The sequence below is a fragment of the Amycolatopsis sp. NPDC050768 genome (assembly GCF_040654155.1).
In the GTDB taxonomy this organism is placed as follows: Bacteria; Actinomycetota; Actinomycetes; order Mycobacteriales; family Pseudonocardiaceae; genus Amycolatopsis.
Genome location: NZ_JBFAHL010000007.1, coordinates 252290 through 365462, shown reverse-complemented (window position 1 = coordinate 365462; position 113173 = coordinate 252290). Strand labels below are relative to the sequence as shown.

Sequence of the window (113173 nt, the reverse complement as noted above, 5' to 3'; positions counted from 1 at the left end):
CGATCAGCATCCGCACGAGGCTGGGCGCCACGTCCGTCCACAGGGGAGCCGACGTCCACAGGTGGCTCGCCGGGCCGGCGAAATACAGCGTCCGCACGCGGTCGAGGATCTGCAACGGTGTCGGGAAATACGGGTTGGCCGCGGCCTCGGTGGCGCGTTGCCAGACCCAGCACAGCACGGCCGGCAGGCCGAACCGCAGCACGAACCGGCCCGCGACCGCCGCGGCGGTCCGCAGCGGACGCACGGAAACCGGCGCCGGTGAGATCACGGCACTCATCGCGGTTCTCCTTCGCTCCACGGCAGAAACCGTCGTTCCAGCGCCCGGGCGGCCCAGTTCACGACCAGCCCCAGCAGCCCCGCCGCGCACACGGCGGCGAACGCGTAGTCGGTGTGGCTGCCGCCCTGGGTCGCGGCGAGCAGGTAGGCCCCCACCCCGGTGTCGGTGCCGATGAGCAGCTCCGCCGCCACGGCGATCACGAGCGCGAGCCCGATCGACACCCGGACGCCGGCCGCGATCACCGGTGCGGCCGAGGGCAGCACGATCTCGGCCAGCCGGCGCGGGAGCCGCGCGCCGTAGAGGCGGGCCGTCTGCAACGCGACACCATCGACGTCGCGGACGCCGTGGATCGTGTTGAGCAGCACCGGCCACACCGTCGCGCTCACGATCGTGATCACCACGGACTCGCGGCCCGTCCCGGTCACCAGCACCAGCAGCGGCACGATCGCCGCGGGCACCGGCCGCAGGAGGTCCACGACGATGCGGGTCGCGGTGTGCGCGGCCGGGACGAGCCCGAGGACCAGGCCCACGACCAGGCCGACCGGGACCGCGATCACCAGCCCGAGCAACGCCGAACCCGCGGTGGCGCCGAGATCGGTCAGGAAGGGCGCGTTGGTGAGCAGCTCCCCCAGCCTCGCGAGGATCACGCTCGCGGGAGGCAGGTACTGCGTGCTCACCAGTCCCGAGCGGGAGACCACCTCCTCGGCCGCGGCCAGCAGGACCAGGCCGGCGAGCCCGAGCACGAAGGTGGACAGTGCGGGGCGGTGGCCCAAGCGCGGCGCGGCGCGCCGGGGCAAGACGTCGAGCGACATGGGGCTGGTGTCCTTTCCGGCGTCAGCGGTCCGCGGCCATCACGTCGGCCGGCAGCGCCGTGCTCGTGAGCATCCCGGCCTGCTGCATGAGCTCCGCCAGCTTCCGCAGCGGCGCCGTTTCGGTCACGTTCGTGGCGAACCCGGGCAGCTTCATGCCGCTGGCCAGCGACGCGTCGACGCGCGTGAACGTCGGCACGGCCTTGCGCAACGCGTCGGGATCGGCGTTGAGGGCGGCGTTCTCGGCCGCCAGCGCCTTGCGGAACGAAGCGATCACGTCCGGGTGCTGCTGGGCGTAGCTCGTGGTGGTCACGTAGACGCCGACGAGGGTGTCGGTGAGCGGCCCGGTGAACTGGTCGGAGACGCTGCGGGTGCTCACCGTCTTGCGGATCGTCGAGAGGAACGGCTCCGGCGCGCAGGCGGCGTCGACGATCCCGCGCTGCAGCGCGCTGCCCTCGTCCGTCAACGCGACCGGCACCAGCTTCACCGACTTCGGGTCCAGCCCCACGGCCCGCAGCTGCGCGGGGATGGTGAGGGCGCAGCTCGAGGTGGTGCCGGGGATGGCGACGCTGTGGCCGGGCAGGTCCCGCACCGAGCGGATCGGCGAGCCGGCCTTGGCGAGCACGTCGAGCTGTCCCGGCCGGCCGAGGTCGCTGAGCCCCACGACCGTGACGGCGAGCTTCTTCTGCACGGCGAGCAGGTAGTCGGCCGCGTTGTCCCAGACGATCGGGTACGCGTTGCCGAGCAGGCCCACCAGCGGCGAGTCGGAGCTCGTGTGGTTGTGCGCCTGCACCGTGACGCCGGCCTTGGCGAACCCGCCGTTGCGGGCGCCGAGGTAGACCGCCGCCGACGATGTGGTCGCGGGAGCGTCGACCACCACCGCCGCACCGCCCGTGGCCGGGCCGGAGCCCGAACCCGAGCCGGGTGCGGCCGTGGTGTCCGTGGTCGAGCACGCCGAGGTGACCGCCAGCGCCGCGACGCCGGCGAGCGTCGCCGCGATCCGTTTCCGTGACTTGCCAGAGTTGCGTGACTTGCCAGAGTTGCCGCAGTTGTCCGCCATGCCGATTCCGCCTTCCGCAGTACCGCGCTGCTGTGAAAGGCATGGAAGACCGCGGGTGTGACGGGGACAACGCCCCTGTGCAAGTTTCCACATCCGGTTGCCGCGGGCGGGGTTCCGGCGGCGCCATGGAACCATGACTTCCTCGACTCCGCCCTCGCCGGGCGCGGCGCTGGGTTCGGCCCGGTCGATGTCCGCCCCCGTCCACCTCGCCGGCTACGGCGTGGACGCCGACCGGTTCCGCGGCCTGGCCGCCTCGCTCCCGACGTCGGTCAGCGTCATCACCACGACCGCCGAAGACGGCTCACCGATCGGCATGACGTCGGGCACGGTGTGCAGCCTGTCGTGCGAACCGCCGTTGCTGCTGGTGTGCCTCGGCAAGGCTTCGCGGACGCTGCAGGCGATCCGCGACCGCGGCCGCTTCGGAGTGAACGTGCTGGACAGCAACGGTTCCGAGATCTCCGCGCACTTCGCGAGCCGCGTGGCGGACAAGTTCGCCGCCACGGGCTGGCGCCGCGGCCGGCACGGCTCGCCCGTGCTGGAGGACTCGGTGGTGGCGTTCCTGGAGTGCGAGCTCTACCAGGTGGTCGACGGCGGGGACCACGCCATCGTCGTCGGGCTCATCATGGACGGGGAACACACGGACGCGTCGCCGTTGGTGTATTTCCGCCGCAGCTACTCGGGCTTCGGGGAATCGGGCGAATGACGTCAGCGGCCGGCCTTGCGCCGCAACCGTTTCTCGTCGTGCACCACGAGCTCACGCGACTCCAGCGTCACCACGCCCAGGCGCGCCATGTCCTTCAGCGCCTTGTTCACGCTCTCGCGCGAAGCGCCCACGTAGTGCGCCCACTGCTCCTGCGTCAGGTCGTGCCGCACGCGGATGCCGTCGGGGCCGCGCACTCCGATCCGGTCGGCCAGCTCCACGATCCCGGCCGCGACGCGCCCGCTGATGTCGGGGTTGAGCAGCGAGCCCACGGTCTCGTTGATCCGCCGCACCTGCGCCGAGAGGAACCGCACCACGGCGGCCCCGATCCGGGGGTCGCTGAGCACCCACTCGCGCAACCGGGCCGCCGGCAGGGCGATCACGTCGGCGTCACTGATCGCCACGGCGTCGGACACGCGGGCGTTGCCCTCGAAGACGCTGGTGATGCCGAACGGGTCGCCGGGCAGGAACAGCGTCATCAGCCGTTCGCGGCCGGTGGGGGTCGTCCGTCCCATCGCGACCTTCCCGGCCACGACGAGGTAGCCGAAGCCCGCGTGTTCGCCGGTGTGGAAGATGACCTCACCGCGCGGGTAGTGGCGCGCCGTCCCGCTTTCGAGCAGGCCGGCCACGAGATCCGCCGGCATCCCCGCGAAGAACGGGCTCACGACCGCGCCGCCCGCCGCGGAACGGAAACGCTCCGCGGGCGGAAGGGCGCCGGCCGGGTTCATCCCGGCAGTGTAAGCACCCGCATCGGTGATTCACGCGTTCCGCGTCGCCGCGAACAGGTGCAGCCGCAGCGGGTCTTCCTTGCGCGGGTCGAACAGCACCGGCACACCTCGTCCGGACGAGACGAACTCCTCGACGAGATCGGGACCGTCGCCGGTCCAGCCGCGCGTGGCGAGCCACGCGGCCGGGGGCCACGCCGCAGGCCCGCCGCGGTCGACGGACACGAAGACCTCCGCCATGGCGCGGTCGCCTTCCGCGGGGGTGGGGATGTCGCTCATCCGGGTCCGCCGGTTGAGGTACTCGCCCGCGAGCGTGCTGCCCGCCGCGGACATGCTGCCGATCTCGCCGAGGAACGCGTCGGCCTGGTCCGGCTCGAAGTACATGAGCAGGCCCTCGGCCATCCAGGCCGTGGGCACGCCCGCGTCGAACCCGGCGGCGAGCAGCTCGCGCCGCCAGTCCTCGCGCAGGTCGGCCGCCACGGCCACCCGCTTCACGGCCGGCTCGGCGCCGACCTCGGCCACCAGGCGTTCCTTGAACGCCAGCACCTGCGCCGAGTCGAGCTCGTAGACCACCGTGTCGGCGGGGAAGGCGAACCGGTACGCCCGGCTGTCGAGCCCGGCGCCGAGCAGCACGACCTGCCGGCAGCCCGCGGCCAGGCGCTCGGTGAGGTAGCGGTCGTAGAAGCCCGTCCGGCCCGCGAACAGGCCGGACAGGCCCTTCCAGAACTCCGACGGGTGCTCTTCCCGGGCCGGGCCCAGCGGCGGCAGAGCGGCCGTGGAGACGTCGACGTCGAGCACGCGCGCGACGAACTGCTCCGCCAGCGGGTCGGCGAACAGCCGATCCGGGCGGCGGGACTCCTGTGCCCGAGCGTAGGACGCGATCAGGGCGGTCAGCCCGACCCCTTCGGGAAGCCTGGGTGCGGTCACGGTCTCGCCCTTCGCCAGTGGTGCCGGTGCACGTCTTGATCATCACGCAGCGGGCAGGACCCCGCCATGCGCGAACGGATCAAATCCGAGCCGAACCGGATCACCCCGGCGCCGCTGTCCGAAGAGGACGCCTGCCGACCACCCGGCTCAGTGCGTCCGGACCGGCGGCATGCCGAGCACCTCGTTGAACGCCTCCGACGACGAGGGGTGCGTGTAGACGGAGTCGCGCAGCTCGGTCGCGGTCACGTCGTGGCGCATCGCGAGCGTGACGAGGTTGATCAGCTCCTGCGAATCGACGCCCAGCAGCGTCGCGCCCACGATCAGGTCGGTTTCGCGGTCGAGGACGAACTTCATCACGCCGCGCGTCTCGCCGACGATCTTCGACCGAGGCATGGCGGCGATGTCGGCCACGGCCTTCTCCACGACCTTCACCGGCAGCCCGCGCTCCACGGCTTCGCGTTCGGTGAGGCCCACGCGCGAGAGCGCCGGGCTCATGAACACCGTGTACGGGATGAACTTCCGGTCCTTTGTGGACCGGTTGCCGCCGCCGAGAATCTGGTCGGCCACGATGCGGTAGTCGTCGAGCGAGATGTAGGTGAACTGCGGGCCGCCGTTGACGTCGCCGATCGCGAAGATGTGCGGCTGGCTGGTGCGCAGGTGCTCGTCGACCTCGACGGCTCCGGTGGCGGTGGTGCGCACGCTCGCGCGGGCGAGGCCCAGGCCCTCGGTGGCGGGTGTGCGCCCGGTCGCGGCCAGCACGTCGTCGGCCGCGAGCGTGTGCGGCTCGCCGTCGATCTCGTAGGTGATCTCCACGCCGTTGTCGATGTCGCGGACGCCGGTCACCTGGGCGTCGTAGACGAACTCGACCCCGGCCCCGCGCAGGATGCCGGTGGCCGCCGCGGCGATGTCCTCGTCCTCGCGGGGCATGATCCGCGGCGCGGCGTCGAGCACCGTGACCGCGCTGCCGAACTGGGCGTACGTCGAGGCGAACTCCACGCCGACGTACCCGCCGCCGAGGATCGCGAGGCGCTGGGGCAGGTGGTCGAGGTCGATCAGGTCGGTGCTGGTCAGCAGCCGGGTGCTCTCGCGCAGGCCCGGGATGGCCGGGACCGTCGGCACGGCGCCGGTGTTGATCACGATCGTCTCGGCCGTGACGCGCAGGACGTCCTCCCCCGCGGCGACCCGCACGGTCTTGGGGTCGAGGAACGTCGCCTTGCCGGTGATCACGGTGACGGTGTCGATCGTGTCGAGCATGGCGAAGTTCTTGCCCCGCATGGCCGTGGTGAGCGCGCGCGTGGCCTCGACCGCCCTGCGGTGGCGCTCGGGCGGGGTGCCCGCTCCGGGGTGCTCGGCGTGGTGGACGAGCGACTTGGTGGGCACGCAGCCGATGTTGATGCAGGTGCCGCCGTACATCGCCGCGGACTGCTCGATCATCGCGACGCGCTTGCCGAGCTTCCCCAGCGCCGCGGCCAGCGTCTTGCCGCCCTTGCCGAAGCCGATGACCACCAGATCGAAGTGCATGTCGTCCATACGGTCCAGCATTCGCCTCCCGAAGAGGCTCGACTACGCATGAAAAGATCAATTTTCGCCGAGATCGGATCAACCTGGCCCGGCTCGGCGCCGTCCTCGGGCGACCGTCCAGCGGCGCGCCGCCCGGAGCCGGTCCAGGTCGAACGTTTATGATCGGCCATCCCGCGGCGGCGTTCGGCGGCCGCGCGGCCGAAGGAGGCGGTGAGTGGTTACCCGGGCGGAGCGGAACTCGACGAATCCGGACCTCGGGGTGCTGTCAGCGAGGCTCCTGTTCGCCGTTCAACGCGAACTCTTCGCGAAGCTCGTCGCCCAGGGTTTCGACGATCTGCACCCCCGGCACGGGGTGGTACTGGCCTACCTCGATCCGGGTGGTCTGCGCGCGACCGAGCTCGCGCGGCTCTCCGGCCAGGCCAAACAGGCGATCGGCCTGCTCGTGGACGAACTGGAGGCGCTGGGCTACGTGTTCCGCCGGCCCGACCCCGGCGACCGCCGGGCCAAGCTCGTCTGCCCGACCGAACGCGGCCTCGACCAGATGCGCACGGCCGACCGCATCATGGCGAGCATGCAGGACCGCCACGCCCGCCGCGTGGGCCGCGAGTCCTACGCGGCGTTCAAGCGCGTGTTCATGGACGTCGCGGAGCACCAGCGGCGCACGGTCTCCGCGGACTGATCCGCTCACGCCGCCGTGGGCGAGCCCGAGGTGGTCGAAGACTGTGGTTTCGGGCATCGGCTGGCCGAGCCGGCTCGGCGGTGAACCGCGTGTGCGTCTTCGTGCGCGTGTGCGGCCACTCGGTCGAGCCAGAGTGAGCTCTGGTTCAGCCGCACACGGGATGGTCGTCAATAGGCATGACTGTACAACAGCTTCACCGGCGTTCGTACCGCCCGGCACCAGCGTCGACACCTGATCCGACGGCGACAGAAACTGACTCGATCACGCGTGGTTTCGGCGGCCGGTCCCGTGCACAATCGTGCGGTTGTGGAGGAAAACACGGCGGCGGACGCCCCGATCGTTCTGGTGAACGGCTTCTACCACGGCTCGTGGGCCTGGACGGAAGTGATCGCCGAGCTCGCCGCGCGGGGACGCCCGGCCGTGGCGCTGGACCTGGCCGCGCACGGACTGCACGCCGTGGCACCGGGCTCGGCCACGCGCCGGCCCTTCGATGCCGACGCATTCGCCACCGAACCGTCGCCGGTCGCCGGGATCGGCCTCGACGCCGCGGCCGACCTGCTGATCGGCCGGATCGAGGCGATCGGTGGCGGGCGGCGGCTTCCCGTGGTCGCCCACAGCATGGGCGGCGCGGTGCTGACCAGGGCGGCGGAGCGCGAACCCGGGCTCTTCGCGCACCTGTACTACCTCGCGGCGTACATGCCGGCCTCGGACACGCCGTGCCTGGTGTACCCGTCGCTGCCGGAAGGGCGGAGCAACCGGTTCATGCCACTGCTGGTCGGCGATCCCGAGAGCACGGGCGCGTTGCGGATCGACCCCGGCAATCCGGACCCCGAGGTCCAAAAGGCCATCCGCGAGGCGTTCTACGGTGACGTCGAGGAACGGAAAGCCGCGGCCGCGATCGCGCTGCTCAGCTGCGACGCGCCCGTGGCGATGGTGGTGGAAAGCACCACTCTCACCGGATCGGGCTGGGGTTCGGTTCCCCGCACGTACATCCTGTGCACGCAGGACCGCACCATTCCCGTCGAGCTGCAGACGCTGTTCGTCAGCCAGGCCGATGCCGCGTTCCCCGGCAATCCCACCAGGGTTTTCGGGCTCACCACGGCGCATTCGGCGTTCCTGTCCGCTCCCGACCAGGTCGCGGACGTCATCACCGATTCTCCGGGCGCTTTCCGCGGAATTCCGTGATCGGGCCGATGACGTTCCTCACCGCCGCGCGAGGAACGGTCGATCTGCGCCTTGACACCGTTCGTAATGGAAATTTACCATTGCCGGGCTGCCGGCCGGGAAACTCCGACCGGCGCCCGCCTCGCCTGAGGCACCACTGAAATCTGCCGGACAGCCGCCACTGTGGCAGGAGACGAGCCGCTCCCCGCGAGCGTGCTCCTAATCCCACCGAGGAGCGGAATGTCAGGCACAGCAACCCGGCCGAGATCGGCTCGCGCGCGCTGGCGGATCACGGCCGCGGCCGTCGTCGCCACCGCGAGCGCCGGAGCCTACCTCGCCGCGCCCGCGCCGGTCGCGCACGCGGCCACCACCGTGAGCGTGTGGCTCACCACCCCCGACCGCACGAACCTGTTGAAGCAGCAGGGAAACGTGTCGTTCGGCTCCGGCGGCAGCGGACCGGTGATCACGGTGAACCCCACCACCACCTACCAGTCGATGGTGGGCTTCGGCGCGTCGTTCACCGACTCGGCTGCGTGGAACATCACCAACTCGCCGCGGCGTGACGAGATCATGAACTCACTGTTCACCACGTCCGGCGGAATCGGGTTGAGTTTCCTGCGCCAGCCCATCGGCGCGTCGGACTTTTCGCGCAGCTTCTACACCTACGACGACGGCGCGGCGGACCCGAGTCTCTCGCGGTTTTCCGTGGCGCACGACAACTCCTCCATCCTGCCGCTGGTCAAGCAGGCCAAGAGCCTGAACCCGAAGCTGTCGGTCATGGCCACCCCGTGGAGCGGGCCGGCGTGGATGAAGGACAACAACAGCCTCATCGGCGGCTCGCTGCGCAGCGACCAGAACGGGGTTTTCGCCGACTACCTGGTGAAGTTCGCGCAGGCCTACGGGGCGGCGGGGGTGCCGATCGACTACCTGAGCGTGCAGAACGAGCCGCGGTTCTCCGCACCCGGCTACCCCAGCATGTACATGGAGCCCGCCCAGCAGGCGAACATCATCAACACCCTCGCGCCGAAGCTGCGCGCGGTGGGCCTGCCGGCGAAGATCCTGGGCTACGACCACAACTGGGACGTCACGGACTTCGCCGAGCAGGTGAACAACCAGGCCGGCGACAACGTGGCCGGCTCGGCGTGGCACTGCTACGGCGGTGACCCGTCGGCCCAGTCCAAGGTGTACGGCGACCAGCACAAGGACATCTTCTTCACCGAATGCTCCGGCCACGACTCCGACAACGTCGCGAACACCTTCGCCGACACGTTGCGGTGGCAGGGCATGAACCTCACGATCGGCGCCACGCGCAACTACGCGCGCACCGTCGCGCTGTGGAACATGGCGCTGGACGACAACCACGGCCCGGTGATCGGCAGCTGCGGCAACTGCAACGGTGTCGTGACCGTCGGCGGTGGCAACGTCACCTACAACGCCGAGTACTACGTGCTCGGCCACCTGAGCAAGTTCGTGCAGCCCGGCGCCGTGCGGATCGACTCGACGGGTTACGGCGAGGGCGGTGTCGAGAACGTCGCGTTCCGCAACCCGGACGGCACGATCGTGCTTGTCGCGCTCAACACCGGTGGCACGCAGAACTTCCAGGTCTCCTTCGGCGGCCAGTCGTTCGGCTACCAGCTGCCCGGTGGCTCGATGGCCACGTTCACCTGGCCCGGCAGCGGCGGCGGCACCACCACTCCCCCGCCTGCCGGCCGCACCGGCCCGATCTCCGGCCTCGGCGGCAAGTGCCTCGCCGTCACCGGCGGCTCGACCGCCAACGGCAACCAGCCGCAGCTGTGGGACTGCACGTCGGGCCCGAACCAGCAGTGGACGCTCTCGAGTGACGGCACCGTCCGCGGCCTGGGCAAGTGCCTCGACGTCACCGGCAACGGCACCGTCCGCGGCCTGGGCAAGTGCCTCGACGTCACCGGCAACGGCACCGCCGACGGCGCCGCGGTCCAGCTCTGGGACTGCTTCGGCGCCGCCAACCAGAAGTGGTCGACCGGCGCGAACGGCTCGCTGGTCAACGCGGGCAGCGGCAAGTGCCTGGACGTGAAGGACGGCTCGACGGCCAACGGCACCAAGCTGCAGATCTGGACCTGCTCCGGCGGCCCCAACCAGCGCTGGTCGGTCCCGGCGTAACCGTCGACACCGGACGACTTTTCGTCCGCCACGCCCGTGACCGGGCTGATCCGGTCACGGGCGTTCTACTGTGTTCGCGGCAGTGACGTGCGTCACCCGATTCGCGTGCAACCGCAGGGCCCGCCCATGGCCTTTGTGGAGTGAGGGCTGCTGAACGGCGGTCCGAGCGAGGAGCAGCGAGTGGGTCACCGGGACTGGGAGGCGGATTACACCGCCTTCGTGCACAGTCGTGCCTCGGCGCTGCGAACCACCGCGTACGTACTCAGCGGCGAATGGCACCGCGCCGACGACTTGGTGCAGACCACTCTCGTCAAGCTCTACGTGATCTGGCCCCGGCTGGTGCGCCAGGGCGGCCTGGACGCCTACGCGCGCACCGTGCTCGTGCGCACGTTCGTGCGGGAGAACCGGCGCAAGTGGCGGCAGCTGGAACTGACCTCCGCCGCCCCGCCCGACACCACCGCCCTGCCCGAAACCGACCACGCCGGCCGACTCGCCGTGCGCACGGCGCTGGCGCAGGTGCCGCCGCGGCAACGGGCCGTGCTCGTGCTGCGCTTCTGGAACGACCTCAGCGTCGGCGAGACGGCCACCGCCCTCGGGTGCAGCGAGGGCACCGTGAAAAGCCAGTCCGCCCGCGGCCTCGCCGCGCTCAAACGCGCGCTCGACCCTCTGGGCTTCCGCGACCCGTTCCCCGAGGAGAGCGAGCGATGAACGAAGACCAGGCACGCGCCCTCATCCACCTGGCCGGCCCCGACGGTTCCGGCGCAGGCGACTTCGACGCCACCCTCTCCACGGTGCTGCGCCGGGGCCGCCGCCACCGCGCCGTCCGCCGCGGCCTGGCCATCTCCGGCAGCGCCCTGGCCACCGCGACCCTCGTACTCGTCCCCCTGTTCCTGCGCGCGCAGCCCGCCGAGCACCTGGGCCCCGCCGCGCCACCCCTGCCCACGGCCACCTCCACGACGACCCCCACCGTCACGGGCACCACCCACACCCCGCCCCCACCGGGCACGGCGCCCGTCTCGACGACCTCCCACGCACCCGCAAGCCCCGGCTTCTCGCCGACCGACGACGGCCTGTCGCCGACCAGCACCCCGTGACCGCCTCGCCGGCCGAACCTCACGCCGAACGCCTCGGCCCGCCGAAACCAGCCACCTCCAGCCTGAGCACGTCGGCCTCCACCAAGACCTCCCACTCGCCCGCCATTCCCGCTTGCTCCCCCATGACCGCCGAGCCGGCCCAACAGCGCCGACCGCGCGCTGCCCGTGAACGGAAACCCGCCATGACCACGTTGTTGTCCACCCCCACCCCGGCCCCGGCCTCGACTCCCACCGTGGCCTCGGCGCGTCTCGGTTATCTGCGCGCCGCCGGGGTGTATCTCGCGGTGCGGGTGGTCGGGGTGGTAGTGCTGGCGTTGTTCGCGTCGAGTACCGGGCAGCCGTTGCTCGGCCGGCTCACCGCGTGGGACGGGCAGTGGTACCTGGCGATCGCGGACGACGGCTACGGCGGGATCACCCACGGGCTCGTCGACGCCGCCGGGAACTTCGCCCCGCACACGCCGCTGGCGTTCTTCCCGTTGTACCCGTTCCTCATGCACGCGCTGGCGACCGGCACCGGGCTCGGCAGCACCACCGCGGGGCTGCTGATCAGCCTCATCGCGGGGATCGTGGCGGCGCTGGGCGTCTACCGTCTCGGCAAAACGGCCGGGGCGGGGACGGAGCGGACCGGGCTGCTGCTCGTGGCGCTGTGGGCTGGCGCGCCGCTGTCGATCACGCTCTCGATGGTCTACACCGAAGCCCTGTTCACGGCGTTCGTGGCGTGGGCGCTCGTCGGGCTCGTCGAGAAGCGTTGGGCGCTCGCGGCGCTCTGCTGCGTCGCCGCCGGGCTGACGCGGCCGACGGCGGTGGTGCTGGTGGCGGTGGTCGTCTTCGCCGGTGTGGTGGCCTTCGCCCGGGCACCGCGGCCGGCGCCGCTGATCGCGGCGGCCGCGGCGCCGGTGGGGCTGATCGGCTACTGGCTGTGGGTCGCGAACCAGACGGGCAGCCTGTTCGGCTGGTTCGACCTCGAGTGGCACGGCTGGAACACCCGCTTCGACGCCGGCGCGGAGACGTTCGGCTTCGTCGGCCAGCAGCTCGTCCAAGGCCGGTCGGTGATGGAGGTCGGGAACGTCTTCGTGGTGTTCCTCGCGATCATCGCGGCCGTGCTGCTCCTGCTCAGGCTCCGCGAGCGGCCGAGCTGGTGGCCGCTGATCCTCTTCGGCGCGGGCATGGTGGTGCTCGTGGCCGGCACCGCGGGCATCCCGTTCGCGAAGGCGCGGTTCCTGCTGCCCGGCTTCGTCCTGCTGCTGCCGCTCGCCCAGGGGCTGTCCGGCCGCCGCAGGAGCACCGCCGTCGCGGCGACCGCCGGCGTGGTCCTCGTCGGCTGCTGGTTCAGCGCCTACGCCCTCACCGGCTGGCACTACGCGATCTGAGCGGCGGAGTCCACAGTAGACGAATTCGCCCGCTATGCGCGAAGGGGCATGGCAGGCGGCGATTTAGGCATTGGCTGGGCATGGCTCACGCGGCCTAACCTCGGTTCACCCCGGCACCGACTCCAGCCGCCCACTGCGCCGCGCGGACCGAACGGCGAACCCACACCCTCGGGACCGCCCACAACGGAGGGAACCCGAACCCATGACGAGCCCGTCCGGTTGTCCCGTCGCCCACGATTTCGACCCGCTCGCCGAGAGCTACCTGAGCAGCCCCTACCCGGAACTCAACCTCCTGCGTGACCAGGCGCCGGTGCACTACGTCCCGTCGCTGGACCACTGGCTCGTCACGCGCTACGCCGACATCGCGGCGATCCTGGCCGACCCGGCGACGTTCTCCGCGGCCAACGCCCAGGCCCCGCTGTCCGGCCTGACCGAGGAAGCCACGGACATCCTCCACAACGGACTGCGCAACACCCCGGTGCTCTCGAACTTCGATCCCCCGGGCCATTCCCGTGTCCGGCGGCAGCTGGCGCCGCTGTTCTCGCCGCGCCGGATCGCTCAGCTGGAGCCGCGGATCGAGCAGTTCACGACCGAGCTCGTCGACGCGTTCGCCGGCCTGGGCCGCGTGGACATCGTCGAGGCGCTGACCTTTCCCTTGCCCGCCTTGACCCTCTTCCGCCTCCTCGGGTTCCCGGACGAGGACGTCGACCGGCTCAAGGCGTGGTGCGGCGAGAAGCTGGAGATCAACTGGGGCCGGCCCGACGCCGAGTACCAGCTGCGGGCCACGACCAACATCGCCCGGTTCTGGGACTACTGCGAGAACTACGTCGAGACGCGCAAGCACGACCTCGGCGACGACCTCACCAGCGATCTGCTTCGCCGGCGAGAAACCGACCCCGGCGCCCTCGACGACCGCGAGGTCGCGAGCATCGTGTTCGCCCTGAGCTTCGCCGGGCACGAGACCACGACCAACCTGATCGGCAACGCGCTGCACCACCTGCTCTCGCGCCCGGAACTGTGGGCGGAGATCGGCCGTGACCCCGAAACCATTGCCGGTGCCGTGCAGGAGACGCTGCGCTACGACTCGTCCGTGATCGCCTGGCGGCGCATCACCACCCGCGAGGTGACGATCGGCGACACCGTCGTGCCCGACGGCGCGCGTCTGATGCTGGGCCTCGGCGCGGCCAACCACGACCCGGCCGTGTTCCCCGAGCCGGAGGAGTTCGAGATCCACCGCGCGAACGCGAAGGTCCAGCTCTCCTTCGGCCGCGGCATCCACTACTGCCTGGGCCAGCTGCTCGCGCGCGTCGAGACGGAGATCGTGCTCCGGCAGCTTTCGCAGCGGTTCCCGGACTTGCGGCTCGCCGTCGGCCAGGACGTGCGCTATCCCCGCAACATCTCGTTCCGCGGCCCGGTGAGCATGCACGTCGAGTGGAGCGTGCCAGTGCCGGCGCGGTGACGTCAGGCCGCGGGCGCGGGGGCGGCGGAACCCTCGTCTTCCCCGGTCCGCAGCTCCAGCGCCGACTTGTCCGACAGGGGCTTCTCGTCGAGCAGCCACACCAGGGCGAAACTCACCGCCGCCACGAGGCCGCCGATGAGGAACACCGTGCGCATGGAACCGGCGAAGCCTTCGAGGATCGGGTGGGCCAGGATCGGGTCCAGGGTCTTGAGAAACGACGTGTCGTTGATGTCAACGCCCCCGCCCAGCTGCTTCGCGAACTCCGGATGCTGCGCCAGCGCCGCGACGTACGCCGCAGAAGCCGCCGCCGCACGGACCGCCGAGCCGATCCGGTCGCCGACGGTGCTGAAGAGGATCGACAGGAACACCGCGGCGCCCATCGTGCCGCCGATCTGGCGGAAGAACGTCGACGTCGACGCCGCCACGCCGATGTCCTGCGGTGACACGTCGTTGGTCGCGGCCAGCGTCAGCGTCTGCATCGACGCGCCGAGGCCCAGCCCGATCACGAACGCGATGCCCATGACGACGGTGATCGGGGTGTCCACGCCGATCGTGGCGAGCCCGAACATCGACGCGGTGAGCACACCCAGCCCGGCGACCGCGAACACCTTGTAGCGCCCGGTTTTCGTGGTCACCAAGCCGCAGACCGTGCTCGAGATCATCATGCCCAGGGTCAGCGTGAGCATCTGCAGCCCGGCCGCGGTCGGCGTCGCGCCCTTCACGATCTGCAGGTACAACGGCAGCGACATCATGGCGCCGAACATCCCGATGCCCTGGATCACGGTGACCACCGTGGCCACGCGGAACTCCGAACAGCCGAACAGCCGCAGCGGCAGCAAGGCCGCGTCACCCATCCGGCGTTCCTGCAGCACGAACAACGCGACGCCGAGCACGCCGACGACGTACATCGCCAGCGACGCGAGGGAACGCCAGCCCCACTCGCGCCCCTGCTCGGCCACCAGCAGCAACGGCACGATGCCGAGGACGAGCGCCCCGGCGCCGAGGAAGTCCACCCGCTGGCGGACCTTCGCCGCCGGGAGGTTCAGGACCTTGTTGACCACGAACAGGGCGATCAGTCCGATGGGGACGTTGACCAGGAACACCCAGCGCCACCCCGTGATCCCGGCGACCGTGCCGGCGCCGGCGAAGAACCCGCCCACCACGGGACCGGCGACGCTCGACACGCCGAAGACCGCCGTGAAGTAGCCCTGGTACTTGCTGCGCTCCCGCGGCGAGGTGATGTCCGTGATGATCGCCAGACCCAGCGACATCAGCCCGCCGGCGCCGAGGCCCTGCACGGCGCGGAACGAGGCCAGCTCGTACATCGACGTCGCCGTCCCGCTGGCCAGCGAGCCGGCCAGGAAGACGGAGATCGCCGTGAGGTACAGGGCTTTGCGCCCGAACAGGTCGGACAGCTTGCCGTAGAGCGGCGTCGAGAGCGTCGCGGTGATCAGGTACGCCGTGGTCGCCCACGCCTGCAGGCTCTGCCCGTGCAGCTCGTCCGCGATCGTCTTCATCGCCGACGACACGATCGTCTGGTCCAGCGCCGCGAGCAGCATGCCGAGCATCAGCCCGGACAGCACGGTGAGGATCTGGCGCTGCGAAAGGTGCCCGCCGGTCGCGGCACCCGCCGCGGTGGCCGAGTGATCCATGGGGTCTCCGTTCTGGTCTCAGATGTCGAGCACGATCCGTCCGGTCGCGCCTGCCGTCTCGGTGGCGTCCTGGGCGTCGGCGACCCGCTCGAGCGGGAACCGCCCGGCGATCGGGTAACGCAGGTCGCCCGCGGCGACGGCCGCGGTCAGGTCGGCCGCGGCGGCTTCGTTGGCCGGCTCCGGGAAGTCGTCGTTGCTCAGGAACTGCACGGTGATGTTCTTGAACGCGGCCGGCCAGTACGGCAGCGGCGCATCGGCGTTGCTCGTCGCGTAGGTGGCGATGGAGCCGTTGTACTTGAGGACCTCGACGTCCAGCGTCGCGTTGCCGGCGAGGTCCGTTTCGGCGATGCGGTCGACGCCCTCGGGAGCGATCGCCCGAATCCGCTCGGCGGCGTTGCCCTCGCGCACGTCGACAACGTGGTGGGCGCCGGCCCGCAGCGCGGCGTCGACCTGGGCGGCGTGCCGAACGGTCGCGAGCACGGTGGCGCCGCCGCGGCGGGCCACGGCCAGTGCCGCGCGGCCCACGCCGCCCAGCGGCGCCGTGACCAGCACGGTCAGGCCCTCGACGGGACCGCCGGCGAACACGGCGCGGTGGCCGGTGATGCCCGGGATGCCGAGCAGAGCGCCCTGGTCCAGGTCGACCGCGTCCGGCAGCGGGACGGCGTGCCGGGCGGGCACCACCGTGTACTCGGCCGCGGTGCCGAACGGGCGGTAGGACTGGGCGAGGTAGACCCACACGCGCTCGCCGATGCGGGCCAGGTCGACACCCGCGCCCACCGCGTCGACGATCCCGGCGCCGTCACCGTGCGGGATCACACGCGGGTAGGCCATCGTCGAGCCCCAGTAGCCGCGCCGCTTCCCGACGTCACCGACGTGGATGCCGGAGACGACCACGCGGACCCGGACCTCGTCCGGCCCCGGTTCGGAGACGGGCACCTCGCCGACGCGGAGGACTTCCTGTGCGAGGCCTTGCTTTTCGTAGTACGCCGCGCGCATCACCGCGCCGGGTCTTTGCGTCAAGCTCATCGTGCCTCCGCAGTCGTGGTGGGGACCATGATCGGCGGGGCAGGCCCGGGCCTGCGCCCGTCAGATGACTGGGTCACCGACGGGCGCCGGCCCGGACGGCAGCATCAGGCGGTGCGCAGAAGCGTCAGGAGCGGATGAACTCGAGCAGGTCGGCGTTGATCGTCGCGGCCTCGGTGGTCGGCATGCCGTGCGGGAAGCCCGCGTAGGTCTTGAGCGTGCCGTTCTTCAGCAGCTTGACCGAAAGCGGGGCCGAGTCGTCGTACGGCACGACCTGGTCGTCGTCGCCGTGCATGACCAGCGTCGGCACGGTGATCTTCTTCAGGTCCTCGGTCTGGTCGGTCTGGGAGAACGCGACGATGCCGTCGTAGTGGGCCAGCGCGCTGCCCATCATGCCTTGGCGCCACCAGTTCTGGATGAGCGCCTCGGACGGCTCGGCGCCCGGCCGGTTGAAGCCGTAGAACGGGCCCGAGACCACCGCGCGGAAGAACTCGGAGCGGTTCGCCGCGAGCTGCGCCTGCATGTCGTCGAACACGCTCAGCGGCAGCCCGCCGGGGTTGGACTCGGTCTGCAGCATGAGCGGCGGGATGGCGGAAAGGATCGCGGCCTTCGCGACGCGGGCCTCACCGTGACGGGCGAGGTAGCGCACGACCTCGCCGCCGCCGGTGGAGTGCCCGACGTGGATCGCGTCGTGCAAGTCGAGGTGGGCGGTGACCTCGGCCAGGTCGTCGGCGTAGTGGTCGAGGTCGTGTCCGTCGGCGACCTGCGACGAGCGGCCGTGACCGCGACGGTCGTGGGCGATGACGCGGTAGCCGTGCTGCAGGAAGAACAGCATCTGGGAGTCCCAGTCGTCCGCCGACAGGGGCCAGCCGTGACTGAAGACGATCGGCTGGCCGGTGCCCCAGTCCTTGAAGAAGATCTCGACACCGTCGGCGGTGGTGATCGTCGGCATGGGTGGTCTCCGTTCGTTCGGCGGCCCGGCTTTCCGGGCCCGCCCTGGTTGACGGGGACCATCGTCGCCGGGCCGGGACCGGCACAGCGCCAGACAGATGACTGTGCCGGTGACGGTGACCGTCCGCTCAGGGCCGCCCCGCCTACCGGCCCGGGAGCGAGCGCGGGAGCCCGAACGCCGGGAACACGCTGTTCTCGAAGCGGCTCATCGCACAGATCCGGTCGCCCGTCAGAGTGAGGACGTAGAGGCCGGTGCCGTGGCGGACGCCGCCCGGGGTGCGCAGGTACGCGCCGAACGCGGGCTGGCCGTTGGCGCGCGTCGGCACGAGGTCGAAGCGGCGGCCCGCGCCGAACAGGCTCGCGCAGAAGTGGGCCACGACGTCGCGGCCTTCGTACTCGAAAGGCAGCGGCGGCATCGACATGAACGCGTCGTCGGTCAGCAGTGTCACCAGCGCGTCGATGTCGGCGGCCTCGTACGCGCTGACGAACCTCGCCACGAGCGTGTCCTCGGCGGGCGAGCCGGCGGCGGGAGCGGGTTCGGTGACGGTCGGCCGCCGGCGCGGCAGGCCGGCGCGCGCTCGTTTCAGGGCGCTCTTGACCGAGTCGACGGTCGTGTCCAGCATGCCCGCCACCTCGGCGGCGGGGAACCCGAGGACGTCGCGCAGGATCAGGACGGCCAGTTGACGCGGCGGCAATGCCTGCAGGGCGGTCACGAAGGCCAGGGAGATCGACTCGGTCTGTTCGTAACGGGCTTCCGGGCCGAGCGGCACGGCGATCGCGCCTTCGAGGAGGGCGTCGGGGTATGGCTCGAGCCACACGACCTCGCCGAGGCGCGTGGGTTCCGGCGGTTCGACGCCGGGGATGTCCCATTCCTTGGCCGGGCGGCGCTTGGCCGCGCGCAGGGCGCTGAGGCACCGGTTGGTGGCGATCCGGTAGAGCCAGGTGCGGATCGAGGCGCGGCCGTCGAACCCGCTCAGGCCCCGCCAGGCGGACAGAAGCGTGTCCTGCAGTGCGTCCTCGGCGTCCTGGAACGAGCCGAGCATCCGGTAACAGTGCACCTGCAGCTCGCGGCGGTGCGGTTCGGTCAGCGCCCGGAAAGCCTCGCCGTCGCCGCCCCGCGCCCGGCTGATCAGGTCGATCCTCGCCCGTTCCATGGCCACCTCTCTCCGGTCTGCGTTCTCATCCTGTCTCGACGCCGGCCGGGGCGCGAAGGGGGCGGTGCGCCACTTTTGCGGATCCCGCGGCGTCGGTATCCCCGACAGCCGAGAACAAGGGAGAACGGCCATGGGAAAGATCGTCATCAGCGAAAACGTCTCGCTCGACGGAGTCATCCAGGATCCGACCGGCGAGGACGGCCTCGGACGGGGCAGCTGGTTCACGTGCATCGGGGACGCGGACCGGGCAGCGTGGGCGAAAGTCGAGTTCGAAGAGGCGGTGAGCGCCGAGGCCCTGCTGATGGGGCGGCGCACCTACGCGTGGTTCGTCGCGCGGGGCTGGGGGTCCCGCGACGGCGCCTGGGCGGACCGGTTGCGCGAGCTGCCGAAGTACGTCGTCTCCTCCTCCGCGCTCGACGGTCCGGAGTGGACCAACTCCACGGTCCTGAAGGCCGAGGAAGTCCCGAATCTCAAACAGGAGGTGGACGGTGACCTCGTCGTCTACGGCAGCGGCCGGCTGGCGCACAGGCTGGCCGAGCAGGACCTCGTCGACGAGCTGCGCCTGATGACCTACCCGGTCGTGGTCGGCGCGGGCGAACGGCTTTTCGGCGAGACGAGCGGGGTGAAACCGATGCGGCTGGTGGCCACGAGGACCGTCGGCGAAAGCCTCGTTCTCCTCACCTACCGGCCGGCCTGACGCTTTTGTCGGTGGCGGCGAACACAATGGGCGAAGCCACTTGAGCCGACCGGGAGGATCGTCATGGCTTCGACGCACCACCGCCTGGACTACACGGAATTCGCCGTGACCGACCTCGACCGCGCGACGGCGTTCTACCGCGACGCGTTCGGCTGGGGCTTCAACGCCTACGGGCCCGGGTACGCCGGCGTCCGGGCCGATCCGGCCGAGGCGTACCCGGAGGTCGGTGGCTTCCGCGTCGACGACGCGGTCGCCCCGGGCGGGCCGCTCTGCATCCTGTACTCGGACAACCTCGGTGCGAGCGAAACATCCGTCGTCGCCGCGGGCGGCACGATCGTCGAACCGGCCTACGACTTCCCGGGCGGGCGACGGTTCCACTTCCGGGACCCGGAAGGCAACGTGCTCGCCGTGTGGTCGGCTTCGTAGCTTCACGGCGCCGGATCGCCTTGCCCTCGCCGGGGCAAGGCGGTCCGGTCACGCCCGCGCGACGCTCAGCCCCACTGGTACTTGAGGAACTTCCCGTCGAGCGTCACGACCACGCGCTCGCCACCCGGGTCCTCGCGGCGGCCGACGTCGATCTTGAAGTTGATGGCGCTCATGATGCCGTCGCCGAACTGCTCGTGGATCAGTTCCTTGATGGTGGGGCCGTACACCTGCAGGACCTCGTAGAAGCGGTAGATGGTCGGGTCGGTCGGCACGGCCTCCTCGAGCGCGCCGCGCGTGGGCTGGAGCTGCAGCGCCTGCGCGACGTCGTCGCCCAGCTCCAGGATCGCGACGGCCTTCGCGGCTTTGTCCGCGGGAACCGGGTGCTGCCCGAGCAGCGCCGACGTCGTCCACGCCAACGGGGCGTCGAGGGTATCGGCGATTTCGGCCCAGGTGAGCCCCAGCCGGACCTTGGCCTCGAGCACCGTGTCAGCGGCCTGCTTCTTGGTGGTCATGCGATCGAGCGTAAGGGCCCGATCGCGCAGGAGCCATCAGTTCTTGTTTCGTGTTCACTGTCTTTTCCTATGAGCCCATAGGACCGGTGTATCAAGCCCGTAACCGAATTTCACCGTTCCTCAGGCCGAGTCGCCCAGCGCCAGGTCGGCGACGCGGTCCGGTTGCTCCAGCTGCGGCCACCGGCAGGCGCACGGATTCGAGCCGGGCGCGCAGTTCGGGGTCGTGCATGGCCGGGTCGCCGGCGTACTGATCGGGCGCTGCGGCCGGCGGTGTCCCGTCGAACCCGGGCAAGACCGGGGCGAGAACCCGCGCGCCCCGCCCGGCGAGCGCGGTGGCGAGGTGCGGGTGGTCGCGGGTTCCGTGTGGTACCGCGCCATGATCTCGACGGTCTCGTCGGCGGGCACCGGCCGTCCCGCCCGCGGGGCGAACTCGCGCAGGTCGCGAAAGTACCGGACGTACAGGTCCGGGGTGAACGTCTCCTCTCTCACGAATCCGCACCGGCGGCGCCAAGGTTGTCGCCTACCTGACGTAAGGCGGCGACGACGGCCCCGGCTTCCGCGCTGCGCGTCGGCGGGAACACGGCGATCGTCCGGCGGCCCGGCCAGTTCGGGTCGTCGACGCCGACGGTGACCACACCGGCCGGGATGGACAGAGCGGCAACCTCGGGCATCAGGCACACGCCCAGCCCGGCGGCGACCAGGCCGAGCCGCGCCGGCCAGCCTCGCACGGCGTGGCCGATCACGGGCTCGGTGAGCGTCGGCCAGGCGCGGAACTGCGGGTCGTCGCCGCTGCCCGGGCCGGCGATCCAGGCCTCGCCCGCGAGCTCGGCCACGGGGACCACGTCGACGCCGGCCAGCCGATGGCCAGAAGGGACCGCGACACACAGGCCGCCGGCCGACACGACCTCCTGGTCGAGCCCGGCCAGATCGTAGTCCGGCAGCCCGGCGCCGACGCCGAGCACGGCCACGTCCAGCCGCCGGGCGCGCAGGTGTCGCAGCAGCGTGGGCGTCGCCGCTTCGGTCAGCGCAACCTCCAGGCCCGGGTGCTCGGTGCGCAGCCGCGCGACGGCGCGGGGCACGAGCACGGCCGTCGCCGACGGGTACGCGCCCAGCCGGACGCGGCCGGCGAGCCGGTCGTCCAGCCCCGCGAGGTCCTGTTCCAGCGCCCGCACCCCGGCCAGGATCCGCCCCGCGTGCTCGACCACGACGGCGCCGGCCGCGCTGACCCGCACGCCGCGCCCTTCGCGGACGAACAGCGCCTGCCCGGCCGCCGCCTCCATCGCGGCCACCTGGCGCGAGATCGCCGGCTGCGAGTACCCCAGCAGCCGCGCGGCCGCGGTGAACGATCCGCTCAACGCGATCTCCCGGACGACCCGCAATCCCGCCACGGTCAGCTCACTCATGCACAAACCGTATCGCGGCGATCCGGAACTCTCATCTGCCGTATGGATTTTTCGCTCCGCACAACGGGTTCTCCCCAGTATGGACACCACACCGAACAGCAAGACCTGGTTCGTGACCGGAGCGTCGCGCGGGATGGGCCGCGAGCTCGTGGAGCAGGTGCTGGCGCGCGGCGACCGCGTCGCGGCCACCCTGCGCCGCCCGGAGCAGCTTGACGACCTCGCCGCCCGCCACGGCGAACGCCTGTGGGTACGCGCGCTGGACGTCACGGACACTGCGCGACTGCGCGCCGTCGTCGACGAAGCGTTCGCCGCGCTCGGGCGCATCGACGTAGTCGTGTCCAACGCGGGCTACGGCGTGTTCGCCGCCGCCGAGGACCTCACCGACGCGCAGATCGACCGCATGATCGCCACCAACCTCACCGGCTCGATCCAGCTCGCCCGCGCGGTCGTGCCGCACCTGCGCGCCCAGGGCGGCGGCCGGCTGCTGCAGCTGTCGAGCATGGGCGGGCACCTGGCGTTCCCCGCGTTTTCGCTCTACCACACCACGAAATGGGGTATCGAAGGCTTCTTCGAGGCGCTGGCCGAGGAGGTCGCACCGTTCGGCATCGACACCACGCTGATCGAGCCGGGCATGGTCCGCACGGGCTTCTTCGACGCCGCCGACCGCGTGCCGGTCAGCGCCCCGTACCGTGGCGGGCCGGCCGACCAGGAGCCGATCCCCGTGTCGGAGATGACGAACAGCCAGGAGAACACGATCGCCGCCGTCGTGCGCGCGGCGGTTTCGGCGAATCCGCCGCGCCGCCTCGTGCTGGGTTCGGACGCCTGGCAGCTCATGACCACCGCGCTGCGGCAGCGGCTGGCCGACGTCGAATCCCAGCGCGCCGACGCGGCCACGGCCGACGCCGTGCCCGCGCGCCGCTGAGCCGGCTCCTGCAAGTCCGCTCTCATCATGAGAGCGGACTTGCTACCGCAGGCGGACGCTGAACCCGGACACCGGCGACCCCGTCGTCCGGATCGCCACCGCGACCGAGCACCTCCTGCGCCACGTCCTGACCCACGAGGGCGCCGTGCGCGCCATGATCGCGGCGACCGTCACGCGCCGGCCGACGCCACCGCCCGCCCGGGTCTGCGCTTCGGCCTCATCGACCACGCGCTCGCCCCGCCGGCAGAGCTGAAGGACCTCTCCCCCGCGGCCCTGGCCCAGCTCAAACGCGACCTCGCCGTCGTGATCAGCGCCGAGGCGCTGTCCGGCCTGACCGACCTCCACGGCCTCGCCGCGGACGACGCCGTGCGCAGCGTCGTCCACACCGCGACCACGCTCACGAAAGCCGCTCTCCGGTAGCCACCTCGGCCACGGACAGGGTCTTCGGCAGCCGCAGGGCCGCGACGGTGCCCGCGGCGGCGGTGAGCGTGATCAAGCCGAACACGACGCCGAACGCCAGCGTGGGCCGGGCGGCCAGCCCGGCGAGGATCGCACCCGTCGCCGCGACGCCCGCGACCGCGCCCACCTGCCGCACCGTGTTGAACAGCCCCGAAGCCGCGCCCGCCGCAGACGGGGCGACCGACGCCATCGCGGTGACCGACAGCGGCGCCCAGGCCAGGGCGTTGGCCGCGCCCAGCACCGCGGCTCCGGCCGCGACCCACCACGGGTTCAGGTGCAGCGCGACCACCAGGCCCACGATGAGCAGGCTCGCTGTCAGCAGCACCATCCCGGCCACCGCCGGCCGGCGCGGACCGATGCGATCGACCCAGCGGCCCGTCCACGGAGACAGGACCATGGCCACGACGGCGTCCGGCGCGAGGACCGCGGCGCCCTCGACGGGGCCGAACCCGCGCACGTCCTGCACGTAGAGCATGGTCGGCAGGGCCATCGCGAGCACCGTCGCGCCGAGCGCCGCCATCGCCAGGCTGGCTGCGGAATACCCGGGCGAGCGGTAAAGCTCCAGCGGCGCAAGGGCTTCCTCGCCTTGGCCACGTTCGCGGCGGGAGAAGAAGACCAGCAGCACGGCGGACAAGGCCAGCGCGAGCAGGGAAAGCGAAGTCCACGACAGCAGCGCCCACACGAGCAGGCTCAGCCCCGCCGTGCTCGCCACCGCGCCCAGGGCGTCCAACCGCGTGGCGCGCCCCGGGCTGCCGGGGATCAGGCGCAGGCCGAGCAGCAGCGCGACACCGCAGAGCGGCACGTTGACCCAGAAGATCCAGCGCCAGTCGAGCGTCGCGGTCAGCAGCCCGCCCGCGACGGGCCCGAGCAACGTACCCGCCGCCGCGACCGAACCCCACACGCCGAGGGCGCGCCCGCGTTCGTCCTCGGCGAAGAGCCGCCGGATCAACGTGAGCGGCTGGGGCGCCATCGCCGCCGCGGCCAGTCCTTGCAGGATCCGGAACGCGATCAGCCAGCCGACCGAAGGCGACAGTGAGCACCAGGCCGACGCGACCCCGAAGCCCGCCATCCCGAAGAGGTACACGCGCTTGGGGTCGAAGCGGTCACCGAGCCGCCCGAACACCAGCAGCGGCACCGAAAACGCGAGCAAGTAGCCGGCCGTCACCCAGAACAACCCGGCCACGCCGGGCTTCAGCTCGGCCTGGATCGCCGGGCTCGCCACCGCGACGATGGTCGTGTCGAGCAGGATCACGAAGAACCCCGCGAGCAGAGCCGTGAGGCCGCCCCATTTGCCGGTCATGCCACCGTTCCCGTGTCTCCCCCGAGAGCGCGAGAGTCGCAGGCGAGTGGATCACCGGTCAAGTCCCGGCAGCGGCAGCGGCGCGAAGGCGTGCCCGGCCCACAGCGCGCGGGACGCTTCCTCCGGGTACGACGTGGTCGTGAGGTCGGTGTCGAAGACCGCGACCGCGCGGCGCCGGGTGTCGTAGGCCGGCCAGCCCGGGTCACCGGTGTGGGCGAAGGCGGCCCACGCAGTGACTAAGTGCCGGGCGACCACTTCGGTTTCGGCGGGCGGTTCGGCACCGAGGAGCAGGGCGGACAGGCTCCCGTGGCGGTTTCCGAGCACCAGCGGCACGTCGAGGCTGTGGCAGGCGCCGAGCACGCCGTCCAGGCCGGGGGCCGGCCAGACCAGCTCGTACGCGTGGGCTCGGCCGCCGCCGGCCACCTGTGCCTCGGCCAGGCGGTGGCTCGGCATGCGGAACAACCAGTCGGAGGTGACGAGCTCGAACAGGCGCTCGGCGCTCGCGTCCGGGTAGGTCCGGCGGTAGCGGTCCGGGTCCGGCGCGAGGGCCCGCAGCGCGGCCTCGGCCTCCTCGTCGGTGACGGTGCCGAGGCGGCCTTCGAGCACGATTGACAGGCGGGTCTCGTCCCGGGTGTGGCCGGCGATCAGCTCGATCCCGCGCCCCGCGCCGGCGGCCAGCGCCTCGAATGGGGTGCGGGGCAGCACCTCGCCGTCGACGACCGGCGAGAACGGGACCGCGGCGTGCGCGGCGGCGCCCCAGCGTCCGGCGTAGGTCCGTAGCTCGCCGCTCACCGAGTCGGCAGCGGCGACGAGCCCGGCCGGCGACACACCGCGCAGATCATCGACCGTCGGCTCGCGCCCCGTGCGGGCGGCGATCTCGGTCATGACGTCGGCGGCCAGCGGCGGGGTGAAGAACGTCCCGGATCCACTTTGGACGATGGCCCGCCGGAACAACCCGGCCGCGCCGGGCATCGCGAGCAACGCCGCGACCGAGCCACCGCCCGCCGACTGGCCGGACACCGTGAGCCGCGCCGGATCACCCCCGAACGCGGCGATGTTCGCCCGCACCCACTCCAGCGCGGCGATCTGATCGAGCAGGCCGCGGTTGTCCGGCGCGCCCCGCAGGTGCCCGAACCCTTCGACGCCGACGCGGTAGTTGAACGTCACCAGGACAACGCCCGCTTCGCGAGCCAGGTTCGCGCCGTCGTACGCCGGATCGGCCGCGTGCCCGAACTGGAACGCACCGCCGTGGATCCAGACCAGCACCGGCAACGCAGCGCCCGCCTCGGGGCGCGGCGACCACACGTTGAGCGTCAGCCAGTCTTCGCCGGGCACCGCGTTCGACGGCGGGCCGAGCAGCAGCGACTGCGGTGGCGGCGGTCCGAACGCGAGTGCCTCGCGCACGCCGTCCCACGCCCGCACCGGCCGCGGCGCGGCGAACCGCAGCTCCCCCACCGGCGGCTGCGCGAACGGGATGCCGCGGAAGACGGCCGGCCCGTCCTCGACGCGGCCCCGCACCGATCCGGCCTCCGTGCGGATCTCGGGGGCGTTCATCACGGCTTCCTTCCCGCGGCTGGTCCACCTCAACGGTCTCGTCGAGGTGGACGAGCGTACGGGGGCCAGGCGTCCGGGACCTCGTCAATTTCCGTTACCAGCGAACGCGCCGCCTCACCTGCGCCGGGCCAGGTCGGCCGGGCTGCCGCTCGGCATGCCGACGCCGGATTCCGCGTAGGCGCGCAGGCTTTCGGTGAAGTGGTTCCAGCCGCGGGTGCACATGTCGAGGCAATCGAGCTCCGCGGTCAGGCCGTGGTGACGGAAGCGAAGCTCCGTCGCGCCGTCGACCGGGACGATGGTGAAGGCCGGCCGCGTGCCGACCCAGTCGGGGAGGAAGTCGCACGAGGTCACGGTCCAGCGCACCACGCTCGGCCGCGTGGCTTCGTCGACCCGCATCACGCACGGGTCCGGATGGGAGAAGAAGAACCGGAGCTCGCCGCCGGCGTCGCCTGATCCCGTGACGCGGGTCCACCACGCGCCGAGGCCGGCGACAGTCGTGAGCGCGTCGAACACGGTGTCGGGAGCCGCGTTGACCGAGACGGTCTTCTGGTAGTCCGGGGTCATGACGGGGGTTCCTTTCCTTCGGCCGAACGCAGAGCCTGGATCGACTCGGCGATCGTCTTGATCCGCCGCAGCCGGGCGTCCCACGCCGCGCCGACGGAGGTCAGCTGCGCGACGGCGCGGGCGAACTGCGCTTCGTTGACGACGTACCGGACCTCACGCCCGTCCTTGCGGGCCACGACCAGCTCCGCGCGCTCCAGCACGGCGAGGTGCTTGGCGACCGCCTGACGCGTCACCGGCAGGTGCTCGCTCAGTCCCGTCGCCGTGCCGAACCCGTCGGCCAGCAGCAGGTCCAGCAGGTGCCGCCGGGTGGGGTCGCCGAGGGCGGCCCACAGGTCGTCGTCGATCACGAGTGCACCAGGCCGGCCGCGTATGCCGCCAGGTTGGGCAGGTGTTCGTCCCAGCCCGCGGTGTGGTCGAGGTAGTACGCCTCGAGCCGCGCCGCCTCCCACCCGATCTCGCGGAAGCCGGCCTCGGTGAGTTTCAGCAGCGTGCCGCCGTCCGCGGGCACCAGCTCGAACGTGACGAGGAACGAGTTCTCCGGCGTCGCCGTTTCCCCCTCCGGCTGCACCCAGCGGAACACGAACCGCCGCGGCGGCTGCGCCTCGACGACGGACACCGGCACGACGACCGTCCCGCTCCCGTCCCGGCGCGGCCGGTTCAGAGTTCCCGCGGTCCCCTCGAACACCGCGTCGAACCCCCACCACGCCGCGATGTGCTCGGGCTGCGTGATCACCTCGTAGACGACTTCGGGCGGCGCCGCCACCCGGATCTCGCGCTCGATGGTGCCGTACTCCATGGCCGTCCTTCCCCTTTCGCAACCGATGGTTGCAGGTTAGGGGACGCCGCTTCGCCGCGCAACCATCGGTTGCAGGTGCCGCGGCCCAGTAGCCTGGTCCAATGCCCGTCGAACCCGGCGCCCGCGACCGGCTGCACCGGCTGGAGTCGATCACCGACACCGCCCTCGGCCGGCTCGAACTGGAGCCGCTGCTGCGCACGCTGCTGGAGCGCGTGCGTGAGCTGTTCGACGTCGACACCGCGACCGTGCTGCGCTACGACGAGGCCGCCGGACGGCTCACCGCGATCGCGTCGGCGGGCATCGAGGAAGAGGTCTTCCAAGGCGTGCGGGTGCCGGTCGGAGCCGGGTTCGCCGGGCGGGTCGCGGCGCAGCGCGCACCGGTGCTGATCGACCATGTCGACGAGTCGACCGTGATCAACGCGCTGCTGTGGGAACGCGGTCTCAAAGTGCTCCTCGGCGTGCCGATGCTCGCCCGCGACGAGCTCGTGGGCGTGCTGCACATCGGGTCCACAGTGGAGCGTGCGTTCGACTCGGACGACATCGAGCTCCTGCGGATCGCCGCGGCCCGCCTCGCGTTGACGATGGTGGCCGAGGCCGCGGGCGAAGACCGCGCGGCCGCGACGGCGCTGCAGCGAAGTCTCCTGCCGGCGCGCATCGCCTCGGTGCCGGGCCTGGACTTCGCGTCCCGCTACGTGCCCGGCGCGGACTTCGCCGTCGGGGGCGACTGGTACGACGTGTTCCCGCTCCCCGGCGACCGCCTCGGCATCGTCATGGGCGACGTCGCCGGCCACGGCCTCGGCGCCGCCGTGGTGATGGGCCGGCTGCGCAGTGCCCTGCGCGCGTACGCGCTCGACGCCGCGAGTCCCGCGGAGGCGCTGGGCAAGCTGAGCCGCAAGATGAACCACTTCGAGGAAGGCATCATGGCGACCGTCGCGTACGCCGTCGTGCCGCCGGACCGCGAAACCCTCGTGCTGTCCCTCGCCGGGCACCCGCCGCCCGTGCTGGCCACGCCCGGCTCCCCCGCGCGCCTGCTGGACGTCCCGCCGGACCTGCCCGTGGGCCTGGGCCTGCCACCCGCGGACCGGCGCGACACCGTGGTCGCGCTGCCGCCGGAGTGCACGCTCGGCTTCTACACCGACGGCCTCGTCGAACGCCGCGACGCCGACCTCGACGACGGCTTCCGCAAACTGACCACCGCCATGACCACGGGCGACCCGGAAGCCGTGTGCGCCCGAGTGATGGCCGCGCTCGTCGGCACGAACCCGGCCCAGGACGACGTCGCGCTGCTGGTGGTGACGAAACGGCCGGTGCGTCCCTAATCGCCCGGTGGGCGCCCACCGGGGAATTCCCCGATGCGAAGCACCCCGCGCCGGCCCCACGCTGGGCTGCGACGTGTCGCCCAGCCCGGGAGGTCCGGCAGAGATGGTGTCGTGGAGCCGCGTGAGCGAGGCGGACGTGGTGCGCGCCGCGCAGGAGTACGACCGGCTCGGGGCGGAGGCGTTCTTCGCGGCGCACGGGTTCGGCCCGTCGCGCACCTACGAGCTGGTGTGGGACGGCAAGCGGTACCCGCACAAGGCCCTGCTCGGTACGGCGTACGAGTTCGCCACCGGCGAGCGCCTCGCCCCCGGCGACTTCGAAGGCGGCAAAGCGGGCGCGGTGGCGGTGCTGGGGAAGCTCGGCTTCACGATCGAACAGCGCCGGCCGTAAGTCTCGGCACCGGCCGGCGAAACCGGCCACAACACTTCCGTAAGAACCGCCGTAACGTCCCGATAATGGTGACTCCGCGTGCTGCTCCCTAGGGTGAGGTCCACCGCCCACCGAACCCTGGAGTGTCTGTGAGTCCCCGATTCGACGGCCTGCGCGCCGTGTTCTTCAACAGCACGCTGAAGCGCTCGCCGGAGCCGAGCAACACCGAAGGACTCCTGCGGGTGAGCGCGGAGCTCATGCGGCGCGAGGGCGTCGAGGTCGAGGTGATCCGGACGATCGACCACGACATCGCCGTCGGGGTGTACCCCGACATGACCGAGCGCGGCTGGGCGAGCGACGAATGGCCGGCGCTGTACGAGAAGGTGCTGGCCGCCGACATCCTGGTCCTGTGTGGACCGATCTGGCTCGGGGACAACTCGTCCGAAATGAAGAAGGTCATCGAACGGCTCTATGCGTGTTCACACCTGCTCAACGACGCCGGCCAGTACGCTTACTACGGACGCGTCGGTGGCTGCCTGCTCACCGGCAACGAGGACGGGGTGAAGCACTGCGCGATGAACGTGCTCTACAGCCTCCAGCACCTCGGTTACACGATCCCGCCGCAGGCCGACGCCGGCTGGCTCGGGCCGATCGGCCCGGGTCCGTCCTACCTGGACCCGGGGTCGGGCGGGCCGGAGAACGACTTCACGAACCGCAACACCACGTTCATGACGTGGAACCTCATGCACCTGGCGAAAATGCTGAAGGACGCGGGCGGAATCCCCGCGTACGGCAACCAGCGAGCGGCCTGGGACGAGGGCGAGCGGTTCGATTTCACCCATCCCAACCCCGAATACCGCTGAGAGGACACCGATGACCACTGTCGGGAAGATGCTCGTGCAAAGCCTGGCCGACCACGGCGTGTCCGCGATGTGGGGCGTGGTCGGCGACGCGCTGAACCCGATCACCGACGCGCTGCGCCAGGAGCCCCGCATCCGGTGGATAGGAGTCCGGCACGAGGAGGCGGGCGCGTTCGCCGCGGGCGCGCAGTCGCAGCTCACCGGCCGGATCGGCGTGTGCATGGGCACCGTCGGACCGGGCTCGCTGCACCTGCTCAACGGCCTCTACGACGCGAAGAAGTCCCACACCCCCCTGCTCGCGATCTGCGGCCAGGTGCCCAGCGCCGAGATGGGCAGCGACTACCACCAGGAAGTGGACAACGACGCCGTGTTCCGCGACGTGTCGGTGTTCTCCCGCACGATCACCGACCCGGCCCAGTTCCCGTACCTGCTGGAGCTGGCGGTGAACGCGGCGTACGCACGCAACGGGGTGGCCGTGCTGACCCTGCCGGGCGACATCGCGGGACGCGAGCTGCCGCACGGCACGCAGGAGCCGCGGTTCGTGAGCCAGCACCCGCCGGTGACCCCGGAGGCCGGGGCGCTCGGCGAGGTGGCGGCCGTGCTCAACGGCGCGGACACCGTGACCATGCTGGTCGGCTCCGGCGCACGCCCGGCCCGCGACGAGGTGCTGGCGACGGCGGAAACCCTTGCCGCGCCGATGGTCCTGACCCTCAAGGGCAAGGAAACCCTCGAACGGGACAACGACTACCAGGTCGGGCAAACCGGCCTGATCGGCAACCCCGCGGCGCAGCACGCGCTGAGCCACGGCGACGTGCTGCTGATGGTGGGCACCGACTTCCCGTACCGAGACTGGTACCCGAAGGGCAAGACCGTGGTGCAGATCGACCACGAGGGTGAACGCATCGGCCGCCGCGTGCACGTGGACCACGCGCTCGTCGGCGACGCCCGCACCACGCTGGCCGCGCTGCTGCCGCTGCTCGAGGCGAAGCCCTCGCGCGCGCACCTCACGGCGTCCCGCGAGCGCTACACGAGCTGGCGCGACCGCCAGCGCCACCTCGCCGACCCCGGCTACGACTCCACCGTCACCGGCCGCGTACGCAAGCAGTTCGACAACCGCGAGCGCGCCATCCGCCCTGAGGTGCTCGCGGCAGCTATCGACCGCCACGCCGACGCCGACGCGGTGTTCACCTCCGACACCGGCATGTCGACGGTGTGGCTCGCCCGCTTCGTGACCCTGCACGGAAACCGGCAGCTGCTCGGGTCGTACAACCTGGGCTCCATGGCCAACGCGCTGCCCCACGCCCTCGGTGCCGCCCAGCTCGACCCGGCCCGCCAGACCATCGCGTTCTGCGGTGACGGCGGCCTCACCATGCTCATGGGCGAACTGCTCACGGTCGCGGCCTACGAGCTGCCGGTGAAGATCTTCGTGTTCGACAACTCCCGCCTCGGCATGGTCAAGCTCGAGCAGGAACAGGGCGGCATCCCCGAGTTCGGCACCGTGCTCAAGAACCCGGACCTCGCCGGCGTCGCCCGGGCCTGCGGCATCCACGCCGTTCGCGTCGAGCACTCCGACCAGGTCGACGCCGGTGTCCGCGCCGCACTGGCCCACCCCGGCCCGGTGCTGGTCGACGTCGTCACCAATGCCGAAGAGATCGTGATCCCGCCGAAGCCCACTGTCGGCCAGGCGTGGGGCTTCGCCATCGCCAAGATCGAGGAGACCCTGATCTCGGCGCACGACGTCGACGAAAAGGCGTAACCGCCTCCGCAGCCCAAGAGGCCCGGCCGTTCCTCGGCCGGGCCTCTTCTGTTTTGTGCCAGTCACACGGTCGGGTGACGCAGACCTGCTCAGCTGGGCAGACGTCGGTGCCGGGGATTCACCCGATACGGCGGCGTCTCAGGGATTGATCACCGTATTGACGGTTGGTCTGAATGGCGCAACTATTTCGCGCATGTCCGAACCCGTGGCGTTTCGGAACGAGTAAGCCGCCCGGGTTCGAAGAACCAGCACCGCACCGACGGTGTCTTTGTCCTGCCCGGAAAACGGGCGCGGGAACGACGAACAAGGAGAACGTGCATGCGATCCAGTCCGCGTTGGCGGAAGGTGGTGACGGGGTCGATGGCCACCGCGTTGGCGATCGCGGCGGTGACCTACACCGGGGCGAGCACGAGTGCGTACGCGGATGTGCAGGTGTTCACCGACAGCAAGACCGCGGCCGACGGCAAGCAGTACTGGGTGCAGAACCACCTGGTGTCGAAGGATCTCACCGCGAAGTCGGGCACGCCGAAGAAGTGGCTGCTCGTGTGGGCCGGTGACGAGAACATCGCCGACACCGCGGTGAAGGACGTCAAGAACCTGCCGGGTACCCTCGGCGGCGGGCTCAACAAGGTGAAGAACACCTTGCCCGGTCCCGATTTCCTCGCTGTGATCGACGCGACGCAGGGCTCGCCGTCGTACGGCAAGGTCGTGAACACCGCGACGGTCGGCCCGCTCGTCGAGAACGAGCCGCACCACATGCAGTACGTGTGGCACAAGGGCGACACGATCTACGCGGGCGCACTGTTCGCCGCGGCGACGTATGCGTTCGATGTGAGTTCCTTGCCACAGCTGAAACTCAAGGGCGTCAGCCTGCCGACACAGACGCTCGGCGGTTCGGTGCCCGACGCGTACTGGGTGCTCAAGGACGGCACGGCGTACGGCACCTACATGGGCGGGCCGGTCGTGCCCGGGCCGTACACCTACCAGGACGGCAGCACGCAGATCGGCAACGGGTTCGCCGGCAGCCCCGGCGAGGTCGTGCACTTCGACCAGAACGCGCAGGTCCTGTCACAGAACCCGGCCGCGACACCGCAAGGCGACAACCCCAAGCTGTGCGACAACCTCCCGCAGCTCGGGAAACCGACGTGCGCCAACCCGCACGGCGTGCAGGCCCGCGAGGATCTGAACACGTTGGTCACCAGCGACTACGCCGAACCGCGCAACATCATCCTCGACCCGGTGAAGCAGCCGTCGCCGTACCTGCGGCGCCCGACCGTGCGCACGTGGGACATCTCCGACCGCAACCACCCGAAGCTCAAGGCGGTCTCCTACCTGCCGGACGGCCCGCGCGCCGACCCGGCCGACCCGCTGCACTCGGAAAGCCGCGCGGTCATGGAGACCACGGTGACGAACCTGCCGGGCCACAAGGGCGCCTTCGCCCAGACCATGCAGGGTGGAGCGGTGTTCTACACGCCGGACATCACGGCGAAGGATCCGCATTGGATCGAGGTGTTCGACGACGGGGCGGCCAACAAGGCCATCTACCCGGGCAACGACGCCAACGGCGCCAGTTCCAACGGCGGCTGGATCCAGACCAGCCCGGACGACAAGTACCTCTACCGCGCGATCGTCGGGCGGCAGAAGGGCACGCTCGGCGCGGACGACCCCGGCACCACCGGCGGCGTCTACGTGCTCGACATCCGGAAGCTGGTCAACGCCGGCGACCGGATCGAGGACATCCAGGGCCGTGTAGACACCAAGGCCAAGGCGCAGCAGGGCGGCGGCGGTGACCTGCCGACGGTCGTCGGCGCGGCGCCGATCAACCCCGGCACGCCGGGCGCCGGCCCGCACTGGGGCGCCTACGACAACCTCGCGCTCGGCAGCGACGGGTTCTACCACGAGACGGCGCAGCCGCAGCACCTCGCGGTGTCGAACTACTTCGTCGCCCGGTCCGGTTTGGACGGTGACCACAAGGTCAACCTGCTGAACCTCGGCCCGGACGGGAAGATCTCCGTGGACCAGAACTTCCGCGACGAGTTCACCGGCCAGGTCGGGATCAACTTCAACCGCAAGTCCTGGCCCCACGGCGACTTCGGCAACGCCAAGCCGCACTCGGAGCTGTTCGTGGCCGCGGACGCCGACGTCAAGTGACCCCTCCGGTGCCGGGCCGCTTCGGCGGCCCGGCACCGGACCTCCCCGGAAGGTCCACGATGGATCACCACGACCTCACGGCCGCCACCGGTTCGTCCGGAGTGGACGCGCTGGCGCTCGTGCTGCGGCTCGCGTTGCTGCTCACCACCGCCTTCCTCGCCGGCGCGGGGCTGCTCGCTCCGCTGGCCGACTCACCCGGCCGACGGACGCGTATTGTCCTTTTCGGACTCGGCGGTGCGTCGGCGCTGCTGGCCGTCGGCTCGTTCTTCGCCGTGCCGATCAACCCGATCGCGCTCGCCGTGCACGTCCTGCTCGCGCTCGCCGTGCCGCTGCTGGTGAGCCGGCCGCGGTTCGGACGGTGGGCGTCGGTCGCGCTCGTCGGACTGGTCGTGCTCGAGACGTCGGCCGGCCGCTCGGGTCTCGGGTTCGCCGCGGACCTCGTGTACGTGGCGGGCGCCACCGTCTGGTTCGGGTTCGCCCTGCTCAGCGCCTCGCCGGACGGGCAGTGGCAGGCCACCGCCATCAGGCCTGGACCGCTGTCCCTCACACTCGGCGGACTCCTGGTGCTGGCCGGCGGGGTCGAGCTCGCGCTGTCCGGCCCCGGGTTCGACCGGCGGCTCTACACCACGCTGTTCGGCCTCACGGTCCTGCTCGCCGTGGTGCTGCCCCTGGTCGTGACGGTGCTGGCCGTGGTGCTGCGGCGCGACACCGGCCGCACCTACCGCTTCGGCGCGGTCGGCGTGGCGCTCGCGTTCCTGGCGTGGGCCGCGCTCGCGGCGATCCCGGCCCCTCCCCCGCTGCCCGTGCCCGGTGTGCCGCTGCTCGCCGACGCCGGTGGCTACCCGGTCCTGGTCAGCCCGCAGCGCCCGGGCCACAACCTGGTCCACTTCCCGGCCGGCGCCGGGGCCGACCTCGCGGTGACCGCCTCGGACGGCTCCGTTGTCCAGTCCGTCGCGCGGCCCGGCGCCGAGGGCACGTGGGCCGACGTCGTCCTGCCACCCGGGCGCAGCGACCTGCGGATCCGCCGCGGTGACGCCACCACCGCCGTCGAGGTGGACGCCGGCACCGAGCCCGGCCCGGGTGTCACGGCCGACTCACCGGAATGCGCGTCCGCGGCGCTCGGCGGGCTCGTCGCGGGCCGTCGTGACGTGCTCATCTCGTGCCCGGCCGACGCACTGTCCCCCGAGGACAGTGGCGCGCTGGTGAAACTGGTGGACTTCCTGGCTGCCCGCAAACCCGCCGCGCTCACGCTCGTCGACGACACGTCGCCCCGCGGCCGGGCAGCGTCCCGGCTCGTGCGGGACACCGCCGCCCGTCACGGCTTGGGCGTCCAGGCCGAACCAGGACCGGACACCGCGCTGGTCGTCGTGGCCGGCTGGGCCGGTGGTTACCCCGCGTTGACGCAGGCCAAGCAAGCCCAGCAGAGCCGCCCGACCTACCAGTACGGCCTGTACCTGGCGCCGTGGCTGCTCAACGCCCCGCTCGTGAACGCGGTCGCCAGCTCGTCACTGCCCCTGCGCTTCGACCCGCGAGACCCCACGGCGCTGTCCTACGCCATCGCGGTCGGCGACGAGTTCGGCGGCGAGAGCCCGACCGTCGGCGGGTTCGCGCGGTGGCTCGGCCCCGCGGCGGCGACGGGCGAGGTGCAGATCTACGCGTCGGCGCAGGTCAACGCGATGCCGATGGACCCCGGGGAGCCCCACGCCCCCGGCATGGTGATGGACCGCGACTACGCCGGCCAGTGGATCCCCGACGGGACCGTCGTGCCGATCTCCGCTGTCCTTCGCTGAACCCGCAGAAATCCCCGAGACAAGGAGAAACCGCATGAAACGCAGGATCCTGCTCACCCTCGCCGCGGCCGCGGTGTTCACCGGCCTCGGCGCCGGCGTCGCCGACGCGGAACCCGCCGTCTGGGCGGTGCCCGGCGTCGACCTCGGTGGCGTGCTCGGACCGCTGGGGCAGCCGGTCGACCTGCTCGCCCCGGTGTTCGGCCTCATCACCACCGTGTCCTGAAAACCTTCTACCGAAAGGAATCCCGATGAAGAAGACCCTCGTCCGCGCCACCGCGATCGCCGCGTTCGCCGGCGCCGCCACGCTCGTCGCGTCCGGTCCCGCCCTGGCGTCCACCAGTGACACGCCCGGTGTGGTCGTCGTCGACGAGCCCGACACGAGCGACTTGAACAACATCTGGACGTTCGCCCCGCTCGGCGTCCCGCCGCTCGGCCTCCTCCAGTCGCTCGGCGGCGTGCCGGGCAAGCTGCTGCCCTCCTGGGGCTGATCCCCGCGGCCACGGCGGCCCGCCCGCCGCCGTGGCCGGTCCCCCTCGACCCTGGAGTTCCCATGTCCGTGAAGAAACCCCTGCCGGCGAGCCAGTTCCTGCTGTCGTCGCCGACGTCGTGCGAGGCGCCCCGGCCCGCGCCGGAAGAGCCCGTGCGCGTGGTGCCGCTGGCCGTCGCCGCCGTGCTCGGCGTCGCGCTGAGCTGGTACGTCTGGGCGACCTACGGCGGCAAGTACGGCATTTTGCTCGCGCTGGGCCTCGCCCTCGGCGTCGCGTTGTTCCACTCCCGTTTCGGGTTCACCTCCGCGTGGCGGCAGCTGATCGCCGTCGGCAACGGTTCCGGCCTGCGGGCCCACGCGCTGCTGCTCGGCACGGCCACCACGCTCATCGCCCTCATCGCGGGCACCGGCGCCGGGTTGTTCGGCGCCACGCCGAAGCTCACCGCGGGGCCGATCGGCCTGCCGCTGTTCGTCGGCGCGGCGGTGTTCGCCATCGGCATGCAGCTGGGCGGCGCGTGCGCGTCCGGCACGCTGTTCGCCGTCGGCGCGGGCCAGTCGACGATCGTGCTCACGCTCGGCGGGTTCATCGCGGGCTCGGTGCTCTACAGCTGGGCCTACCCCGTGTTCACCGGCTGGCCGCAGGTCTCCGGGTTCCTGCTCGCCGACCACGTCGGCTGGGCCGGTTCCTGGGCGATCACGCTGGCCGCGCTCGCCGTGGTCGTAGTGGTGACCCGGCTCGTGCAGGCGCGGCGCACGCCGCCCCCGGTCGAACCCGTCCCGACCGCGCACGGCTTCGCGCGCGTGCTGCGGGGTTCGTGGCCGCTGCTCGTCGGCGCCCTCGTGCTCGGCGTGCTCGCGGCGGCGGTCGTCCTCGTGTCGGGCTCGACGTGGGGTGTCACGTTCGCGTTCACGCTGTGGGGCGCGAAGCTGCTGCAGCTCGTCGGCCTGCACCCCGAGACCTGGGAGTTCTGGCAGACAAGCACCAACGCCAAGGCGCTCGCCGGCCCGATCTGGACGGACAAGACCAGCCTCACCGACCTCGGCATCATCCTCGGTGCGGCCGTCGCGGCCTCGGCGGCCGGGACGTGGAAGATCCGGGCGGAAATCCCGTGGCGCACCGCGGTGGCGGCCGTGCTCGGCGGCATCCTGATGGGCATCGGCGCTCGGCTCGCCGGCGGGTGCAACATCGGCGCGTACCTCGCCGGCATCTCCACCGGCAGCCTGCACGGCTGGCTGTGGGGCCTGTTCGCCCTCTTCGGCACCTGGGTCGGCCTGCGGCTGCGGCCGTTGTTCGGGCTGGTCAACCCGCGGCCGAGCGACAGCATCTGCTGACCAGGTGGTGGGACACCTTGTCGAGGCCCGAGCTGTCTTCCTATAGTGCGTCAGACGTCTGACGTCTTTTGGGAGGCTCACGGTGACGAAGGATCTGCGGTCGTTTCTCGCGGAGGTGGTCTCGACCGGTGCGGGCGAGGTCAAGCACGTGTCGAAGCAGGTGGACCCGCGGTTCGGTGTCACCGCCTACGGAGCGTGGTACGACAAGCGCGGCGACTACCCGGCGTTGCTGTTCAGCGACGTCGCCGGCAGCGAGCTGCGGTGCCTGACCAACCTCGTCGCGACGCACGAGCGGATGGCATTGGCCCTCGGGGTCGAGGCCGAGACGCTCGTGCGTTCGTCGGTCGCGGGCCAGGGCCGGGCCGCGCACCCGCCGGTGGAGTTCGAGGGCGCGGCGCCGGTGCAGGAGGTGGTGTGGCGCGGCGCGGACGCCGACCTCACCCGCCTGCCGATCCCCACCCACAACGAGCTGGACGGCGGCCCGTTCCTCACCGCCGCCGTCGGCGTGACGCGCGACCCGGAGTCGGGCGCGATCAACGCCGGCATCTACCGCCATCACATCTACGGCCCCCGGCGCCTCGGGGTGTGGTTCTTCGGCTCCCACGACGGCGGCACCATCCACCGCCGCTACGCCGAACGCGGCGAGCCCACCCCGATCGCGCTGGTGATCGGGCACCACCCGGCGTTCCTCATGGGCGCGGTGTCGCGGGTCCCGGGCATCGGCGGCGAGTACGACGCCGCCGGCGCCTACCTGGGCGAATCGGTCGCCACCGTCCCCACCGTGACGTCCGGCATCCCCGTGCCCGCGCACGCCGAGATCGTCATCGAGGGCCACATCCTGCCCGACGAGCTCGAGGAGGAAGGCCCGTTCGCCGAATGGCCCGGCCACTACGTCGGCGGCGGCCGCAAGCCCGTCATCGAGGTCGACGCCATCACCATGCGCCGCGACGCGATCTTCCAGGACATTCAGGCCTCCGGCCGCGAACACCGGCTCATGGGCGCTCTGCCGCGCATCGCCAGCATCCACGAGGCCGTGCAGCAGAAGGTGCCGGGCCTGCGCGCGGTCAACATCCCGCTGCACGCCCGCATGCACTGCTACCTGTCGATCCGCAAGAACTCCGACACCGACCCGACGCGCGCTGCCTTCGCCGCCCTCAACACCGAGCCGGAGAACCTGCGCGCCATCGTCATCGTCGACGACGACATCGACGTCTACGACGAACGCGAAGTCGCCTGGGCCATCGGCACCCGCTTCGACGCGTCGCAGGACCTGCAGATCATCCCCCGCTGGAACGGCCCCGGCGGCCTGCTGCCCACCAACTGGTCCTACGACGAAGCGGGCGGGCGCACCCCGCAACGCTCCTCCGCCGTGATCGTCGACGCCACCAAACCCGCCCCGCCGGTCGTCTTCCCGGCTCGCGCGCGAGTGCCGGAAGAAGCAATGCAAGCCGTGGACGTGGACGCCGTCGAGACGATCACGGCCGTGAGCGACCTGCCCGGGTGGGTGTGACGGCTGGGCGTGACGGGTAGGCGACGCGCCTCAGCCGTGACGGGCTTGTGTGGCCGGACGTGACGGCTGTCCACTTCGGATGGACAGCCGTCACACCTGGGCGCGGTTCCGCAGTTCCCCGGTCACCGCAGGGCCGAGCTGGGGCTCCAGCTCGGCCAGCAGCTCGCCGATCCGCGCCGCCAGGTCGGGCGACGGCCGGGTGAACGCGCTGGAGCCGTCCTGGCGCCACTCGTCCAGGTCGCGGAGGGCTTCGTCGGCCAACGGCTCGCCTGGGACGCTGAGCAGCCACAGGTCGGTCGCGAGCCGGGACCACCGGCTCAACCCACGCAGCAAAGTGAGCGCCCCGCGGCGGACGTGCAGCGGGCGGGCGGGCGCCGCCAAGTCGAGCAGGAGCGAGCGGTCCGCCGGACCTAGGCGGCGGTCGAGCAGGGCGACTGCCTCTCGGACCACGCCGGGCGAAGGGTCGGTGAGCAGCTCGCGGCCGTACTCGGCCGCCCGCGGGTCCGAGGGGTTCGCCAGCAGCCGGCGCAGGCCACGAACCGCGGCGACACGCACCCGGGGCCGGTCGTCGGCGAACTGCGCCCGCACGAGGTCGACGTCGTCGAGCGTCCCCGTTTCGCCGAGTCCGGCGACGGTCGCGCGCATCACGGCACCCGACCGCAGTGCTTCCCGGTAGTACGCCGCCGGGTCGCCGCCCGAGCGCAGCACCAAGGCCTGCGCCATGGACCGCACCAGCGACGAGCTCTCCGCCAGCCGTTCCCGGGCCGTCTCGACGCCCAGGAGCTGCAACGCCCGCGCCCGCACCTTGGGTGCGCCGCCGTCGAGCAGGGGCAGCACGAAGCGGGGGTCGCCGCGGTCGAGCAGGAGGTGGCCGACGCGCGTGCGGATCACGTCGTCGTGGTCGTGCATTGCGATCGAAGCCAGCCGCTCGTCGGAGAGCAGCCCGGCGTGCAGGGCCGACTCGTGGACCGTCCGGCGGGTCCGCAGGTCCGGCGTGGCCAGCGCGTGGTCGAGGAGCTCGGGCGAGCGCAGCATCGGCTGGAGCAGGTGCTCGTCCACCCAGTCGTCCACGGCCCGCCGGCTCAGTGCGACGACCAGCGGCAGCAGGCCGGCCCGATCCGCCTGCGCGAACCGGGCGAGCACCGCCGCGCGGGCGATCGCCCGCACCTGGGGTACCCAGTCGACGCAGCGCACCAGCAGCAGGGGCAACGCTTCCGGGTCGTCACTGCTCCGCAGCCGGCGCACGCCCGGCTCCCGGATGTACCCGACGGCGTGGCAGACCGCCTCGGCGAGCTGGACACGACTCAGCTGACGCCACGGCAAGGCCCGCCGGTGGTCCTCGCCGTAGTACCAGGACCAGCGCCGCTCGGACTCGTCGAACGCCAGCCACTCGCGCGAGTCGCCGGCGGCGAGCGCGTCCAGTTCTTCTTCCGTCGTCATCGTCCCCCCTCTCCGGCGCCATCGTGCCACCCGAGGGCGAGATCGCGCCGGTTTCTGGAGTGAGCGGTGCGATCGGCCGCCAGGCCGATCCGACCGCTCACTCCAGAAGCCGGCTCAAAGGCGATCTCGCACGCCCCGGCGGAGCCAGGGCAATCATTACAGCCCGCCGAGACGCTCGGTGATGGCGGTGCTCAGGCGAAGGATCGCCGACGCCGACTGCTTCAGCCGCTCATCGTCCACAGTGGACTTGACCATGCTCACCGACAGCGCACCGACGGGCTGCCCGCCGCGCCCGGCGACGGCTGCGCCGACGCACATCATGCCCGGCGCGGTCTCCTCGTCGTCGACGGCGTAACCGTGCGCGCGGGTGCTCCCGATCTCCGCCATCAGCTGCGGCATCCGCGAAATGCTGTGCGGGGTCAGGGTTTCGAAGCGGCCGTCGGCGTAGCGGCCGGCGATCTCGTCGTCGGCCAGCGACGCGAGCAGCGACTTGCCGCTCGCCGTGCAGTGGGCGGGCAGCCGCAGGCCGATCTCGTAGGACATCGCGAGCGTCCGCAATCCCGGCCGCGTCTCGACGTAGACGACGTGGCGTCCGTCCAACAGCGACAGCACGATCGTGTCCTCGGGCAGCAGGCCCAGCTCCTGGTCGACGCGCCGGAACTCCAGTACGAACCCGGACTTCGCGAGGTAGGCCCGCCCGAGCGGGACGACCTTCCAGCCGAGCCGGTAGTGCCCACCCGGGGTGCGCGTGAGCAGCCCGGTGGTGACCAGCGTCGTGCACACGGCGAGGCAGCTGCTCTTGGGCGCGCCGATGGCCCGCGCGAGCTCGCTGAGCGGCAGCCCGTCGGGGGCGGCGGCGAGCGCGTCGAGCACGTACGCGGCGCGGGCGACCGAAGGAACCGGCAGGCCCGCCGAGGAAGGGGAACTGGTCATTGCGGGAGATTCTGTCATCGGCGCCACCGGCGGGCGAGCACGATCGCCGCGACGACGGCGGCCACGGCCGGGACCACGCGCTTGGCGACCGGAATGGCGATGGCCCGCAGAACGACGGTCTCCGCGTTGCGAGTGTGCGACCGGTCCTCCGGGCTCGGCCGGCCACCGCCGACACTCACGACCGGAGCCTCACCGGCGGGCTCTGCCGACCGAGCAGCACCCACGGGTTCGTCGTCCGGCCACTCCTGGGCCGCCAGATCGACGACCTCCACCACCGGCTCAGCCGCGGCCACCGCTGCCACGCCCGACACCGCGGCCTGAGGCACTTCCGCAGCCTGAGCCCGCGATCCGGCCACCTCGTCCGCCAGCGCCCGCGCGAACTCGTCGACCAGCCGCCCCGTGACCTCGCCCAGCACACCACGCCCGAACTGCGCCAGCCGTCCCGTCAGCGCGAGCTCCGTGGCCAGGTCGACCCGCGTGCCTTCCGGGGCCGGCACCAGCCGCAGCGTCACCGTCGCCGCAGCCGAACCGCGGCCGCGCACCTCACGCCCCGACGCCGCCACGACCACGACCCCCGCGTCCTCGTCGCGTTCGCGGAACTGCGCCAAGCCGGAGTACTCGGCGGCGATCGGCCCGACCTTCACGCGCAGGCCGCCGCGAACGTCGTCGCCGTCGACCTCGTCCAGGTGCACGCCGGGCATGCACGGCGCGACCCGTTCCGGATCGATGAGCACAGCCCACGCCTGCGCGGGCGGCAGGCCGACGGTGAAACTGTTCTCCAGTCGCACGAACGCCCCCTAGGCCGGGAACCGCATGTCGACACGGGAACCCGCCGAAGGCGCCCACCGGCTCGTGACGACCTTGCGGCGCGTGAAGAACCGGATGCCGTCCTCGCCGTACTGGCCCGAGTCGCCGAAGAGCGAGTGCTTCCAGCCGCCGAACGGGAAGTACGGGATCGGCACGGGGATGGGCACGTTGAGCCCGACCATGCCGGCCTGCACGGTGTGCTGGAACTTGCGCGCGGCGACGCCGTCGCGGGTGAACAGGGAGACGCCGTTGCCGTACTCGCCGCCGTTGATCAGCCCGACGGCCTCCTCCAGAGTGTCGACGCGCAGCATCGACAGCACCGGGCCGAAAATCTCGTCGGTGTACACGGTCATGTCCGGGCGCACGTGGTCGAGCAGCGTCGGCGCGAGGAAGAACCCGTTCTCCCGCCCCGGAACACGCACGTCGCGGCCGTCGACCACGAGGTCCGCGCCCGCGTCGGCGCCGGCCTGCACGTATCCGGTCACGCGGCGCAGGTGGTCGGCGGTGACGAGCGGGCCCATGTCGGCGCCCTCGTCGTGACCGTCCGCGGTGGACAGCCGGCCGATGCGCTCCACCAGACGATCGCGCAGCGCGTCGCCGACCCCGCCGACGGCCACCGCGACCGAGATCGCCATGCACCGCTCGCCCGCCGAACCGTAGGCGGCGGAGACGAGGGCGTCGGCGGCCGCGTCGAGGTCGGCGTCCGGCAGCACCACAAGGTGGTTCTTCGCGCCGCCGAGGGCCTGCACCCGCTTGCCGTGCTTGGCCGCGGTCTCGTAGACGTGCCGGGCCACCGGCGTCGACCCGACGAAGCTCACCGCGGCGACGTCCGGGTGCGCCAGCAGCGCGTCGACGGCCGGGGCGCTGCCGTGCACGACGTTGAGCACGCCGGCGGGCAGCCCGGCCTCGAGCGCCAGTTCGGCCAGGCGGTTCGACGCCGAGGGGTCCTTCTCGCTCGGCTTGAGCACGAAGGCGTTCCCACATGCGATGGCGATCGGGAACATCCACATGGGAACCATCACGGGGAAGTTGAACGGTGTGATACCGGCGACGACCCCGAGCGGCTGGCGGATCGAGTACGTGTCGACACCGCGGGAGACGTTCTCGCTGAAGTCCCCCTTGAGCAGGTGGGGGATCCCGGCGGCGAACTTCGCGACGTCCAGACCCGCGTTGACCTCCGCGCGGGCGTCGGCGAGCGTCTTGCCGTGTTCGCCGGTCACGAGCTCGGCCAGCTCGTCACGCGAGCGCTCGACCAGCCGGATGAACTCCAGCAAAACCTGCTGGCGCACGCCGAGGGACTCCTCGGCCCAGGCGGCCTGCGCGTCGAGTGCGACCTTCACGGCCTGGTCCACGGCACCGGCGTCGCCGAGGGCGACTCGGCCCGCGACGCTGCCGCGGGCGGGGTCGTGCACGTCGGCCCACGCGGCCGGTTCGTCCTGGACGAAGGCGCCGCCGACGAAATGCTGGATGGTTTTCACAGGTTTCCTTTCCTCCACGGAAGTTCAGACGCCGAGGTGGCGGTCGAGCAGATCGTCCCGCTCGCTGAGTTCGCGGGACGTGACCTCGGCGGCGACGCTGCCGCGATCGAGGAAGTAGACGCGGTCCGCGACGCGGCGGACCATGCCGAGGTCCTGCTCGGCGAGCAGGACGCTGACCCCGGACTCGGGAAGAGTTCGGATGATGTCGGCGACCTGGCGCACCACCCGGGGCGCCAGCCCCTCGCTGGGTTCGTCGAGCAGCATCAGCCGGGGGTTCGTCATCAGCGCGCGGGCGATCGCGAGCATCTGCTGCTCGCCGCCGGAGAGGGTGCCCGCGCGGTGGTGGCGGCGCTCGGCGAGCCGCGGAAACAGGTCGAAGACCCGCTGCCAGGTCCACGGCTCGTACCCGGCCGGGGCGGGCCGGGCGACGATGTCGAGGTGCTCGTCGACGGTGAGACTGGGGAAGATCCGCCGGCCCTGCGGCACGTAGCCGATTCCGGCCCGGGCGATCTGGTGGGGCTTGCGCCGCGTCAGTTCGGTGTCATCGAAGCGGACACTGCCCGCCGACACCCTCGGCACGGAAAGTGCCATCACGGCCTTGAGCGCGGTCGTCTTGCCCATGCCGTTGCGCCCGGCGAGGGCGACGGCTTCGCCGCCGGAGACCGTGAGGGTGAGGCCGTCGATCACCGGATGTCCCTGGTAACCGGCCGCGAGCCCGGTCACGGTGAAAGTGCTCATGACGCGATCTCGCTTTCGTCGTCGTGGTCGCCGAGGTAGACCTCGCGCACGGCGGGGTGGTCCCGGATCTCGCTCGCGCCGGCATCGGCGGCCAGCCGTCCGTTGGACAGGCACAGCACCCGGTCGACGAGGCCGAGGACCAGGTCCATGTCGTGCTCGATCAGCAGCACGGTGACGTTCTCCGGCAGCTGCCGGATGGCCTCGCCGATCAGCACCCGCTCCGCCGCGCCCAGGCCGGCAGCCGGTTCGTCGAGCAGCAGCACCCGCGCACCGGTGGCGAAGGTGACGGCCAGCTCCACCAGGCGCTGCCGCCCGTATCCGAGCTCGTCGACGCGGGACGAGCGCCACGCCTGCAGGTCGAACCGCTTCAGCACGTCGGTGATCCGGTCGTCGTCCCGGGCCGCCAGCCGCACGTTCTGCTCGACGGTGAGCGTGCCGAAGAGCTCGGTGATCTGGAACGTGCGGCCGATGCCGAGGCGCGCCCGGCGCCGGGCGGAGATCCCCGACAGGTCCTTGCCGTCGAACGTGACCCGGCCATGGCTGGCGCGTTCACTGCCCGCGATCACCCGGAACAACGTGCTCTTGCCGGCGCCGTTGGGCCCGATCACCCCGACCCGCTCGCCCTCGCCGGCGGTGAAGGTCACCGCGTCGAGGGCGCGCAGCCCGCCGTACTCACGGCCGATGTCGTCCAGTGCGAGCGCCATCAGACGCCTCCTTGGTATTCGCGGGAGAGCACGGGGTGGGACAGGTATTCCGCGTAGGTCAGGCCGCCGGTGGCGCCGACGTCGGGGATGGTCGAGGTGACGGTGTTCCACGGTTTTCCGTCCGGACCTGGAGTCACTTCACGCAGGTAGACGCTATAGACGGGCTGGCCGCGTTCGTCGACCCGGATCGGGCCGAAGACGCTGTCGGGGTAGGAGATCGTGCGCATGGTCCGGACGAACGCGCTCGCATCGCCGACCTTGCCGCCGTTCGCGACGAGCGCGCGGGCCGTCCAGTCCGCGGCGAGGTAACCGCTCGCCGAGTAGTAGCTGGGCAGCTTGTGGTACTTCTGCCGGTACGCGTCGGTGAACTGCCGCGTCGCCGGGCTTTCCCGGCCCTCGGCGAAGTGCCCGATCGAGACCAGACCGAGGGACTGCTTGCCCACGCCGCGCAGCACGGCCTGGTCGAAGGACGGGTCGGAGCCGAGCAACGTCGCGTGCCCGGTCATGCCGAACTCGTTCCAGGCTTTGAGGAACTTCACGCTGTCGGCACCGATCAGGCCGACGAACACTGCGTCCGCCCCGATCTGGCGCAGCTGCGAGATGAACGGCGCGAAGTCGGAGCTGCCCAGCGGTGGCCACAGCTGGCCGGCCAACTGGCCGCCCGCTGCGCGGTAGGTGCCCGCGAAGCCGCCGCACACCTGTTGCCCGAAGGCGTAGTCGGAGCAGATCGTGGCGACCCGGTGGTGCCCGCGGTCCATCGCCCACCGGCCCAGCGGCGCGTTGAACTGGGGTGCGGTGCCCGTGACCGGGAAAACGGTCGGATAGTCCTTGTGCACGAAGATGTCGCTGGTGGGGATGGGGTAGACCAGCGGCACCTCGGTGGTCTTCACGTACTGGCCGAGCGCGACGCCGACGTTGCCGGCGAGCGGCCCGATGACGAGGTCGGATTCGGCCTGCTCGACGAGGCGCTTGGTGACCTGGACGCCCGTCTCGGTGGAGCCCTGGTCGTCCTCGACCAGGAGCTTGACATCGCGGCCGGCCATGCGGCCCTGGTTCTGGTCCAGCCACAGGGTCAGGCCGTCGCGCATGTCCTGCCCGGCTCCGGCGAGCGAGCCGGAGAGGCTGTCGACGAACCCGACCGTGAGCGGGCCGGTGGTGCGTTGCGCGGCGGTGTGATCGGCGGCCGGCGGCGCGCACGAGGCGAGCGCCGGCAGGAGGCAGAGTGCGCCGCAGAGGACGCGGGTGCGCAGGATTCGCATCGGGTCTCCTCGGCTAACTCGTGGCTGGGCGGCGGATGCGCAGGCGGTCCCGCAAGGTCCCGGTGATGCCTTCGCGGGCGAAGAGCACGACGACGATGAGCACGACGCCCATCACGGTCGGCCAGCGCGGTGTCTCGGCCGAGACGGCCGCGCGCAGCACGGTGAGCAGGACCGCGCCGACGATCGGCCCGACGAAGACGCCGGACCCGCCCGTGAGGACCATGAGCATGAAGAGGATCGAGGTGGACAGGTAAGCGGTGGACGGGCTCACCACCGGGTAGTACCCGGCGTAGAGCACCCCCGCGACCGCCATGACCGCACCGGAGACGAGGAACGCGCCGAAGCGCTGGGCCGGGGCGGAGTATCCGATGCTGGTCATCCGGACCGCGCTGTCACGAGTCGCGCGGATGCGCAGCCCGGCCTTCGACCGGGTGAACAGGTAGAGCAGCACCGCCACGACGACCAGCATCGTCAACGCGAGCCAGTAGTACTGGTAGTAGCGGGTGAACCCGCCCGGGCGCAGGCCGCTGACGGCGCCGTTCTCGCCGCCGGTCAGGGCCGACCAGCGGTGGGCGAGTCCCCAGATCAGCATGCCCTCGGCGAGGGTGATCATCAGGAAGTACATCCCGGTCGTGCGGACCGCGGCGATCGCGAAGGCGGCGGTGAGCACGAGGGTGACCACGATCGCGACCAGGGCGGAGGTGAAAAACCCGAGCCCGTACTGGGTTTGCGTGAGCGCCGCGGTGTAGGCACCGGTGGCGAACAGGCCCGCATGCCCCACGGACACGAGACCGCCCTGGCCGATCAGCACGTTCAGGCCGAGCGAGGCGATCGCGAAGATCACGGCCTCGGTCGCGATCCCGATCCAGTACTGGCCGGTGAGGTAAGGCAGGACCACACCCACGGCGGCTGCCGCGACGAGCAGCAGAGTGCGCGTGGTGGTGGAGGTGAGCGCCGTCATCCCAACCGCCCCCCGAGAATCCCGCGCGGGCGCAGCACCAGCACGAGCAGCATCGGTCCGAAGAGGACGAAGTAGAGCAGGTCCGGCACCAGCGCGACACCGAAGCTGTAGAGCAGGCCGACGACGAGGCTGCCGACGACCGCTCCGGGCAGGCTGCCCAGGCCGCCGACCACGACCACCACGAGGGCGAACAGCAGCATCTCCGCGTCCGCGCCCGGGTAGGTCCCGAAGAACACTCCCCCGACCACGCCGCTCGCGCCGGCGAGCAGCGCGCCGAGGACGAACACGCCCGCCGCGACCCGCCGGACGTTGACGCCGAGCGCGCCGAGCATCTCCTCGTCGTCCACGCCCGCGCGGATGATCGCGCCGACCTTCGTGCGCTTCAGCAGCAGCCACAGCCCGGCCAGCACGACCAGCGCGGCGACGATCACGGCCAGGCGGAACCGGGGCACTACGAGATCGCCGAGCCCGACGCTGCCCGCGAGCCACGTCGGCGGCGCGATCGTGAGGGAGTCTCCGCCGAACTGCGCGAGCGCGAGATCGGCGAGCACCAGGGAGATCCCAACACTGAGCAGGACCTCGGAAAGCTCCTTGCCGCGCACCCGGCGGTAGACCAGGCGCTCCAGCACACCGCCGCCGACGGCCACGCCGAACGCCCCGGCGGTGAGCGCGAGCAGCCAGCTCCCGGTGGCGCCCAGGGTCACCAGACCGAGGTAGCCGCCCCACAGGTAGAAGGAACCGTGGGCGAGGTTGAGCACGCCCATCAGGCTGAAGATCAGGGTGAACCCGCTGGCGACCAGGAAGAGCAGGCCCGCGAAACTCAGGCCGTTGAAGGTCGTCAGCGCCAACTCGCTACCGGACATCGTTGTCCTCCTCGAGCAGGGGCAGCCCCGGCGTGTCAGGCGGTTCGGGCCAGCTGTGCCCGGCGGCCTCGTCCAGGGCCCGGACGACGCGTTCGGGTGTGATCGGCTGATGCCACACCCGTGCGCCGAGGGGGGAAAGCGCGCCGTTGACCGCGTTGTGCACGGCCGCGGGCGCGCCGGCGGCACCGGCTTCGCCGGCGCCTTTGACGCCCAGCATGGTGACCGGGCTCGGGGTTTCGATGTGGGTGATGCGCACGTCCGGCAGCTCCGGGCCGGTCGGCATGAGGTAGTCGAGCAGGGTCGAGGTGAGCAGCTGGCCGTTCTCGTCGTAGTACAGCCGCTCGAACAACGCCCCGCCGATGCCCTGCGCGACGCCGCCGCGGATCTGCCCGTCCACGATCTCGGGGTTGATGAGCACCCCGCAGTCCTCGACGCACGCGTAGTCGACGATGTGGACGAGCCCGCTGTCCTCTTCGATCTCGACGACGGCGGCGTGGGCGCCGTTGTTGAAGGTGACGTTGGGGCCGCTGTACTCCCCCACCACCGACAGCCCGATCCTCAGCTCCGGCGGCAGGCGGTGGGTGCGGAAGTGCGCGACCTCGGCGAGCTCCTCCACTCCCAAGTGGACGTTCGGCGCGCCCGCGACCTGGACCACGCCGTTGCCGATCTCGAGGTCGGCCGGGTCGACCTCGAGCAGGTGCCCGGCGATCGCGAGCAGCCGTTCCTTCACCTCGCGGGCGGCCGAAGCCGCAGCACCACTGCTGACCACGGCCGAACGGCTGGCCCACACCCCCGTGCCGTGCGGCACTACCGCCGTGTCGCCGCTGACCACGCTGATGCGATCGAACGAGACCCCGAGGTGGTCGGCCACGACCTGCGCGGCCGTCGTCTGCAGGCCCTGACCCTGGCCGGGCGTGCCGAGCAGCACGGTGACCGAGCCGTCGGCCTCCACCCGCACCTCGACCTGGTCGTGCGCGGTGATCGGGGCGCCGCGCTTGCCGTAGAACATCACGCCGGGCGCGGTGACCTCGACGAAACACGCGAGCCCGACACCGAGCAGCCGCCCGCGTTCGCGCGCTTCGGCCTTGCGCTTGTCGAGGTCCGGCCCGGAGGGGAGCATGGCGAGCAGCTTCTCCAGCGACTCCTGGTGCGAGCCGCTGTCGTAGACCTGGCCGGTCACGGAGGTGTAGGGCAGTTCCTCGGGCGCGATCAGGTTGCGGCGGCGCAGTTCCGCCGGGTCGAGCCCGAGCCGGCGCGCGGTCTCGTCGAGCAGCGTCTCCATCGCGAGGATGGCGACGGGGTGCCCGACGCCGCGGTACACCGCGAGCGGAGCTTTGTTGGTGATGGCGACGCGCAAGTGTCCCGAGTAGACGGGTATCCGGTAGGGGCCGGGCATGATCGTGGCGACCTGGATGCCTTCGGTGACCATGCTGCGCGGGTAGACGGAGTAGGCGCCGCCGTCGCTCACGACCTCCGAACGCAGGCCGAGGATCCGGCCGTCGGCCGCGACGGCCAGCGCGGCGGACACCCGTTCGTCGCGCGCCTGCGTGTCCGACTGCAGCGATTCGACGCGGTCCTGGATCCACTTCACCGGACGGCGCAGCAGGATGCTGGCCGCGCACGTGGCGACCTCGTCGGAGTACACGTGCGCCTTCATGCCGAACGCGCCGCCGACCTCGTCGGTGAGTACGCGGATGTTGCTCTCGCGCAGGCCGAGCAGCTCGGCGAACACCGACTGCAGCATGTGCGGCGCCTGCGTGGACAGCCGCACGGTGAGCGACTTCGCCGACGGGTCGAACTCGGCGACGACGCCGCGGGGCTCCAGCGCGACGGCTGTGTGGCGCGCGGTGCTGATGCCGGTCTCCACGATCACGGCGGCCTCGGCGAAGGCCGCTTCGACGTCACCGGTGCCGAAGGTGCCTTCGAAGGCGAGGTTGGACGGCAGCTCGTCGTGCACCTTCGCCGCCGACGCGTCGAGGGCGGCGATGGAGTCGACGACCGGGTCGAGCTCCTCGTAGTCGAGGGTGACCAGTTCCAGCGCGTCCTCCGCGACGGCGCGGCTTTCGGCCACGACCATCACCACGGGCTCGCCGACGTAGTGCATCTTGCCGGTGGCCAGGGGCCGCTGGTCGCCACCGACCAGGCCCGGCCAGTCGAGCAGGCCCTTCCACGAGCGGCACATCGGGTTGAAGTCGTCCGCGGTGAACACGGCGACCACGCCCGGCGCCTGCTTGGCGGCCTCGACGTCGATCGCCGTGATCAGCGCGTGCGCGACCGGGGCGCGGACGAACGCGGCGTGCAGGCAGCGGGCCGGGGTGACGTCGTCGGCGTAGCGGCCACGGCCGAGCAGGATCTTCGGGTCCTCGACGCGCTTGACGCGGCGGCCGACCCAGCCTTCGGTGATGCTCACGCCCGCGCCTCCCGCACCTGCTCGGCGTATTCGGCGATCGCGGTCACGATCGGCGCGTACCCGGTGCAGCGGCAGAGGTTTCCGGACAGCCGCTCGCGGATCTCGTCGCGGGAGAGGTCCGGGTTCTCCTCGACGGCGGCGACGGCGGCCATCAGGAAACCCGGCGTGCAGAAGCCGCACTGCAGCGCCTGGTGCTCCCAGAACTTCTGCTGCAGCGGGTGCAGCACGTCCTCGGCACCGGCCGTCTCGCCCAGGCCTTCGACGGTGTCCACTGTGGATCCGTGCGCCTGCACGGCGAGGGTGAGGCAGCTGCGCACGGCCGCGCCGTCGAGCCGGACGGTGCAGGCGCCGCAGACGCCGTGCTCGCAGCCGAGGTGCGTGCCGGTGAGGCCCAGGTCGTGGCGCAGGAAATCGGCGAGCGTGGTCCGCGGCGTAGTGCGCGCCGACTCGGGTTTCCCGTTCACCGTGAGGGAAACCTGCGTCGGCTCGTGGGCGTCAAGCACGGGCACTCTCCACTTCGGACTGGCTGCGGGCGGCGGCTTCGGCGAGCGAGCGGGCGACGAGCCGGGTGCCCGCACGGCGACGGTAGGTCACGGAACCGTGGATGTCGCCGACGACGTCGATCTCGTCGAACGCCCGCGCCGCGGCTTCGGCGAGCACGGCGTCGTCGAGGACCTGACCGGCGAGGATCGCTTCGGCGGCTGTGGCGCGGCGAGGGGTGCCGGCGATGCCGAACAGCGCGATCCGCGCGTCGGTGCAGCGCCCGGCGGAATCGGTGTCCAGCACGCAGATCACGCCGACGAGGGCGAAGTCCCCGCTGCGGCGGGTGATCTCGCGGATCGACCAGCCGGCCGTCGCGGGCACGAGCGGCAGCTCGGCGCCGGCGACGACCTCACCGTCGTTCAACGCGGTCAGGTACGGGCCGAGGAAGAAGTCGCGCGCCGCGATCCGGCGCCGCCGCTCGGCACCGGCGACGCGCACGGACCCGCCGAGCGCGAGCAGCAGCGCGGGCAGCTCGGCCGCGGGATCGGCGTGTGCGAGCGAGCCGCACACCGTGCCGCGGTTGCGGATCTCGGGGTGCCCGACCTGCGCGAGGCTTTCGGCGACCAGCGGGTGTCGGCGGCGCGTCTCGGGGTCGGTCTCGAGCGCGCGAGTGGTGACCGCGGCCGAGACGACGAGGCCGTCGGTGTCACGGAAGGCGTGTCCTTGCAGGTCTTTCGCCGTGGTGATGTCCACGAGCACGCTCGGGTTCGACATGCGCAGCGCCATGACCGGGAGCAGGCTCTGCCCGCCGCCGAGCACCCGCGCGTCGGGCCCGTACTCGCCCAGCACCGCGACCGCGTCGCCCAGCGATGCGGCGCGGTGATAGCCGAACGGAGGCAGTTTCACCGGCTCGTCTCCCTTGACGTGTTCGAAATGCTGAACGCTGTTCGATTTCCAGAACAGTTTGGGAAGAGCCGGAGCGGATGTCAAGTCGGCCGGACCGATTTTCGCGCCGTTCAGGAGAGTTCGGGGGCGCGAGCCACCGATGCGGTCGTCAGCGGCGGTACACGGTGGCTGCCATGCGGGCCCGGATGGTCTCGGCCGCCGGGTGGTTCAGGTCCTCGTACAACGACAGCGCGGCCTGCCACAGGCGGTGCGCGGTTTCGGGGTCTTCACCGGCCAGTGTTTCGGCGATTCCGGCCAAGGCGCGCGCGTGTTCGAAACGGTCCCCGGCGTCGGCCGCGAGCACGCGCGCCGATTCGTGGTGCCTGCGCGATTCGAGGGCCAGACCGGCTTCGAAAAGGGTTGCGCCCAGGCTGTTGTGGATGTCGGTGAGTATGCCGTGGTGTCCGGAGCCGACGGACGTCACCAGGTGCGCGCGGATGAGTTCGTCGAGCAGCGCGGCCGTGGCGGTGAGGTCCGTGCCCGTCATCGCCGCGGCGGCGTGGAGGTCGAAATCCGGGCCCGGGTGGGTGCCCAGGAGCCGGAAGAGCCGAGCCGCCCCGGCGGGCAACGCCCGGTAGGACCACGAGAAGACGGTTCGCAGCGCCGTCCGGTCGTCACCGCCGGCGTCGAGCTCGGTCAGCCTCCGGCGTTCGTCCCGCAGCTCCCGCACGGCGTCGGCGAGCATCATCCCGGCGCGGCTTCGACCGCCTGGTCTCGCCCGGTCTCGGTCTCTACTACGGTCAGACCCGCGACGGTGGCCTGTACCACTACCTCGACCACAACCCGTACGACCTTGACGGCTCGGACCTGGAGTACTTCACGAACGACCCGGTCGACGCGAGCGGCTGGACCCGGACGGTGCTGTCGGCGCAGCCGATCGTCGGCTGAGCCGGTGGTCCCCGGCCATCCGGCCGGGGGCCACGCCGCCGTCCTCAGTGGACGGGAAGGATTCCGCGCTCGGCGAGCACGCGCAGCCAGTGACGGAAGGACGCCTCCGTATCGCGGGTTTCGGTGAAGCCCGCCTGGTGGATCTTGACGGTGCTGACGAACGCCGGAGGCGGCGCGATCTCGGCGCCGGCGGCGAAGTGGAAGTCGGCGTAGTGGTGGGATTCGCCGAGCAGGGCGGCGAGCGGGACGGGCCGCAGGCCGTAGGCGGCGACGATCCGGTCCCAGGTTCCCGCGTGCGCGCGCAGGAACTGCGCCAGCCGCCGCGGGCTGTCCGGGCCCGGTTCGACGCCCAGTTCCTCGGCCAGCGCGGGCCACAGGTCACGCCAGGCGAACACCTCGCCGTTGGTGAGGTTGAAGTGCTCGTCGCGGGCCGCGCGCGCGGTGGCCGCCCACACGGCGGCGTTCGCGACGAGGCGGACGTCGACTGCTTCGGTGACATACGGTGGCCCGCCGGGGAAGCCGAACGGAAGTCCTTCGGCCCGGCAGATCGCCGCGTAGGCACCGATCACGGGCGGCAGGTTCATGGCGACGCCGTGGGTCGGGCCGACCACCAGCTGCGGGCGCAGGATGGTCCAGCCGAAACCGCGTTCGGCGGCCAGCGCGCGCAGGTGGTCTTCCTGCAGCCAGTAGAAGTTCTCGTGCTGATCACGCGGGTGGCGTTCGCGGGCCGGGATCCGGATGGGGTGGCGGTGCACGCCGTACGCCTTGGTGCCCTGCAACAGGGTCACGTGCTCCAGACGCGCACCGGACAGGGCGCCGGTGAGGGCTTGCAGCATGCGCTCGTTGGTCCGCATCTGGTCCCGGTCGCGCCAGCCGCGGACCAGGCCCGGCTTTTCGAACACGGCGGTGTACACGAGGTGCGTCACGTCCCCGAAGCGCCTGGCCGCGTCCGCCACGGCGGCCGCGTCGGTGAGGTCGAGGGGCACGTGCGCGAAAGGGACCCCCGGTTCGGTCTCCGGCGCGCGCCGTGACACGGCGACGACGTCCCAGCCCGCCTGGGCGAACGCCGAGACGCACGCCGCGCCGACCAGCCCGCTCGCACCGGCGACGAGGACGGTCACGGCCGCTGCCCCGGCATCGTGCGGTCCGCGGCGGTGCCGGCGAGCCAGCTGCCGCTGCCGCCGGTGGGACGGAGCAGCCCTTCCTGCATCACGGTCACCACGAGTTCTCCGTTCTCGTCGTACATCCGGCCCGAGGCCAGGCCGCGCGCGCCGGCCATGACCTCGGCACCCTGCTCGTAGCGCAGCCAGCGATCGGCGCGCGGCGGGCGGTGGAACCACATCGTGTGGTCGAGACTCACGCCGTCGAACTCGCCGTCGGCGTAGACCACGCCGAGCGGCAGGAGCGCGGTTTCGAGCAGCGTCATGTCGGAGGCGTAGACCACGGCGCAGGCGTGCAGCAGCGGATCGTCCGGCAATGACCCGTCGGCGCGGACGAGGGTGGTCTGCGCGCGGCGCGGCCGGTCGCGCAAGGTCGGGTCCAGCGGTGGTGGCGGGTCGACGTAGCGCAGGTCGATCGGACGGGAAAAAGTCCACAGTGGACTGAGCCGGTAGCGCCGGTCACTGAAGCGCTCTTCCCAGCGGGGCAGGGTTTCCGGGTCGATCGCCGCCGGCGTCGGGCCGGGATGGCGCGGGCCGGGCTCGGGGACCTGGAACGACGCGGTCGCGGTGAGGACGAGGGCGTCGTCCTGCCTCAGCTCGACGCCGCGGAGGTCGAAGCTGCGGCCTTCCTTGACCGTGGTCACGTGCAGCTCGATCGGGACGCCGGTCCGGCCGGGCCGGATGAAGCGGGCGTGGAGGCTGTGCACCGGGCGGTCCGGCGCGACGGTCCGGCCCATCGCCGCGAGCGCCTGCGCCGCTACTTCACCGCCGAAGAGCCGGTGCAACGGATCGGCCCCGCCGGGGTCGCGGAACACGCCCGGCGCCACGGGTTCCAGGTCGAGCCGCTCCAGGAGGTACTGCAGCGCCGGGCTCCTCATGCCGGCCCCGTCGCGAGGAGGGTGGCGGTGGCCGAGACGACGGGTTCACCGCCGGAGCCGGTGATCAGCTGGGTGACGTCGGTGAAGCGCAGCTCCCCGGCGCGGCCCGTTTTGGTGGTGCGGCCGGTGATCCAGTGCCGGGAACGCACGGTTTCACCGGCGACGAGCGGACGGTGGTAGGCGAACGTCTGTCCACCGTGGACGACGGGTCCGCTGCTGCGGGCCCAGCGCGCCGAGTCGGCCACGGGGTCCGGGCGCGCGGAGCCCGGGCCCGATTGCTCGTCGGGATACCAGCCGAGAGCCGGCAGTGCGAAGGCGAGCGTCGGGATGCCGGGCACCCCCGCCAGCCCGGCCTGGTCGGCGGCGAAGGCGTCGTACCAGAACGGCGCCCGCGCCCCGACCGCGCCGGCGAGCCGGGTGAGGACGCCGCGCTCGACGTGCAGCCGGTGGTCGGCGACGGGCGCGTCGGCGGGAATGGCAGGCGACGGCGGTCGGGACCCGAGGTCCGCTTCGACGGTCAGGGCGACGATGTCGCCGCAGGTGACGGTGATGTCGACGCCGCCGGGACGGGCCGCCGTGGCAGCGGCACCGGAGGCCCGGGTCGCCGTTCTCGCCGAGGCGGGAGCACCGGAACTGTCGGCGGGAACCGCCGTGGAGGCAAGCGCGCCGACCTCGCCGCCACGATCCGCTGCCGCGGCGATGCCGGGGCGGCGCGTCGTCGTCGCGGCGAGGGGCGTGTCGAGGTAGACCGGGGCGCGGAAGCGGGCGCGGCAGGCGCTGAGACCGGCCGGTCCGGCGTCGTCGGCGAGGTGGGCGAGAACGCGGCCGAGCGTCAGCATGCCGTGGGCCACGATGCCGGCGAATCCGGCGTCGCGGGCTGCGGGCGCGTCGTGGTGGATGGTGTTGAAGTCCAAGGCCGCGCCGGAGTATTGGACGAGGTCGGTGAGGGTGTAGGACCAGGGTTCGGTCACGGCGTGGCCTCCGGTTCGACGTGCGCCTCGACCGGTTCCCCGTCGCCGCAGCGCAGCCGCAGGTCCGGGCCGTCGACGGTGATGGAGACCGTCGAGCCGACCGGCACCGGTGCCCGGAAGCGCAGGGTCACCGCACCCGTGCTGCCGCTCGTCTGCAGGGTGTCGCAGGCGAGCGCGAACAGCAGGGAGCCGTGCACGATCGGGACGCCGAAGCGGGTCGTCGCGGCGTAGGCGGGGTCGAGGTGGAGTGGGTTGTGGTCGTCGACGACGTCGGCCCACGCGCAGATCTGCGCGGGGCCGAGCGGGAATTCGCTCATGCGGCGCCCGCCGGCCAGTCCACCACGAACCGCACTGACGCCACCGGCTCGCCGATCGCGGAACGCAGGTCGGTCACGATCGCCAGCCGGCGGCGGCCGGAGCGTTCACCGAGCACAGTGGACGAAATTCGCGCCTGCCAGCGGCCGTCGGCCGGCACCGCGCCCTGGGTCGTCTGCGAGATCTCGCGCAGCACGCCGCCCGGTGGCATGTCCCGGCCGCGCGTGTACGCGAGCCGTCCCACCACGGAAGCGAGCCCGGCCGGGGGGTCGTCGCCGGACCACCCGGTGACCGCGCAGTAGGCCGGCAGCAGTTCGGCGCCGACGTCGAGTCCGAGCCATTCGCCGTGGGTGTCGAGATCGCCGACGCACAGCAGCGCGCTCATCGGAACCGCGCGACGGCCGCCTGCACCGTCGGCCCCGTCGCCGAGGAAGCCTGCGCCCAGGACTCGAACTCCAGCGTGGCCTCGAAACCACCCGTGGACGCGAGCCCGACGGCCTTCTTGATGTCCCGCACCAGCGCCGGATCCGCGGCCGCCCACCGGTCCGCGTAGGCGATCGCGACGGCCACCGGATCGTCGGCCAGCTCCAGCGCGAGCCCGGCTCCCACCGCCGCCTCACCGCTGAGCGCTCCCCCGTCGAGCAGCAAGGCCAACGCCCGCTGCGCCCCGAGCACGTCGACCAGGAACCACGTGCAGCCGCCACCCGGATGCAGGCCGATCCGCGAGAACGTCGCCGCGAACGACGCGCGCGGCCCGGCGATCCGGACGTCGCACGCCAGCGCGAGGTTCAGCCCGGCGCCGACGGCGGCGCCCTGCACCGCGGCGACCGTCGGGATCGCGAGGTCGCGCAGGCGCAGGAAGCTGTCGTAGACCGTGTGCAGATCGCGCCGGATGTCCGGGACCGCGCGGTCCGTCTCACCGAACACCGCGGGCAGGTCCGCGCCGGCGCAGAACGCCTTGCCCGCACCGGTGACGACGAGCGCGCGGGCGTCGGCGTCGGCGGCCACGGTGGCGATCGCGTCGGTGAGGTCCTGGCACATCTGCCCGTCGAGGCAGTTGCGCCGGTCGGGGTCGGCGAGCGTGAGCGTCCAGCGCCCGTCCTTGTTCTCGAGGTCGACCTTGCTCGTCATCGGTCCTCCGCTTCGGAAAGGTCCTCGGTCACCCAGTCCCACACCGCGTCCGGGCCGAGCCGGGTGAGCCGCTCGCCGAGCAGGCGCGCCCAGTACCGCTCGCCGCCGAACTCGTCGCGCCACGACCAGAGCCGGCGGGTGGCGAGGTGCAGCGGGTGCTCCCGGGTCACGCCCATGGCGCCGTGCAGCTGGTGCGCGCCGCGGGCGACCTCGGTGGCCGCGGCCGCTGTGATCACCACGGCCGCCGCCACCCGGTCGAGGTCGCCGCTCGCCGCGACGGCCGAGGCGACCGCAGTGCGCGCGAGCGTCAGCTGCGACTCCATCCGCGCGAGCGTCGCGCCGACGGCCTGGAACTTGATGAGCGGCCGGCCGAACTGCTCGCGAACCGTCACGTGCGCCACGGTGTGGGCGACCGCCGTTTCCAGCGCTCCCACCGTCGCCGCGGCCTGCAGCAGCGCGCCGGTCGCGGCGAGCGACTCCGGCACCTCGCCGATCCGCTCGACCGCGGCGTTGTCGAACCGAACGGAATCACGCGGCTCGCCGGCGAGGTTCGCGCCCGGTACGACGGTCACCCCGGGTGCGCCGGCCGCGACGACGACCAGCACCTGTTTCCCGTCCGCGTCGCGGGCCGGCGCGACGAACCGCTCGGCCGCGCGGGCCCAATGCACCCGGCTCGCGGTGCCCGACAGCTCGGTGCCGGCCAGCTTCAGGCCGTCGCCGGAAGGGGGCAGCACGACGGCCGCGGGGCCTGCCGGCACCGTGTGGCCGGCCGTCGCGAGCACCAGGCCGGCCCACGCCGTTTCCAGCAGCGGCAGCGCGACCGTGTGCCGGCCGGCCGCCTCGACGAACTCGGCCAGCTCCGCCAGGCCGCCGCCGGACCCGCCGAGTTCTTCCGGCGTCCCGACACCGGGCCAGCCGAGGTCGCTGACGGTGGCCCACACCGGTGGCAGGCTGCCGTCGGGGTCACCACCGTGGCCGCTCAGCACGTCGTCGGCGACGGCGCGCAGTCCCGACTGGTCGGCCGGGCGGCCCGCAGCAGCGGCTGAGCGGGCGATGATCGTGCGCAGCACTTCCGTGGTGCCGCCGCGGATCGTGAACCCGGGTGCGGCGAGCACGCCCTGCGCGAGCAGACCCGCTTCACCCTCGGCGAAGGGGTCCGGTTCGACTTCGAGGACCGCGCGGGCCAGTTCGTTGACGTCGCCCTCGAAGAGGGTGCCGAGATCCTTCAGCACCGCCGCCTGCTGCACGGGCGCGGCGCCGCCGTCGATGGCGATCGCCACCCACCACGCGAGCTGCCGCAACGTCGCCAACCGGGCGAGTGCTTCGCCGATGCGCACCGCCGCGTCCGGGGCCGGCGTCGTGGTGTGGGCGACGACGGCGGCGAGCAGCGGGTAGGTGCTCAGCACGCGTTCCATGCCGCCGCGCTCGAACGCGAGCTGCTCCGTGACCTGCTGCCACCCGTTCCCGGGCTCGCCGAGCACGTGGTCGGCGGGCACGAAGACGTCGTCGAACACGACCTCGTTGAAGTGGTGGTCGCCGCGCAGGTCGAAGATCGGCCGGATGTCCACGCCCGCGGACGAGAGGTCGACGATGAACTCGCTGAGCCCTTCGTGCTTCGAACCGCTCGCATCGGTGCGCGCGAGCACGTACGCGTGAGTCGCGCGATGGGCGTGGCTGGTCCAGATCTTGCGGCCGCGCACCCGCCAGCCGCCGAGCACCGGCCCGGCCACGGTGTGCACGGACGCGAGGTCCGAGCCGGACTCGGTCTCGCTCATGCCCAGGCAGAACGACACGTCACCGCGGATGATCAGCGGCAGGTAGGTCTTCTGCAGCTCAGGCGAGCCGTAACGGAGGATGGCCGGGCCGATCTGCCGGTCGCCCATCCAGTGCGCGGCCACGGGCGCGCCGGCGCGCAGCAGCTCTTCGGTCACCACCAGCCGCGCGAGGTTCGACCGGTCGCCACCGCCGAACTCGGCCGGCCACGTCATGCCGACCCAGCCGCGCGCGGCCAGCTCCCGGCTGAACTCCGGGTCGTGCCCGCGCAGCCAGGCGTCGCACTTCGGGACGAACCGACCCTGTTCCTGCCATTCCCGGGCAAACGCGCGGACCTGCGCCCGCAGTGTCGTCAAATCCGTCGTCAGGTCTTCGGTCAACGCAGCACCTCCAGTTCAGCGTGGGCCCGGCGAGCCACCGCGTACCCACGCCCAGCAGCTTCGGCCAGAACTCCCGCTGCCGCACGGCGTTCCTCCGGCGAGACTTCGGTACCCGGTTCCGGCGAGGAGACGTCGACGCCCAGTCCTCGCAGGTGGGTGACGAAGTCGTCGGCGCCGGGCACCTGCGCGGCCAGCTCCTCGAGCCGCGGCTGCGCGCCGAGCCGGACGCTGCCCCAGCGCGCGTGCATCCGGACCAGCGAGTGCGGCCCGGGCGCGGCGGTCACGTGCTCGACCCGGTCCTGGATCCGGCGCAGGTCGCTGCCGCCGTGCAGCCACACGAGCTCCCGGGCCGCCGCGGCGACGTCCGGCGCCCCGCCGCCGCCCGGCAGCCGCACGGACGGCTTCTCCCGCGGACCGAGCAACGAGGAGTTGACGCGGCCGAGGACGTCGATGTTGCTCGCGTCCAGCACGACCCGGTCGAACCGGCGGGCCATCCCCAGCAGCACGTCCGACGTGGTGGCCCGCCAGCCCAGCGCGTTGGCATAAGCCGGGTAGTCGGTGGTGCTCGTCGGTACCGCCGTCCCGGCCTCCCAGCACCCGGCACCGGCTTCGAAGACCTGGACGAAGGATTCGCCGTCGAGCGCGTGGGCGAGCTGACCGGCCAGCACCGGCCAGTGGAAGCCGGTGAACACCCAGCCACCCCGGCGGAACTCCCGGGCGGCGCGGACGAGGAAGTCGACGGTGGGCGTGGTCACGAAACCACCTCCTCGACGACGAGAACCTCGTCCGCCAGCCACTCCTGGAACCCTTCCGGAGTCCGCGACTGCGCGGCGTAACGCTCGTACGCCTCGACGTCCCGCTCGTAGCGGCCGACCGTGCCGTCGGGCGCAACCGCGCCGGGCACTCGCGCGAACGCGTCCACGAGCAGACCCGGGATGGTCACGCCCAGCGCACGCACCTGCCCGGCGGGAACGACGTCCTCGGCGACGAGCACCACGCGCTGTGCCGCCTGCGCGGCCAGCAGCACCTCGCCCAGCGGTCCGCGGATGTGGCCGTTGCCCTCGGCGTCGACCACGTCGACGTGGATGAACGCGACGTCCGGCCGCTCGGCGCGCACCACCGTGGTGCTGCCGAACGGACTGTCCACAGTGGCCAGCAGCCCACCGGTCCAGTCCTCGTCGGTGTACCCGGTCCCGGGCAGTCCCGTGACGGGCAGGAACGGCACCCCGTGCGCGCCGGCGGTCAGCGCGCTGCTGAACAGGCCGAGGCTCAGCTCGTGCAACTCGACCGTGCCGGCGCCCGACTCGGCCAGCCGGCGGAAGTTCCAGGCCGGGGCCGGGCCGACGGGGCTCCAGCAATGCCCGAACGTCGCCGAGCGCAGCACACCCGCGCCGAGGAGCTGGTCGAGCAGCAAGCCACCCGAGCCGATCACCGCGTCGAGGTCGCGTAGCCCTTGGCGGATCAGCTCGTGGCCGACGCTGAACAGCTGCGCGCCGAAGTTGCCGAGATACACGCGCGTGCCCGGACGGACGTGGGTCCGCACGGCCTCGGCCAATGAGGTCGGTTCCGTCACCGGTACGCCTCCGGCAGCATGTGCAGGCCCGCCCCGAGGTGCGCGCCGCCGTCGATCTGCAGCAGCTGGCCGGTCATCAACGCACCGGCGGGGCTGGCGAGGAACGCGACGAGCTCCGCGACGTCGGCCGTCGGCGTCGGCTGCTGCATGGGCGTGGCCTTGTGCACGAGGTTGCCCAGCACGTGCTCGCTGGCCTCGTCGTTCAACGCGTGGGTCAGGACGGTGCCCGGGCCGACGCAGTTGATGCGGATGCCGTCGGTGGCCCACTCCAGCGCGAGGGTGCGGGTCAGGCCGAGCACGCCCGCGCGGGCGGCGATCGAATGCGCCATGCCCATCCCGCCACGCTCCACACCGGACAGTGAGAGGTTCACGACGCTGCCCCGCGTGCGCGCCAGATACGGGTGCGCCGCCTTGGTCAGGTGGAAGATGCTCGTGAGGTTGAGGTCCAGCACGGAGTTCCACCCGTTGACCGAGATGTCCAGCGCCTTGGCGAAGAACTGGCCGCCGGCGTTGTTCACCAGCAGGCCGAGCCCGCGGCTCTCGCCGACCTCGACGAGCGCCGCCGCGGCGGCTTCCGTGTCGCGGACGTCGCACACGCGGTGGTCGTAGCCGCCCGGGCCGTCGAGCAGATCGCCGGTCTCCTTGAGCGAGTCCTCGTGGCGCCCGAGCCCGGTGACGTGGGCGCCGAGCTGCACGAGCCGCTGCGTGACGGCCCGGCCGATCCCGCTGCCGGCCCCGGTGACCAGCGCGGACAGGCCGTCGAGCGTGCCGCTCGCCAGGACCCGGGGTTCGGTGGTGGCTGCTGTCATCGCGCTGTCTCCTTGGGATTCGCGGTGGCGTGCTCGGGACGCGCGGGGGCGGGCCGGCGGCGCGGCCGGTGCCCGGAGAACGAGACGGGGTACTGCGGCACGGCCTCACCGCCGGCTTCGCGGGCGACGACCGCGCCCGGCCGCTCGGCCGTGGTCGCGGTCAGCGCCCCGACGGGGTCGCGCACGGGCCCGGCCGGGATGCCGAGCTCCTGCATCCGTTCGCAGACCTCGGCGACGGTGTGCCGAAGGGTCCAGTCTTCGACGGCGGCGTCGAACCGGGCGCGGTCGGCCAGCCGCTGCCGCGCGGTGGCGTCCGGGCCGGCCGCTGTGCCGAGAAGCGGCCGCAGCAGCGCCCAGTGTTTGTCCAGCCCGGCGTAGACGTAGCAGAAGCCGTCGCGGCAGGAGTACACATTCGACGGTGCCGTGGCGGCGTCGCGGTTGCCCTGCCCCGCGGTGAAAGCGGCGTCGTCGGCGGCGAGCAGCGATGCCGGGCCGGCGAGCGAGGCCATCGCGACCTCGATCATCGGCACATCGATCTCCAGCGCCGGTGCGCGTTGCGGGTCGAGGAGGGCCATCGCGGTCGCCGTGGCGGCGTGCAGGCCGCTGAACACGTCGGTCGGGTAGCCGGCCGCGATGCTCGGGCGGCCGTCCTCATCGGCGTTCAGCACGGCGAACCCGCTCACCGCCTGGGCGATCGAGTCGAAGCACGTGCGCGGGTCGTCGGCGCCGTAGGCACTGACCACGGTCACGACGAGACCGGGGTGCTGCGCGTGCAGCGACGCGGCGTCGAGCCGCAGCCGTTCCCGGGTGCGGCGGCCGAAGTTGAGCACCACGGCGTCGGCACCGGCGAGCAGTTCGTCGAGGCGAAGCCGGTCCGCCGGGTCGCGCAGGTCGAGCGCGACGGACGACTTCCCCGTGTTGTAGGCGCGGAAGTAGCTGCTGCCGAAGCGGCTGCCCGCCAGCTCCCGCGACGGGTCGCCGCCGGGTGGCTCGACCTTGACGACGTCGGCGCCGTAGTCGGCGAGCACCTGCCCGCACACCGCGCCGGCGATGTACTGGCTCAGGTCGATCACCCGACGGCCACGCAAGGGCTGCGGCGTACTCACCGCCGCGCTCCCGCCGCCTGCCGCCGCAGCAACTGCGCCGGCCGGTAGCGCGGATCGCCCGTGAGGTCGGCCATCGACCGCAGCGCCTCGTACACCGCGGGCGCGCCGGCGAGCTGCAGTGTCTCGAACGGGCCGCGCGGGTGGTTCATGCCGAGGGTCAGGGCCACGTCGACGTCTCCGGCCGACGCGGTTCCTTCCTCGACCAGCCCGGCCGCCTCGTTGACCATGGAGCAGGCCAGCCGGTCGACCACGAGCCCCGGCAGGGCCGGGACTTCGACCGAGGCCGCGCCGACGGCGTCCACAACGGCGGTGACCGCCGGGGTCGGCGCCACCTTCGCGACGTCGTCGCGCACCACCTCGGCGAACACGTCACCGGCGGGTGCGCGGTGCAGGCGCAGCCAGCCGACGCCGGCGGGCAGCACGTCGAGCCAGTGTCCGTCGGAGCTGTCCACCACCACCTCGCCCGCCGCGGCCAGCTCCCGCACGGCGGCGACGTCGCCCTCACCCGGCCGGCTGTGGCAGTGGTACACCGTGATCGTCCGGGAGCCCGCCGTCGCCGGCAGGCCGCCGGCGTCCGGGCCCGCGCTGACGAGCCGCACGTCCGCACCCTCGGAGCCGGCCTCGCGCCGCAGGTGAGCGATCGCGGCCCGCGGTTTTTCCGTTGCGTAGTCGTAGAAGCCGCGGCCGGCCGCTCGGCCGGTGAAGCCGCTGCGCACCAAGGACCGGGCCAGCGGGATCGGCCGGTAGCGGGGGTCGCCGAACTCGCGCAGCGCCGTCTCGGACGAGCCGAGGTGCGTGTGCAGGCCGGTGAAGTCCAGCAGCGTCAACGGTCCCATCGGGTGGCCGAGACCTCCGGACGCGGCGGCGTCCACCACACCCGCCGGCACGCCTTGCGTGACGAGCAGCTGCGCTTCGTAGTACAGGGGCCGGCACACGCGGTTGACGATGAAGTTCGGCGAGTCCCGGCACACCACCGCGGTCTTGCCGAGCGCTTCGGCCAGCCCGCGGGCCTGCTCGGCCACGGCCTCGCTCGTCCCGCCGCCCACGATCACCTCGACGAGCCGCATCTTGGTGGCGGGGTTGAAGAAGTGCATGCCGACGACCCGAGCCGGGTCACCGAACGCCTTGCCCATCTCCCCCACGGACAGCGAGGACGTGTTCGACGCGACCAGCAGGTCGGCGCGCCCGAGCGTGGCGACTTCGGCGAGCAGCACCCGCTTCACGCCCATGTCCTCCACGACCGCCTCGAGGAACACGTCCGCGTCCGGCACCGCCTCGGCGAGCGTGGCGCCCGAGATCGACGACACGGTTTCGCCCGCGGACTCGGCTTCGGCCCGGATCTTCGCCAGCCCTGCCTCGGTCAGCTCCGGCGAGACGTCGACCACGCGCACGTCCGCCCCGGCGCGGTCGAAGACGCGGCTGATGTCGCGGCCCATCGGCCCGAGGCCCGCGACGACGACCTTCAGCCCGGCGAGATCACTCACGCCGCCACCGCCTCGATCACCGCGGCGACGCCCATCCCGCCACCGACGCACAGGCTGGCCACGCCGAGCCGCGCGCCGCGGCGCTCCAGCTCGGACAGCAGCGTCACCACGAGCCGCAGCCCGCTCTGCCCGGTCGGGTGGCCCAGCGCGATGCCACCGCCGTTGACGTTCACCCGGTCCTCGTCGAGCTTGAGCTCGCGGACGTTCTGCACGATCTGCGCGGCGAAAGCCTCGTTGATCTCGAACAGGTCGATGTCGCTTGTGGACAGTCCGGCCGAGGCGAGCGCCGCCGGGATCGCCGCCGTGGGGCCGACGCCCATCATGCTCGGGTCGACCCCGACGGCCGCGAAGGACAGGATCCGCGCCCGCGGCTTCAGGCCGTGCCGTTCGACTGCGTCGCCACTGGCCACGACGATGCCGGCGGCGCCGTCGGCCATCTGGCTGGAGTTGCCGGCGGTCACCGTGCCGTCCTGCTCGAAAGAAGCGCGCAGTTTCGCGAGCCGCTCGAGGCTGGTGTCGCGCCGGTAGGTCTCGTCCGTGGCGAGCGAACCGTTCTCGCTCTCGACCGCCACGACCTGACCTTCGAACCGGCCCTCGTCCCACGCCCGCATCACACGTTCGTGGCTGCGGGCCGACCATTCGTCCTGCGCGGCCCGCGAGATCCCGAACTCGCGCGACACCTTTTCCGCCGTCTGCCCCATGTTCATGCCGCAGATCGGGTCGGTGCCGCCGTCGCGCCAGCCGTCGGCGAGCGTGATGTCGCCGCGGCGAGTGCCCTCCCAGCGCAGCGTGTACGGCGCGATGAACGGCATCGTGCTCATGCTCTCGACCGCGATCGCGAGCGCCACGTCGGCGCTGCCCCCGAGCACCGACTGGTGGGCCAGCTGCATGGTCTTCAGGCCCGAAGCGCACGCCATGTTGATGGTCTGCGCCGGCACCCGCTGCGCCACCCCGGCGCGCAGCGCGACCTGGCGGCCCGGATTGGGACCGTTGCCCGCCTGCCGGCAGTTGCTCACCACCGCTTCGTCGACGGCGTCGGCCGGCACCCCGGCCCGCTCCAGCGCCGCCGCGCCCGCGATACCGCCGAGCTCGACCGTGCGCACGTCGCGCAACGCACCGCCGTAGCGCCCGTTCGGTGTGCGGACGCCCCCCACCAGAAACACTTCCCTGCTCATCTTCCGCCTCTCGTCGCGTGGGTCCGGAAAAGTCGGGTTCGTCAGCCGGCGCGCACCACCCGCTTGGTCTTGTGCGTGCTGCGCGGCAAGGTGCCTTCGGGCACCGGCTCGGCGACGCAGCGCACGGTCAGCTCCGCACGCACCGCCGCGGCGAGCCGGGAGCCGAAGTCCTCGGGCACGCCCTGCTCGACCTCGACCCGCAGCTTGATGCCGGTCAGGTACCCGGTGGCGGGGTCGGTGACGTCCTCGTCGAGCACGATCAGGTACTCCCCCGTGGTGCCCGCGGTCCGCCGCACCACCTGCTCGACGGCACTCGGGAAGAGGTTCACGCCGCGTACCACGAGCATGTCGTCGGCCCGGCCGACCACTCCGCCGGCCAGCCGCCCGTGGGTGCGCCCGCAGCCGCAGCGCGCGTTGTCGCGCACCACGATGTCGCCCGTCCACCACCGCACCAGCGGCGTGGCCTGCTTGTCGAGGTGCGTGAGCACGAGCGCGCCGGGCGTGCCGTCCGGCACCGGCTCGTGCGTCTCGGGGTCCACGATCTCCGCGTACGCGAAGTCCTCGACGAGATGCCCGCCCGCCTGTTCCTCGCACTCCCACGCGATCGGCTGGAACTCGAGGCTGCCGTAGCCGTCGAAGCACTTGGCGCCCCACCTGCGTTCGATGTGCGCACGGGTCGCGGGCACGCAGGCGCCGGGCTCGCCACCGACCTGGATGCGGCTCACGGCCGAGCCCGTCAGCGGTGTGCCCTTTGCCTCCGCGGCCTCCGCCAGGTGCAGGATGAACGACGGTGTGCCGCTGATCGCCGTGGTGCCGTAGCGAAACATCGTCTCGATCTGCCGCTCGGTCTCGCTCGACCCGCCAGGCAGCACCGTCGCCCCGAGCCGCTCGTAGCCTGCCGTCGCGCCCAGACCGCCGACGAACCACGCGTAGCCGAACAGGCACTGGTACACGTCGTGGTCGCGCACGCCCTGCGCGTACCCGGTGCGCGCGTAGAGGTCGGCCCACCTCGTGAGGTCCGCCGCCGACCAGCACACCGGGGTCGGCCTGCCGGTGGTGCCGGAGGAGAAGTGCACCCGGCGCACGTCGCGCGGATCGGCCGTCACGTTGGTGCCCCACGGCGCCGCGGAGTCGAGGTCGGCGACGTAGTCCGCCTTCGTGACCACCGGCAACCGCCGCAGGTCCTCGAGCGTGCGCACGTCGCCCGGTTCGAACCCGAGCTCGCGCCACTTCGCGCGGTAGAAGTCGCTGTGCGCCCCCACGTACTCGAGCTGCTTGCGCAGCGCGGCCAGCTGCAGTTCGCGGAGCTGCTCCAGGGGCGAGGTCTCGACCTCGCTCCAGTAGCGGTCGGAGTACGGGCGGACGGTGGTCGGAGAAGTCATGTTCTGCTCCTGCGCAGGCCGTTGACGATGAAGTCGGCGTACTCGTTGGCCACCCGCTGCACGGATGCGTAGTCCCCGCGCTCGGGGTCGTACCAGAGGCTGATCCAGTTGAGGGCACCCAGCGCCGGCTTCGTGGCCAGCCGGGGATCGACGTCGCGGAACAGGCCTTCGCGCTTGCCCTCGTCGATCACGTCGGCGAACATCTGCTCGTACTCGTCCCGCAGGGCGATCACCTTCTGGTACGCCTCGCGGTGAGCCTGGTTCTCCTGCAGGCGGTGCATCTCCACCGCCTGCACGGCCACCCGCTGGAACGAGTTGCGGGTCATCATCAGCCCGGCGTGGTGGTGCACCATGCGCCACAGCCGGTCGGCGCTCGAGATGTCCGTGGTCGCCGCGATGGGCGCCACCCCGGCGATCATCTCCTCCATGCCGGTCTGGACCACGTCGAGGAAGATGTCCGCTTTGGTGCGGTAGTAGTGGTAGACGCGGCCCTTGGTCGCGCCGAGCAGCTCGGCGATGCCGTCGATCGTGGTCGCCTCGTACCCGGTCCGGGTGAAGGCGAGCGCCGCGGCCTCGAGGATCTCCCGGGGCCCCGGCCCGGTCCCGGATCGGGACGTCCTGCCGGTCATGCGGCGGCCCCGGCGGGCACGAAGGCCAGCGGGCGGATCGGTGATCCGGTGCCACCGCGGATGGACAAGGGCGAGGCGGTGAAGAAGAAGTCCCAGACCTCGTCTTCGGCGATTGTCGAAAGGTTCATGGCCTCCATGATCGGCACCCCGTGGTCGAGGAGCAGATGGCAGTGCACCTGAAGCGTCGGATTCGGCATCCGCTCGTAGGCCACGGTGTCGCAGCCACTGGCCACGACGCCGTGGTCGGTGAGCCACTGCGCACCCGAGAGCACCACGCCGGGAGCGCCGGTGCTGGTGCCGAGGAAGGCCGCGTTGTCCTCCCACAGACCGTCCCAACCGGTGCGCACGAGCACGACCGAACCCGGCTGTGGCACCGGCTTGTCGGCGAACCACCGCTCGAACAGGTCCGCGTCCACGCCGTCCTCGGGCGTGAGCGGCCGCCCGAGCGCACGCGTGGCGTCGACCAGGTGACCGCGGCCGGCCATCGGCGCGAGCTCGTGCACGGAGACTTCGAGCATGCCCTCGGGGTAGGTCTGGTTGGAGACGATGTCGACGCCGCCGTAGACCTTGCCGAGCTTCGAGACGTGCGCCAGCCCGTCGACGTGCGTGCCGACGTGCCCGCCGGTGGTGATCATCTCGGCCGCCGCGGAGACGTCGTCCGGGTACATCACCTCGCCGTGGCGCTTGGTCAGCGAGAAGCTGTACGGCGGGTGGTTCGGGTGGTGCGGCACCCCGGTGTAGAGCTGCTGCGCCAGGTCGTAGACCTTGAACCGGCCCGCCGGCGGGAAGTCGACCCGCTGTTCCCAGGAAGCGCTCACTTCGCGGCCCCGAGTGCCCCGGCCTTGAGCGCCTCCGCCTTGATGGCACGGCCGAGCACCAGCCGCTGGATCTCCGAGGTGCCCTCGTAGATCTCGAGGATCCGCTGGTCCCGGTAGAGCCGCTCGGCCGGGCAAGGCTTGCAGTAGCCGGCGCCGCCGAAGACCTGCACGGCGGTGTCGACCGCGCGGTGGGCGGCTTCGCTCGCATCGAGCTTGGCCATCGCGCCCAGGATCGAGACGTCGCCTCCTTCCTGGTAGGTGCAGGCGGCGCGATGGGTGATCATCCGGGCCGCGGTGAGGCGGGTGGCGACGTCGGCGAGCGGGAACGAGATGCCCTGGTTGTCGATGATCGGCGTGCCGAATGTCTGCCGCCGGGCCGCTTCGCGCGACCCGACGTCGTAGCCGGCGAGGCCGACGCCGATCGACTGCGCCGCCACGGTGATACGGCCGGCGTTGAGCGTGAGCATCGCGAGCTTCATGCCCTTGTTGAGCTCGCCGAGCATCGCGTCGTCGCCGACGACCGTGTCGAGCTTCAGGTTGCTCGTCTGCGTGCCGCGGATGCCCATCTTGTCTTCAAGGTGGTCGATGACCACTCCGTCGGAGTCCTTGTCCACCATGAACGCCGTCATGCCGCGGGTTCCGGCTTCGGGGTCGGTCAGCGCGAACACGACGTAGTGCTGCGACGCGCCGCCGTTGCCGATGAAGATCTTCTCGCCGCGGATCCGCCAGCCGTCCCTCTCGCGGACGGCTGTCGTCCTGATGCGCGCGGCGTCGCTGCCCGCACCCTCCTCGGTGAGCGCGAAGCTGACCGCCTGGCCGCTCGCGAGGCCACCCAGGTAGCGGCGGCGCTGCTCGTCGGTGCCGGCCAACACCACCGGGGTGCCGCCGAGCGCGTAAGCGGTGAGGATGGCGCCGGTCGACGCGCAGGTCCGCGACACCTCTTCGATCACGGCGCAGACCACGTCGAAGCTCGCGCCCTGGCCGCCGTACTCGGTGCCGATGAAGAGGCCGGCGAGGCCGGACTCGACGAGGACCTGCACGCTCTCCCACGGGTAGCGCTGCTCGCGGTCGAGCTCCTCGGCCAGCGGCGCGAAGTGCTCCGCGGACAGCTTGCGGGCGAGTTCCCGCCACTGCTGACCTTCCGGGCTCAGCGGCGGCTCCCAGATCACGGACACGGTCGGGCTCCCATCATTCGTCGGCGGCAGCGGTGGCTGCCGGAGAGGCTTCGGCCGCCGGGTGGCGGCGGCGCACCAGCAGGCGCCCCAGCCCCGCGAAACCGTTGGGCGACACCAACAGCACGAGAGCGAGGACGCCGCCGAGGACGATCTTGTCGACATCACCGCCGAACGAGGCGAGCTGCTGCTGCGCGGTGATCAGCGCGGCCCCGATGAGCGGGCCGAGCAGCTGACGGCGGCCCGGCAGGATCACGGCGGTGAGCATGAACAGCAGGAACGACGCCGACAGCAGGTCGGGGCTGACGTAGCTGCGCTGGAACGCATACAGCCAGCCGGCGAGCGCGCTGATCGGCGCCGACACGACGAACACCAGCACGCGCGTGCGGCGCACGTCGACACCCATCGTGGTCGCCAGGCCCGGGTTCATCTGGGTCATGAGGGCGTTGGCCCCGAGCCGGGACCGGCGGAACCGCGCGATGAAGAAGATCACGAGCACGAGCAGGACGTAGGCGATCGGCCAGATGTCCACGTCGGTCCGGGCGACGTAGCTGCCGCCGATCGCCGGCAGCGTGAGCAACGGGACGCCGACGATGCCGTCGGACCCGCCGAGACCACCCACATTGGACACCACGGTGAGCCCGATGATCGCGGTCGCGTACGTCACGAGCGAGAACACGAACTCCCGCGTGCGCAACGTCGCCAGGCCCACGAGCAGGGCCAGCAGCGCCGCGATCGCCAGGGACACCAGCAGCGACGGCAGCGGCCCCCAGCCGGACTTCACCGTGAAGTACGCCGTGGCGTAGGCGCCTGCCGCCCAGAAGAGCGTGTGCCCGAGGCTCACCTCGCCGAGGTAGGACAGCACCACGTCGGCGCCGTAGGACATCATGGCGAAGATCGCCACGAGCACACACGTCGTGTAGATGCGGGTGGAGCCGCCGAGCAGGGTGGGCAGCAGGAACCCCGCCACGGCCAGCACCAGCCAGCCGGCGACGCGGGCGCTCGGACCCAGCCGCCGCGGACTTCCCGCGGCACCACCGGGGTTCGTGGTCCCCGCCGGGGCCCGCCCGGCGTGCACTGTGTTCGTCATCGGGCGGTCAACCCCTGAGGTCGGACGATCAGGACCACGAGCAGCACGGCGAAGGCCGCAGCCGTGGAGAAGGCCGGCGAGACGTAGGCGCCGAAGAACGCGGTGAACACCCCGAGCCCCAAGCCCACGAACAGGCCGCCGGTCAGGTTGCCGATGCCGGCGAGCACCACCACGAGGAACGTGATCACCAGTTGGTCGAAGCCGATCGAGGTGAGGATCGGGCTGCGCGGCGCCACCACCGCGCCGGCGAGCGCGGCGCACGCGGCGGAGAACACGAACACACCCAGGTACACCTTGGCCGCGTCGATGCCGTACAGCTGCGCCAGCTTCGGGTCTTCCGCGACACCACGCACGAGGCGCCCGATGTTGGTGCGCCCGAGCACGAACCACGTGACGCCGTAGAGCGCGAAGGCCAGGATCACGATCAGCAGGTCCTGCCCGGTGAAGCGCGCCGAGCCGATCGACATCCCCGCGTTCTGGAACGGGCTGTCGATGACCTGCGGGTTGCCGCCGAACAGCAGCGAACCGCCGCCTTCGAGCAGGTAGCCGAACGCGAGCGTCACCAGCATCAGGCTGACGATGTTCTGGTCGAGCGTGAGCCGCCGCATCAGCAGCTGCATGATCCCGCCGAGCACCGCGACCGCGACCACGGCGACCGGGATCGCCGCCAGGTAGGGCAGCCCGGCCTTCGTGATCACCAGGAAGGTGAGGAACGCGCCGATCATGTACAGCTGGCCGTGGGCGAAGTTCACCAGGCGAGCGGCGCCGAGCAGCACGGTCCAGCCGACCGCGAGCAGGGCGTAGCCGGCGCCCAGGGCGAGGCCGTTGACGAGTTGCGCGAGGATCACGACCGGCCCAGCCTTCCCAGGTAGGCGGAGACGATGCGCTCGTCGTCCCGCATCTCGGTGCACGGCCCCGTGCCGACGACCTGCCCCTGTTCCAGCAGGTACAACCGGTCCGCGACCTCAAGCGTCGCGCGCACGTTCTGTTCGACCAGTAGCACCGACAACCCGCTCGTGACGAGCTCCCGGATGTGTTCGAGCACCTCGACGACGAGCCGCGGGGCGAGCCCGACGGACGGCTCGTCGAGGATGAGCAGCCGCGGCGCCGCGCGCAGCGCCCGCCCGATGGCCACCATCTGCCGCTCGCCGCCGCTCAACGTCGAACAGCGTGCGTGCGCCCGGGCGGGCAGCTGCGGGAACACGTCGTAGACGTCCGAGACCTCGTATCGCCGGCCGGAAGCGTCGCGCGGCGGCCGGACCATCCGCAGGTTCTCCTCCACCGTCATGCGTTCGAACACGCTCTTGCCCTCGGGCACGAGCACCACACCGAGCTTGGTGCGCTTGTGCGCCGGCAGCGTGGCGATGTCGCGGCCGCCGAGGCGGATCGCGCCCGTGGCGCTCGCCTTGCCCCGCGACCACCCGGCGACGGCGTTGACCAGGGTGCTCTTGCCCGCGCCGTTGGCACCGGCCACGGCGACGAGCTCCCCGTCGGCGACGGTCAGGTCCACCCCGGCCAGTGCGGTGCTGCGCCCGTAGCGCACGCGCAGGTCGTCGACTTCCAGCAGCGCCGTCATGCCGGCCTGCCCAGGTACGCTTCGAGCACAGCGGGGTCGCGCTGCACGGCTTCCGGCTCGCCGTAGGCGATCGGCTCACCGCGGTCGATCACCAGGAGCCGGTCGACGATCTCCATCACCAGGTCCATGTGGTGCTCGATGAGCACCACGGCGAGCCCGCGGTCACGCAGCTGCAGCAGCAGTTCCGCGAGGTTGTGCATGTCCTCGCCGCCGACGCCGGCCGCCGGTTCGTCGACGAGCAGCACCCGGGCTCCCGCGCCGTAGGCGAACACGATCGACAGGCACCGCTGCAGCCCGTACGGGATGTTGTCGGGGAACATCCCGTGGTAGCGCGCCGGGATCCCGAAGTCCGTGAGCAGGTCCGCGGCCGCCTTGCGGGTGCGGGACCGCTGCTTCGCCTCGCGCCACGGCGTGAAGACGCTGCCGGCGAGCGGCACCCCGTTCTCCACCGCGAACGTGGCGGCCGCGTTGTCCAGCACGGACAGTCCACTGTAGAAGGAGTTCTGCTGGAAAGTGCGGCGCAGACCGCGCCGCGAGAGCCGGTGCGTGGGCACGGAATCGACGTTCGAGCCGTACAGCTCGACGGTGCCGGTGCGGCGCACGGTGTTGGTCACCGCCGCGAAGCTCGAGCTCTTGCCCGCGCCGTTGGGCCCGATGATGCCGAGGATCTCGCCGTCGGACACCGTCCAGGACACGTCGCTCAGCGCCCGCAGGCTGCCGTAGTGCACGCAGAGGTCCGCCACCCGCAGTGCGGGGACTTCCGAGTCCGGTGAGGGCATCGGCCTCACTGCTCCCAGATGGCGTCGGGGATCGGGATCTCGTCGAGCACAGCCACCTTGCCGCCCTTGACGGTGAAGGCGTACACCTTCGTCTTGAGCTGGCCCTCGGCGGTGAAGGAGACGTCGCCGAGGACGGTCCCGGTGAAGCTCTGGCCGTGGATGGCGGCCGCGACCTTTTCGCGGTCGGTGCCGCCGGCCTTCTCGACCGCTTTCGCCCACACGTCCACGCTTTCGGCCCCGAGCGCGGCGTATTTGTCGGGCAGCTGCCCGGTCTTCGCGGAGAAGGCCTTCACGAACTCGGTGTTGACCTGGTTGGCGTTGAAGGGCGCCACATCGGGGAAGTACAGGTCCGCCGACAGCAGCCCGTCGACCTTCGCGCCACCGGCCAGGCCGACGACCTTCGGCGACACCGTGCCCAGCGCGGCGAAATGGGGTGCCTTCATGCCGGATTCCGCGTACTGGTCCGCGAGCGCCGGCATGCCGGAGGACTCGGCGGCGTTGGCGGAGAAGACCACGTCGGGGCCGGCGCCGGCCAGCTGGGACAGCGGCACGCGGAAATCGGTTCCCGCGTAGTCGAACTTCTGCTGGCTGACCACCTGGATACCTTCGGCCTGCAGCTGCTTGCCGAGGAACGAGCCGGCGTCGTTGCCGTAGGCGTCGTTCTCCAGCAGCATCGCCACGCGCTTGGCCTTGAGATCCTTCGCGAGGTACTGGGCCGCGGCGTAGGCACCGGCCGCGTTGCCCGCGTTCATCCGCACCGCGTCGGGATCCGCGTGGCCGATGATCGACGCGTTCTGCGGGATCGAGGTGATGTTGAGGACGCCGCCGCGCACCAGTACCGGCTGGATGGCGAGCGTGACGGGGCTGTTCCAGCCGCCCATGACGACCGCGACCCCGTCGTTGACCATCGAGGTGGCGGCGCTGACCCCTGTGGCCGGGTCGCTCTTGTCGTCCTTCGAAACGATCTCCAGCTGCCTGCCGCTCACGCCCCCGGCCTTGTTGATCAGGTCCGCCTTGGTGGTGATCGCGTCGAGCACGTCCTTGCCGTTGGGGCCGGCGGGGCCGCTCAGCGGCACGATGACGCCGATCTTGATCGGACCGGACCCGCTGTCGCCCGCGCTGGGTGAGGACGAGCTCGCGCCCGTGTTCGCGCAGCCGGCCAGCAGGACCGCCAGGCCCAGAACGGGGAACAACCTTGTCCGTTTCACGCCAGCCTCCAGCTTCGACCTCGTTGTCGCCATACTTCAGCGTATGTCGAGCAGAAGGTATGTGGTGGATGATCTGACGTCAAGAGCCATCCAGTCGGAGTTTATGGCTCTACACAAGGAAAAGTGATCATGTTCGGCGGTTGACCGAGCGACATACGCTCGCGTATGTTTTGCCTCGGACATACGCCGGGGTAGGTCCCTCGGCACCCCTGTTCCCGACTGCGTTCCCCCAGTGAGGAGCCCCAGGTGGCCGACGACGACCAGGCGGTGCGCTACGACGTGGGCGACCACGTCGCGGTGATCACGATCGACCGTCCGTCCGCGCGCAACGCACTGAGCACCGACGTCCTGCTCGGGCTGTGCGCCGGGCTCGACCGCGCGGAAGCGGACGACGAGATCCGCGCCGTCGTGCTCACCGGCGGAGAGAAGATCTTCGCCTCCGGCGCCGACATCCGCGAGCTGCGCACCACCTCTCCCGCCGGCTACCTGCAATCGCAACGCCTCGCCGCGTGGGCGCGGTTCGGGCGTTTCCCCAAGCCTTCGGTCGCGGCCGTCGCCGGGTACGCGCTCGGCGGCGGCTGCGAACTGGCGATGTCGTGCGATTTCATCGTCGCTGCCGACTCGGCGACGTTCGGCCAGCCGGAGATCCGGCTCGGCATCCTGCCCGGCGCGGGCGGCACCCAGCGGTGGGCCCGCGTGGCCGGCCGCTTCCGCGCGGCGGAGCTCGTGCTCACGGCGCGCACGGTCGATGCCTGGACTGCTCGCGACTACGGGATGGTGGCCCGGGTCGTGCCCGCGGAGCGGGTCGTCGCGGCCGGTGTCGCGCTGGCCGGCGAGGTCGCGGCGTTCGGCCCGATCGCCACGCGCCTGTCGAAGGCGGCCGTGCGCGCGTCGGAGGAGCTGCCGCTGGCCGGCGGACTGGACCACGAACGGGCGCTGCTCGGCACCCTTCTGTCCACAGAGGACCATTTCGAGGGAATCGACGCCTTTCTGGAGAGGCGCTCGGCGCGCTTCACCGGACGATGAGGAGGCCGGCACCGATGAGCGAGTTCGTGTTCGAGGACCCGGGTACGGGCGGACGGCTGGGCGACGAAGTCCGCACCGCGCTGGCCCACGAGATCCGGGGCTGGCGCCGGGCGACGCCCGGCGCGGTCCTGCTGCGAGTGCACGCCGACGCGTGGCACCACGCCCCGGAGGTGGCGTCGGCCCGGCTCGACCGCGACCGGGTCGACGCCGGGTACCAGTCGCTCGTCAAGGATCTGTTCGGCCTGGCGTGCCCGGTCGTCGTCGCGCTCGACGGCCGGGTGAGCGGGTTCGGGCTGGCGCTCGCGCTCGCCGCCGACGTCCGCGTCGCCACCGGGCGTACGACCCTGGCGGTCGGTGACCTCAACGCCGCCGCACTGCTCGGGGGCACGGGGTGGCTGCTCGGCCGCGCGTCGGGCACGGGAACGTTCGCCCAGCTCGCTTGGACCGGCGAGACGCTGTCGGCGGAAGAAGGTTTCCGGCGTGGCCTGGTGAGCCCGGGTGACGCCGAGGCGGCGCGAGCGCTGGCGCAGCGGCTCGCGGCCGACCCTGCGGGGTCGTCGGCCTTGAAACGAGCGCTGACCACACGCCAGCGCGGCGAGCTCGAAACGGTGCTGGACTACGAGGCCTGGCTGGCCGAGGTCGCCGCGGGCGGCGCCGGATGAGCGAGCTGCTGCCGCAACCGGCCTGGGCCACCGCGGCGGGCCAGGTCGCGCTGCCCGCAGCCGCCGCCGGCGCGATCGCCGACCGCCTGCTGATCGGCGAGATGATCGCCCGCTACGGCTGGGCCTACGACGAACGCGACCGCGCCGCCCTGGCGGCCTGCTTCACCCCCGACGGCGTGTGGCAGGGCGTGATCATGGGCCGCGACCACGTCGACCCGATCCACGGCGCCGACGCGATCGCCACCTGGCTCGCCGGCTTCTGGCCCGCCCAGACCGACCAGCGCCGGCACCTCTTCACCAACGTCGTGTCCGGCGAACCCACCGGCGGCGAGGTGGTGGCGCACGCGTACCTCCTTCTGCTGAGCAGCCACGACAGCACGACCACCCCGGTTTCCGCCGGTCCGTACCGCTTCACGATGCGCCGGACCGAGCGCGGGCTCTGGCGCATCGCGCGCCTCGAGGCGGGGTTCGACGCACCCTTCTGACGAGCGGGAAAGTCGTCACGGCACAAGGAAACACCGATCAAGGAACCACGACGGTCACCGCACTTGCGGCCCCTGCCCAGCTCCCGTCGCCATCACGGCCATCGACACTCACTGGACCTGGCAGGACGGCCAGCGCTTGACCACCGCCCCGTTCGAGATCGAAGGCGGCTCGATCGACGTGCCTCGGCGGCCGGGCTTGGGCGTGGAGCCGGATCCGGCGCAGGTGGAGCTCGCGCACGAGCTGTATCTGGAACACGGCCTCGGCCTGCGCGACGACGCGGTGGCGATGCGGTACCTGCGGTCGGGATGGCCGTTCGATCCGAAAAACCGTGCCTCGCGCCGCGCTGAGGTGTGCTGGGATGGACCGGTGCACATCGAGTTCACCCGCCGGTTTCTCCACAACCGCGAGGACGTCGTCGAGATAGTTCCGCGCATCGACGGCGTGCTGCTCACCGAGCTGATCGACGCGTTCGAGATCAGCGCCGGAATGCATCCGGCGGGCGACGCCTACGGAGGCCTGATCCCGGAGTTCTTCCGCTTCGGTCCGATGGACGAGCACTTCCACGGTCGGTCCACCCGTGCGATGGGACCGAAGACGCCGGTGCTCGGCTGCGAATGCGGCGAATGGGGCTGCTGGCCCCTCATGGCCGACATCACGGTGACCGACGACTTGGTGACTTGGCGCGACTTCGAACAGGCGCACCGCACCACCCGCGACTACACCGGCTTCGGTCCGTTCACCTTCACCCGCCAGGACTACGACGCGGCCCTCCGCGCGTTGACCACCGCAGTCGGCTCCGAAGTGGGCTGACTACGGAAGCCGGCCCCACGCCGAGATCATCGGGGAAGTCGCCAGGTCGAGGCGCCCCGAGGTGACGTTGGCGAGGTGGCGGTCGATGTCGGCGGCCGTGGCCAGGCCGGCGGTGAGCAGGCTGGCACGGATCTGGCGGACCGTCGCGGCTTCCAGGGCGGTGCAGGCCGGGGAGGTGATCGGGAAGTACGCGTCGGCGGTGACGTCGGCGAGGCCGGCTTCGCGCAGGACGCGCGGGAGGGTGCGGCCGTAGGCGAGGTCGGCGCCGCGCGAGGCGAGCAGCTCGCGGAAGGCCCGGCGGAGGCGGTTGGCCAGCGCCTCGTCCGGGCCGTGTTCGTCGAGGCAGATCAGGGGTTGCAGGGTCGGGTCGGCGTCTTCGAGCAGCAGGCGGCCGCCGGGGCGCAGGGCGTCGACCATGGTGCGCAGGGCGCGTTCGCGGTCGGGCACGTGGACCAGGACCAGGCGGGCGTGGACGAGGTCGAAGCCGCCGGGCGGGGGTGCGTCGAGGCCGATGTCGTGGCGGCGGATCTCCACGACGTCGCTCGCGGTGGTGGCGGCCCAGGAGGTGTCGAGGTCGGTGGCGAGCACGTGGCCGCCGGGGCCGACGCGGTCGGCGAGCCAGGTCACCACCGAGGGGCCACCGGCGCCGACTTCCCAGCACCGCCAGCCCGGGGCGACGCCGAGATCGTCGAAGTGCCGGAACGTCGACGCGTCGAAGAGCGAGCTGAGCGCGTCGAAGCGCGAGCCCGCTTCCGGTTGGGCGTTGTCGAGGAGGTAGCCCTCGTCCGGGGAGGTCATGGCGGTGATTCTGCAACACGCGACAGGCCGTAGACCCGTTCCGCCGTGCCACCGAACACCCAAGAGCGTTCGGCCGCCGTCAGGTGCGCGGTGAGGGCGTCGGCGGCGGAGTGGACCTGGCCGTAGGTGCCCGCGAGCAGGCACACCGGCCAGTCCGAGCCGTACATCAGCCGCGACGGGCCGAACGAGGCCAGCGCGACGTCGGCGTACGGGCGCAGGTCCGCGACTGTCCACTGTGGCCACGAGGCTTCCGTGACCAGGCCTGAGAGTTTGGCCACGACGTTCGGCTCACGCGCCAGCAAACGCAAGCGGGAAGCCCACGGCTCCACCTCCCCCGACGCGATCGGCGGCTTGCCCAGGTGGTCGAGCACGAAGGTCAGCTCCGGCACGGCCCGCACGGTGTCGAGCGCCGCGGTGAACTGGACCGGACGGATCAGCAGGTCGAACGTCAGGCCCGCGGCGGCGACGGCGCGCAGGCCGGCGCGGACGTCCGGCCGGCACAGCCACCGCGGGTCCGGTTCGGACTGCACGCCGTGGCGGAAGCCGACCAGCCGCGTGCCGCGGAAGCGGGTCAGGTCGAGCTCCGGCGTCGTCAGGTCGGCCCACCCGACGACGCCGGCCACCAGCGGATCCGACAGCGCCAGCAGCTGCTCGGTCTCCACCGCCGAGCCGAGGGCCTGCACGAGCACCGTGCGCGTGACCCGGGTGCCGAGCGTCGCCAGGCGCAGGTCGCGCACGGTGAACGGGCGGCGGACCGGCGCGAGCGCGGGCTGGTCGAGCCACGGCTGCGGGTGCGCCGCCGGGTGCCACAGGTGGTGGTGGGCGTCGACGTGGTTCAGAGCTCCTCCACGCGGAACGCCGTGCGGTAGGTGCGCGACTCCCCCGGCTGCAGCCACGTCATGCTGCCGTCCGCCCGCGCGGCAGCGTCGCCGCCCACGTGGTGCGTCGACGGTTCCAGCCCCACCGCGTAGTTGCCGGCCCGCAGGTTGAGCCACTCGAAGAAGCACGGGAACTCGTCTTGAGACCAGTGCACGCTCACGGCGAGACCCAGCCGCTCGTTGACGATCGCCGCGGTGCCGCTCATCAGCTCGTGTTCGTACACCTGCTCCACGAACCCGGGGATCGGCGCGGGGAACACCAGGTGGTCGGCCCCCTGCGAAGCCACGCTGTCCGACTGCCACACCGTGCGCTCGACCGGCGCGACGAACCGCGCGCCCTCGTCGAGCAGCGGCCAGCCGAGGTTGATGTGGTAGAGGAACATGTGCGGCATCGGCTCGAACGCCGGGTTGTGCACCGTATCGACCAGCCGGATCTCGTTGCCGCCCAGGTCGGCCTCGATCCGCCGCGTCAGCGTGAGGTTCTCGCCGAACACCGCCGCCTGCCGCACCTCCCCCTCGGCCCACAGCACGCAGCGGTCGCCCTCCCACGTCGAGCCGTAGCCGTGCAGGCGGGCTGGAATGTTGGCGACGCGGCCGTGCAACCCGTGCCGCACGGTCTCGCGCGGCGGGTAGCGGTAGCCCGCCGAATCGACCGAGCCGCCGAACAGCGTGTGGTCGAGGCCGCCCGTGACCAGCAATCCGGTGAACGACCGCAGCCACGACAAGCCGTCCTCGTCGGCGTGCTCGTGCAGGCCGGGGTGGCGCACGCCGGTGGGCGAGTTCCAGCCGAACGCGCGCCCCGCGTGCTCGGCCGCACCGAGGTCCATCGCCCGGTCGACGAGCACCTCGAACGCCAGCCCGCTGCCCGTGCGGAACTCCAGCGCCCGCACGTCGCGCTCGGCGCCGTCCGCGAGCGTCACCAGCCGCACTCCGCCCGCACCACCGCGAGCCGCCAGCTCGCGCCGGTCGTGCATTTGTCCGTAAAGGTCGGTCATGTCATCACCCAGCCACCGTTGACCTCGATCGTCTGCCCGGTCACGAACGACGCGTCCGGGCCCGTCAGGAACGCCACCACCGCGGCCAGCTCCTCGGGCCGGCCCCGCCGTTTGAGCGCTTGCCGCTCCAGCACGAACGCCCGGTACGCCTCCGGGTTTTCGTGGATCTCCTCCGCCGCAGTGGGAAACGCGCCTGGCGACACGCAGTTCACGCGGATCTCGTGCGGCCCCAGCTCCCGCGCGAGCGCCTTCGTCAACGCGGCCGCGGCGCCCTTCGTCGCCACGTACGCGGCGAGGTCGGGCCAGCCGCCGTGCATCGTGATCGACGCGATGTTCACGATCGCGCCGCCACCCGCGGCCACCATTGCGGGCACCACGGCCTGCGCGGCGACCCAGTACGCCCGCTGGTTCACGGCGTGGACCTCGTCGTACTCGGCGAGCTCCACCTCGACGAACGGCCGGCTCGGGTACACGGCCGCGTTGTTGACCAGCACCCCCACGGGTCCGAGCTCGACCGCCGTCCGCTCGACGGCGGCCCGCAGCGCGTCGGCGTCGCGCAAGTCCACGACGAGCGGCAGCACCTTCGACCCGGCCAGGCGCGCCGTCTCGGCCAGCGCGCCGGCGTCCCGGTCGAGCGCGGCGACGGACTCGCCCCGGGAAGCCAGCCGCAGCACGGTGGCGCGGCCGAGCGCACCGCCGGCGCCGGTGACGACTGCGGAGGTCATGCGTCCCTCCATTCCTGGTAACGGGCTACGAGGCGGTCGTGGACCCGTGCTTCACGCGCGGCGATTCCGTCGCGCAGAATCCGTGATGCCTCGGTCTGGAACCGGACGTAGCCCGGTTCCCGGGGCCGCACCCACGCCCGCGCCACAGTCTCGGCCGTGTCGTGGTGGAACCCGGGACGAGTCCACACGCGACGGTCGGCCGGCTGACCACCCTGTGCGGGAAACACTTCGGTCTGCACGTCCGGCGCGATGAGCCGCCGCACCACCGCCCGTGCCTCATCCGGAGGCGCCTGACGGGACACGGCGATCCCGGTGCCACCGAGCACGCTGCCGATCCCCGCCGGACCGGCCGGGGCGTCGTGAAAGGACAACAGCGGATAGCCGGTGTAGCCGTACACCAGAGGGCAGTACCGGACAGGGCCGTCGGTCATCGCCGCGACCACTCCGATCGGGTTCTGCCCCCACAATGAAGAATCCGCCGACGCCACCAGCTCGGCCATCACCTCGACGGCCCGCTCCCCCACCGACGCGTCAGTGAACGGCTCCGCACCGTAGGCCACACACAGCGCGAAGAACATCAGCAACGCGTGCGGCCCGCCGAGGCACGGCGTGACCCCGCCTTCGCGCGCCAGCGAAAGCACGTCGTCCCAGGTCTTCGGCTGGTCGGCGAACGTCGCCACCGACACCTGCGCGGCGGCGTCGATCGGCAACGCCCACGTCCGCCCGTCGAGCACGTAAGAGTCGTAGCTCGCCCCGATCGTCCCCGCCCGCCACGCGGCCAGCTCGGCCGCGTCCAGCAGCTCCTCCATCGGCACGAGGTGGCCGGCCGCCGCGCCGAGCCCCGGGTGGTCGACCACGAGCAGGTCGTACTTCGCCGCCAGCGCCGCGATCGGCGTGGACTCGAACCCCTCCAACGGCTGGCGATCCCACTCGACACCGCCCTCTCGACGGGCCAGCTCGTCCAGCGGGCCGTACCCGCGGGGGTGGTCCCACGTCAGCCCCTTCACGGCGCGAGCACCACCTTGTCGTCCACCAGCCCGGCGATCCGCTCCGGCGCGTACCCCAGTTCGCGCAGGATCTCGCCGCTGTGCTCGCCCGTCACCGGCGCGCCCCGGCGCACCGACGGCGGCGTCGCGCTGAACCCGTACGGAAAGCCCGGCGTGGTCACCGGCCCCTCGGTGGCGTGCTCGTAGCGCACGAACGAGCCGTTGTGGACGACCTGCGGATCTTCGAGCAGATCGGCGTAGGAGTACACCGGCCCGGCCCAGATCCCGGCCTCGTGCAGCCGCGCGAGCCAGTCGTCGGTCGAGCGCTGCGGCAGCCGCGCCCGCACCAGCGCCGTGATCTCGTCGCGCTTCGCGTGCCCGTCCACCTCGGTGTCCATCGTGGACAGTTCTGGCAGGTCCAGCGCGACGGCCAGCGCGGGCAGCGGCGGCATCGCCAACGCGAGGTGCCCGTCGGCCGTCTCGAAAACCCCGTACGGCGCCCTGATGTAGGTGTGCCCGTGCGCCTCGCTCCCCCGCCGCTGCGGCACGCCGCCGACGGTGAACACCGACAGCTCCTGCATCTGCACCGCGATCGCCGCGTCCAGCATGTTCACCGTCACCAGCTGGCCCTCACCGGTCCGCTCACGGTGCAGCAGCGCGGCCAGCGCGCCCTCGAACGCGCTGTAGGCCGTGATCGCGTCGATCGCGTACGTACCCGCCGGCAGCGGCGGATCGACAGCGCGTCCGACGCTGTACATCGCGCCGCTCATGGCCTGCAGCAACAGGTCCTGCCCCGGCCGCCGCGCATACGGCCCGCTCTCGCCGTAGCCGGAGATCGACACGTACACGACACCGGGGTTGATCTCGCGCACCGTCTCGTAGTCCAGCCCGAGCCGCTGGGCCACGCCCGGCCGGTAGTTCTGCAGCACGACGTCCGCGGTCGCGATCAGGTCGTGCACGGCCCGGCGCCCGGCCGGTGCCTTGAGGTCCACCGCGAGGCTGCGCTTGTTGCGGTTCAGCGACAGGAACGACGGGTTCACCGCCACCCCGGTCGCCCCACCCGCCGGGGCGTGGCGCTGCCACTCGCCGCCCGGCGGCTCGACCTTCACCACGTCCGCGCCGAGGTCGCCCAGCCGCATCGCGGCCAGCGGCCCGGCCATCGCGATCGACACGTCGACCACGCGGTACCCGTCCAGCACTCCCATCGTCACTCCCCTGTGAACCGCGGTTCGCGGCGCTGCGCGAAGGCCGCCCGGCCCTCGGCGGCGTCCGCTGTGGACAGACAGACCGTCTGCAGGTCCCGCTCGTAGCGGATGGCCTGCTCCAACGGCATCGAGTACGCCGCGCGCAGATTGGCCTTGGCCGTCTGCGCGGCGATCGGGGCCCGGGCCGCGATCCGCTCGGCGAGCGCAAACGCTTTCGCCGGCAGATCGGCGGGCTCGGTCACCTCGGTGACGAGGCCCCACGCCAGCGCCTGCGCCGCGGAGATCGGGTCACCCGTGAGCAGCATCGTCGCCGCGTTGCCCGGCCCGATGCTGTGCGCGAGCAGTGCCGACTGACCGCTGCCGCCGATCCAGCCGAGCTTGATCTCGGGTGCGGCGAAGGTCGCGGTCGAGGCGGCGAGCCGGATGTCACACGCCAAGGCCAGCTCCAGCCCACCCCCGAAAGCGAACCCGTTGACGGCCGCGATCACCGGCGTGCGCAAAGCGCGGATCGCGTCGCCGTAGTCGTCGCGGTTGCGGAACTCCCACGGCGTGGCGTAGCGGTCCAGCTCACCGACGTCGCTGCCCGCGCAGAACGCCTTGTCGCCCGCGCCGGTCAGCACGATCGCCCGCACGCCCGGGTCCGCGTCCAGCGCGGCGGCGTGGGTGCGCAGGGCGGCCGCCATCTCCGGCGTGATCGCGTTGCGCTTCGCCGGCCGGTTCAGCGTCAGCACCGCGACCCGGCCCGTGACCACACAGTCCACTTCGGACACACTTGCGCCGGACCCGCTGCCGTGTCTAGGTTCGCCTTCGGCCCCGGAACGGGCCGCAGAATCCCCACGAGGATCGAGGTCAGCCGTGCTCATCGTTCGTTTCCTTTCCCCGGGCGGAACCCACCCGGCCGTCGGCGTCCGCACCGCGGACACCGTCCTCGAGCTGCCGGTGACGTCCATCGGCGAGCTGCTCGCCGTGCCGCTGCCCGAGCTGCAGGACCTGTGCGCCGGCGCGGACGGCCCGGCGCACGACGCCGCCGACGTCCGGTTCCTGCCGCCCGTCGACCGGCGCACCGAGGTCTGGGCGGCGGGCGTGACCTACCAGCGCTCGCGCGAGGCGCGGATCACCGAAAGCGAGCGCGCCGCCGACGTCTACGACCTCGTGTACGAGGCCCCGCGGCCCGAGCTGTTCTTCAAGTCCGCCGCCTGGCGCGTGACCGGCGACGGCGAGTCCGTGGCCATCCGCACCGACTCCGGCATCGACGTGCCGGAGCCAGAGCTCGGGCTCGTGGTCAACTCCCGCGCCGAGGTCGTCGGGTACACGGTCGTCAACGACATGAGCTCGCGCAGCATCGAAGGCGTCAACCCGCTCTACCTCCCCCAGGCCAAGATCTACCTTGGCGGGTGCGCCGTCGGCCCCGGCATCCGGCCGGCCTGGGAGGTGGCCGACGCGACGAACCTCCCGATCGAGCTGGAGATCCACCGCGCCGGCGCCCTCGTGTGGTCCGGCGACACCAGCACCTCGTTGCTGCGCCGCACGTTCGACGAGCTGGTGGAGTACCTCTTCCGCGCCGACGTGTTCCCCGACGGCGTGGTGCTCGCCACCGGCACCGCGCTGGTGCCGGACCTGCCATTCACCCTCGCCGCCGGCGACCGGGTCGCGATCACCGTCGGTGAGGTCGGCACCCTGACGAGCACCGTGGTGTCCGGAAAGGACGAAGTGGCGAAGCTGCTCGAAGCCCGGTGAGCGGAGTGGGGGCCGGGATCGCCCGGCCCCCAGCGGGGTCACTTCGTGGGCGACACCGTGGCCGGCGGCCGCGGGTACGGGAACGCCGCGGTCACGCCGATCTTGTCGTACTGCATGCGTGAGGCGTCGAACCCGTCGGCCCAGTTGGCGTTGGTCACCGTGTTGCACTGGTAGCTCTGGTACTTGTCGTCGGTGACCTTGCCGACCTCGATGTCGGTGAACGAGAACCCGCAGCCGCCCGCGTCCATGTGCACGCCGCGGGTGCCGCTGTCCGGCATCGACGCGTCGGGGAGGACGTCGCCGATCACCACCTGGGATACGTAGTTGTCCAGCGTGTGCGGCTCGAAGTTGTCGACGCCGTAGGTGTAGAACGCACCCATGTCGCCGCTGTCGAGTCCGGCTTCCTGCAGGTTGAGGTACTTGAACGTGTTGTTCTGCGCGTAGTCGTCGGCCGCCTGCACCTCCGGGCGCGCCTCGAGGCTCACCGCGTACCGCGCGCTGTGGTCGATCACGCTGTAGCTGACCTCGTTGTGGCCGGTGTCCATGAGCTCGACGCCGGACGCGTCGCCGGGCACCAGCTCGCCGAAGTGGTGGATGTAGTTGTCGGTGAACAGGTGGTAGTTGGAAATGTCGCCTTCGCCGGGATAACCGCCTTCCACCTTGATCCCGTCGGCGCCGATGTGGTCGATGAGGCTGTCGGTCACGGAGAAGTGGTCGTCGGCGAAGAGCGCGTACACGGCTGTGAACCCGGTTTCGGAGATGTGCGCGTTCTTCAGCGTGACGTGCGACGTGTTGGTCACCCGCACCGCGCCGAAGCGGTCGCGCGGCATCTCGACCTGGCGGTCGTACTGCGGGTACTGGTGGATGTCACCCGAGTCGCCGTCGTTGATCCAGCCGTTGCGGTACCAGTCGACGTAGTCGGAGTACTGCACGCCGAGCCCGTCGAAGGTGAGGTCGTGCGCGCGGTGCTCGGGTGAGCTGCCGGCCACGTTCACCACGGTCTGCACGGTCGGGCGGATCACCGAGCTGTCGGTGGGCTTCTCGCCGTTCTTCGGCCAGTAGTAGACCTCGCCGTTCTTGTAGTCCACGTAGAACTCGCCGGGCTGGTCGAGGAAGTCGAGCGAGTTCTGCAGGAAGTACCGCGACCCGCCGCCGCTGTTGTGCAGGGCGTAGCGCGTGTTGTACTTCATCGTCAGCTGGTTCTTGGTGAAGTTGACGTCGAGGATCGGCACGGTGTCGGTGAACCAGCTCCAGCTGCCGCCCGACCAGATCGTCAGCGAGGCCTGCGAGAGGTCCCAGCTCGGGTCCCAGTCGCCGGGGTTGGACCAGAGCCAGTTGTGCACGGCCTCCTTGGAGATGTCCGGCAGCGCCGAAGTGAGGTACGGCGCCCACGTGTCCGGCGTCGCCCGGTTCGGGTAGCGGGCCACGGTGGCGCGCTCGCCGTTCTCGAACATCGTGTAGAACGGCTTCGTCTTGTCGAAGGCCGCCTTGTAGACGTTGCCCTGGTAGGGCTGCCAGCCCGTGATCGGCGCGCCGCCCAGCAGGCGCGCCTTGCCCGGGCCGTCGGCGCTGCGGTACACGACCTGGTGGCCTCCTGTGCCGGAATCGCCTTCGTCGAACGAAATCGTCTGCGTCACCGGGTAGTCGCCGGCGGCCAGGTTGACGTGGATGTCGCAGCGCATCTGCTTGTCCGAGTTCCAGCCGTGGCCGCTGATCTCGTCACGCGCGTGCTGCACGGTCTTCCACGGGTGCTTGGCCGAGCCGTCCGCCTTGTCGTTGCCCTGCGTCGAGACGTAGAGCTCCTTCGGCGTGCACGAACCGTGCCCCTGGACGTCGGCGGAGGCGGACTGGACGGAGACGAACGCCGCCAGCAACACCACCCCCACCGAGACTCTCATCAGTTTCTTGCGCGTTCCACCGAACATGCGATCTCCTTCGCGGGGGGTGGGCAACGGATCTCTCTACTGGTGGCGGCGGTCCCGCCAGGCCTCGAACTCGGCGCGCGAGTCCGGGGTCAGCGGGTAGTAGTCGGAGAGGCGGGCGCCCTCTTCCAGCCGGGACCGGCTGAAGCGTTCCCACTCCTCGTGGTCACGGGCCGCCTCCATCACGTGCGGGGCCTTGAGCTTGGGCACGACCACGGCGCCGTCGTCGTCGGCGACGACGAGGTCACCGGGCAGCACCAGCACGCCGCCGCACGCGACGGGCACGTGGTAGGCCCACGGGAACAGCTCGGCCTGCGACGCGTAGTGCGGGGTCGTGCCGGTGCACCAGATCGGCACGCCGAGCTGCTCCACGCGGGGCGAGTCGCGGATCCGGCCGTCGACGACGATCCCGGCCCCGCCCTTGCGCTTGAAGTAGCGCACGAGCATGTCGCCGAAGCAGCCGGTGAACGCGCTGCCGTACGCCTGCACCACGAGCACGTCACCGGGCTGGATTTCCTCCAGCACGGCCCAAAGCGCGGTGCTGCGCTCCACGTACTCCTGCGCGACGCCGGAAGCGACGTCCTCGCGCTGCGGCATGAACTGCAGTGTCACGGCCCGGCCGACCACCTTCTGCCCGGTCGTGAGCGGCCGCGGCCCTTCCACGAACGTGCGGCGGATGCCCTGCTGGTGCAGCTTGGCGCACGCGGTGGCGGAGCTGACGGCCTCGAGCCCGCGCACCAGCGCGGGATCGGCCGGGCCCGGGTCCGCGCCGCGGACCGGGAGCTCCCACACCGGTGCCGGCGCTGTGTCGCCGTTGCGTTCCACTGGTCGGCTCCTCACTCGTCGAAACTGTGGTGCGCGGCCGGATAGGCGCGCGGGGTCAGGAACAGGTCCAGCCGGACGCCGTGCCCCGGCGGCAGCACGACCTCCAGGCGGGGTCCGCCGACGTCGGCCGTCCGCGTCGAGGCCGGCGAACCCGGTGCGGTGTAAGCGCGCGGGTCACCCGGGTAGCCCTGCGCCGCGGCGGTGTAGGCGACGCGGTCGATGCGGTGCTCGCCGAACCCACCCGCCTGCACGACCACGCGGCGCTCGTCCGACAGTCCGATGTGGACCAGTTCGACGCGCACGTGGTCGTCGGTCGCGAGGTCCACCAGAGCGGCGACATCGGGCGGAAGTCCCGGCCGCTGCTTGCCGGCGTCGAAGTACGCGAGCCGGCTCGGTAGCAGGCCACCGTTGTAGAGCACCTGTGGCGTGCCGGTGGCCAGTTGCAGCAACGCTTCGGTGAGCACCGGGTTGTGCCGCTGCCAGTGGTGCACGTGCACGGCCGCGGGGTCTGAGGTGTCCGCTTCGATGAGCGCGAGGCGCCGGGCGACCTGGCCGAGCGCGGTTCGCAGCATCGCCTCCGGGTAGCCGGGGTTGGCGCCGCGCAGGAACTCCAGCCACGGTGCCTCGTGCCCGGCCTCTTCCTTGTTGCGGAACTCCCGGACGTCGGCCCAGTCGTAGCCGCTCCCCTTGCGCAGCCGGTCGAGCCGGTCGCGGTCGGCGGGCTGCCCCGCGGCCTGCCACAGCCATGCCGACAGCCCGAGCTGCGGTGGCTGGAAGTCGAACCAGCCTCCGTCGCTGTACCGGTTGGGCACGAGCAGCGTCTCGGCTTCGACGTCGAGCTCGGCTTCCCAGCGGTCGCGGATGCTCGCGTCGGAACCCGCGACCGTGCCGCGGATCCCGTGCGCCTCGACGGCGTCGAGCGGTCCGCGGGCGAGGTCGAGCCGGTCGGCGGACCCGGTGACCAGCACCGTGTGGAGGGCGGCGATGACCGCGGCCGCGCCGACGCTGTAGACGCCGTGGGGCCAGGCCCAGCCGTAGTTTCCGCCGTACCAGCGCCCGCCGTGCAGCTCGCCGACCACGCCGTGAGGGCCGACGTTGTCCGGCAGCACACCGTCGTTCGCCGCGGCGCGCTCGCGCCACGCGTCGACGTATTCGAGCACCCAGTCGCGGTAGCGGTCCTCGTGGCCGTAGAGCCACGCATTGGCCGCGAGCCCGGTCGCCGCGAGGTTCACGGCCGTGTCGCCGCGGCCGATCCGCTCGTCCATCGCGGAGCCCATCGCGCGGGCCTTGGCCGGGTCGGCGAGGTCGGCCCACTCCCGCACGCCCGCCACGTCCGGCAGTGGCAAACCGAAGGGCCGCATCGACTTCAGGTCCGCGTGGTAGGACTGCCACTCGTCGCTGATGCCGTAGCGGGGGCCGCCGGCACCGTTGTGCGGCGCGTGGATCGTGCGCGTGGCCGGGTCGTAGTTGCCCGCCGGCGAATCCGGCAGGTACAGGTCGGCGAAGCGGTAGGCGCGGTCACGGAACGCCGCGTCCTTCGGGTCCGCGGCGCAGATGCCGTAGAACAGCAGCAGCGATTCGCCCTGGTGGAACCAGTCGTAGCCACGTTCGAACTCGTCGACGAGGTACCCGGCCTCGGTGAGCTGCTCCGTGACGCCGGTCCAGTGGTGCTTGGCGGCCGCCAGCAGGTCGTCGGCGCCGCCGAGCTGGTAGAGCACGGGCCAGTTGAAGAACGCCTCGTAGAAGTCGTCGGCGCCGTCACGGCTTTCGCCGGTGCCGCGGAAGATCAGGCGGCCGTCGGGTTCGCAGTAGCGGGCGGCGAACGTGCGCCACGCCGTGTCGAGCACGTCGAACAGGCGGCGTTCGAGCACCGCCCAGCTCGGTGGCGCGCCGAGCGGAACGGTCGCCGCCACCGTCGGGGTGGTGGTCATGACTGCCTTTCTGAGCGGGCTTTGGGTCAGCCCTTGGTGGACCCGGCCGTGAGGCCCGAGATGATGTGGCGCTGCATGATCACGAAGAACACGAGCAGCGGGGCGATGGCGAGCAGCAGCGTCGGGAAAACCACGGTGTAGTCGGTCTGGTACTGCCCGACCGCCGCGTAGATCCCGGTGGTCACGGTGTAGAGACCGCTGCTGGGACCGAGGATCGTCTGCGGGTTCACGAAGTCGTTCCACACCGAGAACGTGTTGAGGATGACCATGGTGGCCACGGCCGGGCGCATCAGCGGGAAGATGATCCGCCAGAACGTGCGGATCCGCCCGCACCCGTCGAGCGCCGCGGCCTGGTCGAGGTCGCGCGGCACGGTGCGGATGAACCCGGCGTAGAGGAAGATCGAGAACGGCAGCGTCAGCGTGGTCTCGAACAGCACGTAACCGGGGATCGTCCCCATGAGACCGAGCGTCTTGAGCACGTAGACGACCGGGATCACCAGCACCTGGCTGGGGATGAACGTGCCGGCCAGGAAGAAGACCATCAGCACGCGGAACAGGCGTTTGGTGCTGCGGGCGATCACGTACGCGGCGGGGCCGGCGAGCAGCACCGAGAACACGTTCACCAGCACCACGAACAGTACGGTGATCGCGTAGCCCTTGACGATCGAGAACCTCGGGTTCTGCAGTGCCGCACCGAGGTGGTCGAGCGTGAGGCCGCCGGACAGGCCGAACGGGTCGGCCAGGATGTCCTGCTGGTCCTTGAACGCGTTGACCAGCAACAGGTACAGCGGCACCAGCATCACGACGGCGACGACCAGCAGGACCAGCGCCCGCAGGACGAGCCGCAGCGGGTCGCGCCCGGCGCGTTTCGGCGGGGCCGGCGCGGCCGGCGGCGGGGGCGAGTCCAGGTCCGCCGACGCGACGGTGCGGGTGGCGGTGGTCATGCGTGCGCTCCCTGGTCGGCGCGGCGGCGCAGCCGGGTGACCGCGAGCGCGAGCCCGGCGGTCACGATCATGAGGACCACCGACTGCGCGGAGCCGAACCCGAGGCGGCCGTCGTGGAAGGAGTTCCACAGGATGAGGTAGGCCAGCGTCTGCGTCTGGCCGGCCGGGCCGCCCGAGGTGAGCGACACGACCAGGTCGTAGGTCTTGAGCAGCGTGATCAGGCTCAGCACCAGGTTCACCGTCACCACCGGCGCGATGGCCGGCAGCGTGACGTGGCGGAAGGTCTGCCACTTCGTCGCGCCGTCGATCCGCGCCGCCTCCAGGAGGTTCTGCGGCACGGTCTGCAGGCCGGCGACGTAGAGCACGGTGGAGACGCCGAACTGGGCCCACACGAGCACGGCGATGAGCGTGGCCGTGGCCCAGTCCGGATCGGAGAGGAACGGCAGCAGCTTCGCGCCGTGGCTGGTGAGGAAGCTGTTGACCGCGCCGTTGGTGCCGAGGATCGCGCTCCACAGGAAGCCGACGACGAGCGCGGAGAGCACGTGCGGGTAGAACAGGATCGTCCGCAGGATCGAGCTCACCCTCGTCGTGCGGCTCACGAGCATCCCAAAGCCGAGGCCCAGCACGTTCATGCCGACCGTGCCGACCACCGCCGCGAGCAGGGTGACGAACGCGGCCCGCCGGAACTCCGGGTCGCTCAGCACCTCGCCGTAGTTGCTGCCGCCGACGAACGCCGGGGCCGCGCTGTAGCCGTCCCAGTCGGTGAGGCTCAGGTAGATCGCGAGCCCCACCGGGACGATCAGCATCACCGTGTAGAGCACGGTCGCGGGCAGCACCATCACCGCGGTGGCGACGCCGCCGTCCCGGCGTCTTCCCGGCGGCCTCATTTCGCGTGCGCCGACACCCAGCGGTCGACGGCGTCGGCGACCGTCTCCGGGGAGTGTCCGATGTAGAGGCCCTGGACCTCGGTGTTCCACGCGGAGTTGAACCCGCGCGGCAGGGTCGAGTCGCCGTAGCCCTCGCCCTGGGCGACCTTGGCCGGTGCGGCGTCGAGGATCTTCTGCACCTGCTGCTCCAGCGGCGTGAACTCGCGCTGCACACCGGTGCGGAAGTTGCCGTCCTGCTTGAGCTGCGCGACCACGGCCTGCTGGTCGGTGACGAGCCAGCGCACCAGCTTCGTCGCGAGGTCGCGGTGCTGGGTCGACTTCATGATCAGGTACGGCGCGGCCATCGTGGCGCCCTGTGCGCCCGGGCTCTTCTGACCGCTCGACACGGGAGCGGCGAAAACGCCGACCTCGAAGTCCTTCTTGGCCTTGGCTTCCGACGCGGTGAACCAGCTGCCCATCACGAACATGCCCGCTTTGCCTTGCAGGAACGCCGTTTCCGCGTCAGGGTATTTCAGACCCAGCGCGTTCTTGTCGACATAGCCCTGGTCGAGCCACGACTGGTAGAGCTTCAGGTACGGCAGCATCGCCTTGCCGACGGTGGTCTTGCCGGCGCGCACGTCCTGGTAGAACTGCGGGGTGGCCGCGGCCAGGGCCGGGTCCGTGAGCTGCAGCAGCTGCAAGCCGGTGGCGAAGTCGCCGGAGGTCTGCAGCGGCAGGTAGCCCGCGGTCTTGAGCTTGCCGAGGTCCTGCGTCATCTCGTCCAGTGTGGACGGTGGTGTGGTGATGCCGGCCTTGGTGAACGCGGTCTTGTTGTAGAACACCAGGGACTGCGCCTGCTCGCCGACGCCGACGTTGTAGATCTTGCCGCCGAGCGAGGCCTCCTGGGCGAGCGGGGTGTTCTTCACCCAGTCTTCGCCGGTCAGGTCCACGAGCTGGGGTGCGAGCGTGGGGTCGGCCATCAGCGTCTCGACGACGTCGGGCGGGTCGCCGGCGGCGAGCTGCTGCTGCAGGGTGTCGGAGACGCCCTTGCCGGACGGGGCTTCGATCACGACGTCGACGCCCGGGTTCGCCTTCTCGAACGGCGCGACCAGGCGGTCCCAGAAGTCCTGAGTGAGGTTCGGGGTGACGTTGACGAGTATTCGGATCGAGCCGGTGCCGCCGCCCGCGGCGCCGGAGTCCGCGAACCCGCCGCCGCCGCAACCGGCAAGCGTGAGCGAGAGCAGGGCGCCGAGAACGGCGATGCCCCCGCGGGTACGTGCTGGACGCATCGCTCCTCCTCATTGAGAAACCGCGTGGAAGGTTGAGGTTGGGATTTTGGTTCAGCTAACGACTGCTGAGTGATTTGTACTTCTCGGCAAATCACCTTGTCAACGCGCAGAATCAACCAGAAGTCCGACTGGCGAGTCATAAGTGTGTATCCTTCGCGCCATGACGGAGGACGCCACGGTGCGACTGACCGACGCGGAGAGATCGACACTGCTGGGGTGGGCGAGCCAGGACGCGGGCCCGCTCGGGCTGCGCAGCCGGATCGTGCTGAGCTGCGCGGACGGCCTCGACGTGCCCGAGGTCGCGCGGCGCCTCGGCGTGAGCGAGGCGACGGCCGCGAAGTGGCGCGACCGGTTCCTGCGCCGCGGCCCCGACGGGCTCGCGGACGCACCAAGGCCGGGCCGGCCCCGCAGCCCGGACCGCGCGGAAGCCGAGCGGCTCGTGCTGTCCGCGATCGCCGAGGCCCGCCGCGGCGGCGAGGTGCCGACCACGCGGTCGCTGGCCCGCACGGTCGGCCTCTCGCAGTCCACGGTGTCGCGCATCTGGCGCGAGCACCGCACCCCGGAACCGGCCCCGACGCGACTGTCCACTCCGGACCGTGGCGGCCAGGGCCTGCTGTCCGACCAGGTGCACCAGGTGCTGCGCCAGCAGATCATCGACGGCGAGCTGCGGCCCGGTGTGCGGCTCGTCGAGTCGGCCATCGCGCGCCAGCTCGGCACCAGCCAGGCCCCGGCGCGCGAGGCCATCAAACGGCTCGTGCACGAGGGTCTCGTCAGCTCGCTGCCCCACCGCGGCAACTACGTCGCCGAGATCTCCGCCGAGCAGGCGCGCGAGGTCCGCGCCGTGCGCGTGGTGCTGGAGGAGTTCGCCGCCCGCGAGGCGACAGTGCGCGTGCAGCCGCGGACCCTGCGGCTGCTCGAAGAGTCCGTGGACCGCATGCGCACCGCCGCGACCGCCGGCGACATCGGCGCCTTCCGCGAAGCCGACATCACCTTCCACCGCGACGTGTGCGCCGCCAGCGGCAACTCCTTCCTGGCCCGCCTGTGGCGCACGATGGAGCCCAACCTGTGGGGCCTGCACGTCGTCAGCAACCCCCTCTACGACGGCGACTGGTCCGCCATGGCCGAACGCCACGCCGACCTCGTCACCGCCCTGGCCGCCGGCGACCCCGACGAGGCCGCCCGCCTGTTCGCCGCCCACGCCCGCGGCCGGGCGAGCCTGAGCTGAGGGGAGTCGGGCTCACGCCGGGGTGACTGTGTAGGTGGCGCCCCGGCGGGTCGGCATCAAGAGCTCGCCGGCGTGCGTCGTGTAGTGCGGCGTCGGGCCGCCGACAGCGTGGACGCGTGCCCCGCCGCCCAGAGACGCGGTGCGCAGCTTCAGGTCGCCACCCACATCCGACGTTACCTCGACCTTCGTGACCTGCCCGGCCGTCCACCACGCGTTGACCGTAAACGCGCCCCGAGCCCGCAGGCCGCGGAAAGACCCGGAGGCCCAGCCGGTGGGCAGCGCGGGCAGCACCTCGACGAAGCCGGCGTGGCTTTGCAGCAGCATCTCGGCGACGCCGGACGCGACACCGAAGTTGCCGTCGATCTGGAAGGGCCAGTCGTTGAGGAAGTTGGCGAACGTGTTGCGCCACAGGAGGTGGTCGAGCTGTTCGCGGGCCTGGTCGCCGTTGCGCAGGCGGGCGAAGGCGTTGATCTTCTGCGCGCGGTTCCAGCCGATGTCGTTCTGCGCCGTGTGCGCGGTGCGGGCCTCGACGGCGACGCGGGCGGCCTCGTAGAACTCCGGGGTGGCCTCGGCCGTGATCTGGTGGCCGGGGAACAGCGGGTAGCTGAAGGACATGTGCCGGTGGCCGCTGTCCGGTTCGTCCAGGTCCGTCTTCCACTCCTGCAGCTGGCCCCACGAGCCGATCCGCAGGCCGGGGTCGAGCTTCGCGAGCGTCTTCTCCAGGCTCGGCCGGTAGGCGTGGTCGCCGACGATCTTCGCCGCGGCGAGGGTGTTGGTGAACAGGTCCCACACGATCGTCTGCGAGTACGTGGCGCCGGCGGTGAACGGGCCGAGCTCGGGTGAGAAGCTCGGGCTGACCACGAGCGTCCCGTCGGCGTCGGTGACGAGGTAGCCGAGCCAGAACTGCGTGTGCTCCTTGAGGATGGGATAGGCGCGGCGGCGCAGGAAGTCCTCGTCCATTGTGAACAGGTAGTGCTCCCACAGCTGGCGGATCAGCCACGCGGTCGATTCCGGCGCCCACGTCGCGGCGTTCGTGGACACGCCGGTGTAGCCGAAGACGTTGACGTGGCTCATCGCGGCGAAGCCCTGCGGCACCCCGCACAGGTCACGCGCGGTGACCCGGCCCGGTGCGCGGAGGCCGTCGATGAAGTCCACCAGCGGCGGCACGGTCTCGGCCAGGTTGGTGACGTCGGAGGGCCAGTAGTTCATCTCCAGGTTGATGTTCGTCGTGTAGTCCGACTGCCAGTCGGGGCTGGTCGAGTCGTTCCACACGCCCTGCAAGTTCGCCGGGCGCGACCCCTCGCGCGACGAGCCGATCAGCAGGTACCGGCCGATCTGGAAGTGCAGCATCTCCAGCTGCGGGTCGGCGCTGATCTGCCCCTGGTTGCGGGCCTGTTTGAACTCCTGCAGCGCCTCGTCGGTCGGCACCGTCGTCGGCTGCTGTCCGAGATCGATGCGCACCCGGTCGAACAGCTCCCGGTGGTCGGCCAGGTGCCGCTCGCGCAACGCCCGGTGGCCACGGTGCACGGCGGCGTCCACAGTGGACGTTGCCGCTCGGTGCGGATCGACCCCGCGGTAGTGCGGGTACACGGGCGCGTAGTCCGTGCCGGGCGCGAGCACGAGCGTCGCCGCGTCCGCACCGGTCACCGTCACGCGGCCGGCGGCGTCGGTGGTCACGCGTCCGCCCTCGGCGATGACCTGGACCTGCGCCTCGAACACCAGGCCGTTGTCGGTCAGCGCGCCGCGCATCGTGATGCGGCCGTCCTTCGCCGAATACGTGACGGTTCGGTTGTCGGCCGTCGACAACCGCGCGGTGAAGGACACCTGCCCGCCCCGGCTCGCGGACAGGCGCGTGACGATCACGTGGTCCGGGAAGCTCGCGAAGAGCTCGCGGGTGTGCGTGACGCCGTCGGCGGTCGTGAACCCGACGGTCGCGAGCCCCGTCGCCAGGTCCAGCTGCCGCCGGTAGCCGGTCACGGCACCGGCCGGAGTCGCGCGGTCGAGGAAGAGATCCCCGAAGGTCTGGTACGCGCCGTAGCCCCACTTCGTCTGCCCGAGCGCCGCCGTCGCCGGGCCGGTGTCGGCGCTGCCGGTGGCCGCGATGGTCGCGCGCACGCCGGCGAGCGCGGTCGGGCGCGCCTCGTACCAGTTGCCGAAGTTGTACTCGTGGCCCTCGTCGTGGGAGCCGGGACCGCCGTTCCACAGCGTGTCGTGGTTGAACTGGATCTGCTCGCTCTCGACGGTGCCGTAGATCATCGCGCCGGCCGCGCCGTTGCCGACGGGGAACGCCTGTTCCTGCCAGATCGTGGCGGGCTCGTCGAACCACAGCACGGAATCCGGGACGGGCCGCGCGCCCGGTGCGGCGGCGGCCGTGACGCGGCCCAGCGCCGCGGTGGTCAGGGCGAGCGCGCCGCCCGCCATCGCCGCGCCGAGCAGGCTCCGGCGGGAGAAACCGGGTGAGGACATGAGGGGACTCCTTCGTCCGGTGGGGAGAAGAATGGGGAGGAAGTGGGAAACAGCATCGGCTCACGGGCCGCAAAGAACATATGTATGTGTAGGCGAGCCGTGCGCACGTGTCCAGACCACGCCGTAAAACAGCTGGTATTCCCTCGGCCGGTCAGCGCATTCTCGTGCGGAGCTCTTGCAGACATCACATGTCTGGCGCTACCGTCGCCCGCGTGTCACTCACCGACGAGGCGATCGCCCGCATCCGCGAGCTGATCCAGTCCGGGAAGTTGCCGCCGGGCTCGAAGCTGCCGCCGGAGCACCAGCTCGCCACCGAGCTGGGCATCTCCCGCTCCCCCATGCGCGAAGCCGTCAAGGCGCTCGCTGTCGCCCGCGTGCTCGACGTGCGCCGCGGCGACGGCACGTACGTCACGAGCCTCGCCCCCACCGTCCTGCTCGAAGGACTCGGCCTCGCCGTGGAACTCATGCACGGCAACACTTTGCTGGAGCTGACCGAGGTGCGCCGGCTCTTCGAACCGATCGCCACCGGGCTCGCCGCCACCCGGGCGACAGAAGAGCACCTCGCGCAGATCCACAGCCACCTCGAGGCGATGCGCGCCGCGGCCGGCGACGTCGAGCTGCTCAACCAGCACGACGCCGCCTTCCACCGCGCCGTGGCCGCCGCGACCGGAAACGAAGCGCTCGCCACATTGCTCGACGGCATCTCCGGCGGCACCCTGCGCGCGCGGGTGTGGCGCGGGATGGTCGAAGCCGGCTCGGCCGACCGCACCCTGTCCGAGCACGAAGTGATCTACGAAGCACTCGCCGAACGCGACGCCACGCTCGCGCAAGCCGCCGCCCTCGTGCACATCAGCACCACCGAACGCTGGTTGCGCCGCGTGCACGGCGCCCGGGCCGAGGAGGCCGAGTGACACCCCCGACCGCGCCCGGCAAGATCGTCGGCCTGGGCACGTCGGCGATCGGCGGCCTCTACGAAGACCTCGGTGACGCCACGGCCCGGGCCACGCTCGAAGCGGCGTGGGCCGCCGGCACGCGGTACTTCGACACCGCCCCGCACTACGGCACCGGGGTGGCGGAACGGCGGCTCGGCAAGTTCCTGCGCGACAAGCCACGCGCCGAGTTCACGGTGTCGTCCAAGGTCGGCCGGCTGCTGCGCCCCGGAGAAGACGGGCTCGTACGCGTGCGCGACTACTCGGCCGACGGCGTCTACGCCTCGCTCGCGGACAGTCTCGATCGCACGGGGCTGGACCGGTTCGACACCCTGTTCATCCACGACCCCGACGACTTCTGGGAGACCGCGGTCGGCGCGGCGTACCCGGCCCTCGCCCGGTTGCGCGACGAAGGCGCGGTGCGGCGGATCGGCGTCGGCATGAACGAGCCGAAGATGCCGGCCCGGTTCGTCGCCGAGACGGATGTCGACTGCGTGCTCATCGCCGGTCGTTACACCCTCCTCGACCGCTCCGCGGCCGACGAGCTGCTGCCGTTGTGCGAAACCCGTCGGGTGGAAGTGATCGCGGGCGGCGTCTTCAACAGCGGCGTGCTGGCCGACCCCGGCCCGGACGCGCGCTTCGACTACCTGCCGGTACCGCCCGACGTGCGCGCCAGGGTCGAGGCGCTCGCCGCCGCGTGCGCCCGGCACGGGGTCGCCCTGCCCGCGGCGGCCCTGCAGTTCCCGTTGCGGCACAAGGCCGTGACGGCCATGGTCATCGGCGCCCGCACGCCGGCGGAGGTCGAGCAGAACGCCGCCCACCTCGCCACCGCGATCCCGGACGCGCTGTGGTCCGAAATCGACGGACTCACCGTGAGCCGGTGATCTTTCCCCGGCGGGCGAGCGCCTTGTTGACAAGATTGTCGACGAGATTGTGACCGTCGTGCACACCTGATTCCCGGACCACCCGGCCCACCGCCGAGACGCGTGCGGGATCGCGCCCGCGCTGCCAGAGTGGATCTTGTCCGGACGAGAGGGGCTGAACGGCATGAGCGACCACCGCGACACGGCGAACCGGTGGTGGCGCACCAAACCGGGCGTTTTGCCGCCGCGCCGGACCCGGCGAGCGGCGCCGTTCGTCGTCGGCCTCCGCCGCACGTCCCCGGCGTGGTCGACCCGCCTCGACGAGGTGCTCGAGTTCAACGCGAGCCACTGAGCCCTTCGGGGGAACGACTCCCGCGCGCCCGACCGGGGAGGGAACGGGCGCGCGGGTCCCGGTCAGCCGCACCGGCGGCGACCGTGGCGCCCGGTTGAGGATCCTGACCCGTCTGGCACCAGCCGTGGTCGAGGCTCGTGGCGCTGCCCGGACGAGTCCACCGCTCGCAGGTTGTCCAGGTGGGCGCGCCTACTGACCCAGCGTCACACATTCTCACCCGGCGCACCGGCCGAAACCGGCGGAGTCCGCCGCACCGCGTCCAGCACGACCTGCACCGCCGCGCGCTGCGGTGAGCCCCGGCGGACGGCGGCGGTGATCGTCCGCGTCACCGGCGACGCGAGCTCGCGCGTCGTCACGCGGTAGCGGGGATCGACGGCCAGGCCGGGGAGCAGCGTGATCGACAAGCCGGCCTCGACGTGCTGCAGGGCCAGCATGTAGTTGCTGAAGCGGCACACCGCGCGCGGTTCGAAGCCCGACTGCCGGCACAGCCGCAGCGTCAGGTTGGCCATGTAGGACTGCGGCAGGTCCAGCGACCACGCTTCGTCCGCGAAGGCCGCCAGGTCGACGGCGCCGCGGCGGGTCGCGGGGTGGTCCGGGGGCATGACCAGCACGATCGGGTCGGTCGCGAGTGGCACGAGGTCCACGTCGGGGTCCAGCGGCTGCTCGACGAAGTCCGTGGTCGTGATGATGAGGTCGGCGTCGCCCACGCGCAGGGCGGGCATGCTCTCGTGGGGTTCCAGCTGCAGCACCTCGACCTGCAGGTCCGGGTGCGCCGCGGCCAGCCGCGTCACCGCGGGCACGGCGAGGGTGTGGACGGCGCTCTGGAACGCGCCCAGCCGCACCAGGCCGGCGGGTTCGTCGCCGAGGCCGCGCAGCTCCGCCTCGACGGTGTCCATGTGGTCGAGGATCGCCCGGGCGCGGCGCGCGAGGATCAGCCCGGCCGGGGTGAGGCGGACGTGGCGGCCGGTGCGTTCCAGCAGCTTGGTGCGCGTTTCGGTCTCCAGCACGGCGAGCTGCTGCGACACGCTCGACGCGCTCAGGTTCGACGCGCTCGCCACCGCGCGGATGGTGCCCAGGGTGTCGAGCCGGCTCAGCAGGCGCAGGCGCCACGGGTTCAGCACCGCTTTATTGTGCACGGTCATTGTGCGGCTCAGCCGAACAGAACGTCCGGAATTGTGAGCTGGACGTGTCGCTCGGCGCGGACTTACCGTCGGGGACATGGCTGCTCCGACCACTGTCCCGCTGTCCGCCGACACGTTCTGGACCGACGCCGAAGCCCACCTCGTGCGCTACGGCGGCGCGTTCACCCGCGAGATCATCGAACGCGCCGCCGGGAGCTTCCTCTACACCGCCGACGGCCGGAAGATCCTCGATTTCACCTCCGGCCAGATGAGCGCGATCCTCGGCCACTCGCACCCCGAGATCGTCGAGACCGTGCGCCGCCAGATCGGCACGCTCGACCACCTGTTCAGCGGCATGCTGAGCCGCCCGGTCGTCGACCTGGCCCGGCGGCTGGCCGAGACGCTGCCGGCACCGCTGGAGAAGGCGCTGCTGCTGACCACCGGGGCCGAGTCGAACGAGGCCGCGATCCGCATGGCGAAGCTCGTGACGGGCCGGCACGAGATCGTGTCGTTCGCGCGTTCGTGGCACGGCATGACGCAGGCCGCCGCGTCCGCGACCTACAGCGCCGGCCGCAAGGGCTACGGCCCCGCGACCCCCGGCAACTTCGCCATCCCCGCGCCCAACACCTACCGCCCCGACTTCACGCACGCCGACGGCACGCTCGACTGGCGCCGGCAGCTCGGCTTCTCGTTCGACCTGATCGACGCCCAGTCCGTCGGCAGCCTCGCCGCCTGCCTCGTGGAACCGATCCTCAGCTCCGGCGGGATCATCGAGCCGCCACCGGGATATTTCGCCGCACTGCGCGAAAAGTGCCGCGAACGCGGGATGCTGCTGATCCTCGACGAAGCCCAGACCGGCCTGTGCCGCACCGGCACGTGGTACGCGTTCGAGCGCGACGGCGTGGTGCCCGACATCCTGACGGTGTCCAAGACGCTCGGCGCCGGCCTGCCGCTCGCGGCCGTGCTGACCAGTGCGGAGATCGAGCAGGAGGCGCACGAGCGCGGGTTCCTGTTCTTCACCACGCACGTCTCGGACCCGCTGGTGGCCGCCGTCGGCAACACCGTGCTCGACGTGCTGATGCGCGAGCGGCTCGACGAACGCGCCCGCACGCTCGGCGCGTTTCTCCGAAGCGGGCTGGAGGAGATCGCCGAGCGCCATGAGGTCGTCGGTGACATCCGCGGCCGTGGCCTGCTGGCCGGGCTGGAGCTCGTGGTGGATCGCTCCACCAAGGAAAGCTCCGACGCGCTGGGCGCGCTGGTCACGCGGCGCTGCCTGGAACTGGGGCTGCACATGAACATCGTGCAGCTCCCGGGCATGGGCGGCGTCTTCCGGATCGCGCCGCCGCTGACCGCGACCGAGGAGGAGCTCTCGCTCGGGCTGTCCATTCTGGACGAAGCCATCGGCGACGCGCGGAAGGCGTTGTAAAGACGCGTGAGTGCCGGTTCGCCGCCGGCACTCACGCCGTCCGCCTTACGACCGCTGCTCCGGCGGCACGTACTCGAACGTCGGCCCCGCCGTCGTTTTCCCGTCGCCGGAGGGCATCTTCATGAGCGCCTGGGCCTGCGCCTTCAGCTGGAACATCACGCCGACGGTAGCGCCCAGCCCGCCCGGGTTGCCCGTGAACGCGTCTTCCAGCAGGTAGAGCAACAGGCAGTAGGTGTTGTCGAACTCCACCTGCGCCCGGCGGATCGGGCTGTCCTCGGGGTAGTCGGCCGCGCTCGGGTTGCGGCGCATCGGGAGCACGCCGTCGAGGTCGACCTTGATCTCCTCGCCCGTCGGACCGCTGCGCGGGGTGTCGCCCTCGGCGTAGCGGCGGCCGTTCTTGAGCTCCTGGAACCGGTAGAAGTGGGCGACCTCGTCGCGTTCGGGATGGAAGACGTCGCGGTCGCCGTCCCACACCTCCGTGCGCGCGGCGCCCTCGCCCTGCTCGACGATCTCCGCGAGCGCGGCCAACGCGGAATCCAGGTCGTGCACCGGAATCACGCTGCCGCCACCGCTGCGGAGGTGCATCTCGCCGATCTGGCGCTTCGGGTCACCGGAGAACACGGTCTCCTCCCCCAGCTCCTCGCACAATTCTTTCAGCCCCGCCTGCACGGCGGCGTAGAACTGCCCGATCGTCCGGTACCCGTCGGCCTGCGGCGGCGCGTCGGCCGACTCGGGCTGCTCGATCCGCAGGAACAGCTCCAGCGCCTCCGCACCGAACGGCACAAGGTTGACCTGCACCGACGCGTCCCCGTGGGGCAGCGGGTGCGGGTACGCGGGCAGCAGCTCCGGCGCGTCGAGCTTCGGCTCGCCGCCCACGGCGTTGAGCAGGTTCGCCGCGAGCGCCAGGTGCAGCATCTCCTCGGCGAGCACGCTGCCGACGACCTGCGCGGCCTCGGCGTTGCGGCCCGGGTCGAGCGAATACAGCGCGCACAGGTACGGCGGGATCGTCGCGTGCTCGAGCTCGATCGCCCACTGCAGGTGGCGGCGGAGCTCCTCCACGCTGTCGATGGCGGGGGCGGCACTGGTGTCCATCATTGCCTCTCGTCTCGGCGGGTCGCGAGTTCGGGGTTCGGGTTCGGGTTCGCGAGGCAGGACAAGACGGCAGGCGGATCTGTGACAGGTTCCCCGGACGGTTCCGGCTAACGGGCCGTGATGCGCCACCTCTGGGCGCGTTCCTGTTCGGCCCACAAGGCGGCGTGGATGGCGGCCTCGTTCTCGGCGTCGAGGGCGGACGTGGTCTCGTCCAAGAGCACGATCGGGGTGTCCTTCAGCAGCGTCCGGGCGATGACGACGCGCTGGCGTTCCCCGCCGGACAGCAGGCGGCCGGCCTCAGCGTGACGCGGGCAGAAACGCCACGCCGTGCACCCGATCCACGGCCCGCGTCCACAAGGGATCCTCCGGGTCGGCCGGAAACCCCAGCCGGGGACCGATCTTCGCCCACGCCCGGGGATGTGCGCGCCGGTACTCGCGCAGGACCTCGTCCAGCTCATCGCCGTCGAGGAAGCGCCGACGCGGCTCCCGCCACAGGTAGCCCCCGCATCTCACCTCGATCGCGGGCGCGGCCCGGAGGTTCCGGTACCACTGCGGCACCCCGCCCCACGCCGCGATCACCACCAGCTCCGGCACATCCGGCCGGTGCCGCACCACCTCGACCACCACCTCGCGACGCGCGCCCGACTTACGCCCGCGGTGGACGAGGTAGAGCAGCCGGTGCCCGAAGATCTTCCCGAAGCCCCAGCGGTACCACGGGATCGGCGCACGAAGGAACCACCGCAGCAGCCCGGTCGGCGGCCGGTCGGTCACGGGCATCGCCGGCTCCGCTCTGCCGACCCGGTGAAAGCCGATACCGCAGCGATCACCACTGTGGCGCCGGCCCGCTCTGTTGCACACCGCGGCGCAGCGAGACGGCGAGCACGAGGATTCCGATCGCCACTGCCAGCCAGGGCAGTCCTCGCAGCGAGAACGCCCGCAAGGTGTCCGGGCCGGCTTCATACAGCAGATAGACGTCGACCTCGGGCAAGACCGTCGCCGCGAACAGCTCCACGATGGCCAGCGCACTGCCGACGATCAAGCACATCCTCGCGGCCGGCCGGCTCTGCATGGCCCCGATCGCGCCCGCCGGCAAGACCGCCGCCACGCCCAGATTGAGCACGACGGTCGCCCCACCCGAGACGATCTCCCCATGGACGACGGCGATGATCCCGCACACCGCCCCGATGAAGGCGGCGATGCTGCAGACGATCGCCAGCACGGCGGTCGCGACCGCGACCCCGCCTGCCGGATTGTTGTGGTGGACCGGACCGGCCGGAAACTGCTGCCCGCGATACTGCTGGTACGTCATGTCCTCCCCTTCGCACTGTCCCGGCATCGTGCCAGGGCACGGTTCCCCTCCGCACGAAAACGCCTTGAGTCCCACCGATCGGGGTCGGCTGAGTCCGGCTCAGCCGGCGTATTCGCCCAGAAGGACGTCGGGTGCCTCGAAACGCCTCAATCGCGCACAAGGCGCCCGGCGAACGCCACGAAGAAACTGAAGGGCCTATGCGGCCCGGGGTTCGATCCGCGTCCCGCGCGGGACGGTGACCGACAGGAGGTCGCCGGGGGCGTCGAGTTCGAGGCGGTGCCACCGTCCACACGGGACGATCGCCGCGGTGCCCGGGGTGAGCGTGGCCGGGGTGTCGTCGTCGCGGAGGTACAGGCGGAAGCCGCCGGTGAGGCAGCACACGATTTCGTCGGCGGCGGCGTGGATTTCCCAGTGGTCGGAGTGGACGTCGGCGTCGGTGCTGGCGTGGAAGGTCATCAGGTGCCAGACGTCGGGCTCGCCGTCGACCATGCGGGGTACCGCGGCCGCGTCGCCGTCGTCGTGGAGGTGCAGGAAGGAGGTGAACAGGTCGATCAGGGTCATGGGTTTCCTTTCAGGGGTCAGTCGGCAAGGCCGCGGCGGAGGGCGGCGGCGAGTTCGGCGATCTGGCGCTGCGACACCTCGGCGGACAGGATCGCCTGCGAGCCGTGGAAGGTGCCGGGCCACTGGTGCAGCTCGGCGGACACGCCCGATTGCAGCAGGCGCAGGGCGTACGTGATGCCCTCGTCACGAAGCGGATCGAACTCGGCGGTGGCGACGTACGCGGGCGGCAGGCCGGACAGGTCCGCCGCGCGCGCCGGGGCGGCGTAGGGCGTGCCGGGGGTGTCGCCGAGGTAGTGGCGCCACGTCGCGGCGAGCTTGTCGCGCGTCATCCACGGCGTGCCGGTGAAGGTGCGCGCCGACCAGGTGTCCTGACGGTCGTCGAGCTCGGGCTGGTTGAGCAGCTGGAAGCGGATCGCGGGCCCGTGCTCGTCGCGGGCCCGCAGCGCGATCGCGGCGGCGATCCCGGCGCCCGCACTGTGCCCGCCGACGGCGATGCGGGCCGGGTCGAGGCCGAGCTCCGCGGCGTTCTTCGCGGCCCAAGTCAGCGCCGCGTACGCGTCGTCCACCGCGGCCGGGAACGGGTGTTCCGGCGCTCGCCGGTAGCCGACGGAGATCACCACGGCGCCGGCGACGTCCGCGACTCGCGCGGCCCACGGGTGCTCCGTGTCGAGGTCGCCCATGACGAAGCCGCCGCCGTGCAGCCAGATGATCGCACCGTGGGCCTGCCGCGGCCGGTAGATGCGCACGGGAACGTCGCCGTCGGCGGTGTGGTCCTCGATCGTGAGGCCCGAGGTGTCGGGCGGCGGCGCGGAGGCGGACAGGCCGGCGAGCTTCTCGCGGGCGATGACCGGATCGTCGAGATCGGCGGGCGGGAACAGCGGGAGGAAGGCTTCGAGTTCCGGGTTCATGCCGACGATCCTGCCGCTGCCCGGGCGCCGCGTCGCCCGCCGGCCGTCGCGCGAAATCGCCCGATGACGCGACGCTCGCCGCGTACGCTGCCGGGTGTGGAGGCGTTGGTCGTCCGGCTCTCGCAGCTGGACTCGGAGGCCGAGGGCGCGATCCGTGTCGTGATGTTCTACGACACGCTGATCCGCCGGCGCGTCGACCTGGCCGCGCTGGTCCGGGCTTCGGCGGGCCTGGCCGAGTGCGTGGCCGGCATCCGGCTCGACGGCACCGGGCAGACGTTCCGCGTCGCCCCGGACGGCCCCGCGCCCTCCGCCGGCCGCGCGTCGACCACGGTCGCGATCACGCTGGACGACGAGCAGATCGGCGCGGTCTGGCTCGAACGCCCGTCACCACTCCCCCTCGACCGCCTACTCCTCGACCGCCTGGCCATCGCCGCGGCCGCCGTCGTGGAACGCTACGGCCCCGCCCGCACCACGATGGCCGACCCGGCGCTCGTCGAGCTCGCCATCAGCCCCGGCACCGACGCCGCCGCACGCGCGCGGGCCCTGCGGCTGCTCGGCTTCGCGGCCGACGCGGCGGTGCGCGTCGTGGCCGTGCGCTCGCCGCTGCCACTCGACCAGCTCGGCGCTTTGGTCTGCCCCGCGCGCCCGGTGAAGGCGGCGCCGCTGGGTGAGGTGGGCGTCCTGCTGCTCACCGCCGTCGACGTCTCGCGGTTCCCGGCGGACGTGCGGGCAGGGATCGGGACCGTGGGGCCGTTGCCGGGCTCGTGGCTGTCGGCGCGAACGGCGCTGCGCTTCACGACGTCGCGCCGGCCCGTCGTGGACTACTGCTCGCTCGGCGCCTTGGCGCTGCTCGCGCACGTGCCCGGCGATGCCGCCCGCGACAACACCGACGTGGCCGCCCTGGCCTCCTTGGCCGCGGACGACCTGGACACCCTCGACGCCTACTGCGCCACGGGTTCCGTCCGCCGCGCCGCCGACGTGCTGCACCTGCACCACAGCAGCGTCGCCCGCCGCCTCGACCAGCTCGGCAAGACGCTCGGCTACAGCCTGGTCTCCCCCACCGGCCCCGTGCGCGCCCAACTGGCCCTCACCGCGTGGCGGCTGCTGGAGGCCTGACCCAGCGCGACACGAGGACGGTCTCACCGTCGCAGCAGGAGATCACCACACCGGCCACGCCTTTCGAAGCGGCCCTGGACGACGTCGTCCTTCAGCGCGGGACCGCGGCCACCGGGTACACGTCCGGATCCCCGGCGCGAGTTCCAGCCGCACAACCGGCGGCACCATTCGATCCGCCCGGCGGACTTCGGGCACGAGTGCCACGAGCCCGAGCGCGCGGACCGGCCGCCGCGCTGAGCACGGGGCCGTCCACTTCGGTCTGAAAAAACTTCCGGAACCGGTGAACCGCACGGGATCCGGCAGCCGTGTCCTCGTCGAGTCGCCCGGACGAACCGGGTGACAAGGACAACGGGGAGTGTTCTCATGTTCCGCAAGCAGGCAATGTTCCTGGCCGCTTTCGTCGCGGCGGGGGCCGCGGTGCTGTCCGCGTGTGGCGCGGGCAGCGACAGCGCGACGACCGCACCGGCGGGGGCCGACAACCTGCGCGCCGCCGCGGCCGCGCCGGCTGCCACGCTGACCGCGACCAGCGCGATCCTCTTCGACGACGCCGCGTTCTCCGACAACGGCGCCTCCCAGGGCATCTCCGGCAAGGGCTGCCAGACGCTGGCCCGCCCGAAGGTCACCTCGTCGCTGACCACGACCGGCACGCTGAAGCTGTGGAGCGGCGCGAACTGCACCGGCAAGTCGATCGCGGTCACCGGCAACGTGAGCAACCTCGCGAAGCTCGGCTTCGACAACAAGACCGTGTCGGTGAAGCTGGCCGGCGACGACAACGGCGGCAACAACAACGGGGGCGACAACGGCGGGAACGCCGGCGGCAACGACAACGCCAACCTCACCTCCACCTTCGCCCTCCTCGACAGCGGCAAGAACTTCTCCGAGCCCGACGGCTCCCAGGTCGCCAGCGACAAGGGCTGCAACGAAGTCCGCAGCCCCGACCTCGTCCGCTCCATCGACGCCGACGGCACGTACAAGATCTGGACCGGCGCCGGCTGCACCGGCAAGTCGATGCTGATCACGGGCGACGCGCCCGACCTCGAGAAGATCGGCTTCGACCGCCAGGTCGCCTCGATCCGCCTCGCCGGCTGACGCGGCGAGCACACCGCCCCAAGCACAGACAGCCACAGGCAACAGCGCCACCGAAGGGATCCCGGAAACCCCGGGGTCCCTTCGGTGTTTCCCCGAAAGGTCAGGAAAGCACCGCGTCGTACTGCGCACGCGAGAAGCGAAACGGCCCCAGCGCGGCGTAACGCTCGCGGAACACCTCGGGGTCGTAGTCCGTCTGCCAGCCGAAGTCGCGCCACACCACCTCGTCGGCGGTCCGTTCGAGGACCACCGTCACGCCGCCGCAGCCGAGATCACCGCATTCCGGGCAGACGAACAGCGGCACCCGGCCGTCGGGCAGCGCGTCGGCGCCGAGATCGGCGGGCGCGACCGCGATGACATCGTCGCCGAGAGAACGCAGCGACTCACCGAGCCGGGCGCCGTCGATCTCGAAGTCGAGGTACTCACGGTGCGTCCGAATGCCGCCGGTGGGGAATACCTCACCCGGGCGTACCGAGGGGACCAGACGGAGCACGTTCACGCGCCGAGGTAACCACACAGTGGAACGACGAGCCACCGAGTTCGCGCGTTCGTCCAGCGTTCACACCGTGATCATCTGCGGGAGGGCGCGTGTTCGGCCCGGGTCGGAACTGTCGGGTGGCCCTGTTCCCCGACCTCAGGACGGATTCCGTGACCGATTCACGCGTTCGCCGGTGGCACCGCAGCCTCCGTCGTCCCCTCCTCGCCGTTGCCGGCCCCGTGCTGGTCCTCGGTGCGCTCACCGCGCCCGCGGCCAGTGCGGCGCCCGCCGACGATGTCCGGATCAACGAGGTGGTGACGACCGGCGACGTCAACGACTCGATCGAGCTCTACAACAAGGGCACCGCGGCCGTCGACGTCTCGGGGTGGATCCTCAAGGACGACGACAACGGCTCGACGTACAAGATCGCCTCGGGCACGACGCTGGCGCCGGGCGCGTTCCGCGCGTTCGACGTGCACGACGAGTTCGGCCTCGGCTCCGAGGACGAGGCCCGCCTGTACCTCGCCAACGGCAGCACGCTCGTCGACAGCTTCAGCTGGGACGACCACTCCGACCCGTCGTGGTCGCGCTGCCCCGACGGCACGGGCTCGTTCCGCCAGGCGTCCGCGCTGACGCTGGGCGGGCCGAACGCCTGCGGTGGCTCGGGCCAGGGCACGTCGCCGGTCGCGTGGCCGGGCAGCGGTTCGGTGTCCACGGCCGACGCGTCCAACGTCTTCGGCGAAGACCTTTCCGGTCTGTACCAAGAGGGCAGCGTGCTGTGGGCGGCCCAGAACTCCGGGAAGCTGTGGCGCCTGGTGTCCAACGGCTCGGGCGGGTGGAAGCCGGACACCGCGTCCGGCTGGTCCTCGGGCAAGAAGCTGCACTTCTCGAACGGCTCCGGCACGCCCGACGACGAGGGCGTCACGGTCACCGGGTCGGGCTCCTCGGCCGGCGTGTTCGTGGCCACCGAGCGCGACGACGACAAGTCCGGCACCAGCCGCCTTTCGGTGCTGCGCTACGACGTCAGCGGCTCGGCGACCACGCTGAACGCGGCGAAGGAGTGGAACCTGACGTCGGACCTGCCGTCCGTCGACTCCAACTCGGGCTTCGAGGGCGTCACCTGGGTGCCGGACGCGTCGCTGACCGCGGCGGGCTTCAAGGACTCTTCCACCGGCGCGGCCTACTCCCCCAGCCACTACGGCTCGCACACCGGCGGCGTGTTCTTCGTCGGCGTCGAGGGCACGGGCATGATCTACGGCTACGTCCTGCAGGATTCCGGCGCGTTCACCCGTGTGGCGTCCTTCAGCAGCGGCATGGACGGCGTGATGGAGCTCCAGTGGGAACCGCAGGCCTCCCGCCTGTGGGCCGTCTGCGACGACACGTGCGACGGGCAGCACCGCACGTTCCAGGTGTCGTCGGGCTCCTTCACGACGGCGGCGGTGTACCAGCGCCCGAGCGGGATGTCGAACTACAACAACGAGGGCTTCTCCGTCGCCCCCGCGACCGAGTGCTCGGGCGGCTCGAAGCCGGTCTACTGGTCCGACGACAGCAACGACGGCGGGCACGCGTTGAGGAAGGGCAGCATCAGCTGCTGAGCTCGTGGTGATGGTGGTCCCGGCCGTGGCTTGGCCGGGACCATCGTCGTGTTCAGGCCGGCTTCCGGGCCGCGAGGCGTTCCACCGTCCCGAATTTGAGCCGTTCCGCCCGCGTGATCTCGAAGCCGGCCTCGGTGACGAGCGGCAGGGGACGGCGGGTCTGGTGGTCGCCGATCTGGCGGAGGGTGAAGCGTTCCAGGAGGCGCTGGGCCCAGCGCAGCGGGCGGTGGTCACTGCCGATGTGGTCGAGCAGCAGCAGCGCGCCGCCGGGGCGCAGGACGCGGTGCATCTCGGCGATGGCGGCGCGGTCGTCGGGGAAGCCGCACAGGCCGAGGGTGCACACGACGGTGTCGAAGCTCGCGTCGGGGAACGGGAGTGCTTCGGCGTTCCCCTGCCGCAGCGTCACGGGCCGGCCGAGGCCGTCGGCGCGGCTCTTCGCCAGCCCCAGCATGGCGGGGCTGAGGTCGAGCCCGGTCACGCGGGCATCGGGCGGGTAGAGGCCGAGGTTCAGCCCGGTGCCGACGGCGACCTCCAGTACCTCGCCGCGCGCCTGCTCGCACACCCATTCACGGCCGCCGGCGAACTGGACGCGTTCGAGGAAGCCGATGCTGCGGTCGTACCGCGGGGCGTACTTGTCCCATTGGGCCCGGAGCCAGGCGGGGTCGGTCATCGGCTCAGGTCCGCGACGGGCAGGCCCATGGCCGTGGCAGATTGGCTCAGTGCGGCGTCACCCGCACGATGTCGACCATCGACAGGCGGCACTGAGCGGGGCGGCCGCGGAGGTTGCACGGTCCGGGTCAATAGCGCCGGCAGATGTCGTCGGACGGGGTGAGGCACCAGCCGTCGGTGGTCTGGGTGCACGGGCCCGGGCCGAGGCACCAGCCAGGCGGGACAGCCGCGGAGGCGGTGGCCGGGACGGCGAGGGCCACCAGGGCGAACGAGCCGACGAGCAGGCCGGCGGTCAGGAATCTGCGCATACCGCCGACTCTGCCCGATTCGGGCAGCACACACCAGCGGCGACGGGAACGGCTCAGCGCCGAAGTCCCGGCGTTCACGGCGGCCCACCACCACATACGTCCGATTCGTCCGGAAGCATCCGACCCAGCCGCCGCGAACGGCTGCGCCGAAGTGTCCCGAGTTTGGGATACTCCTGCTCTGCCCGATGAAGGGAGACGGCTGGTGGTGACTCGGGAGCACGACGTCACGGCGCGGCGGTGGCTGCAGCCGGAAGCCGGGGCCGGAACGGGCAGTGACCAGGCGTTCTTCCGGAGGCGGCGCGATCTGGTCACCGTGGCCGAGCGGGCCGTGCGCTCGTTGCGGGGGCAGGTGGTCCAGTACCTCGACGTCGTGGACAACGTGGTGCGCCGGGTGACCGTGGACGTCACCGACGGCGACGAGCGGCTGGCGCGGCTGGACGTGGTCGATACCACCGCGCCGTTCGGGCTGACCGTGCGCGAACTGCAGGTGGCCACGGGCGTCGCCGGTGGGCTGGGGAACCAGGAGATCGCCGAGGCGCTCCAGTGCTCACGGCGGACCGTGGCGACCCACCTCGAGCACATCTTCACCAAGACCGGCACGAATTCCCGCGTCACCGTGGCGACGCTGCTGGCCGAGCACGACGCGTACGCGGCACCGTTGCCCGCCGTGGAGCTGGTGCTGCCGGCGACACTGCTGTCCCTCCTGCGAACAAACCCCCCGGCAAGACCACGCACCACCAAACCCCGCCCCGCGCTGATCGGCGCGGTCTACGCGGCGGGCGCCGGACCCGAGGTCGTGGCGATGCGCCGCGGTGACAAGCTGGCCGTCACCGAGCTGAACGCGCGGGGCGGTGTCGCGGGGCGGCAGGTGGAGCACGTCGCGCTCGGGACGACGCCGGAAGGCCTGCTGGACGCCGTCGAGGAGCTGACGGCGCGCGGCGTGGACGCCGTCGTGTTCGGCAACTTCCCGCTGAGCTACGCGCGCAAAGCCATCGCGACGGCCGCCGCGGCCGGGGCGCCCGTGTTGCACAGCATGACCGGGCCCGCGTTGTCCGACGACGTGCACGCCGATCCGCGCGGTCTCGGCGCCGTGTTCCAGGTCTGTTCCACCGAATCCGCTTACGTGCCAGGGCTTCTGCGCACGCTCCCCCACTTCGGCCACGGGCGGCGCCGCCGGCTGGCCGTGCTGCCGCGCGAAAGCACGTTCGACGCGTCGATCCCGGAGCAGGTCGAGCGCCACGCGGCGGCGGCGGGCTGGGAGCTGGTGTTCGCCGAGCCGGTGCCCGACCACACCCGCGATTTCAGCGCAGTCGTGCGGCAGCTGGCGCACGCGAAAGCCGACGCCGTCTCGTTGTCGAGCTTCCCGGAGCCGACGCTGCGCGCGTTCCTCACCGCCGCCGAACCGCTACGGGACCGCACGCTCGTGCACGTCGCCTGGTCGCCTGCCTCCCCCGGCTTCACGGACCGGTTCCGCTCGCTGTCCGACGGGCTGCTGTGGTCGACGGTCATCGGTCACGTCGACAGCCCCGCCTGCCACGCCTTCGAACAGCGCTATCGCGCGGCCTACGGCGGCGAACCCGGCCTGGGTGCCGCGGCGGTGCACTTCGACATGGTCAACGTGCTGGCCCAGGTGTGGAGCCAGGTCAGCCGGCCGTGGGACTTCGCGGCAGTGCGGCGGCAGCTGCGGTCGGTGGCGTCGTTCGGCGTCACCGGCGCGCACCAGTTCCTCGGCCGCGGCCAGCGCGGCCTCAGCTACCCCGACGACACCGGCGACCCGACCCGCGGCCACCCGCACCTCGTCTACCGCATCGAAGGCGGCACCCATCGCCGCCTGGCCCCGGCGCCGCTCAGCTGAGCCACGACGGCGCGGTCACCGACCCGACGCCGTCCCCGCCGTCCACGGGCACCGAACGCCCGTTGACCCACGACGCGTCCTCGCTCAGCAGCCACGCGACGGCCGCCGCGATCTCGTCGGGACGGCCCAGCCGCCCGCTCACACTGGCCGCCGCGACGCCCTCGACGTACGAGCGCGGCACGGGATTCACCCGCGAGCCGACGTCGATGAACCCGGGTGCGACGGCGTTGCAGCGGATGCCGTCGCGCCCGTGTTCCAGCGCGAAAGCCCGCACCAGCGCGTCCAACGCGGCCTTCGACGCGGCGTACACGGCGGTGCCCGGCCGCGCCCGCGTCGCCGCGCCACTGCTGACGAACACCATCGCTCCGGGCCGGCCCGCTGCCACGCAGCCCCGCACGAACTGCGCACCCGCCGCGAACGCCGAGCGCGCGTTCACCGTCAGGACCCGGTCGAAAAGCTCCTCGTCGCCGTTCGACACGGGCGCAGCCGGATACAGCCCCGCCGCGTGCACGAGCGCGTCGAACCCGCCGTGCGACTCCTGCAGCCGTGCCATCTCCGAAGCGACACCCGGCCGCGCGAGATCCAGCTCAGGCAGGTCCGCGCCGACGACCGTCCACCCGTCCGCGGTCAGCCGCGAGCCGACGGACCGGCCGAGCCCACCGCGGGAACCCAGCAGCAGCACCGATTTCGGCACGGGTCACCGTCCTTCGAGGACCGGACGGAACCGCCGGGCGACGTCCACGCAGCGCTCGAACCCCACGCCGAGCTCCCGGCAGCCGACGACGAACCGCTCCAGCGCCGCCATCCGCGCACCGCGCCCGACGACCTGCGGGTGCAGCGTCACCGTGGTCACGCCACCGGGCACGGTCTCCGTCATGTAGCGCACGTCGCGCAGGAACCGCTCGAACATCGCGTCGGCGTCCTGCAGCCCCGGCATCACGCCCTGCGGCAGGCGCAGGTACTCCAGGTGCGGGTAGTCGTCGAGCGTCCACGACACGGGCAGCTCGACGATGGAAGAAGTGGCCCCGAACCGATAGGGACCGCCGGGGTCGCAGACGTCCCCCGAGCGCGCGAAGTACGGTTCGAAATCCGTGCCCATCAAGGAAGAGTCGTACTCCACGCCGAGCTCACCGAGGATCTCGATCGTGCTGTCGGTGAAGTCCCAGCTCGGCGTCCGGTGCCCGGCGGGCGGCGCGCCGGTGAGCTTCTCGATCAACGCCGCCGAGCGCCGGTTCACGGCCAGCTCGGCCGCCCGATCCAAAGTGGACACCGGTTCGTGCGCGTAGCCGTGCAACGCGATCTCGTGCCCCGCCCCGGCGATCGCCGAGCACTGCGCCGGATACGTCTCCAGAGTATGCCCGGGAATGAAGAACGTCGACGGCACCGAGTGGCGGTCCAGCAGGTCCAGGATGCGGCCGATCGCGTACGCGCCGAACTCCCCGCGTGACACCGGCCCGGGCGTCACCTGACCGCGTGCGATCCACAGGGAGATGGCATCGAAG

114 protein-coding genes and 1 pseudogene (2 of these 115 cut by a window edge) are annotated in these 113173 nt (G+C 71.7%); 35 read left to right on the top strand and 80 right to left on the bottom strand.

Features of this window, described 5'->3' with window-relative positions:
- The 3 genes in view from AB0H62_RS22920 to AB0H62_RS22910 are tightly spaced (at most 22 nt apart) and all read right to left on the bottom strand, a layout consistent with a single transcriptional unit that may run on beyond the window.
- Positions 1-277 carry the start of an ABC transporter permease subunit gene (locus AB0H62_RS22920; RefSeq protein ID WP_360588027.1) on the bottom strand. Its footprint begins 572 nt before the window's first position, so only the first 277 of its 849 coding nucleotides appear in the window; the start codon lies at positions 275-277; the stop codon falls past the left edge of the window.
- Entirely contained in the window at positions 274-1089 is an 816-nt protein-coding gene (locus tag AB0H62_RS22915) for an ABC transporter permease subunit (protein WP_360588025.1), read from the bottom strand. The genes AB0H62_RS22920 and AB0H62_RS22915 overlap by 4 nt, the downstream gene beginning before the upstream one ends.
- A 22-nt stretch (positions 1090-1111) precedes the next feature.
- Positions 1112-2146, bottom strand: coding sequence for an ABC transporter substrate-binding protein (locus tag AB0H62_RS22910; RefSeq protein ID WP_360588023.1), 1035 nt, complete (start codon positions 2144-2146; stop codon positions 1112-1114).
- 133 nt (positions 2147-2279) lie between these two features.
- On the opposite strand from AB0H62_RS22910, the gene AB0H62_RS22905 reads away from it, so the two are divergent.
- Positions 2280-2849, top strand: coding sequence for a flavin reductase family protein (locus tag AB0H62_RS22905; protein ID WP_360588021.1), 570 nt, complete (start codon positions 2280-2282; stop codon positions 2847-2849).
- Between the two features lie 2 nt (positions 2850-2851).
- Here AB0H62_RS22905 and AB0H62_RS22900 read toward each other — a convergent pair whose 3' ends face one another.
- The 3 genes from AB0H62_RS22900 to AB0H62_RS22890 all read right to left on the bottom strand — a co-directional run bounded on the left by AB0H62_RS22900 (position 2852) and on the right by AB0H62_RS22890 (position 6028).
- Positions 2852-3574 carry a Crp/Fnr family transcriptional regulator gene (locus AB0H62_RS22900; protein ID WP_360588019.1) on the bottom strand — a complete coding sequence of 241 codons (723 nt, stop codon included), beginning with the start codon at positions 3572-3574 and terminating at the stop codon, positions 2852-2854.
- A gap of 30 nt (positions 3575-3604) precedes the next feature.
- Positions 3605-4498, bottom strand: coding sequence for an SAM-dependent methyltransferase (locus AB0H62_RS22895; RefSeq protein WP_360588017.1), 894 nt, complete (start codon positions 4496-4498; stop codon positions 3605-3607).
- A gap of 147 nt (positions 4499-4645) precedes the next feature.
- A complete protein-coding gene (locus tag AB0H62_RS22890) occupies positions 4646-6028 on the bottom strand; it encodes an FAD-dependent oxidoreductase (RefSeq protein WP_220239550.1) in 1383 nt (460 codons plus the stop codon).
- A 205-nt stretch (positions 6029-6233) separates the two neighbouring features.
- Here AB0H62_RS22890 and AB0H62_RS22885 point away from each other — a divergent pair, with 205 nt between their 5' ends.
- The 7 genes from AB0H62_RS22885 (at position 6234) to AB0H62_RS22855 (ending at position 13924) form a co-directional block, all read left to right on the top strand.
- Positions 6234-6698, top strand: a complete 465-nt coding sequence (locus AB0H62_RS22885; protein ID WP_220239549.1) for a MarR family transcriptional regulator — start codon at positions 6234-6236, stop codon at positions 6696-6698.
- A gap of 306 nt (positions 6699-7004) precedes the next feature.
- Positions 7005-7883, top strand: a complete 879-nt coding sequence (locus AB0H62_RS22880; protein ID WP_360588014.1) for an alpha/beta fold hydrolase — start codon at positions 7005-7007, stop codon at positions 7881-7883.
- 219 nt (positions 7884-8102) lie between these two features.
- Complete coding sequence (locus tag AB0H62_RS22875; RefSeq protein ID WP_360588012.1) at positions 8103-10001, top strand: RICIN domain-containing protein; 1899 nt, start codon at positions 8103-8105, stop codon at positions 9999-10001.
- A 180-nt stretch (positions 10002-10181) separates the two neighbouring features.
- The gene (locus AB0H62_RS22870; protein WP_220239546.1) at positions 10182-10709 is read left to right on the top strand and encodes a SigE family RNA polymerase sigma factor; all 528 of its coding nucleotides are present in this window, start codon (positions 10182-10184) and stop codon (positions 10707-10709) included.
- Complete coding sequence (locus AB0H62_RS22865; RefSeq protein WP_220239545.1) at positions 10706-11095, top strand: hypothetical protein; 390 nt, start codon at positions 10706-10708, stop codon at positions 11093-11095. The genes AB0H62_RS22870 and AB0H62_RS22865 overlap by 4 nt, the downstream gene beginning before the upstream one ends.
- 182 nt (positions 11096-11277) lie before the next feature.
- Positions 11278-12465: a hypothetical protein gene (locus tag AB0H62_RS22860; RefSeq protein ID WP_360588009.1), complete on the top strand. Its 1188-nt coding sequence runs from the start codon at positions 11278-11280 to the stop codon at positions 12463-12465.
- A 202-nt stretch (positions 12466-12667) separates the two neighbouring features.
- Positions 12668-13924, top strand: a complete 1257-nt coding sequence (locus AB0H62_RS22855; RefSeq protein WP_360588007.1) for a cytochrome P450 — start codon at positions 12668-12670, stop codon at positions 13922-13924.
- 2 nt (positions 13925-13926) lie between these two features.
- Here AB0H62_RS22855 and AB0H62_RS22850 read toward each other — a convergent pair whose 3' ends face one another.
- The 4 genes from AB0H62_RS22850 to AB0H62_RS22835 all read right to left on the bottom strand — a co-directional run bounded on the left by AB0H62_RS22850 (position 13927) and on the right by AB0H62_RS22835 (position 18704).
- Positions 13927-15576 (bottom strand): MDR family MFS transporter, encoded by a 1650-nt coding sequence (locus AB0H62_RS22850; RefSeq protein ID WP_360588005.1) that lies wholly within the window; start codon positions 15574-15576, stop codon positions 13927-13929.
- Positions 15577-15594: 18 nt separating this feature from the next.
- Positions 15595-16602 carry an NADPH:quinone reductase gene (locus AB0H62_RS22845; protein WP_360588003.1) on the bottom strand — a complete coding sequence of 336 codons (1008 nt, stop codon included), beginning with the start codon at positions 16600-16602 and terminating at the stop codon, positions 15595-15597.
- Between the two features lie 124 nt (positions 16603-16726).
- On the bottom strand, positions 16727-17551 hold the full coding sequence (locus AB0H62_RS22840) for an alpha/beta hydrolase (protein WP_360588001.1): 825 nt from the start codon (positions 17549-17551) through the stop codon (positions 16727-16729).
- A 142-nt stretch (positions 17552-17693) separates the two neighbouring features.
- Entirely contained in the window at positions 17694-18704 is a 1011-nt protein-coding gene (locus tag AB0H62_RS22835; protein ID WP_360587999.1) for a sigma-70 family RNA polymerase sigma factor, read from the bottom strand.
- 130 nt (positions 18705-18834) lie between these two features.
- Between AB0H62_RS22835 and AB0H62_RS22830 the strand changes: the two genes are divergently transcribed.
- Together AB0H62_RS22830 and AB0H62_RS22825 are read left to right on the top strand one after the other, a co-directional pair.
- On the top strand, positions 18835-19401 hold the full coding sequence (locus AB0H62_RS22830) for a dihydrofolate reductase family protein (RefSeq protein WP_360587997.1): 567 nt from the start codon (positions 18835-18837) through the stop codon (positions 19399-19401).
- A gap of 63 nt (positions 19402-19464) precedes the next feature.
- On the top strand, positions 19465-19827 hold the full coding sequence (locus AB0H62_RS22825; RefSeq protein ID WP_360587995.1) for a VOC family protein: 363 nt from the start codon (positions 19465-19467) through the stop codon (positions 19825-19827).
- Between the two features lie 65 nt (positions 19828-19892).
- Here the strand turns inward: AB0H62_RS22825 and cynS are convergent, their stop codons facing one another.
- From cynS to AB0H62_RS22810, 3 genes are all read right to left on the bottom strand, one after another.
- Positions 19893-20339, bottom strand: coding sequence for a cyanase (cynS, locus tag AB0H62_RS22820; protein WP_220239541.1), 447 nt, complete (start codon positions 20337-20339; stop codon positions 19893-19895).
- 120 nt (positions 20340-20459) lie between these two features.
- Entirely contained in the window at positions 20460-20828 is a 369-nt protein-coding gene (locus AB0H62_RS22815) for a hypothetical protein (protein ID WP_220239540.1), read from the bottom strand.
- On the bottom strand, positions 20825-21742 hold the full coding sequence (locus AB0H62_RS22810) for a LysR substrate-binding domain-containing protein (RefSeq protein ID WP_360587992.1): 918 nt from the start codon (positions 21740-21742) through the stop codon (positions 20825-20827). Before AB0H62_RS22810 ends, AB0H62_RS22815 begins: the two co-directional genes overlap by 4 nt.
- A 79-nt stretch (positions 21743-21821) precedes the next feature.
- Here AB0H62_RS22810 and AB0H62_RS22805 point away from each other — a divergent pair, with 79 nt between their 5' ends.
- Entirely contained in the window at positions 21822-22664 is an 843-nt protein-coding gene (locus tag AB0H62_RS22805; protein WP_360587990.1) for an SDR family oxidoreductase, read from the top strand.
- Positions 22665-22706: 42 nt separating this feature from the next.
- Here the strand turns inward: AB0H62_RS22805 and AB0H62_RS22800 are convergent, their stop codons facing one another.
- The 6 genes from AB0H62_RS22800 to AB0H62_RS22775 form a co-directional block, all read right to left on the bottom strand.
- Positions 22707-23048 (bottom strand): hypothetical protein, encoded by a 342-nt coding sequence (locus AB0H62_RS22800; RefSeq protein WP_220239537.1) that lies wholly within the window; start codon positions 23046-23048, stop codon positions 22707-22709.
- 13 nt (positions 23049-23061) lie between these two features.
- The gene (locus AB0H62_RS22795; RefSeq protein WP_360587988.1) at positions 23062-24423 is read right to left on the bottom strand and encodes an MFS transporter; all 1362 of its coding nucleotides are present in this window, start codon (positions 24421-24423) and stop codon (positions 23062-23064) included.
- A gap of 51 nt (positions 24424-24474) precedes the next feature.
- The gene (locus AB0H62_RS22790; RefSeq protein ID WP_360587986.1) at positions 24475-25977 is read right to left on the bottom strand and encodes a carboxylesterase family protein; all 1503 of its coding nucleotides are present in this window, start codon (positions 25975-25977) and stop codon (positions 24475-24477) included.
- Positions 25978-26091: 114 nt separating this feature from the next.
- The gene (locus AB0H62_RS22785; RefSeq protein ID WP_220239534.1) at positions 26092-26541 is read right to left on the bottom strand and encodes an SRPBCC domain-containing protein; all 450 of its coding nucleotides are present in this window, start codon (positions 26539-26541) and stop codon (positions 26092-26094) included.
- Positions 26538-26888 carry a metalloregulator ArsR/SmtB family transcription factor gene (locus tag AB0H62_RS22780; RefSeq protein WP_255637839.1) on the bottom strand — a complete coding sequence of 117 codons (351 nt, stop codon included), beginning with the start codon at positions 26886-26888 and terminating at the stop codon, positions 26538-26540. Before AB0H62_RS22780 ends, AB0H62_RS22785 begins: the two co-directional genes overlap by 4 nt.
- Complete coding sequence (locus AB0H62_RS22775; protein ID WP_220239533.1) at positions 26885-27337, bottom strand: SRPBCC domain-containing protein; 453 nt, start codon at positions 27335-27337, stop codon at positions 26885-26887. Before AB0H62_RS22775 ends, AB0H62_RS22780 begins: the two co-directional genes overlap by 4 nt.
- 101 nt (positions 27338-27438) lie before the next feature.
- Between AB0H62_RS22775 and AB0H62_RS22770 the strand changes: the two genes are divergently transcribed.
- From AB0H62_RS22770 to AB0H62_RS22725, 10 genes are all read left to right on the top strand, one after another.
- On the top strand, positions 27439-28656 hold the full coding sequence (locus AB0H62_RS22770) for a GAF domain-containing SpoIIE family protein phosphatase (RefSeq protein WP_220239532.1): 1218 nt from the start codon (positions 27439-27441) through the stop codon (positions 28654-28656).
- 121 nt (positions 28657-28777) lie between these two features.
- Positions 28778-29044: a hypothetical protein gene (locus AB0H62_RS22765; RefSeq protein WP_220239531.1), complete on the top strand. Its 267-nt coding sequence runs from the start codon at positions 28778-28780 to the stop codon at positions 29042-29044.
- 128 nt (positions 29045-29172) lie between these two features.
- Positions 29173-29886 (top strand): flavodoxin family protein, encoded by a 714-nt coding sequence (locus AB0H62_RS22760; RefSeq protein ID WP_220239530.1) that lies wholly within the window; start codon positions 29173-29175, stop codon positions 29884-29886.
- Between the two features lie 10 nt (positions 29887-29896).
- Positions 29897-31639 (top strand): thiamine pyrophosphate-dependent enzyme, encoded by a 1743-nt coding sequence (locus AB0H62_RS22755; RefSeq protein WP_360587982.1) that lies wholly within the window; start codon positions 29897-29899, stop codon positions 31637-31639.
- Between the two features lie 360 nt (positions 31640-31999).
- Positions 32000-33790, top strand: coding sequence for a hypothetical protein (locus AB0H62_RS22750; protein ID WP_360588173.1), 1791 nt, complete (start codon positions 32000-32002; stop codon positions 33788-33790).
- Positions 33791-33849: 59 nt separating this feature from the next.
- A complete protein-coding gene (locus AB0H62_RS22745; RefSeq protein ID WP_360587980.1) occupies positions 33850-35580 on the top strand; it encodes a hypothetical protein in 1731 nt (576 codons plus the stop codon).
- 34 nt (positions 35581-35614) lie between these two features.
- On the top strand, positions 35615-35803 hold the full coding sequence (locus tag AB0H62_RS22740) for a hypothetical protein (protein WP_360587978.1): 189 nt from the start codon (positions 35615-35617) through the stop codon (positions 35801-35803).
- A gap of 25 nt (positions 35804-35828) precedes the next feature.
- Positions 35829-36068, top strand: a complete 240-nt coding sequence (locus AB0H62_RS22735) for a hypothetical protein (protein WP_220239525.1) — start codon at positions 35829-35831, stop codon at positions 36066-36068.
- A gap of 62 nt (positions 36069-36130) precedes the next feature.
- Positions 36131-37399, top strand: a complete 1269-nt coding sequence (locus AB0H62_RS22730) for a YeeE/YedE family protein (RefSeq protein WP_360587976.1) — start codon at positions 36131-36133, stop codon at positions 37397-37399.
- Positions 37400-37481: 82 nt separating this feature from the next.
- Complete coding sequence (locus AB0H62_RS22725; protein WP_220239523.1) at positions 37482-38909, top strand: UbiD family decarboxylase; 1428 nt, start codon at positions 37482-37484, stop codon at positions 38907-38909.
- Positions 38910-38999: 90 nt separating this feature from the next.
- Here the strand turns inward: AB0H62_RS22725 and AB0H62_RS22720 are convergent, their stop codons facing one another.
- The 35 genes from AB0H62_RS22720 to AB0H62_RS22550 all read right to left on the bottom strand — a co-directional run bounded on the left by AB0H62_RS22720 (position 39000) and on the right by AB0H62_RS22550 (position 74227).
- The gene (locus tag AB0H62_RS22720) at positions 39000-40349 is read right to left on the bottom strand and encodes a hypothetical protein (protein ID WP_360587973.1); all 1350 of its coding nucleotides are present in this window, start codon (positions 40347-40349) and stop codon (positions 39000-39002) included.
- Positions 40350-40505: 156 nt separating this feature from the next.
- Positions 40506-41282 (bottom strand): IclR family transcriptional regulator, encoded by a 777-nt coding sequence (locus AB0H62_RS22715; RefSeq protein ID WP_220239521.1) that lies wholly within the window; start codon positions 41280-41282, stop codon positions 40506-40508.
- A 14-nt stretch (positions 41283-41296) separates the two neighbouring features.
- On the bottom strand, positions 41297-42070 hold the full coding sequence (locus AB0H62_RS22710; RefSeq protein WP_360587971.1) for an SRPBCC family protein: 774 nt from the start codon (positions 42068-42070) through the stop codon (positions 41297-41299).
- A 9-nt stretch (positions 42071-42079) separates the two neighbouring features.
- Entirely contained in the window at positions 42080-43558 is a 1479-nt protein-coding gene (locus AB0H62_RS22705) for a CoA-acylating methylmalonate-semialdehyde dehydrogenase (RefSeq protein WP_360588171.1), read from the bottom strand.
- Positions 43559-43591: 33 nt separating this feature from the next.
- Positions 43592-44305, bottom strand: coding sequence for an ABC transporter ATP-binding protein (locus AB0H62_RS22700; protein ID WP_220239518.1), 714 nt, complete (start codon positions 44303-44305; stop codon positions 43592-43594).
- Positions 44302-45009, bottom strand: a complete 708-nt coding sequence (locus tag AB0H62_RS22695) for an ATP-binding cassette domain-containing protein (protein WP_360587968.1) — start codon at positions 45007-45009, stop codon at positions 44302-44304. Before AB0H62_RS22695 ends, AB0H62_RS22700 begins: the two co-directional genes overlap by 4 nt.
- Positions 45009-46268, bottom strand: a complete 1260-nt coding sequence (locus AB0H62_RS22690) for an ABC transporter substrate-binding protein (protein WP_360587966.1) — start codon at positions 46266-46268, stop codon at positions 45009-45011. Before AB0H62_RS22690 ends, AB0H62_RS22695 begins: the two co-directional genes overlap by 1 nt.
- Before the next feature lie 13 nt (positions 46269-46281).
- Positions 46282-47229 carry a branched-chain amino acid ABC transporter permease gene (locus AB0H62_RS22685; RefSeq protein WP_360587964.1) on the bottom strand — a complete coding sequence of 316 codons (948 nt, stop codon included), beginning with the start codon at positions 47227-47229 and terminating at the stop codon, positions 46282-46284.
- The gene (locus AB0H62_RS22680) at positions 47226-48092 is read right to left on the bottom strand and encodes a branched-chain amino acid ABC transporter permease (RefSeq protein WP_220239514.1); all 867 of its coding nucleotides are present in this window, start codon (positions 48090-48092) and stop codon (positions 47226-47228) included. The genes AB0H62_RS22685 and AB0H62_RS22680 overlap by 4 nt, the downstream gene beginning before the upstream one ends.
- The gene (locus tag AB0H62_RS22675; RefSeq protein ID WP_360587962.1) at positions 48082-50502 is read right to left on the bottom strand and encodes a xanthine dehydrogenase family protein molybdopterin-binding subunit; all 2421 of its coding nucleotides are present in this window, start codon (positions 50500-50502) and stop codon (positions 48082-48084) included. Before AB0H62_RS22675 ends, AB0H62_RS22680 begins: the two co-directional genes overlap by 11 nt.
- Positions 50499-51005 (bottom strand): (2Fe-2S)-binding protein, encoded by a 507-nt coding sequence (locus tag AB0H62_RS22670; protein ID WP_220239512.1) that lies wholly within the window; start codon positions 51003-51005, stop codon positions 50499-50501. The genes AB0H62_RS22675 and AB0H62_RS22670 overlap by 4 nt, the downstream gene beginning before the upstream one ends.
- Complete coding sequence (locus tag AB0H62_RS22665; protein WP_220239511.1) at positions 50998-51891, bottom strand: FAD binding domain-containing protein; 894 nt, start codon at positions 51889-51891, stop codon at positions 50998-51000. The genes AB0H62_RS22670 and AB0H62_RS22665 overlap by 8 nt, the downstream gene beginning before the upstream one ends.
- Before the next feature lie 148 nt (positions 51892-52039).
- Positions 52040-52618: a hypothetical protein gene (locus AB0H62_RS22660; RefSeq protein WP_360587959.1), complete on the bottom strand. Its 579-nt coding sequence runs from the start codon at positions 52616-52618 to the stop codon at positions 52040-52042.
- A gap of 244 nt (positions 52619-52862) precedes the next feature.
- Positions 52863-53939, bottom strand: a complete 1077-nt coding sequence (locus AB0H62_RS22655; RefSeq protein WP_360587957.1) for an NAD-dependent epimerase/dehydratase family protein — start codon at positions 53937-53939, stop codon at positions 52863-52865.
- On the bottom strand, positions 53936-54856 hold the full coding sequence (locus tag AB0H62_RS22650) for an acyl-CoA thioesterase II (protein ID WP_220239508.1): 921 nt from the start codon (positions 54854-54856) through the stop codon (positions 53936-53938). Before AB0H62_RS22650 ends, AB0H62_RS22655 begins: the two co-directional genes overlap by 4 nt.
- Positions 54853-55827, bottom strand: coding sequence for a MaoC/PaaZ C-terminal domain-containing protein (locus tag AB0H62_RS22645; protein ID WP_360587955.1), 975 nt, complete (start codon positions 55825-55827; stop codon positions 54853-54855). The genes AB0H62_RS22650 and AB0H62_RS22645 overlap by 4 nt, the downstream gene beginning before the upstream one ends.
- Positions 55824-56144: a MaoC family dehydratase gene (locus AB0H62_RS22640; protein WP_360587953.1), complete on the bottom strand. Its 321-nt coding sequence runs from the start codon at positions 56142-56144 to the stop codon at positions 55824-55826. The genes AB0H62_RS22645 and AB0H62_RS22640 overlap by 4 nt, the downstream gene beginning before the upstream one ends.
- Positions 56141-56527: a hypothetical protein gene (locus AB0H62_RS22635; RefSeq protein WP_220239506.1), complete on the bottom strand. Its 387-nt coding sequence runs from the start codon at positions 56525-56527 to the stop codon at positions 56141-56143. Before AB0H62_RS22635 ends, AB0H62_RS22640 begins: the two co-directional genes overlap by 4 nt.
- Positions 56524-57273, bottom strand: a complete 750-nt coding sequence (locus tag AB0H62_RS22630; RefSeq protein WP_360587951.1) for an enoyl-CoA hydratase — start codon at positions 57271-57273, stop codon at positions 56524-56526. The genes AB0H62_RS22635 and AB0H62_RS22630 overlap by 4 nt, the downstream gene beginning before the upstream one ends.
- A complete protein-coding gene (locus tag AB0H62_RS22625) occupies positions 57270-59426 on the bottom strand; it encodes an acyl-CoA dehydrogenase family protein (RefSeq protein WP_360587949.1) in 2157 nt (718 codons plus the stop codon). The genes AB0H62_RS22630 and AB0H62_RS22625 overlap by 4 nt, the downstream gene beginning before the upstream one ends.
- Positions 59423-60181: a hypothetical protein gene (locus AB0H62_RS22620; RefSeq protein WP_360587947.1), complete on the bottom strand. Its 759-nt coding sequence runs from the start codon at positions 60179-60181 to the stop codon at positions 59423-59425. The genes AB0H62_RS22625 and AB0H62_RS22620 overlap by 4 nt, the downstream gene beginning before the upstream one ends.
- Positions 60178-60999 (bottom strand): CoA-transferase, encoded by an 822-nt coding sequence (locus tag AB0H62_RS22615; RefSeq protein WP_360587945.1) that lies wholly within the window; start codon positions 60997-60999, stop codon positions 60178-60180. Before AB0H62_RS22615 ends, AB0H62_RS22620 begins: the two co-directional genes overlap by 4 nt.
- Positions 60996-61808: an SDR family NAD(P)-dependent oxidoreductase gene (locus tag AB0H62_RS22610; RefSeq protein ID WP_220239501.1), complete on the bottom strand. Its 813-nt coding sequence runs from the start codon at positions 61806-61808 to the stop codon at positions 60996-60998. The genes AB0H62_RS22615 and AB0H62_RS22610 overlap by 4 nt, the downstream gene beginning before the upstream one ends.
- Complete coding sequence (locus tag AB0H62_RS22605; protein WP_360587943.1) at positions 61805-62914, bottom strand: CoA transferase; 1110 nt, start codon at positions 62912-62914, stop codon at positions 61805-61807. The genes AB0H62_RS22610 and AB0H62_RS22605 overlap by 4 nt, the downstream gene beginning before the upstream one ends.
- A complete protein-coding gene (locus tag AB0H62_RS22600) occupies positions 62911-64398 on the bottom strand; it encodes a 3-hydroxyacyl-CoA dehydrogenase NAD-binding domain-containing protein (protein WP_360587941.1) in 1488 nt (495 codons plus the stop codon). The genes AB0H62_RS22605 and AB0H62_RS22600 overlap by 4 nt, the downstream gene beginning before the upstream one ends.
- Entirely contained in the window at positions 64395-65573 is a 1179-nt protein-coding gene (locus AB0H62_RS22595) for a thiolase family protein (protein ID WP_360587939.1), read from the bottom strand. The genes AB0H62_RS22600 and AB0H62_RS22595 overlap by 4 nt, the downstream gene beginning before the upstream one ends.
- A 41-nt stretch (positions 65574-65614) precedes the next feature.
- A complete protein-coding gene (locus AB0H62_RS22590) occupies positions 65615-66955 on the bottom strand; it encodes an AMP-binding protein (RefSeq protein WP_360587937.1) in 1341 nt (446 codons plus the stop codon).
- Complete coding sequence (locus AB0H62_RS22585; RefSeq protein WP_220239496.1) at positions 66952-67584, bottom strand: TetR/AcrR family transcriptional regulator; 633 nt, start codon at positions 67582-67584, stop codon at positions 66952-66954. Before AB0H62_RS22585 ends, AB0H62_RS22590 begins: the two co-directional genes overlap by 4 nt.
- Positions 67581-68402: a cyclase family protein gene (locus tag AB0H62_RS22580; RefSeq protein ID WP_220239495.1), complete on the bottom strand. Its 822-nt coding sequence runs from the start codon at positions 68400-68402 to the stop codon at positions 67581-67583. Before AB0H62_RS22580 ends, AB0H62_RS22585 begins: the two co-directional genes overlap by 4 nt.
- A complete protein-coding gene (locus AB0H62_RS22575; RefSeq protein ID WP_220239494.1) occupies positions 68399-69577 on the bottom strand; it encodes an acyl-CoA dehydrogenase family protein in 1179 nt (392 codons plus the stop codon). The genes AB0H62_RS22580 and AB0H62_RS22575 overlap by 4 nt, the downstream gene beginning before the upstream one ends.
- A gap of 13 nt (positions 69578-69590) precedes the next feature.
- Entirely contained in the window at positions 69591-70664 is a 1074-nt protein-coding gene (locus AB0H62_RS22570) for a branched-chain amino acid ABC transporter permease (RefSeq protein WP_360587934.1), read from the bottom strand.
- A complete protein-coding gene (locus AB0H62_RS22565; RefSeq protein ID WP_220239492.1) occupies positions 70661-71512 on the bottom strand; it encodes a branched-chain amino acid ABC transporter permease in 852 nt (283 codons plus the stop codon). Before AB0H62_RS22565 ends, AB0H62_RS22570 begins: the two co-directional genes overlap by 4 nt.
- Positions 71509-72240, bottom strand: a complete 732-nt coding sequence (locus tag AB0H62_RS22560; RefSeq protein WP_220239491.1) for an ABC transporter ATP-binding protein — start codon at positions 72238-72240, stop codon at positions 71509-71511. Before AB0H62_RS22560 ends, AB0H62_RS22565 begins: the two co-directional genes overlap by 4 nt.
- A complete protein-coding gene (locus tag AB0H62_RS22555) occupies positions 72237-73019 on the bottom strand; it encodes an ATP-binding cassette domain-containing protein (RefSeq protein WP_360587931.1) in 783 nt (260 codons plus the stop codon). Before AB0H62_RS22555 ends, AB0H62_RS22560 begins: the two co-directional genes overlap by 4 nt.
- Before the next feature lie 5 nt (positions 73020-73024).
- Positions 73025-74227, bottom strand: a complete 1203-nt coding sequence (locus AB0H62_RS22550; RefSeq protein ID WP_360587929.1) for an ABC transporter substrate-binding protein — start codon at positions 74225-74227, stop codon at positions 73025-73027.
- A 246-nt stretch (positions 74228-74473) separates the two neighbouring features.
- On the opposite strand from AB0H62_RS22550, the gene AB0H62_RS22545 reads away from it, so the two are divergent.
- The 4 genes from AB0H62_RS22545 (at position 74474) to AB0H62_RS22530 (ending at position 77211) form a co-directional block, all read left to right on the top strand.
- On the top strand, positions 74474-75253 hold the full coding sequence (locus AB0H62_RS22545; RefSeq protein ID WP_220239489.1) for an enoyl-CoA hydratase-related protein: 780 nt from the start codon (positions 74474-74476) through the stop codon (positions 75251-75253).
- 14 nt (positions 75254-75267) lie between these two features.
- Positions 75268-75915 carry an enoyl-CoA hydratase-related protein gene (locus AB0H62_RS22540; protein ID WP_220239488.1) on the top strand — a complete coding sequence of 216 codons (648 nt, stop codon included), beginning with the start codon at positions 75268-75270 and terminating at the stop codon, positions 75913-75915.
- Positions 75912-76400, top strand: coding sequence for a nuclear transport factor 2 family protein (locus tag AB0H62_RS22535; protein ID WP_360587926.1), 489 nt, complete (start codon positions 75912-75914; stop codon positions 76398-76400). Before AB0H62_RS22540 ends, AB0H62_RS22535 begins: the two co-directional genes overlap by 4 nt.
- 136 nt (positions 76401-76536) lie before the next feature.
- Complete coding sequence (locus AB0H62_RS22530; RefSeq protein WP_255637835.1) at positions 76537-77211, top strand: hypothetical protein; 675 nt, start codon at positions 76537-76539, stop codon at positions 77209-77211.
- On the opposite strand, the gene AB0H62_RS22525 is transcribed toward AB0H62_RS22530, so the two are convergent.
- Genes AB0H62_RS22525 through AB0H62_RS22495 form a run of 7 tightly spaced genes read right to left on the bottom strand, consistent with a single transcriptional unit; the run spans position 77212 to position 83559 of the window.
- Complete coding sequence (locus AB0H62_RS22525; RefSeq protein WP_220239486.1) at positions 77212-78009, bottom strand: methyltransferase domain-containing protein; 798 nt, start codon at positions 78007-78009, stop codon at positions 77212-77214.
- A complete protein-coding gene (locus AB0H62_RS22520) occupies positions 78006-78905 on the bottom strand; it encodes an amidohydrolase family protein (RefSeq protein ID WP_360587924.1) in 900 nt (299 codons plus the stop codon). The genes AB0H62_RS22525 and AB0H62_RS22520 overlap by 4 nt, the downstream gene beginning before the upstream one ends.
- Positions 78845-79882 (bottom strand): aldose 1-epimerase family protein, encoded by a 1038-nt coding sequence (locus tag AB0H62_RS22515; protein ID WP_360587922.1) that lies wholly within the window; start codon positions 79880-79882, stop codon positions 78845-78847. The genes AB0H62_RS22520 and AB0H62_RS22515 overlap by 61 nt, the downstream gene beginning before the upstream one ends.
- Positions 79879-80607, bottom strand: a complete 729-nt coding sequence (locus tag AB0H62_RS22510; RefSeq protein ID WP_360587920.1) for an SDR family oxidoreductase — start codon at positions 80605-80607, stop codon at positions 79879-79881. The genes AB0H62_RS22515 and AB0H62_RS22510 overlap by 4 nt, the downstream gene beginning before the upstream one ends.
- Positions 80604-81614, bottom strand: coding sequence for a hypothetical protein (locus tag AB0H62_RS22505; protein ID WP_360587918.1), 1011 nt, complete (start codon positions 81612-81614; stop codon positions 80604-80606). The genes AB0H62_RS22510 and AB0H62_RS22505 overlap by 4 nt, the downstream gene beginning before the upstream one ends.
- A complete protein-coding gene (locus tag AB0H62_RS22500; RefSeq protein ID WP_354874300.1) occupies positions 81611-82798 on the bottom strand; it encodes a CoA transferase in 1188 nt (395 codons plus the stop codon). The genes AB0H62_RS22505 and AB0H62_RS22500 overlap by 4 nt, the downstream gene beginning before the upstream one ends.
- A 2-nt stretch (positions 82799-82800) precedes the next feature.
- Positions 82801-83559 (bottom strand): enoyl-CoA hydratase-related protein, encoded by a 759-nt coding sequence (locus tag AB0H62_RS22495; protein WP_220239481.1) that lies wholly within the window; start codon positions 83557-83559, stop codon positions 82801-82803.
- 94 nt (positions 83560-83653) lie between these two features.
- On the opposite strand from AB0H62_RS22495, the gene AB0H62_RS22490 reads away from it, so the two are divergent.
- On the top strand, positions 83654-84535 hold the full coding sequence (locus AB0H62_RS22490) for a fumarylacetoacetate hydrolase family protein (protein ID WP_360587915.1): 882 nt from the start codon (positions 83654-83656) through the stop codon (positions 84533-84535).
- Between the two features lie 38 nt (positions 84536-84573).
- Here the strand turns inward: AB0H62_RS22490 and AB0H62_RS22485 are convergent, their stop codons facing one another.
- From AB0H62_RS22485 to AB0H62_RS22460, 6 genes are read right to left on the bottom strand one after another with little or no spacing between them, the layout of a single operon-like run.
- Positions 84574-86460, bottom strand: coding sequence for a right-handed parallel beta-helix repeat-containing protein (locus tag AB0H62_RS22485; RefSeq protein ID WP_360587913.1), 1887 nt, complete (start codon positions 86458-86460; stop codon positions 84574-84576).
- 36 nt (positions 86461-86496) lie between these two features.
- Positions 86497-87282: a ribonuclease activity regulator RraA gene (locus AB0H62_RS22480; protein WP_255637834.1), complete on the bottom strand. Its 786-nt coding sequence runs from the start codon at positions 87280-87282 to the stop codon at positions 86497-86499.
- An 11-nt stretch (positions 87283-87293) separates the two neighbouring features.
- On the bottom strand, positions 87294-89213 hold the full coding sequence (locus AB0H62_RS22475; RefSeq protein ID WP_360587911.1) for a hypothetical protein: 1920 nt from the start codon (positions 89211-89213) through the stop codon (positions 87294-87296).
- 26 nt (positions 89214-89239) lie between these two features.
- The gene (locus AB0H62_RS22470; RefSeq protein ID WP_360587909.1) at positions 89240-90157 is read right to left on the bottom strand and encodes a carbohydrate ABC transporter permease; all 918 of its coding nucleotides are present in this window, start codon (positions 90155-90157) and stop codon (positions 89240-89242) included.
- Positions 90154-91044: a sugar ABC transporter permease gene (locus AB0H62_RS22465; RefSeq protein WP_220239476.1), complete on the bottom strand. Its 891-nt coding sequence runs from the start codon at positions 91042-91044 to the stop codon at positions 90154-90156. The genes AB0H62_RS22470 and AB0H62_RS22465 overlap by 4 nt, the downstream gene beginning before the upstream one ends.
- On the bottom strand, positions 91041-92312 hold the full coding sequence (locus tag AB0H62_RS22460; protein ID WP_360587907.1) for an extracellular solute-binding protein: 1272 nt from the start codon (positions 92310-92312) through the stop codon (positions 91041-91043). The genes AB0H62_RS22465 and AB0H62_RS22460 overlap by 4 nt, the downstream gene beginning before the upstream one ends.
- A 160-nt stretch (positions 92313-92472) precedes the next feature.
- Here AB0H62_RS22460 and AB0H62_RS22455 point away from each other — a divergent pair, with 160 nt between their 5' ends.
- Entirely contained in the window at positions 92473-93537 is a 1065-nt protein-coding gene (locus AB0H62_RS22455; RefSeq protein ID WP_360587905.1) for an FCD domain-containing protein, read from the top strand.
- A gap of 12 nt (positions 93538-93549) precedes the next feature.
- Here the strand turns inward: AB0H62_RS22455 and AB0H62_RS22450 are convergent, their stop codons facing one another.
- Positions 93550-96003 carry a glycoside hydrolase family 95 protein gene (locus AB0H62_RS22450; protein ID WP_360587903.1) on the bottom strand — a complete coding sequence of 818 codons (2454 nt, stop codon included), beginning with the start codon at positions 96001-96003 and terminating at the stop codon, positions 93550-93552.
- A gap of 212 nt (positions 96004-96215) precedes the next feature.
- On the opposite strand from AB0H62_RS22450, the gene AB0H62_RS22445 reads away from it, so the two are divergent.
- The 3 genes from AB0H62_RS22445 (at position 96216) to AB0H62_RS22435 (ending at position 98147) form a co-directional block, all read left to right on the top strand.
- A complete protein-coding gene (locus AB0H62_RS22445) occupies positions 96216-96914 on the top strand; it encodes a FadR/GntR family transcriptional regulator (RefSeq protein WP_255637833.1) in 699 nt (232 codons plus the stop codon).
- Entirely contained in the window at positions 96911-97816 is a 906-nt protein-coding gene (locus AB0H62_RS22440; protein ID WP_360587900.1) for an aldo/keto reductase, read from the top strand. The genes AB0H62_RS22445 and AB0H62_RS22440 overlap by 4 nt, the downstream gene beginning before the upstream one ends.
- Positions 97817-97979: 163 nt before the next feature.
- Positions 97980-98147: a hypothetical protein gene (locus tag AB0H62_RS22435; protein WP_360587898.1), complete on the top strand. Its 168-nt coding sequence runs from the start codon at positions 97980-97982 to the stop codon at positions 98145-98147.
- Between the two features lie 203 nt (positions 98148-98350).
- Here AB0H62_RS22435 and AB0H62_RS22430 read toward each other — a convergent pair whose 3' ends face one another.
- Positions 98351-99268, bottom strand: a complete 918-nt coding sequence (locus AB0H62_RS22430; RefSeq protein WP_220247599.1) for a LysR family transcriptional regulator — start codon at positions 99266-99268, stop codon at positions 98351-98353.
- A gap of 97 nt (positions 99269-99365) precedes the next feature.
- Between AB0H62_RS22430 and AB0H62_RS22425 the strand changes: the two genes are divergently transcribed.
- Positions 99366-100694, top strand: a complete 1329-nt coding sequence (locus AB0H62_RS22425) for an aspartate aminotransferase family protein (protein WP_220239469.1) — start codon at positions 99366-99368, stop codon at positions 100692-100694.
- Between the two features lie 45 nt (positions 100695-100739).
- Here AB0H62_RS22425 and AB0H62_RS22420 read toward each other — a convergent pair whose 3' ends face one another.
- The 6 genes and pseudogenes from AB0H62_RS22420 to AB0H62_RS22395 form a co-directional block, all read right to left on the bottom strand.
- Positions 100740-101786, bottom strand: coding sequence for a ferritin-like protein (locus AB0H62_RS22420; protein ID WP_360587896.1), 1047 nt, complete (start codon positions 101784-101786; stop codon positions 100740-100742).
- Between the two features lie 164 nt (positions 101787-101950).
- Positions 101951-102070: pseudogene (locus AB0H62_RS22415) on the bottom strand (ATP-binding cassette domain-containing protein); the annotation flags it as partial.
- A 13-nt stretch (positions 102071-102083) separates the two neighbouring features.
- A complete protein-coding gene (locus tag AB0H62_RS22410) occupies positions 102084-102563 on the bottom strand; it encodes a nitroreductase family deazaflavin-dependent oxidoreductase (protein ID WP_360587894.1) in 480 nt (159 codons plus the stop codon).
- 46 nt (positions 102564-102609) lie between these two features.
- On the bottom strand, positions 102610-103095 hold the full coding sequence (locus AB0H62_RS22405) for a hypothetical protein (RefSeq protein ID WP_360587892.1): 486 nt from the start codon (positions 103093-103095) through the stop codon (positions 102610-102612).
- Between the two features lie 195 nt (positions 103096-103290).
- The gene (locus AB0H62_RS22400; protein WP_360587890.1) at positions 103291-103656 is read right to left on the bottom strand and encodes a hypothetical protein; all 366 of its coding nucleotides are present in this window, start codon (positions 103654-103656) and stop codon (positions 103291-103293) included.
- Positions 103657-103673: 17 nt separating this feature from the next.
- Positions 103674-104564: an alpha/beta hydrolase gene (locus AB0H62_RS22395; RefSeq protein ID WP_360587888.1), complete on the bottom strand. Its 891-nt coding sequence runs from the start codon at positions 104562-104564 to the stop codon at positions 103674-103676.
- Between the two features lie 63 nt (positions 104565-104627).
- On the opposite strand from AB0H62_RS22395, the gene AB0H62_RS22390 reads away from it, so the two are divergent.
- The gene (locus AB0H62_RS22390; RefSeq protein ID WP_360587886.1) at positions 104628-105680 is read left to right on the top strand and encodes a helix-turn-helix domain-containing protein; all 1053 of its coding nucleotides are present in this window, start codon (positions 104628-104630) and stop codon (positions 105678-105680) included.
- 363 nt (positions 105681-106043) lie between these two features.
- Positions 106044-106769: a hypothetical protein gene (locus AB0H62_RS22385; RefSeq protein WP_360587884.1), complete on the top strand. Its 726-nt coding sequence runs from the start codon at positions 106044-106046 to the stop codon at positions 106767-106769.
- A gap of 100 nt (positions 106770-106869) precedes the next feature.
- On the opposite strand, the gene AB0H62_RS22380 is transcribed toward AB0H62_RS22385, so the two are convergent.
- A complete protein-coding gene (locus tag AB0H62_RS22380) occupies positions 106870-107265 on the bottom strand; it encodes a hypothetical protein (protein WP_220239461.1) in 396 nt (131 codons plus the stop codon).
- Positions 107266-107414: 149 nt separating this feature from the next.
- On the opposite strand from AB0H62_RS22380, the gene AB0H62_RS22375 reads away from it, so the two are divergent.
- Positions 107415-108839: a lamin tail domain-containing protein gene (locus tag AB0H62_RS22375; protein WP_360587882.1), complete on the top strand. Its 1425-nt coding sequence runs from the start codon at positions 107415-107417 to the stop codon at positions 108837-108839.
- 52 nt (positions 108840-108891) lie between these two features.
- On the opposite strand, the gene AB0H62_RS22370 is transcribed toward AB0H62_RS22375, so the two are convergent.
- Positions 108892-109509: a methyltransferase domain-containing protein gene (locus tag AB0H62_RS22370; protein WP_360587880.1), complete on the bottom strand. Its 618-nt coding sequence runs from the start codon at positions 109507-109509 to the stop codon at positions 108892-108894.
- Between the two features lie 127 nt (positions 109510-109636).
- Positions 109637-109816, bottom strand: a complete 180-nt coding sequence (locus AB0H62_RS22365; protein WP_360587878.1) for a hypothetical protein — start codon at positions 109814-109816, stop codon at positions 109637-109639.
- A gap of 202 nt (positions 109817-110018) precedes the next feature.
- On the opposite strand from AB0H62_RS22365, the gene AB0H62_RS22360 reads away from it, so the two are divergent.
- Positions 110019-111671 carry an ABC transporter substrate-binding protein gene (locus AB0H62_RS22360; RefSeq protein WP_360587876.1) on the top strand — a complete coding sequence of 551 codons (1653 nt, stop codon included), beginning with the start codon at positions 110019-110021 and terminating at the stop codon, positions 111669-111671.
- Here AB0H62_RS22360 and AB0H62_RS22355 read toward each other — a convergent pair.
- Entirely contained in the window at positions 111664-112365 is a 702-nt protein-coding gene (locus tag AB0H62_RS22355; RefSeq protein ID WP_360587874.1) for an SDR family oxidoreductase, read from the bottom strand. The two genes, AB0H62_RS22360 and AB0H62_RS22355, sit on opposite strands and share 8 nt — an antisense overlap.
- Before the next feature lie 3 nt (positions 112366-112368).
- Positions 112369-113173, bottom strand: partial view of a polysaccharide deacetylase gene (locus tag AB0H62_RS22350; protein ID WP_360587872.1) — the 3' portion only. 29 nt of this gene lie beyond the right edge of the window; 805 of the gene's 834 nt are visible here — the last part of the coding sequence; the start codon falls outside the window, past its right edge; its stop codon occupies positions 112369-112371.

Bases quoted from the DNA above. Each gene is read 5' to 3' on its own strand.
- AB0H62_RS22740 (WP_360587978.1), top strand. From the start codon at position 35,615: ATGAAACGCAGGATCCTGCTCACCCTCGCCGCGGCCGCGGTGTTCACC.
- AB0H62_RS22420 (WP_360587896.1), bottom strand. From the start codon at position 101,786: ATGGACACCAGTGCCGCCCCCGCCATCGACAGCGTGGAGGAGCTCCGC.
- AB0H62_RS22790 (WP_360587986.1), bottom strand. From the start codon at position 25,977: ATGAACGCCCCCGAGATCCGCACGGAGGCCGGATCGGTGCGGGGCCGC.
- AB0H62_RS22390 (WP_360587886.1), top strand. From the start codon at position 104,628: ATGACGCGACGCTCGCCGCGTACGCTGCCGGGTGTGGAGGCGTTGGTC.
- AB0H62_RS22485 (WP_360587913.1), bottom strand. From the start codon at position 86,460: ATGTTCGGTGGAACGCGCAAGAAACTGATGAGAGTCTCGGTGGGGGTG.
- AB0H62_RS22840 (WP_360588001.1), bottom strand. From the start codon at position 17,551: ATGCCGACGATCACCACCGCCGACGGTGTCGAGATCTTCTTCAAGGAC.
- AB0H62_RS22610 (WP_220239501.1), bottom strand. From the start codon at position 61,808: ATGACAGCAGCCACCACCGAACCCCGGGTCCTGGCGAGCGGCACGCTC.
- AB0H62_RS22715 (WP_220239521.1), bottom strand. From the start codon at position 41,282: ATGACCAGTTCCCCTTCCTCGGCGGGCCTGCCGGTTCCTTCGGTCGCC.
- AB0H62_RS22695 (WP_360587968.1), bottom strand. From the start codon at position 45,009: ATGGCGCTCGCACTGGACGACATCGGCCGTGAGTACGGCGGGCTGCGC.
- AB0H62_RS22910 (WP_360588023.1), bottom strand. From the start codon at position 2,146: ATGGCGGACAACTGCGGCAACTCTGGCAAGTCACGCAACTCTGGCAAG.
- AB0H62_RS22590 (WP_360587937.1), bottom strand. From the start codon at position 66,955: ATGACTTCTCCGACCACCGTCCGCCCGTACTCCGACCGCTACTGGAGC.
- AB0H62_RS22585 (WP_220239496.1), bottom strand. From the start codon at position 67,584: ATGACCGGCAGGACGTCCCGATCCGGGACCGGGCCGGGGCCCCGGGAG.
- AB0H62_RS22825 (WP_360587995.1), top strand. From the start codon at position 19,465: ATGGCTTCGACGCACCACCGCCTGGACTACACGGAATTCGCCGTGACC.
- AB0H62_RS22555 (WP_360587931.1), bottom strand. From the start codon at position 73,019: ATGCCCTCACCGGACTCGGAAGTCCCCGCACTGCGGGTGGCGGACCTC.
- AB0H62_RS22690 (WP_360587966.1), bottom strand. From the start codon at position 46,268: ATGCGAATCCTGCGCACCCGCGTCCTCTGCGGCGCACTCTGCCTCCTG.
- AB0H62_RS22525 (WP_220239486.1), bottom strand. From the start codon at position 78,009: ATGACCTCCCCGGACGAGGGCTACCTCCTCGACAACGCCCAACCGGAA.
- AB0H62_RS22905 (WP_360588021.1), top strand. From the start codon at position 2,280: ATGACTTCCTCGACTCCGCCCTCGCCGGGCGCGGCGCTGGGTTCGGCC.
- AB0H62_RS22855 (WP_360588007.1), top strand. From the start codon at position 12,668: ATGACGAGCCCGTCCGGTTGTCCCGTCGCCCACGATTTCGACCCGCTC.
- AB0H62_RS22640 (WP_360587953.1), bottom strand. From the start codon at position 56,144: ATGAGCGAATTCCCGCTCGGCCCCGCGCAGATCTGCGCGTGGGCCGAC.
- AB0H62_RS22570 (WP_360587934.1), bottom strand. From the start codon at position 70,664: ATGACGAACACAGTGCACGCCGGGCGGGCCCCGGCGGGGACCACGAAC.
- AB0H62_RS22700 (WP_220239518.1), bottom strand. From the start codon at position 44,305: ATGAGCACTTTCACCGTGACCGGGCTCGCGGCCGGTTACCAGGGACAT.
- AB0H62_RS22810 (WP_360587992.1), bottom strand. From the start codon at position 21,742: ATGAGTGAGCTGACCGTGGCGGGATTGCGGGTCGTCCGGGAGATCGCG.
- AB0H62_RS22470 (WP_360587909.1), bottom strand. From the start codon at position 90,157: ATGACCACCGCCACCCGCACCGTCGCGTCGGCGGACCTGGACTCGCCC.
- AB0H62_RS22900 (WP_360588019.1), bottom strand. From the start codon at position 3,574: ATGAACCCGGCCGGCGCCCTTCCGCCCGCGGAGCGTTTCCGTTCCGCG.
- AB0H62_RS22535 (WP_360587926.1), top strand. From the start codon at position 75,912: ATGAGCGAGCTGCTGCCGCAACCGGCCTGGGCCACCGCGGCGGGCCAG.
- AB0H62_RS22770 (WP_220239532.1), top strand. From the start codon at position 27,439: ATGCCCGTCGAACCCGGCGCCCGCGACCGGCTGCACCGGCTGGAGTCG.
- AB0H62_RS22680 (WP_220239514.1), bottom strand. From the start codon at position 48,092: ATGTCCGGTAGCGAGTTGGCGCTGACGACCTTCAACGGCCTGAGTTTC.
- AB0H62_RS22630 (WP_360587951.1), bottom strand. From the start codon at position 57,273: ATGACGAGCAAGGTCGACCTCGAGAACAAGGACGGGCGCTGGACGCTC.
- AB0H62_RS22730 (WP_360587976.1), top strand. From the start codon at position 36,131: ATGTCCGTGAAGAAACCCCTGCCGGCGAGCCAGTTCCTGCTGTCGTCG.
- AB0H62_RS22370 (WP_360587880.1), bottom strand. From the start codon at position 109,509: ATGACCGACCCCGCCTGGCTCCGGGCCCAATGGGACAAGTACGCCCCG.
- AB0H62_RS22720 (WP_360587973.1), bottom strand. From the start codon at position 40,349: ATGACGACGGAAGAAGAACTGGACGCGCTCGCCGCCGGCGACTCGCGC.
- AB0H62_RS22835 (WP_360587999.1), bottom strand. From the start codon at position 18,704: ATGGAACGGGCGAGGATCGACCTGATCAGCCGGGCGCGGGGCGGCGAC.
- AB0H62_RS22425 (WP_220239469.1), top strand. From the start codon at position 99,366: ATGGCTGCTCCGACCACTGTCCCGCTGTCCGCCGACACGTTCTGGACC.
- AB0H62_RS22515 (WP_360587922.1), bottom strand. From the start codon at position 79,882: ATGACCGACCTTTACGGACAAATGCACGACCGGCGCGAGCTGGCGGCT.
- AB0H62_RS22455 (WP_360587905.1), top strand. From the start codon at position 92,473: ATGACGGAGGACGCCACGGTGCGACTGACCGACGCGGAGAGATCGACA.
- AB0H62_RS22845 (WP_360588003.1), bottom strand. From the start codon at position 16,602: ATGAGCTTGACGCAAAGACCCGGCGCGGTGATGCGCGCGGCGTACTAC.
- AB0H62_RS22775 (WP_220239533.1), bottom strand. From the start codon at position 27,337: ATGGAGTACGGCACCATCGAGCGCGAGATCCGGGTGGCGGCGCCGCCC.
- AB0H62_RS22660 (WP_360587959.1), bottom strand. From the start codon at position 52,618: ATGATGCTCGCCGACGCCGTGCGGGAGCTGCGGGACGAACGCCGGAGG.
- AB0H62_RS22405 (WP_360587892.1), bottom strand. From the start codon at position 103,095: ATGACGTACCAGCAGTATCGCGGGCAGCAGTTTCCGGCCGGTCCGGTC.
- AB0H62_RS22750 (WP_360588173.1), top strand. From the start codon at position 32,000: ATGGCCACCGCGTTGGCGATCGCGGCGGTGACCTACACCGGGGCGAGC.
- AB0H62_RS22410 (WP_360587894.1), bottom strand. From the start codon at position 102,563: ATGCCCGTGACCGACCGGCCGCCGACCGGGCTGCTGCGGTGGTTCCTT.
- AB0H62_RS22365 (WP_360587878.1), bottom strand. From the start codon at position 109,816: ATGCGCAGATTCCTGACCGCCGGCCTGCTCGTCGGCTCGTTCGCCCTG.
- AB0H62_RS22785 (WP_220239534.1), bottom strand. From the start codon at position 26,541: ATGACCCCGGACTACCAGAAGACCGTCTCGGTCAACGCGGCTCCCGAC.
- AB0H62_RS22795 (WP_360587988.1), bottom strand. From the start codon at position 24,423: ATGACCGGCAAATGGGGCGGCCTCACGGCTCTGCTCGCGGGGTTCTTC.
- AB0H62_RS22475 (WP_360587911.1), bottom strand. From the start codon at position 89,213: ATGACCACCACCCCGACGGTGGCGGCGACCGTTCCGCTCGGCGCGCCA.
- AB0H62_RS22865 (WP_220239545.1), top strand. From the start codon at position 10,706: ATGAACGAAGACCAGGCACGCGCCCTCATCCACCTGGCCGGCCCCGAC.
- AB0H62_RS22745 (WP_360587980.1), top strand. From the start codon at position 33,850: ATGGATCACCACGACCTCACGGCCGCCACCGGTTCGTCCGGAGTGGAC.
- AB0H62_RS22850 (WP_360588005.1), bottom strand. From the start codon at position 15,576: ATGGATCACTCGGCCACCGCGGCGGGTGCCGCGACCGGCGGGCACCTT.
- AB0H62_RS22830 (WP_360587997.1), top strand. From the start codon at position 18,835: ATGGGAAAGATCGTCATCAGCGAAAACGTCTCGCTCGACGGAGTCATC.
- AB0H62_RS22510 (WP_360587920.1), bottom strand. From the start codon at position 80,607: ATGACCTCCGCAGTCGTCACCGGCGCCGGCGGTGCGCTCGGCCGCGCC.
- AB0H62_RS22650 (WP_220239508.1), bottom strand. From the start codon at position 54,856: ATGAGGAGCCCGGCGCTGCAGTACCTCCTGGAGCGGCTCGACCTGGAA.
- AB0H62_RS22460 (WP_360587907.1), bottom strand. From the start codon at position 92,312: ATGCGTCCAGCACGTACCCGCGGGGGCATCGCCGTTCTCGGCGCCCTG.
- AB0H62_RS22755 (WP_360587982.1), top strand. From the start codon at position 29,897: ATGACCACTGTCGGGAAGATGCTCGTGCAAAGCCTGGCCGACCACGGC.
- AB0H62_RS22395 (WP_360587888.1), bottom strand. From the start codon at position 104,564: ATGAACCCGGAACTCGAAGCCTTCCTCCCGCTGTTCCCGCCCGCCGAT.
- AB0H62_RS22560 (WP_220239491.1), bottom strand. From the start codon at position 72,240: ATGACGGCGCTGCTGGAAGTCGACGACCTGCGCGTGCGCTACGGGCGC.
- AB0H62_RS22540 (WP_220239488.1), top strand. From the start codon at position 75,268: ATGAGCGAGTTCGTGTTCGAGGACCCGGGTACGGGCGGACGGCTGGGC.
- AB0H62_RS22860 (WP_360588009.1), top strand. From the start codon at position 11,278: ATGACCACGTTGTTGTCCACCCCCACCCCGGCCCCGGCCTCGACTCCC.
- AB0H62_RS22465 (WP_220239476.1), bottom strand. From the start codon at position 91,044: ATGAGGCCGCCGGGAAGACGCCGGGACGGCGGCGTCGCCACCGCGGTG.
- AB0H62_RS22435 (WP_360587898.1), top strand. From the start codon at position 97,980: ATGAGCGACCACCGCGACACGGCGAACCGGTGGTGGCGCACCAAACCG.
- AB0H62_RS22595 (WP_360587939.1), bottom strand. From the start codon at position 65,573: ATGAGCAGGGAAGTGTTTCTGGTGGGGGGCGTCCGCACACCGAACGGG.
- AB0H62_RS22735 (WP_220239525.1), top strand. From the start codon at position 35,829: ATGAAGAAGACCCTCGTCCGCGCCACCGCGATCGCCGCGTTCGCCGGC.
- AB0H62_RS22500 (WP_354874300.1), bottom strand. From the start codon at position 82,798: ATGGGAGTGCTGGACGGGTACCGCGTGGTCGACGTGTCGATCGCGATG.
- AB0H62_RS22890 (WP_220239550.1), bottom strand. From the start codon at position 6,028: ATGGACGACATGCACTTCGATCTGGTGGTCATCGGCTTCGGCAAGGGC.
- AB0H62_RS22875 (WP_360588012.1), top strand. From the start codon at position 8,103: ATGTCAGGCACAGCAACCCGGCCGAGATCGGCTCGCGCGCGCTGGCGG.
- AB0H62_RS22805 (WP_360587990.1), top strand. From the start codon at position 21,822: ATGGACACCACACCGAACAGCAAGACCTGGTTCGTGACCGGAGCGTCG.
- cynS (WP_220239541.1), bottom strand. From the start codon at position 20,339: ATGACCACCAAGAAGCAGGCCGCTGACACGGTGCTCGAGGCCAAGGTC.
- AB0H62_RS22685 (WP_360587964.1), bottom strand. From the start codon at position 47,229: ATGACGGCGCTCACCTCCACCACCACGCGCACTCTGCTGCTCGTCGCG.
- AB0H62_RS22385 (WP_360587884.1), top strand. From the start codon at position 106,044: ATGTTCCGCAAGCAGGCAATGTTCCTGGCCGCTTTCGTCGCGGCGGGG.
- AB0H62_RS22450 (WP_360587903.1), bottom strand. From the start codon at position 96,003: ATGTCCTCACCCGGTTTCTCCCGCCGGAGCCTGCTCGGCGCGGCGATG.
- AB0H62_RS22915 (WP_360588025.1), bottom strand. From the start codon at position 1,089: ATGTCGCTCGACGTCTTGCCCCGGCGCGCCGCGCCGCGCTTGGGCCAC.
- AB0H62_RS22635 (WP_220239506.1), bottom strand. From the start codon at position 56,527: ATGAGCGCGCTGCTGTGCGTCGGCGATCTCGACACCCACGGCGAATGG.
- AB0H62_RS22400 (WP_360587890.1), bottom strand. From the start codon at position 103,656: ATGACCCTGATCGACCTGTTCACCTCCTTCCTGCACCTCCACGACGAC.